The following is a 114,800-nucleotide window of genomic DNA, read 5'->3' as shown; positions in this document are numbered from 1 at the left end:
ATCAGCATCGACGGCCAGCCGGTCACACTGCCCAGCGCCCACGCCGCGTTCGGGCATGGCATCACCGCCATCCACCAGGAAACCGTGCTGTTCGACGACCTGACGGTGGCCGAAAACATCTTCCTCGGCCATGCGCCGCGCACGCGTTTCAAAACCATCGACTGGCGCACCATGCGCAAGAATGCCCGCGAGGTGCTCGACACGATGGGCGCCGGCCATATCGACGCCGACGCCAGACTGAAGGATCTCGGCATTGCCAACAAGCACCTAGTCGCGGTTGCCCGCGCTATGTCCATCGACGCGCGGATCGTCATCATGGACGAGCCGACGGCAGCGCTTTCGATGAAGGAGATCGAAGAGCTTTTCCTGCTGATCGAATTCCTCAAAAGCGACGGCAAGGCGATCCTGTTCATCAGCCACAAATTCGATGAGATCTACCACATCGCCGACCGCTATACCGTGTTCCGGGACGGCGAGATGGTCGGCGAAGGCCTGATCAAGGACGCCGGCCAGAGCCAGATCGTGCGCATGATGGTCGGTCGCTCGGTCGATCACATCTTTCCGCAGCGCAGGGCCGAGATCGGCGCGCCGGTGCTGGCCGTCTCCGGCCTGTCGCACCCGACCGAGTTCGACGACATAGGCTTCGAGCTGCACAGGGGCGAAATCCTCGGCTTCTACGGCCTTGTCGGCGCCGGGCGCAGCGAGGTGATGCAGGCGATATCAGGCATCACCCGCACCAGCGGCGGCACGATCACGCTGGAGGGTAAGGCAATCGCGCCGAAATCGGCGGCGGATTCGATCGACGCCGGCATCGTCTATGTGCCGGAGGAGCGCGGCAAGCAAGGCGTGGTGATCGGCCTGCCGATCTTCCAGAATGTCTCGCTGCCCTCGCTCAAACGGACATCCAAGTCCGGCATATTGCGGCTGGCCGAAGAGTTCGCGCTGGCCCGCTCCTACACCGAGCGGCTCGATCTGCGCGCCTCCTCGCTCAGCCAGGACGTCGGCACGCTGTCGGGCGGCAACCAGCAGAAGATCGTCATCGCCAAATGGCTGGCGACCGCGCCTAAGGTGATCATCCTGGACGAGCCGACCAAGGGCATCGACATCGGCTCGAAGGCGGCCGTGCACGGCTTCATGGCCGAGCTCGTCGCGCAAGGCCTGTCGGTGATCATGGTGTCGTCCGAATTGCCGGAAATCCTCGGCATGTCGGACCGCGTCGTCGTTATGCGCGAGGGCCGCATTGCCGCGGTCTACGACAATAAAGGGCTCGACGCCGAAACCTTGGTCAGGACGGCAGCGGGGATCGCGGCATGAAGGCTCTTCTCAAACATCGCGAGGTCTGGCTGCTGGCGGCAATCGTCGTGCTGATCGGGCTGATCTCCACGCGGTTTCCAGGTTTTGCCGATCCGGCCAACCTGCGCCAGGTGTTCAACGACACGTCGATCCTGATGATCCTGGCGCTCGGCCAGATGGTCGTCATCCTGACCCGCTCGATCGACCTGTCGATGGCTTCAAATCTCTGCTTCACCGGCATGGTGGTGGCAATGCTGAACGCCGCGCATCCGGCGATCCCGATCCCGCTGCTGATCGTCATCGCATTGCTGGTCGGCCTGGTGCTCGGCGCCATCAACGGCCTGCTGGTATGGCGGCTGAACATTCCCTCGATCGTGGTAACGCTCGGCACCCTCACCATCTACCGCGGCGCTACCTTCGTCATATCAGGCGGCGCCTGGGTCAACGCCGACCAGATGAGCGCTGAGTTCATCGGCCTGCAGCGCGCGGCTTTCCTCGGCATTCCGGTTCTGTCCTGGATCGCCATACTGGTCATTGCATTGTTTTTCCTGGTGATGACGCGCACCGCGCTCGGCCGCTCGATCTATGCCATCGGCGTCAACCCGACCGCATCGGTCTATGCCGGCATCGATGTCGGCCGGACGAAATTCATCGTCTTCTGCATCTCGGGGATGATCGGCGGCCTCTGTGGCTATCTGTGGATCTCGCGCTACGTCATCGCCTCGGTCGAGGTCGCGAATGGTTATGAGCTCAATATCATCGCGGCCTGCGTCATCGGCGGCATTTCGATTGCCGGCGGCATCGGTTCGGTCGGCGGCGCGGTGCTCGGCGCGCTGTTCCTCGGCATCATCTCCAACGCGCTGCCGGTGATCAACATCTCACCCTTCTGGCAGATGGCGATTTCAGGCAGCGCCATCATCCTGGCCGTGGTGCTCAACGCGCGCGGCGAACGCCGGCAAGGCCGCATCATTCTCAAAAAGGCGGAAGCGGCATGATGGACACCCCTGCTCCACGCCATATTCCCGACCGGCTCGACAAGCCTTTCACTGCGGCGATTTTTTCATGGGAAGCGCTGCTGGTCGCCGTCGCGGTGGCCATCTTCGCCGTCAACAGTTTTGCCTCGCCCTATTTCCTCGACGCTTGGTCGCTCTCAGACCTGACCTTCAACTTCACGGAAAAGGCGCTGATCGCGCTGGCCATGGCGCTGCTGATCATCTCCGGCGAAATCGACCTGTCGGTCGCCGCCATCATTGCGCTGGCGTCAACGATGATGGGCATGGCAGTGCAGGCCGGCGCCGGCACTCCGGCGCTTGTGGCAATCGGCCTCGTCGTCGGGCTCGGCTGCGGCGCCTTCAACGGCGTGCTCGTCACCAGGCTCGGCTTGCCGTCGATCGTCGTCACCATCGGCACGATGAGCCTGTTTCGCGGCATTGCCTTCATCATCCTGGGCGACCAGGCCTACAAGGGCTATCCCGCGAGCTTCGCCTTCTTCGGCCAGGGCTATGTCTGGTGGGTGGTGTCGTTCGAACTGACGCTGTTCCTGATCGCGGCAGTTGTCTACTGGTTCCTTCTGCACCGCACGAGCTTCGGCCGCCGGATCTTTGCCATCGGCAACAACCCGGTCGCGGCACAGTTTTCCGGGGTGCGCGTCGGCCGCATCAAATTCATCCTGTTTTGCTTGACCGGCCTGATGGCGGGCATCGCCTCGGTGCTGATCACCTCGCGGCTCGGCTCGACCCGGCCGTCGATCGCGCAAGGCTATGAATTGGAAGTCATCACCATGGTGGTGCTCGGTGGCGTCAGCATCCTGGGCGGGGCCGGCAGCATAGTGGGCGTCGTGCTCGCGGCCTTCATCATGGGGCTGGTGACCTTCGGCCTCGGCCTGCTCAACGTGCCGGGGATCGTCATGTCGATCTTCATCGGCCTGCTGCTGATCATCGTCATCGCACTGCCGATCCTGTGGCGGCGCGTACGGCGGGAGCGCTTTGCCTGATGCCCGAAAAATATGCGTTCAAGATGAAGCTCAATCCGGGCATGAAGGCCGAATACAAGAGGCGCCACGACGACATCTGGCCGTCACTCGTAGCGTTGCTGAAACAGGCCGGTATCTCCGATTATTCGATCCATCTCGACGAGGAGACCAACATCCTGTTCGGCGTGCTGTGGCGACGCGATGACCACGGGATGGACGAATTGCCGAAGCATCCGGTGATGCAGCGTTGGTGGGCCGAGATGGCGGACATCATGGAGACCAGGCCGAACAACGAGCCGGTGGCGGTGCCGCTGGAAACAATGTTCCATATGGAATGACCCGCAACGTCGCCGTCATCGATATCGGCAAGACCAACGCCAAGGTGGCGCTGGTCGATCTCGCCACATCGAGCGAAGTGGCCCTGCGCACGGTGGCGAACGAGCCGGTTCGGCAAGGGACGTACCCGCATCATGACGTCGAGCTTCTGTGGTCGTTCATCCTCGGCAGCCTGGCCGAGATCGATCGCGAGCAGCGCATCGATGCGATATCGATCACCACCCATGGCGCGACGGGAGTGCTGGTCGATGCATCAGGCGAACTGGCGCTGCCGGTGCTCGATTACGAATTCGACGGGCCGGATGCCCTTGCCGGGGACTACGACACGATCCGTCCGGCGTTCTCCGAAACCGGCACGCCGCGCCTGCCGGCCGGCCTCAATCTCGGCGCGCAGCTGTTCTGGCAGCAGAAGCGCTTTCCGGCGGATTTCGCCAGAACCGCCGCTATGCTGATGTATCCGCAATACTGGGCCTTGCGCCTGACCGGCGTCGCCGCCAGCGAGGTGACTTCGCTCGGCTGCCACACCGATCTATGGAACCCGTGGAAAGCGGATTTTTCCTCGCTGGTCGACCGGCTGCAATGGCGCCGGCTAATGGCGCCGGTGCGGCCGGCCAAGGACCGCCTGGGCCCGATCCTGCCCGCTCTGGCGCGGCAAACCGGCCTCGACCCGCAAACGCCGGTGTTTTGCGGCCTGCACGATTCCAACGCCTCGCTGCTGCCGCATCTCCTATCCAGCAAGCCGCCTTTCTCCGTCGTCTCGACCGGCACCTGGGTGGTGTCGATGGCGGTCGGCGGCAGCAAGGTCACGCTCGATCCGGCACGCGACACGCTGGTCAATGTCAACGCACTCGGCGATCCCGTGCCGTCGGCGCGCTTCATGGGCGGCCGCGAGTTTTCCGTGCTGACCGAGGGCCAATCGGAGAACTGGACGGAAGACGATGTTGCTACGGTGCTGGCGCGCAAGACGTCCCTATTGCCTTCCACGCAACAGGGTTCGGGGCCGTTTCCGCATCGTACCGCATCATGGTTTAACGCGGACGGTATGAGCGCCGGCCAGCGCTTTGTCGCCATCTCGTTCTACCTGGCGCTGATGACCGCGACCTGCCTCGACCTGATCGGCGCGGACGGTCCCACCGTCGTCGAAGGACCCTTCGCCCGCAACCGGCTGTTCACCCGCATGCTGGCTGCGGCGACTGCGCGCGCCGCCATTGCCTCCGAGGCTGCGACTGGTACCAGCATCGGCGCCGCCTTGCTGGCGTCGGACCAGGGGACACCGCAAGGCAGAGGCGAAAGGACCGAACCGTCGGCCGATCCGGTCTGGACAAGTTACGTGCGCTCCTGGCGTTCGGCGGTCGACGAACGAGCCTGACCGCCGAGCTCATGGCGTCCTGATGTTCGGAGATGCCTAGCCCACGTAGAGCAATCCCTGCGGATCGATCTCCGGCTTGCGGCCGGCAACTATGTCGGCAAGGAACTTTCCCGAGCCGCAGGCCATGGTCCAGCCGAGATGGCCGTGGCCGGTGTCGAGGTAGAGATTGTCGTACCGCGCCCGGCCGATGACCGGCACGGAGTTCGGCATCATCGGGCGAAGTCCAGCCCAGAGCTCGGCCTTGCTCTCGTCGAAAGCCCCGGGGAACAAGTCTTTGCCGGTGTTCAGGATCGAGTTGAAATCGCGTGGCTTGAACGCGCGGTCGAAACCGGTGAACTCCGCCGTCGAGGACATCCGCAGCCGGTTTCCCAGCCTGGAATAGCCGATCAGCCGGTCCTCGTCGGCGCCGCCCATGATCGGCCCCTTGCTTTCATCTTCCAGCGGAACAGTCACGGTATAGCCCTTCACCGGATAGACGGGCAGATCGATGCCGTAGCGGCGGCCGAGCAGACCGCTCTCCGGCCCCATGGAAATGACCACCGCGTCACCGGCCACCGGGCCGGCCGAGGTCATCACGGCGCGCACGCGGCCGCCGTCGATGTCGAGGCCTTCGACCGTGGTGCCGTAGAGGAATTGGACGCCGAGTTTCTCGGCGGCATAGGCAGCGAGGCGCTGCGTGAATTGGCTGGAGTCGCCGGTCTGGTCGATCGGCGAATAGACGCCGCCGGCAATCTTGTCCTTGGCGCCGGCGAGGCCCGGCTCGAGCTCGACCAACCGGTCGCGGCCGACGATCTCGATCGGCAGGCCGTGTTCGCCGAGATAGCGGTAATTGTCGGTGCCGGTATCAAAGCTCTGCTGCGAGCGGAAGAAATACAGAATGCCCTTCTTGCGCTCGTCATAGTGGATGCCGGTCTCGGCGGAGACGGCGTTGATGCAGTCGCGCGAATAAAGCGCCAGACGCAGCTTGACATCGGTGTTGGCGCGCATGCGCTTATGCGTGCACTGGCGCAGGAAGCGCAGGCTCCAGGCGAAAAAATACGGATCGAAGCGCAGCCGCACCTTGATGCCGAGATCGTGGTTGTAGAGGCCGCGCAGGAACGTCTTCAGCGCGGCTGGCGAGGCCCAGGCGGTGGCGTCTCCGGGCGACACCAGGCCGGCATTCGACCGGCTCGTGCCGCGTGCTGCCGCCGGATGGCGCTCGATCACCGTCACCTCATGGCCGTCGCTGGCCAGATAATAGGCCGCCGCCGTACCGACGACGCCGGCCCCAAGTACCAGGATTTTCATTCCGCCCCCAGCGCGCCGAACCAACCTTTGCGGAGAGCCCGCTTCACCCCAGAGCCGAATTCTTGCTGGTCAGGATGCGCTCCCAGGCAAGCGCATCGGCAACGATCTGGTCGAGGTTGTCGCGCTGCGGGGTCCAGCCGAGCTCACCGCGCGCCAGCTCCGAATTGGCGACGACCGCGGCGGCGTCGCCGGCGCGGCGATCGCCCATCCGTACCTCGAAATCATGGCCGAAGACGCGGCGGACGCTGTCGATGACCTCGAGCACCGAATAGCCGTGGCTGTAACCACAATTGGCGACCAGGCTCGATCCGCCGGCACGCAGCCGCTGCAGCGCCAGCCGATGCGCCGCCGCCAGGTCGCTGACGTGGATATAGTCGCGCATGCAGGTGCCGTCCGGCGTCGGATAGTCGGTGCCGAACACCTGCATGAAGGGGCGCTTGCCGAGCGCCGTCTCGCAGGCGACCTTGATCAGATGCGTGGCACCGGGCGTCGACTGGCCGGTGCGGCCCTTCGGATCGGCGCCGGCGACGTTGAAATAGCGCAGCGCCGTATAGCGCAACCCGTGGGCAATCGCCGCATCGCGCAGCATCCATTCGCTCATCAGCTTGGACAGGCCATAGGGCGATTCCGGCGCAAGCCGGGCATCCTCGCGTACCGGTTCCAGGCCGGCGCCGCCATAGACGGCGGCGGTCGAGGAAAAGATGAAATTGGGCACGCCTTCGCGCACCGCGGTCTCGATCAAGGTGCGCGTCTTGCAGGTGTTGTTCTCGTAATAGGCAAGCGGGTCGGCGACCGATTCGGGGACCACGATCGAGCCGGCGAAATGGATGATCGCGTCGACCTTATTGTCGCGGATGATCGAGGCAACCAGTTCCCTGTCGGCGACATCGCCGACAACGAGCTTTGCTTCCGGAGCCACTGCCCATTCAAAGCCGGTGGAAAGCCGGTCGAGGACGACGACGCTGTCACCCGTGTCCAGCAATTCCCAGACCATATGGCTACCGATATAGCCGGCCCCGCCTGTCACCAAAACCGTCATCCGCATCCTCGCTATTCATGATTTGTCGGAACTGTCTCAATCGTCGCCTTACTGGAAAACCTGCCGCCGAGCCATTAGAACCTGCGGTAACCGGTCTCATCGGCGCGTGGCATTGTCCTGAAACAAGATTGATCCACATCAAGGGAATAGGCCACGTTCCGTGGTCGTTAGGAACAGGCTCGGGGCGTGGCATTTTGACCAAAAAGGCCAAGTGGACGATGAATGGGCCAATGACTATGATCGCGCGCAAAATTGGGAAGGCGACATGAACTACCAGCGGTTTTTCGAGGAAGCGATCGACCAGCTCCATGCAGAGCGTCGCTACCGCGTCTTCGCCGACCTTGAGCGTATCGTCGGGAAATTCCCGCGCGCCATCTGGCGCGCCAATGGCCGCGCCGAGGAAATCACCGTCTGGTGCTCCAACGATTATCTCGGCATGGGCCAGCATCCCGACGTCATTGCCGCGTTCCAGAAGGCGGCAGGCAAGATGGGGTCGGGCGCCGGCGGCACCCGCAACATCTCCGGCACCAGCAACCCGCTGGTCGAGCTCGAACTGGAGCTTGCCGACCTGCACGACAAGGAAGCGGCACTGGTTTTCACCTCCGGCTTCGTTTCAAACGAGGCGTCGATCTCGACCATTGCAAAGCTGCTTCCCAATTGCTTGATCATCTCGGACGAACTCAACCACGCTTCGATGATCGAGGGCGTGCGGCGCTCGGGCGCCGAGAAGAAGATCTTCCGCCATAATGACGTGGCACATCTCGAAACCCTGCTGCAGACGGCCGGCCGCGAGCGCGCCAAGCTGATCGTCTTCGAGAGCGTCTATTCGATGGACGGCGACATCGCGCCGATCAAGCAGATCGTCGAACTCGCCGAGCGTTACAACGCCATGACCTACATCGACGAGGTCCACGCCGTCGGCATGTACGGGCCGCGCGGCGGCGGCATCACCGAGCGCGAAGGGCTGGCCGACCGCATCGACATCATCGAGGGCACGCTGGCCAAGGCGTTCGGCACGCTTGGCGGCTACATCGCCGGCAACACTGCGGTGATCGACGCGGTGCGCTCCTATGCGCCGGGCTTCATCTTCACCACGGCGTTGCCGCCAGCGATCGCTGCAGCGGCAACCACCTCGATCCGCCATCTCAAGCGTTCGCAGGCCGAGCGCGACGCACAGCTGCGTCAGGCGACACGGACCAAGCAAGTGCTGGCCGCAGCCGGCCTGCCGGTGATGGAATCGCCTACCCACATCGTGCCGCTTCTGGTCGGCGATCCCGAGCTCTGCAAGATGGCCAGCGACCGCTTGCTCGGTGTGCACGGCATCTATATCCAGCCGATCAACTACCCGACAGTGCCGCGCGGCACCGAGCGGCTGCGCATCACGCCTACACCGTTCCATTCGGACGCGCTGATTGCCTCCCTGCAGGACGCGCTGGTCGAGACATGGGACGCGTTGGGGATTCCCTACGGTTCGGCCGGCCGGCCTTCAGTAGCCAAGAGCGACCGCGTCATTCCGTTGCTGGTGCCGAAGTCGGGCGGGTGAAGCCCGTTTGAAACTCTACTCAGGCTTTGAGGCAGCTCACACACTCGTCATCCATTTCGCCAGCCGGTGCGCGGCTTCTTCGAGCTGGTCGAGGCGGCGGTGGAAGCACAGCCTGAGGAAGGCTTCGCCGCCGGGGCCGAAGGCGGTGCCGGGGGCCAGGCCGACATTGGCGCGGTCGACCATGTCGAAGGCGGCGGCGCGGGAATCGGTGACGCCGTCGACCGCGAAGAACAGATAGAATGCGCCCTGCGGCACGGTGAAGCGCGCCCGGCCGGTTTCGGCAAGAATACCGCAGACCAGGTCGCGCGCCGCCCTCGCCCGCTCCACCTGCTCGACGATGAAGGCATCGCCCTCATCCAGCGCAACGACGGCCCCGCGCTGCATGAACTGGGCAACGCCGGAAGTCGAATACTGGACCAGGTTTTCGAACACCTGCTGCAAGGTGGGATGGATCTTGATCCAGCCGATGCGCCAGCCGGTCATCGCCCAGTTCTTGGAAAAAGAATTGACGAACAGAATGCGGTCCTCATCGGCCATGATGTCGATGAACGACGGCGCGCGGCCGTGGCCGTAATGAAACAGCGAGTAGATCTCGTCGGCGATAATCCACAGACCCCTTTGGCGGGCAAGATCGAGGATCGCCTGCAACGTTTCCTTGTCGGCAGTCCAGCCGGTCGGGTTGGACGGCGTGTTGACGAACAGCGCCTTGGTCCGTGGCGTGATCGCCGCTGCGATCTTGTCGACATCGCAGGACCAGCCATTGCCCGACTGATCGAGCGTCACCGCGACTGGCACGGCGCCGGCTACCCCGGCGGCGGCGGCGAAGTTCGGCCATGCCGGCGACAGGTAGACGAGTTCGTCGCCCTTGCCGGCCACCGCGTCGATGGCCAGCTGGATGGCATGCATGCCGGAGCCGGTGACGATGAATTCTTCGTTGGCGAAAGTCTTGCCGAAATGCCTGGTGTAGTAGCGGGCGAGCGCCTGCCTGAGTTCGGGAATGCCTCTCTGCCAGGTATAGAAGGTTTCGCCGCCGGCGAGTGCCTTGGCGGCGGCATCGGTGATGAAGGCGGGCGTCGGCAGGTCACCCTCGCCGGCCCAGAGCGGGATCATGCCGTCGCGGCCGCGGCCACGGTTCATGACGGCGACAATGCCGCTTTCAGGCGCCGCCCGAGCCTCGGCGCGCAAGGTATCGATCAAGGTCATGGATAGGTCCGTTTTCGTTTGCTCGACTGCTAGCGTGTTTCAGGGCGGGCGAAAACAGAAAACCCCGGCCGCAAGCGACCAGGGTTTTGGTCCAGAGAGGTTCTCGCAAGTGCTATTTTCTGGCGAGGAGATCGCGAATTTCGGTGAGCAGCGCGACGTCGGCTGGCGGCGGAGCGGCCGGGGCAGCCGGTTTTTCGCGCTCCAGCCGCTGGCGCAGATTGTTCACCGCTTTGATCATCAGGAAGATGATGAAAGCGAGGATAAGGAAGTTCAGCGCCACGGTGATGAAGCTGCCATAGGCGAAGACAGCGCCCTGTTTCTTCGCATCGGCCAGTGAGGTTGCATTCACCGCGGAAGACAGGGGTATGAAGTAGTTGTTGAAGTCCAGTCCTCCGAAGATCGCGCCAACAATAGGCATGATGATGTCGTCGACCAGCGAGGTGACGATCTTGCCGAAGGCAGCGCCAATGATGACGGCGACGGCCAGGTCCATCACATTGCCCCTGGAAATGAATTCCTGAAACTCTTTCAGCATTCGACTCCTCCTTGTCCTGACCGGCCGTTCTGCCGTCCGCTCCTCGGCATTGACCGGCCAGCAGAATAGCAAAAACCTGCGGTTGCAACAGGAGCAAAAGCTGGTTTCAGCCGGTCACGATTGCCTGACGCAGCCGCTATAATACGCCGAAAGCCGCGATGGACTCGATCGCCAAGCTGTGATTGCGTCAGCAAGGCCGGATGAAAAGCCGGCGCAGGGAGGAAGTTCGAGGCGTGCAGGGCTGGTTCATCGTCATCATCGCGATTGCCTATGTGACGTTGCTGTTTGCCATCGCCAGCCTGGGCGACCGGCGCTCGACTTCATCCGGCCCCGGCCGCGCCCGGCCCTTCATCTATGCGCTCAGCCTTGCCATCTACTGCACCTCCTGGACCTTCTTCGGCTCGGTCGGGCTGTCCTCCGAGCGCGGCCTCGAGTTCCTCGGCATCTATATCGGACCGGTGCTGGTGTTTGTGTTCGGCTTTCCGCTGCTGCAGCGCATCGTCAGGCTGGCCAAGACCGAGAAGATCACCTCGATCGCCGACTTTCTCGGCGCCCGCTACGGCAAGAGTTTTGCTGTCGCGGCGATCGCCACACTGATCGCGACCATCGGGGCGGTGCCCTATATGGCGCTGCAATTGAAGGCAATCTCCGGCTCGGTCAGCCTGATGGTCGAACACTATACCGGCGCGCCGCCCTCCTTCGATCCGTTCGTCAGCGACATCTCACTGGTCGTGGCCATGCTGCTGGCGCTGTTCGCGGTGCTGTTCGGCACGCGCCATGCCGACGCCACCGAACACCAGGACGGGCTGGTGCTGGCTGTGGCAGTCGAAACGGTGGTCAAGCTCGCCGCCTTCCTGGCGATCGGCCTGATGGTCACGTTCTTGATCTTCGGCGGGCCGGGCGACATGTTCGACCGGCTCGCCGAAAACACGCAGGTGCGCCAGGCGATGGGCTACAACACCTCCCTCGCTACCTGGCTGGTGCTGACATGCCTGAGCGGCTTTGCCATCCTCATGTTGCCGCGCCAGTTCTACGTCACCATCGTCGAAAACCGCAGCGAGGCCGAGCTGCGCACCGCGACATGGGTGTTTCCGCTCTATCTGGTGGCGATCAACCTGTTCGTGCTGCCGATCGCGCTGGCCGGCCTGGAACTGGTCGGCACGAGAACCAGCAGCGACCTCTATGTGCTGTCACTGCCGCTGTTCAGCGGCCACGACGTGCTGGCCATGGCCGCCTTCATCGGCGGCCTGTCGGCGGCGACCGCAATGGTGATCGTCGAGAGCGTCGCGCTGTCGATCATGATCTCCAACGATCTGGTCATTCCTCTGTTCGTGAGGCGATTGCTGCGGACCACGACCTCCGAGAACGAGGACTGGTCGACGCTCATCTTGAATGTGCGGCGGGCGGCGATCTTCATCATGCTGTTTATCGCCTTCCTCTACTACCGCGAGAGCACCAACAACGCGCGTCTGTCCTCGATCGGCCTGATGTCATTCGCCGCGATCGCGCAGTTCGCGCCGGCAATGATCGGCGGCCTGGTCTGGCGCGGCGCCAACGGCCGGGGTGCCGCACTCGGCATGGTCGCCGGCATCGTCGTCTGGAGCTACACGCTGCTGCTTCCCTCGCTCGTCGCGCCCGATACCGGCATCCTCGTCCACGGCCTGTTCGGCTTAGATGCGTTGCGGCCGCAAGCTCTTTTCGGCACCGTCGCCGAGCCGCTGAACCATGGCGTGCTGTGGAGCCTGTCGATCAACACGCTGTTTTTTGTGTTCGGCTCGCTGTCGCGGGCGTCGGTGCCGCTGGAGCGCATCCAGGCGTCGATCTTCGTGCCGCGCGAGGCGGGGCCGCTGCCGAGCCTGCGCCGCTTCCGCACCACCATCACCGTCAACGACCTCAAGGACACGATCGCGCGCTATCTCGGTGTCGAACGCACCGAGCGGTCATTCCAGTCATTCGAAAAGAGCAGCGGCACTTCACTGCACGGCAACGAGCAGGCCAGCATGGATGTCATCCGTTTCTCCGAGCAGCTTCTGGCCAGCGCCGTCGGCTCGTCCTCGGCGCGGCTGATCCTGTCGCTGCTGCTGCGCCGCAACGACCGCGAATCCAAGGACGCCTTCCGCCTGCTCGACGACGCCACCGAGGCGCTGCAGCACAATCGCGACCTGCTGCAGATCGCGCTCGACCAGATGGAACAGGGCATCACTGTCTTCGACCGGGATTTCCGGTTGATCTGCTGGAACCGCCAGTACCGGGCGCTGTTCGACCTGCCCGACGAGATGGGCCAGGTCGGCGTCTCACTCGATCGTATCCTGCGCCACCTTGCCGAGCGCGGCGATATACCGGCAGATCAACGCGTTACCATGCTGAACCGCCTGACCAGCTTCGTCAGCCCCTGGCAGATGGAGCTGAAGACCAGCGGGCGCATTCTCGAATTGCGCTCCAACCCGATGCCGGACGGCGGCATCGTCGCCACCTACGCCGACATTTCCGGACGCGTCGAGCAGGATCTGGCGCTTAAGCGCGCCAACGAATCCCTGGAACAGCGGGTGAAGAGCCGCACCGCCGAGCTCACCCGCGTCAACGAGGAGCTGGCGCAGGCGCAGATGCTGGCCGAGGAGGCCAATCTCGGCAAGACCCGCTTCCTCGCTGCCGCCGGCCACGACATCTTGCAGCCGTTGAACGCCGCCCGCCTGTATTGCTCGTCGCTGATCGAGAAGACCGGCAAGGGGCCTGCCGGCAAGGCGGCGATGAACATCGAATCGTCGCTGGAATCGGTCGAGACCATCCTCGGCGCGGTGCTCGACATTTCGCGCCTCGATGCCGGCGCGATGAAGCCGGACGATACGACCTTCGGCCTCGACGGGCTGCTGCGCCAGATCGGCAACGACTTCCGGCCGCTTGCCGCCGAAAAGAAGCTCGAGCTCTCGATCATGCCGTCGTCGCTCAGCGTGATGACGGACCGCAATTTGCTGCGCCGCCTGATCCAGAACCTGGTCTCCAACGCCATCAAGTATACGCGCCGTGGCCGTATCCTGGTCGGCGTGCGGCGGCGCGGCGAACTGGCCGAGATCCAGGTGATCGACACCGGCATCGGCATTGCCGGCGACAAGCTGAACACCGTGTTTCGCGAATTCACCCGGCTGGACGAGGGCGCGCGCGAGGCGGAAGGCCTTGGCCTTGGGCTCTCCATTGTCGACCGCATCGCCCGCGTCCTGCGCCTCGAAATCCGGATCTTCTCCAACCCCGGCAAGGGCACACGCTTTTCCGTGCTGCTCCCTGCGGCGGCCGTGCAGGCGCCGCGACGCGAGGCCGAGGCGAAGCCGCCTGCCCGTGCCGCGGCCTCGCTTGCCGGGCTCAATGTGCTCTGCATCGACAATGACGGCCGCATCCTCGACGGCATGCGGCTCCTGCTCGAGGGCTGGGGCTGCAGCGTCGACACGCTATCCGGCGCGGAGGAGCTCGACAGGTCCGGCATGCATCGGCCGGACATCGTGCTTGCCGACTATCATCTCGACAACAGGACCGGCCTCGAATTGATCGCCCAGTTGCGTGCGATCCATGGCGAGGACCTGCCGGCCGTGCTGGTCACCGCCGACCGTTCCAGCGAGGTTCGCGCCGCCGCCGGCAGGCTCGACGTGCCGGTGATCAGCAAACCGCTGAAACCGGCGATGCTGCGCTCGATGATGGCCAGGGTCAGGCCGCTGGCGCCGGCGGCCGAATAGGGATCAGCCGGCCGTCTGCAGCGGGTCGCTGCCTATTTTGGACAAAAGGATGACTGCCTGGGTGCGGCTGTCGACGCCGAGCTTCTGCAGGATGGCCGAGACATGCGCTTTGATCGTCGCTTCGGAGACCCCGAGCTCATAGGCGATCTGCTTGTTGAGCAGTCCCTCAGCCAGCATGCCGAGCACGCGCGTCTGCTGTGGGGTCAGCGCCTGCAGCCGCTTGATCAGGTCGGAAATCTCGGGATCGCGCTCGACGCCGAGATCGACCCCGGCGGGCGCCGCGATATCACCTGCGAGCACCGACTGCACCGCATTGCGGATCTCCTCCATGCTGGCCGATTTGGAGATGAAGCCGGAGGCGCCGAGATCGAGCGCGCGCCGGATCGTCACCGGATCGTCATGCGCCGAGACCACCATCATTGGCACCGCCGGATGGATGCCGCGCAACGAAATCAGGCCGGAAAGACCGCTTGCCCCCGGCATCGAGAGATCGAGCAGCACCAGATCGACATCCTCATTGGCCAGGACCAGCGCCTTGGCGCTTTCGAAGTCGCCGGCCTCGTGAATGGCGGCAACGTCTCCGATGCCCGCGAGTGCCTCCCTCAATGCCCCGCGAAAAAGCGGATGATCGTCGACAATGACGAATGTGTAGCCCAACGGTGATATCCCTCCCCCAATCCCGTTGGCGATTTTCCGCCTTGCAGGATCTGAACGATCATAACGCTACGCCTGCTGTTCGGCGTGGCCGGCTTGCTGTTCCCGCCCCAGGTCTTGTTGCGAATTGCCTAGGTCTTTTGCGAATTGGGCTTGGCGCCGTCTTCGTCCTTGTCCATGTCCTTGACGATGTCCATGAAGCTACGCAGGAAGCGCTCCATGTAGCCCATCGTCTTGTTGAAATCCTCCTCGCTGGGCAAAGTCGATTCGAAACGCGCGGCAAGCGAATTTTCGAGCTTGGCGACACGTTCGTCGAGCGCCTTCACCGAATTTTGCAGCCGGTCGACCTCATCCTGGAAGGCGGCACGTTCGTCGGCCGCCGTCTTGCAGACAAGCTGACCGGAGCGCTCCTCGCAGAGCGACATGGCGCCGGTTTGCGTATCCATGCGGACATAGCCATTGGCCGATTTTTCCAGCCGGTAGCGATCGGCTTCCTCGGAAAAGGCCGACGCCGTTATAAGCGAGACCAGTGCTGCGGGGATCAAGACGTGTTTCAGACGCATGTTTTCCTCCATGAGCCATCCAGCGCAATCTATCACAGTTTGCGCCTGAAATGGGGACGAACCTGAAATGGGGAAGAACACGGGCCTGCCCTTCCCCGCGTGGTCGGTTCGGACTATAGCGCAACCATGTCCGAGATCATCTACAAGATAGTTCCCGAGGCGCTGTGGCGCGAGGCCGAAAGGGAAGGCCGCTTCACCGGCGCGCCGATCGACGTCGCCGACGGTTTCATCCATTTTTCCACCGCCGGGCAGGTTCGGGAAACGGCGGCCAAACATTTCGCCGGCCAGGGCGGGTTGCTGCTGGTCGCCGTCGACGGCGCGCACCTTGGCAATGCGCTGAAATATGAGGTCTCGCGCGGCGGCGCCTTGTTCCCGCATCTCTACGACGCGCTCGGCCTCGATGCGGTCGTTTCGGTGCGGGCATTGCCGCTCGGCGCCGACGGGCAGCATGAATTCCCGGCGCTGGAGGCCGAATGAGCGCGCTCGGCCGGATCGGCCAGAAACTGCTGTTCACGCTCGATCCGGAAACCGCGCATGGACTGTCGATCGCCGCGCTGAGATGCGGGCTGCCGGTCGCCGGTCGTCCGCCGCAGGACAACAGGCTAAAGGTCAACCTTTGCGGACTCGATTTCCCGAACCCGCTCGGCATGGCGGCGGGTTACGACAAGAATGCCGAAGTGCCGGACGCGCTGCTCGGCCTCGGCTTCGGCTTCGCCGAGGTCGGCACGATCACGCCGCTGCCGCAGGGCGGCAATCCGAAGCCGCGCGTTTTCCGGCTGCCTTCGGACGGGGCGGTGATCAATCGGCTGGGCTTCAACAATGAGGGCCACGACGCCGCGGAAAAGCGCCTTGCCGCCCGCATGGGCCGTGCCGGCATCGTCGGCGTCAACATCGGCGCCAACAAGGACAGCACTGACCGCGTCAGTGACTATGAACGCGGCGTGGTCCGGTTTGCGCGATATGCCAGTTATCTGGCAATCAACATCTCCTCGCCGAACACGCCGGGCCTGCGCAACATGCAGGCACGCGAACAACTTGGCGAACTTCTGTCGCGTGTCATGGCCGCGCGTGAGGCAGCATCCGCGAGACCACCCGTCTTCCTCAAGATCGCACCGGACCTGGTCGAGGCCGAGTTGGAGGACATCGCCGCCGAGCTCACCGAGAAGCAGATTGACGGCCTCATCGTCTCCAACACCACGATCGCGCGATCCGGCCTGCGCAGCGCCGGCCTTGCCAGCGAGGCTGGCGGGCTTTCGGGGAAACCCTTGTTCGAGCGCTCGACCATCGTCCTGGCAAGGATGCGAAAACTGCTTGGCCCGGATCCCACTATCCTTGGCGTCGGCGGCGTTGATTCCGCCGAGACGGCCCTGGAAAAGATCCGCGCCGGCGCCGATCTCGTGCAGCTCTATACCGGCATGATCTATGCTGGGCCCGCGCTGCCGGGGCGCATTCTTTCCGGCATGGCCCGTTTCATGGACAGTCAAGGGCTGAAGTCGCTGCGCGAGCTTCGCGACAGCCGCCTCGATCAATGGGCGGTGAAACCGCTTTAGCGATCAGTTAAAGGCGGTGCGCACCCGCAGCCGCAATATGGCGAGCAGGCTGAAGCCGCGTACCAGCAGGAAGACATGCAACGCCGCCCACAATCCGTGATTGCCGAAGGCCGGCACCAGAATCAGCAGGGCGGCGCTGAACGACAGGAACGACACCAGCATCATGTTGCGCATGTCGCGCGACCATGTTGCGCCGATGAAGACACCGTCCATCTCGAAAGCCAGCACGCCGCTGAGCGCGGTGAACGCCGCCCATGGCAAGTAGATGTCGGCAATGGCGCGAACGTCCGTCGAGGTCGTGATCAGGGCGACGAGATCGGTGCCCTCCAGCAGGAAGAAGAGCGTCGCCGCGCCCGCCAGACCGAGCCCCCAAAGCAGCGTCAGCCGCACCGCCTGGTTAAAGGCGGTGGCGGCGCGCGCTCCAATGGCGCGGCCGGCGAGCTGCTCGGCGGCAGTGGCGAAACCATCGAGGAAATAGCCGGCAACCAGGAAGAGGTTCATCAGCACGGCGTTGGCGGCCAGCGTCAGCGTGCCGAACTGCGCGCCTTGACGCGTGAACAGCGCAAAGGCGGCGAGCAGCGAAAAGGAGCGGATCATGATATCGCGATTGAGCGACATCATGCGCAGGAATGCCGGCAAGTCGAGGACGCGGTGGCGCGGCAGCGTGGGCGCTGCCCAAAAGCGCCGGCCGACAATGGTAAGACCAAGCAGCATGGCGACGAATTCGCCGGTGACCGTTGCCCAGGCAACGCCGGCAACGCCCCAGCCGAGCTCCAGCCCAAGCAGGAAGCAGAGAGCGATATTGATGCCGTTCAGTATCAATTGCAGCATCAGCCCGAGCCCGCCCTCGCCGCGCCCAAGCACGTAGCCAAGGATGGTGTAATTGATCAGCGAGAACGGCGCTGCGAGCATCCTGATGCGGATATAGACGTCCATCGCCGCGCTGACGCGCGGTTCGGCGCCGATGAACCATTGCCCGGCGGCGGAAACCAGCGGCGCAAGCGCGGCAAGCACGACGCCGGCGACGACCGCGATCAGCACGGCGCGCCAGAACACCGCCTGCTCCTCCAGCGCATCGCCGCGCCCGAAGGCCTGGGCGACGAGGCCGGTGGTGCCGGAGCGCAGGAAGTTGAAGGTGGTGAAAACGACGTCGAAGATCAGGGCGCCGGCCGCCAGGCCGCCGAGAAGGGCGGCATCGCCGAACTGCCCAACCACCGCCGTGTCGACGATTCCGAGCAACGGCGTCGTCAGATAGGCGAGCGTCATCGGCACGGCGATGGCGAGCACCGAGCGGTTGGTGACGACGAAGGCCCTGGCTTCGGTGGCGTGGGCTTCGGTGGGTAAAGCCTGCTCCAAACGCGTGTTGCTTCCTGTTGCGGCTTGATCGGCTGGCCGATGTGCCCCAATTTGGGGACCTCGCGCAACCATCCACCCCGCTATGGTCAACCGAAACCCGCCTCTGGCGCACCGCCCGTCCCATGCCCTTGCAGATCGTTCATCATCCCGACTACGACGCCGGCTTCGCGGTCAACCACCGCTTCCCGATGAGCAAATATCCGCTGCTGATGGATGCCTTGCGGGCGCGCGGCCTGGCGCAGCCCAAAGCGCTCAACATGCCGGAGGCGGCGCGGCCATCATGGCTGAAGCTTGCCCACGCGGCAGACTATGTCGACCAGGTGCTTGCCTGCGAAGTGCCGGTGAGGATCGAGCGCGAGATCGGTTTCCCCATTGGACAGCGGGTTTCGCTGAGGGCGCAGCTCGCAACGGCCGGCACGGTGCTGGCGGCGCGGCTGGCCTTGCTGACCGGCATCGCCTGCAACACCGCCGGCGGCAGCCATCATGCGCGGCGCGCGCACGGCGCCGGCTTCTGCACCTTCAATGACGTAGCCGTTGCCGCGCTGGTGCTGCTTGCCGAAGCTGCTGCCCAAAACATCCTGGTCGTCGACCTCGACGTGCATCAGGGCGACGGCACGGCCGACATCCTGGGCGACGAGCCGCGCGTGTTCACCTTCTCCATGCATGGCGACCGCAACTACCCCGCGCGCAAGATCGCCTCCGATCTGGACATCGCCCTGCCCGACGGCGCCGGCGATGCAGCCTATCTGGAGCGGCTGAACGCCATCCTGCCGGAGCTGTCGGCGCGAAGGCGCTGGGATCTCGTCTTCTACAATGCCGGCGTCGATGTCCATGTCGAGGACCGGCTCGGCAGGTTGTCGCTCACGGATGACGGGCTGCGCGCCCGTGACGATATGGTGATCCGCCATTTCCGCACGCTCGATATCCCGGTGTGCGGGGTCATCGGCGGCGGCTATTCGGCGGATGTCGCAGCACTCGCCGCACGCCACGCCATCCTGTTCGAGCTGGCTGCGGAATACGCCTGAAATTCACTTCCTGAAATTGGCGATCCTGAGCAGGATGAAGGCCGGCACGACGATTGCAGCACCGAGCAGGATGTAGCCGAGGAAACGGTCGATGGCGTGGAAGCCCAAGTTCCACAGGTCGATGAAGAATTTGCGGATGCCGTAAAGCACGTCCATCGGCGACCAGCCGAAGGCATTCATGACCAAGCCGACGAGGAACGACACCACAAGCAGCTTAAGGATCACCCGGAGCGGCGTATCGCCGAGAAAGCGGTTCAGTGCGGACAAGGCCTGTCTCCACAGTCGGGTGCCGCGATTCGGGCACATGCCCAGAAATACGCAGTTGACAGCCCTGCATCAAGCCGAGCCCTCAAACCGGGATTGCGCATCGGCGCCGGGCCATGATATCGGAGGAACCAGCGCGGGTATGATGTAATGGTAGCTTGTCAGCTTCCCAAGCTGAACGCGCGGGTTCGATTCCCGCTACCCGCTCCAGCTTTTGCCCCAGTGCATTGCACTTGTTTTGGCCAATCTGAAAACCAGCGGATTTATAGGCAGTTTTTTGCAACCCGGCTGGCCGCCTTTCATCTGTTTGGCCGATGTACCGGTTCCTGGAATATTTCACATTGAGGGTCGGCGGGGCCTCGAATGACCCCAACCGGAATGTCTACCCTTTGCCCGCTGGCTTCTGCTGGCGGGCTTTTTTGAGCATCCTCGCTATTGCCAACGTGCACCGGCGCCGCTCGGGGCCACGGAATGCGCCCCGCTATTCGCTCCAAGCCTCAGCCCACCTCTCGCAAAATGAAATCGTGCAGCATCTTGGCTGCCGGCGACAGCGCGCGGTTCTTCACCGTGATCAGGCTGTAGGGTCTGACCTCGATGTCGAACTCGGTCTGGACAACATCGATGGCGCCGGCCAGGCCTTCCGGGTTCTGGATGAACTTCGCGACCTGGATCGAAACCGGCGCGATGGCGTCGGATTGCGCGACCATGACCAGAGTCAATAGCAGCGAGCTGGTATTGAGGATGCGGTCCGGCAACGCGATATTTCGGTTCAGAAAGTTGCTCTCCATCGCCTGGCGCAGCGGCGAGCCGCCCGACTGGAAAACCCAGTCATAGGCGGCGGTGTCTTCCAGCCGCACCACCTTGCCCTTGGTCAGCGGGTGGCCGCGGCGCACGATCAGGCAGGCCTTCTCGACGCCGATGACGCGGGCTTCGAACAGCCGCGGATTGAGGTCGTCGGGGATGCGGGCGATGATGAAATCGTGGCGCGAGGCGATCAGCTCGCGCGCCAACACGTTCGAGGTCTCGACCTGCATGGTGATTTCGATGCGCGGATAGAGGCGCCGGATCTCGCGGATCGCCGGTACCGCCAGCTCGATCGCCGGTGCTGTTACCGCTCCCAGGAACACCGAGCCGCCCTTGCCCGCCTTGAGCTCGAAAATCTCACGGTCGACCTCGCGCATCTCGAGCAGGATCGATCGCGCGCGCCGTGCCAACGCCTTGCCATAGGGCGTCAGCGTGATGCCGCGCGGCAGCCTTTCGCAGAGCTTGACATCGAGCACGGCCTCCATCTCGGCGATCATGCGCGAGGCCGCCGGCTGCGAGATGTTCATGACCTGGGCCGCGGCGCTCACCCGGCCGTGCTCGTCGAGGGCTGCGATCATGCGCATGTGACGCAGGCTCAAGCCGCTGCGCAGCAAGGTTCCGCCATCGCCCGGGATTTCATCGTAACCGGCTGATATTCCGCCAGGATTTCGCAGCGCCGCCATGATTTTTCCCTACTCGCACGCCCGGCGCCCCGGCAAAATCCGGCAGCGTCCTCACTAGCCTAAGCCATATCAGTCTCGATATAGCAACCATCAAAGATCGCATTTGACAGTTATGGCAAAGCGACACACCCTTCGCGCGTCCTGACACTTGACGATCGGCGACGAGAGAAAACTCGTATCGATTGAACCCAGAGTTTCGGGGCCGATTGGGAGGATACCGGAGATCGATTGACGGCAGCGGCGCCTTTGGCGCTCCTGCACGATTGCGCGGCCCACGAAACCCAAGGGTACGCGTCCATCAACCAGGGAGAGTTAATGTGAAGATTATCAAGACACTGGCCGCCGTCGCGGCCCTAGGCATCGCGGCTATGACGCTGCCGGCGCAGGCGGGCGAAGGCCTGGTCGGCGTGCTGATGCCCACCAAGACCTCGCAGCGCTGGATCAACGATGGCGACGCCGTCAAGTCCCAGCTCGAGGCTCTGGGCTACACTGTCGACCTGCAATACGCGCAGGACGACATTCCGAACCAGCTCAGCCAGCTGGAAAACGAAATCACCAAGGGCCCGAAGGCGCTGATCATCGCTTCGATCGACGGCACCACGATGGGCGATGCGCTGCAGAAGGCGAATGACGCAGGCGTCGTCGTCGTCGCTTACGACCGCCTGATCAAGAAGACGCCAAATGTCGATTACTACACCACCTTCGACAATTTCGGCGTCGGCGTCATCCAGGCAAAATCGCTGCTCAAGGGCCTCGGCTATCCCGAGAAGAAGGGTCCGTTCAACATCGAGCTGTTCGGCGGTTCGCCGGACGACAACAATGCGTTCTTCTTCTATAACGGCGCCATGTCGGTTCTTCAGCCGCTGATCGACGACAAGACCCTCGTCGTGAAGTCCGGCCAGATGGGCATGGACAAGGTCGGCACGCTGCGCTGGCTGGCGGCAACCGCCCAGGCCCGCATGGACAATCTGCTCTCCGCCAACTACTCGGACGGCAGCCGCGTCGATGGCGTGCTCTCGCCCTATGACGGCCTGTCGCGCGGCATCATCGCTTCGCTGCGTGCCGTAGGCTACGGCACTGCCGATCAGCCATGGCCGATCGTCACCGGACAGGACGCCGAGACCGCTTCGGTCAAGGCGATCATTGCCGGCGAACAGTATTCGACCGTGTTCAAGGACACCCGCGAACTCGCCAAGGCGACGGTCGAACTCGTCGACAAGGTGCTCTCGGGCGGCAAGCCGGAAGGCCTCGACACCACGACCTACAACAACGACGTCAAGGTCGTTCCCTCGATCCTGTTGACGCCGCATGACGTCGACAAGTCGAACTACCAGGCGCTGGTGGTCGACTCCGGCTACATCAAGGCCGAAGAACTGAAGTAATCGCGGTTACAAAGCCTGGGGTCCTGCGCAGGCAGGGCCCCTTTTCGTTGGCGAGCCAGCCCGGTATTGTTTGCGGACCTCGCAGGAGTGGTATTCTCAATGGCATCGACGATTTTGGAGATGCGCGACATCACCAAGACGTTTCCAGGCGTCAAGGCGCTGTCGAACGTCAAGCTCATGGTCGAGGAAGGCGAGATCCATGCCGTGGTCGGCGAGAACGGCGCCGGCAAGTCGACGCTGATGAAGGTGCTGTCGGGTGTGTATCCGTCCGGCACCTATGACGGCCAGATCATCTATCGCGGCGATGAGTGCCATTTTAAAGGCATCCATGACAGCGAGCGCAAGGGCATCGTCATCATCCACCAGGAGCTTGCGCTGGTGCCGATGCTGTCTATCGCCGAAAACATATTTCTCGGCAACGAGCAGGCCAGATACGGCGTCATCGACTGGAATGCCAACGAGACGCGCACCAGCGCCCTGCTCAAGAAGGTCGGCCTCAAGGAAGACCCCAACACGCTGATCACCAATATCGGCGTCGGCAAGCAGCAGCTGGTCGAGATCGCCAAGGCGCTCAGCAAGGAAGTGAAGCTGCTCATTCTGGACGAGCCGACGGCGAGCCTGTCCGAAAAGGACAGCCAGGCGCTGCTCGATCTGCTGCTCGAATTCAAGCGGCAGGGCATCACTTCGATCCTGATCTCCCACAAGCTCAACGAGGTGAACCGGGTCGCCGACAAGGTCACGATCATCCGTGACGGCCGGACCATCGAGACGTTGGCCAAGAAGGACATCTCGGAGGACCGCATCATCACGTCGATGGTCGGCCGTTCGCTCGACGACCGCTACCCGCCGCGAGAGCCGAAGATCGGTGAGACCGTTCTCGAAGTGAAAAACTGGTCGGTCTACCATCCCATCCATGCCGAGCGGCAGGTCATCAAGGGCATCAACCTCAACGCCCGCAAGGGCGAGGTGGTCGGCATTGCCGGGCTGATGGGCGCCGGCCGGACCGAGTTTGCCATGAGCCTGTTCGGCCGGTCCTATGGCCGTCGCATCACGGGCGAGGTGTTCCTTAACGGCAAGCCGATCGATGTCTCTTCGGTGAGCAAGGCGGTGGAACACGGCATCGCCTATGTTACGGAGGACCGCAAGACCTACGGTCTCAACTTGATCGACCATATCAAGCATAACATCACGCTGGCCAACCTGCCCGGCGTCTCGCGCCATGGCGTGATCGAGGATTTGCGCGAGCTTTCCGTCGCCAACGATTATCGCGGCAGGACCAATATCCGCGCCTCAAGCGTCTACCAGATGACCGGCAACCTTTCTGGCGGCAATCAGCAGAAGGTGGTGCTGTCGAAATGGCTGTTCGCCAATCCGGAAGTGCTGATCCTCGACGAGCCGACACGCGGTATCGATGTCGGCGCCAAATATGAAATCTATACGATCATCGCGCGTCTCGCCTCCGAGGGTAAGGCAATCATCGTCATCTCGTCGGAAATGCCCGAACTGCTCGGCATCACCGACCGCATCTACGTCATGAACGAAGGACGCATCGTCGGCGAAATGGCGGCGAGCGACGCCAGCCAGGAAAAGATCATGCGCGCCATCGTCCGTGGAGAAGGGAAAGCATCATGAGCACCGAAAGCGCTCCCGGGCCGCAAACCGGCGTCGCCCAGGATATACAACAGGCACCTCGCATTGCCGTCTCGGCGCTGGTCACCAATCTGCGCGAATACGGGTTGGTGCTGGCGTTGATCGCAATCATGGTGTTCTTCCAGTTCACCACGTCCGGAACGCTGTTCAAGCCGGTGAACCTCAGCAATCTCGTGCAGCAGAACAGCTTCATCATCGTGATGGCGCTGGGCATGCTTCTGGTGATCGTTTCGGGCCATATCGATCTCAGCGTCGGCTCAGTCGCCGGCTTCATCGGCGCACTGGCGGCGATGATGATGGTCATCTGGCCGCTTGGCCCATTGAGCAATCCGCTGGTGGTGTCGATCATCTGCCTGATCGTCGGTGGTGCGATCGGCGCGGCACAAGGCTACTGGATTGCCTATCACCGAATACCGAGCTTTATCGTCACGCTGGCGGGCATGCTGATCTTCCGCGGCATCTGCCAGGCGCTGCTCGGTGGCGGGTCTTCCGTGGGGCCGCTTCCAGTCGGCTTCAAGGCGCTCAGTTCCGGCTTCATTCCGGACCTGATCGGCCCATTGACACTGATACCGCCAACCGTGAACGCCGCCGGCAAAACCATTGTCGGCAGCGGCCTCACGCTGCACCTGACGACGATCGTGATCGGCCTCGTCGCCGTGCTCGCCTATGCCTATTTCGGGCTCAGGGCACGGCGCACCCGCGAGAAGCATGGCTACGAAGCCGAGCCCTTCTCGCTGTTCGTCGTCAAGACCCTGGTGATCAGCGCGCTGGCGCTGTTTCTCGTTTACCAATTCGCCACCTATAGGGGCCTCCCCATCGTTCTCATGGTGATGGGTGTGCTGATCGCGTTGTTCGTCTTCGTTACCAAACGCATGACGATCGGCCGCCGCATCTATGCGATGGGCGGCAATGCCAAGGCAGCCCAGCTATCGGGCATCAAGACCGAACGGCTGACGTTGATGGTGTTCATCAATATGGGCGTGCTGTCGGCACTCGGCGGCCTGATTATCGCAGCGCGCCTGGGGCAGGCTGTGCCGGCGGCCGGCCTCGGCAGCGAGCTCGACGTCATCGCCGCGGTGTTCATCGGTGGCGCTTCGGCGATGGGCGGCGTCGGCCAGGTCATCGGCGCGGTGGTCGGCGGCTTCATCATGGGCGTCATGAACAACGGCATGTCGATCATGGGCGTCAATGTCGACTGGCAGCAGGTGGTCAAAGGCCTGGTGCTGCTCGGCGCCGTCGTCTTCGACGTCTACAACAAGAACAAGGCTTGAGAGGCAACCAGGAGGCATACGGGTCACATCGCGGCGCTGCCGGGCGGCGCAAAGAAGTCCCTCGAGGGACCTGATCCGCGAGCGCAATCCGGACGAAGAATTTCAATCGAGGCGCGGACAACGGTCCGAGCCGCGCCGGGCAGGGTTTGCCAAGAAAGGCACGCCAAGCCCGCAATTCAGAGAGGGTTACCATGCTGATCTCACAGATCCTCGACGACGCCGAGACGATCCGCGTCGTTGCCCGCAACGGCGGCAAGACCCGCGTCATCAACGGCGCGCGCAGCGTCTATTCGCTGGCGATGGAAGCCGCGCGCACCGGCAGCGGGCTTGTCGCCCTGATCGAGCGCAAGGGCTTCGGCGAAACCATCGATCTGGACGCAGCCTACAAGAAGGGACGACTGCTGTCGCCGATCAACCATCCCGATCCGGCGCATCTCCATCTCACCGGCACCGGGCTGACGCATCTCGGCTCCGCCGCGACCCGCGATTCCATGCACAAGAAGCTCAGCACGGACGGCGAGGAACAGCTGACCGATTCCATGAAGATGTTCCGCATGGGGCTTGAGGGTGGCAAGCCGGCGAAGGGCCAGATCGGCGTGCAGCCGGAATGGTTCTACAAGGGCAACGGCACTATGGCGGTGGCGCCCGGTGCGGCGCTTGTGTCGCCGGCCTTCGCCCAGGATGCCGGCGAGGAGCCGGAAATCGCCGGTATCTATGTGATCGGCGACGACGGCGCCCCATTCCGCGTCGGCTTCACCCTGTCGAACGAGTTTTCCGACCACGTCACCGAGCGTGTGAACTATCTCTTCCTCGCCCATTCCAAGCTGCGTAACGCTTCGTTCGGCCCGGAGATCCTGATCGGCGACCTGCCGTCCGATATCCGCGGCGCTTCACGCATCCTGCGCGACGGCAAGCTGCTTTGGGAAAAGCCGTTCCTGTCGGGCGAGGCGAACATGTCGCACACCATTGGCAATCTCGAGCATCACCACTTCAAATACTCGGCCTTCCGCCAGCCGGGTGATGTGCATGTACACATGTTCGGCACGGCAACACTGTCCTTCGCCGACGGCATCAGGACCGAGGCCGGTGACGTATTCGAAATCGAGGCGCAGGATTTCGGCCTGCCGCTGCGCAACCCGCTTGAAATCGAGCAGCCGGTGAAGGTGGCGGTGAAGGCGCTTTGAGGCGTCGATGACAGCGTGATCTCCCCCCTCGTGGGGGAGATTGGCAGTTCCAAACTCATCGCGCGGCGCGGAAATGCTTGGACAGTTTCAGGCCCTGCGCCTGATAGTTCGAGCCGAGATCTGTGCCGTAGAGCGCCTGCGGCCGTTTCAGCATGTGCTCGTAGACCAACCGTCCGACGATCTGGCCGTGGTCGAGGATGAACGGCACTTCGTGGCTACGCACCTCGAGCACCGCCCGGCTGCCGGTGCCGCCCGACGCCGAATGGCCGAAACCCGGGTCGAAGAAACCGGCATAATGGACGCGGAACTCGCCGACCAGCGGGTCGAAAGGCGTCATTTCGGCGGCGTAGAGTGGCGGCACATGGACCGCCTCGCGCGACACCAAGATGTAGAATTCGTCCGGATCGAGCACCAGCTCGCCGGCGCCGCTTTTGTAGAGCGGCTCCCAGAAATCGACGACATCCTGCGCGGCGCGCTTGTCGACGTCGACCAGGCCGGTGTGGTGCTTGCCGCGATAGCCGACCAGCCCGTCCTTGTCGCCGTCGAGATCGATCGACAGCGCGATTCCGCCGCCTGAGATGTTGGGTGGTTCGGTGGCGACCAACATTTCGGCGCGGTGCAACTCGTGCAGCTCGCTTTCCGACAAGAGCGCATTGCCGGTGCGGAACCTGATCTGCGACAGCCGCGAGCCGGTCCGCACGATGATCGGGAAAGTGCGCGGGCTGACCTCCAGATAGAGCGGGCCTTCATAGCCAGCGGCGATCTTGTCGAACTCGTGGCCACGGTCGGTCATTACGCGGGTGAAGATATCGAGCCGTCCGGTCGAGCTTTTCGGGTTGGCGGAGGCGGAAATATGGGCGGGCAGCGCCAGGCTTTCGAGCAGCGGCACGATGTAGACGCAGCCGGTTTCCAGCACCGCACCTTCGGCGAGGTTGATCTCGTGCAGCTTCAGCCGGTCGAGCTTGTCGACAACCCTGTGGTCCGGGCCGGGCAAGAAGGAAGCACGCACTCGCCAGGCCTTGTCGCCGAGCCTGAGGTCAAGGCTGGCCGGCTGGATCTGATCGGCATCGAGCATGCGCGGCGATTTCAGCGCGCCCGTCTGGAACAGCTCGGAAATATGCTGATCGGGAAGAATGCCTGTCTGCCGCAAGGGTCTGGCTCCGTTCGAAGGCCGGGCGAGGTCTTGTTCTGTCGCAGGTCCGACCGTGGACGCCTTTGGCACCTGCTTGGTACAACCCTCTTAATCATGCCGGCAATTGACGCAAGCGTGGCGCGGGTCTAAAGCTCGTTATCCCGTGGTGATTTGGCCGGTCGGCTTGCAGCCACGTTAAACAAGTCGCTAAAGGACCGTCGGCCGCAAGGCCATATGGACCGGTTGCGACTTTCGCGGCCGGTTTTTTGTTGTTTGGACCAATTTTGGTGTTTGGATGGAATGATGACCAAGAAGCGCGACTGGAAGCCTCAGACCGCACTCGTGCATGCCGGGACGCTGCGTTCCGGCTTCGGCGAGACCTCCGAGGCGATGTATCTCACCCAAGGCTATGTCTACGAGACGGCGCAAGCGGCGGAGGCCCGCTTCAAGGGCGAGGAGCCGGGCTTCATCTATTCGCGCTATGCCAATCCGACGGTCGACATGTTTGAGAAACGCATGTGCGCGCTGGAAGGAGCCGAGGACGCGCGCGCGACGGCATCCGGCATGGCGGCGGTGACGGCAGCACTGCTGTGTAGCGCCAAGGCGGGCGACCATATCGTGGCGGCGCGCGCGCTGTTCGGCTCCTGCCGCTGGGTGATCGAGACGCTGGCGCCGAAATACGGCATTGAGGCAACGCTGGTCGACGGCACCGACATCGCCAATTGGGAAAAGGCGGTCAAGCCAAACACCAAACTGTTTTTCCTGGAAAGCCCTACCAATCCAACGCTGGAGGTAGTCGACATTGCCGCCGTCGCGGCACTTGCCAATTCGATCGGCGCCAGGCTGATCGTCGATAATGTCTTCGCTACGCCCTTGCAGCAGAAACCCCTGCAGCTCGGCGCCCACATCGTCGTCTATTCGGCCACGAAGCATATTGACGGCCAGGGGCGTTGTCTTGGCGGCATCGTTCTGTCGGACAAGAAATGGATCGACGAGAATCTGCATGACTATTTCCGCCACACCGGCCCCAGCCTCTCGCCCTTCAATGCCTGGACGCTGCTGAAAGGCCTGGAGACGCTGCCGCTACGCGTACGCCAGCAGACGGAAAGTGCCGGCCGCATCGCGGATTTCCTGGCCGAGCGCCCGCAAATCGCCCGCGTCATCTATCCCGGCCGCGCCGACCACCCGCAAGCGGCCGTGGTCAAGAAGCAGATGTCAGGCGGCTCGACGCTGATTTGCTTCGATGTGAAGGGCGGCAAGCAGGCGGCCTTTGCCTTCCAGAACGCACTCGACGTCGTGCTGATTTCCAACAATCTCGGCGACGCCAAGAGCCTGATCACCCATCCGGCGACGACCACACACAAGAACTTGACTGATGAAGCCCGCGCCGAGCTCGGCATCGGACCGGGAACGCTCAGGCTGTCAGTCGGCCTTGAGGACGCCGACGACCTGCTCGAAGACATCGAGCAGGCACTGAGAGTTGCCGGATAAGGGCGGGCCGAACAGAGGCAGCGGGGACGTGCCGATCAGGCGCCGGACGGGGTCTCTTCCAGCTCCGCGACAGTCTTTGTCTGGATAGTCATCACGTTGCCGCGCCAGTCGACGGCGCCGCTCAGCCATCCGCGCGCCCAAATGGCGGGAAGCATCAGGTCTCGTGCCATCATCGCCGGGATCGTGCGCGGCGACAGGTGCCATCCCTTGGCCGAGGCCAAGGCGCATTCCGGCAGGTAGGCCGCGACCAGCACGGCGATGGCGGTTGCCGGCAGGCTGACGCCGGCGTCAGCCGCAGCGATCAGTGCAAGCACTAGCGGCGGTGCCGCGCCGATCAGGATTTCGGGGGCAAAGAACAGTGCAAAGGTGACGCGGCGCAGCCGCGCCCAGCGCGCCTGCCGTGACCAGATCTCGCCAAGCGTGCGCCGGCCGAGCGGCTGTTCGAAGGGAGAGGCGACAAGATTGACCCGCAGTCCGAGCCCATTGACCAGCTTGGTCGCGGCGGCGTCCTCGGCGATCTCGGCGGCAAGCGCGCGGATGCCGCCATTGGCATCGAGCATTGGCTTGTTCCACAACATGCTCTTACCCTGGGCGAAGCCGAGGCCGAGCGCCTCTCCAGCGTACTGCCAGCGTGCCTGCAGCGTGTTGAGAAAGGCGCATTCGACCTCCCCCCAGAAGCCGTCCGGCCGCGAGCCGATCGGCGTCGAGCAGACGAGGCCAGTGTCGTGCCGCCACGCCGCCATCAGGTACTGGACGTAGTCGCTCGGCATAAGCACGTTGGAATCGGCAAGGATGACCCAGCGATAACGCGCCGCCTCCCAACCCTTCACGCAATTGTTGAGTTTTGGATTGCCGCTGATGCGGTCGTCACCGACCAGAAGGCGGGCGCGAATAGCTGGAAAGCGCGCCATTGCGGCGGTGATCGGCTTGACCACCGGGTCGTCGGCATGGGCGACACAGAAGATGAGTTCGTAGCGCGGCCAGTCGAGTGAGAAGGCGCGCTCCAGCGTCTCTTCGGCAAACGGCTCGACGCCGCGCGCCGGGATGACGATCGATACCGGCGGCGCGTTGGCCGCGGGCGGTGCAATACTGGCTGGTCGCTTCAGCTTCTGCGAAGCTAACAGGATGCTGGCGAGATTTGAAAGAAGGAGGGCTATGGAAAGGAGGGCGGCTGCGTATGTCGGTTCCATCGAGATCTGGTCACTCCAGAAATGCCGGCCGCATGACAGCCGTTTTCAACAATTCGACAGAACGCTGAGTCGTCCGGCACAAGCCTGCACACCATCATTGTCATGTGTCACTCAAATGACATTGTTTTTCGGCACCTGCGCTTGAGATCGGGCAAGAAGATGCTGCGCATCGTTGACCAAACTGCGCTGAGCATCGAAAGTTCCATCTACATTGCTTTGGAGCAGTTTATGTACAGCGCCGTCACCCGCAACATCGAAGTGCAGGTCAGGCCGTTCTATCTGGAGGATCACTCCGATCCGCCGCAAAACCGCTATGTCTGGGGCTACCAGGTGACCATCGACAATCAGTCGGATGAGTTCGTGCAGCTTCTTTCACGCTACTGGCACATCACCGACGGTACCGGCAAAGTCGAGGAAGTGCGCGGCACCGGGGTCGTCGGCGAGCAACCCGGACTCAACCCCGGCGACAGCTATCAGTATACGTCCGGATGCCCGCTCTCGACCCCGTCCGGCATCATGGTCGGGCACTACACAATGCGCAACAAGCGGGGCGAGACGTTCGACGTCGCCATCCCCGCCTTCTCGCTCGATTTGCCGGGCACGCGGCGCACCGTCAATTGAGGGCCGTCATCCAGCCGCTGCAAACTCCGCCGGGTCGAAGTCATATTGCTTCGAGCAGAATTCGCAGGCGACGTGAATGCTGCCATCCTCGGTGCTGTCCCTGATCTCCTCGGCGGAAAAGCCTTCGAGAATGCCGCGGATCTTCTCCCTCGAGCATGAGCACTGGTCGGCGACCGGCACGCCGCCGAACACGCGGACGCCATGCTCGTGGAAAAGCCGGTAAAGCAGCCGTTCGGCGCCGATCGTCGGATCGATCAGCTCGGTCGGTTCAATGGTACCAAGCAGCGCCAGCAGCTCCTGCCAGGAATTGTCGGTCGGGTCATGGATTTCCTCACGCGGATCGCCGTCGCCACCGGGAAGGTCGGGTACGCGCATACGCTCCGCCGACTGCGGCAGGAATTGCGCCAGCAGGCCACCGGCCCGCCATTGCTCGCGGGCACCGCCGACGCCGGGCGTCAGAAGCTTGGCAACCGAAAGGCGGAGGTCCGTCGGAATCTGCTCCGACTGGCGGAAATAGGTGCGTGCGGCATCTTCCAGTGTGACGCCGTCGAGCTGGACGATGCCCTGGTAGCGCTGCGTGTGAGCGCCCTGGTCAATGGTCAGCGCCAGGACGCCGCTGCCGAGCAGCGTCTGCGGTGACGTCTCGCCGGCAGAAGTCAAAGCCTGCAGCCGGTCGGCATCGAAGCGGGCATAAGCGCGCAGCGCGTGCGGCGTGGAGAAATCGGCGACCAGCATGTCGACCGGCCCGTCGGTGCGGGTCTGCAGAATGAACTTGCCCTCGAATTTCAGCGAAGTTCCGAGCAGTACCGTCAGCACACAGGCTTCGGCCAGGAGCCGGGCGACCGGCTCGGGATAGTCGTGGCGGCTGAGAATGGCGTCGAGCATCGGCCCGAGCTGGACGGTGCGGCCGCGCACGTCGAGCGGGCCGACCTCGAACGGCAAGACATGATCGTCGCCGGCGTAGCCGAATTCGCCGAGCTTGGGTTTATGTTCAGCCAATTGATGAGTTTCCAACATGACAAAGCTCCGGGGCGCGGCGATGCCGCCCTCCGGGGCGCATGCGACGAGACGCGCTCGATTTGCGTGATGCGCCTGAGATAGGCACCACCCACTCCCGGATCAAGGCGGCCCAGATCAAGGCGGCCCGGATCAAGGCGGCGCAGATCAGGCCGGCCCGGATCATCGCGGCCCGTATCAAGCGCCCAGGCACCAGGCCAGGACCGCCTTCTGGGCATGGAGCCGGTTCTCGGCCTCATCGAACACCACAGAATGCGGTCCGTCGATGACCTCGTCGGTAACCTCCTCACCGCGATGCGCCGGCAGACAGTGCATGAACAGCGCGTCCGGCTTGGCTTTCGCCATCAGTGCCGCATTGACCTGATAGGGCAGGAAGACATTGTGGCCGCGGGCACGGTGCTCCTGGCCCATCGACACCCAGCAGTCGGTGACGATGCAGTCGGCCTCGTGAACGGCCTCCTCGGGCGAGCGGGTGAATTTCAGCTTGCCGCCATTGGCTTTCGACCAGTCGACATGCTTCTGAGCCGGTTCGCTGCCCTCGGGCACGGCGACGTTCAGCTTGAATTGGAACCGCGCAGATGCCTCCAGGAGCGAATGCAGCACGTTGTTGCCGTCGCCGGTCCAGGCGATCGTCTTGCCGGCCACCGGACCGCGGTGCTCTTCGAAGGTCATGATGTCGGCCATCAGCTGGCAGGGATGGGTCTCGTCGGTCAGCCCGTTGATGACGGGGACCGTAGCGTTTTCCGTCAGTTCCAACAGCCGGTCATGCGAGGTGGTGCGGATCATGATGGCATCGACATAGCGCGACAGCACCTTGGCCGTGTCGGCAATGGTCTCCGAGCGGCCAAGCTGCATCTCGGTGCCGGTCAGCATGATCGTCTCGCCACCCAACTGCCGCATGCCGACGTCGAACGATACGCGCGTGCGCGTCGACGGCTTGTCGAAGATCATCGCCAGCACCTTGCCTTCGAGCGGCTTGCTGCGTTCTCCGGCCTTGAGCCTTGCCTTTCGCACAGCTGCGTCGTCGAGCATGAAGCGCAGATCGCCTTCGGAAACGGCAGAAAGATCGGTAAAATGGCGAAGGGACATCAGGAATTCCAGGATTACTTCGCAGCGGCAGCGACGATGGCATCCGCCAGGCTCTTGGCGCCGGCACGAATGCGCTCGAGCGCCTCGTGGATCTCGGCGTCAGTGACGGTGAGAGGCGGCAGCAGGCGGATAACGTTGTCGCCGGCCGGAACCGTCAAGAGATGCTGGTCACGCAGTGCCACCGTGACCTTGGTGTTGGGCATCGCGCATTTAAGCCCAAGCATCAGGCCGGTGCCCCTGATGCTTTCGATAACATCCGGAAATTCGTCGGCGACACCGGCGAGCCCCTGCTTCAACAGCAGCGCCTTGCGCCGGACGTCCTCGAGAAAGCCGTCTTCCAGCACCACGTCGAGCACGGCGTTGCCGACCGCCATCGCCAGCGGATTGCCGCCGAAGGTGGTGCCGTGCACGCCGGCGGTCATGCCGACCGCCGCCTGGTCGGTGGCGAGGCAGGCACCCATCGGGAAGCCGCCGCCGATGCCCTTGGCCACCGCCATCAGGTCGGGGGTGACGCCCGCCCATTCATGCGCAAACAGCTTTCCGGTGCGGCCGACGCCGCATTGGACCTCGTCGAAAATCAGAAGCAGTCCGTGCTGATCGCAGAGCTGCCTGAGCCGCTTCAGCGATTGTGTCGGCACTTGCCTGATACCGCCCTCGCCTTGCACCGGCTCGATCAGGATCGCCGCGGTTTCAGGCGTGATCGCCTTTTCGGCTGCATCCACATCGTCGAAGCCGACCTGGTCGAAGCCGTCGACCTTGGGACCGAAACCTTCCAGGTATTTGTACTGGCCGCCGGCGGCGATGGTCGCCAGGGTACGGCCGTGGAAGGCGCCTTCGAAGGTGATTGTGCGGTATCGCTCGGGATGGCCCTTGACGAAGTGGTAGCGCCGCGCCGTCTTGATGGCGCATTCGAGCGCCTCTGCGCCGGAATTGGTGAAAAACACCTTGTCGGCGAAGCTGGCGTCGGCCAGCCGCTCGCCGAGCCGGCTCTGTCCCGGAATCTCGTACAGATTGGAGACGTGCCAGAGCTTGGCGGCCTGCTCGGTGAGGGCCGCGACCAAATGCGGATGGCTGTAGCCCAATGAATTGACGGCGATCCCGCCGGCGAAATCGAGATATCGCTCGCCCTTATCGGTGACCAGCCAGGTGCCTTCACCGTGGTCGAAAGCCAGGGGTGCGCGAACAAAGGTCTCGAAAAGCGCCGAACCGCTCATTATATGCGTCTCCGGAACCGGAAAAATCAAAAAGCCGCCAAAGCGGCGGCCCTTGTGGCTTATCGTGTTTTTCGGCCGTGAAGTCAACGAAAAGGTCGCGCAAGGACGTGCGGCAAGCCCTCCAGCATAACGCCGGCTCATAAGCGACCGGGCAAGTTGGGGAAAACCGAAAAAACCGATTCGTGTTGGCCTTGGGACTCTTGTCACCGAGTCAGCGCATAAGGTAATTGTAGTAGAGAAATAACTAGATTTCGTGCGGCGGACCTAATCACCCGATATATGTGGTGTCTGCCCGGCAGAAGCCGGGTCGGGAATGGATTCCGATTGCCGCACGTTTCAGCAGGAGCGCGGTCTCATGAACTGGACTGACGAGCGAGTCGAACTTCTCAGAAAATTGTGGTCGGAGGGCCTCAGCGCCAGCCAGATCGCCGCACAGCTTGGCGGGGTCAGCCGCAATGCCGTCATCGGCAAAGTGCACCGGCTGAAACTGTCCGGTCGCGGACGCACGACCGCTTCACCGGCACGCCAGAAGAAGACGGTACAGGGATCGACGATCCAGAAATCGGTGTCTCGGGCAGCAAGCGCCACGCGCCATGCCACCACGTCGATGTCGATCGGTGCGACCGCGCTCAAGGCGCAGTTCGATGCCGAACCGGTGGCGCGCCACTATATCCGCCCGGTCGAGAACGTCGTCGTGCCGATCTCGCGGCATCTGCAACTCGTCGAGCTGAACGAGCGCACCTGCAAATGGCCGAATGGCGATCCGCTTTCGGAAGATTTCCATTTCTGCGGCAACGACGCCGCCGAAACCGGGCCCTACTGCAAGTACCACGCCCGCGTGGCGTTTCAGCCAGCATCGGAGCGGCGGCGGCATAGATAGGCAGTAGGCAGTAGGGGAAGATAGCGCTTCACAAGGGTCGTTTCGCCAACAACTCACTCCCGTATTGCCTATTCTCTACTGGCTACTGGCTACTGCCTATTCCCTTACCCTTACAGCCACCCATTCTTGCGAAACCGCCAGTAAAGAAACGTGCAGATCAGGGCAATTGCCGCCAGGACGGCCGGGTAGCCATATTCCATCCTCAGTTCCGGCATGTCGCTGAAATTCATGCCATAAATGCCGGCGAATGCCGTGGGCACGGCCAAGATGGCGGCCCATGAGGCAAGCTTCTTGGAAATCGCCGTCTCCTGGCTTTGACCGACCAGAAGGCTCGCCTCGAAGGCGAAAGCGAGAACCTCACGCAGGCTGTCGATCTTTTCCTGGACAGTGCGGATATGGTCGGTGACGTCGCGAAACAGCGGGTGCATGGCTGTGTGGATTTGCGGCAGATCGGCGCTGGTCAGCCGCCGGCAGACCTCCACCAGCGGCAGAGCAGCGTTGCGCAGGCGCAAGAGATCGCGGCGCAGCATGTAAAGCCGCTCGATATCGGAGCCGGTCATCGGTTTCAGCAGAACCTTGTCCTCGATCGCCTCGACCTCGTTTTCGATCTGCTCGAGCACGGGCATGTAGTTGTCGACGATGAAATCGAGAATGGCGTAGAGGACGAAATCCTCGCCCTTGGCGAGGGAATGCGGACAGCTTTCCCAGTGCTGGCGAACGGCGGCGTAGGAGGTCGAGGGGCCATGCCTGACGCTGACGATATAGCCGGCGCCGACGAACAGATGCGTCTCGCCGAAGGTGACACGGCTGTCGATCAACTGCGCCGTGCGGGCAACGATGAATAGGGCATCGCCATATTGCTCGATCTTCGGCCGTTGGTGCGGATGCTCGGCGTCCTCGATCGCCAGCTCATGCAGATGGAATTGCGCCTGGACGCGCAGTAACAAATTGCGGTCGGGCTCCAGCAGTCCGATCCAGACCACGTGGCCCGGCTTCCCGGCCCATTCGCCGGCTTCCTCGATCGGAATGTCGGCGATGCGCCGCCCAGCCGTATAGACGCCGCAAGCGATTATACCCGACATCGGCGGCGCAGGAGCAAACTCGCGGACATATTCCATCGCAGCCTCCTGGAGGCGGGGCCTTCATCGCGGAACTGAGAAGTCAGCGCGTCGAAAGCTTAGCGCAATTTTCTGTCAGGTGGCGAATCCGAAATTCGCATTAGTATCGAGAGACACTCATTTCGCTGGTTGCGTTGCGGGAAGAATAACCTTGTCCGTCTTGTCGCCCTTCGGACGATCGGCCGGCATCTGGTCCCCGGTGACGATATAGTAGATCGTCTCGGCGATGTTGGTGGCGTGGTCGCCGATGCGCTCGATGTTCTTGGCGCAAAACAGGAGATGCGTGCAGGGCGTGATGTTGCGTGGGTCTTCCATCATGTAAGTCAGCAACTCGCGAAACAGCGAGGTGTACATGGCATCGATCTGGTCGTCGCGGTCGCGCACGAAACCGATTTTTTCCACCGACCGCGATGCGTAGACGTCGAGTACTTCCTTGAGCTGTGTCAGCGCCAGATTAGCCAAAGCCTCGAGGCCGCGGAACAGGCTGCTCGGCTGGCGCCCATCAGCGACAGCAACCACTCGCTTGGCGACGTTCTTGCCGAGGTCGCCTACCCGTTCGAGGTCCGCCGAGATGCGGATCGCACCGACGATCTCGCGCAGATCCGTCGCCATCGGCTGGCGCTTGGCGATGATGATGATCGCCTTGTCGTCGATCTCGCGCTGCCCCTCATCCAGAACCAGGTCGTCTCGAATGACTTTCTGGGCAAGTCCCGGATCCGCATTGACCAGTGCCGCGACGGCCTGCTCGACCATGCGCTCGGCATGCCCGCCCATCGCCGCGATGCGCTTCGACAGATATTTCAGCTCCTCGTCATAGGCGCTGACGATGTGCACGGACTGCATGGACCAAATGCCTTCCCGGGATCTTGTGGTTGAGTCGCTCCCTCGAATCCCCGCTGATACGCTAGCCGGATGACAGAAAAAAGAAACGGCCCATCATGGGCTAGAGATAGTACTGCGTCAGCGAGCCGGCAAATGGACGGTGAACGCCGCACCCTTGCCGACTTCCGACCAGATGGAGAGCCTGGCGTTGTGCCGGGTCAGGATATGCTTGACGATGGATAGGCCAAGGCCGGTGCCCTTCTGGGTCCGGCTGTTCTCGACGTCGACGCGGTAGAAGCGTTCGGTGATGCGCGGGATGTGTTCTTCGGGAATGCCGGGGCCGAAATCCCTGATAGTGACGTCGATCCCCGGTTCGGTATCGCTGTCGCTGCGCGTGATCGACACCACGACGCGTCCGCCCGACTGACCATATTTGCAGGCGTTTTCCAGCAGGTTTTCGAAGACCTGGAAAAGCTCGTCCCGATCGCCGGGCACGGCGAGCGGTCCTTCCGCGAAATCACGCTCGATGACGACGCCGTTTTCCTTTGCGAGCGGCCCAAGCGAATCGATTACGCTGTCGATGGCCTGGCGCAGATCGACCTCGGTTCCCAGCTTGAGATAGGGCTTCATCTCCAGCCGTGACAGCGACAGAAGGTCGTCGATGAGGCGCGCCATGCGGCTGGTCTGGTTCTGCATGATCTGCAGGAACTGCTCGCGTGCCGCAGGGTCGTTGCGGGCCGGCCCGCGCAGCGTCTCGATGAAGCCGGCAATCGAGGCGAGAGGCGTGCGCAGCTCGTGGCTGGCGTTGGCAATGAAGTCGGCGCGCATTCTGTCGATCCGGCGCGCTTCGCTCTGGTCCTTAAACACCAGCACGTAGAGATCCGTGGCGTGACCGACAGAAGACGCGCTCACCCGATAGGCTCGTTCGACCGGCAGCCTTTCTATGTAGTCGACGCTGTCCGATGCGACGTTGCCTGCCAAAATATTATCCAGCAAGGACTGCATTTCGGGCGCGCGGAATTTCAGCGACAGCGACATGCCGGGGGCAATCCCGCCAAAGGCTGCAAAGGCGGCGGCGTTGGCATGGACGATGGCGGCGGAACGATCGAAAATGATCAGCGGATCGGCAACCGCTGCCGCGAGATATTCGCCGGAAAGTTGTTGCAAGCCGCTCGCCTCGACGGCCGCGGCATTTTCGGTCGATTGACGGGCGACGCCGGCCGGCAGTATCGCCGCGGCAACCAGCACGGCGCCTGCCAGCAGCACCACATAGCCAGACATGCCGGCAAAACCATAAACGATCAGAACCGCAACGAAGCCGGCCGCTAGCAGCCAGCGGCTGTTCCACAGCCGCATGGCGACGGCTTGCGCCCTGCCTTTCCGCTCTGTGCCGATATCGGCCATTTGCGCTCCGTCGCCTGCGCTCCGTGTGCGGCCAACGCTCAATAACTTCCTGCTGGACCGACGCTAGAGCGCCGTGCGTCCAATTGGGCGCACAAAGGACGCTCTACCGCATTATCTGCTGCATCGTTCTTTCCGAAAATCGATTCCGATTTTCGGGCCGATGCCGTAAGGCTTCCAATAGCATGAGTCCGGAGGCTGGAAAGGTTCGTCTCGATGAAAAACGCCAAAGAAAGCCCCACTGCAGCTTCATCGGGGCCGCTGAAGATCATGATCTACGGCAAGGAGCGGGAGTTCGACATCGAGGCTCCGACGCTTCCCGACTGGATCGAGGACCGCAAGCTCACCGCCGGCGGCTACCCTTACGACAAGAAAATGAAGGGCGAGGAGTATGACGAGAGGTTAGAGAAGCTGCAGATCGAGCTGGTCAAGGCGCAGGCGTGGCTGCAGTCGACAGGCAAGCGGGTAATGTCGCTGTTTGAGGGGCGCGACGCTGCCGGCAAGGGCGGCACGATCTTCGTTTTGCGCCAGTATCTGAACCCTCGCACGGCGCGCAACGTGGCGCTGACCAAGCCAACACCCACCGAGCTTGGACAATGGTACTTCCAGCGTTACGTCGACCACTTCCCGACGTCGGGCGAATTCGTCACCTTCGACCGCTCCTGGTACAACCGCGCCGGTGTTGAACCGGTGATGGGATTCTGCACGCCCGAGCAGCACGAGCAATTTCTGGACGAGGTTCCGCATTTCGAGCGGATGATCCGCAACGAAGGCATCCATTTCTTCAAATTCTGGCTGAACATCGGCCGGGAAACACAGCTCGAGCGGTTCCACGACCGTCGCTGGAGCCCGCTGAAGAGCTGGAAGTTTTCGCCGATCGACATCGCCGGCATCACCAAATGGGACGACTACACCAAGGCGCGCGACCTGATGGTGGAACGCACGCACAAGGAGTTCGCGCCCTGGATCATTGTGCGGGCGAACGACAAGCGGCGCGCGCGGCTGGCCGTCATGCAGCGCATTCTCCTGTCGCTTCCCTATGACGGCCGCGATCTCGACGTCATCGGTAAGGTGGACAAGAAGATCATCGGCGAAGGGCCGACTTTCCTCGAAAAATAAGCTCACCTCATCGATACGCGGCTGTCATGCCGCCAGCCGGGCAATCCGCTGCAGTCGCTTCAGCGTAGTGTCGTCCTGCAGCGCCTGCTGGAAAAGGGAGATCTCCTGGTCGATGCGGTCGCAGAGCGCGCCGGTGTCGCCCCTAAGCAGGTCGCGCGTCTGCTGCAGCGCCGCGACAGGCTTCTTGGCGAGTTGCCTGGCTCTTGCCAACGTGGCTTCCTCGACGCTGGCGTCCGTCACGATCTCGCCGACAAGGCCCAGTGCCCTGGCATCTTCGGCGGCGAGCGTGTCGCCCAGGCAGAAGAAGCGGAACGCCCCGGCATAGCCGAGCTTCTGCGGCGCCAGGATGCTGGTCGCCGCGTCCGGCACCAAGCCGAAATCGACGAACGGCACCCGAAACGTGCTCTTGCTCGAGGCGATCACCATGTCGCAGTGGAACAGGATGGTGCAGCCGACGCCGACGGCGTCGCCGTCGACACAGGCAAGGACCGGTTTCGGGAATGTCGCCAGCGTGCGAAACATATCGGTAACGGCGTCGATCAGTCGCCGATGTTTGGTGGCGTCGAGAAATTCGGAGAAATCGGCGCCGAGGCAGAAGCACCCGGCCAGACCGCGCAGGACCACGACGCGGACGTGGTCGTCGGCAGCGGCTTCATGGAATGTCCTGGCCAGGCTTTCATAGGCCAGCCTGTCCAGCACCGGGCGGCCGTCACCCGACGATACCGTGACGATCAGCGTGTGATTGCGGAATTCTGCTTTTGAATGAACGTTCATGGCCTCTCTCCAATCTCACGAGGCGCGTCTCTGTCCGAGCATGTCCGGGTACCCTCTGGCCAGCACCGGCGCAAAGTGGTTGCGGCGCGAACGCACCACGTCGAGCGTGTGCTCGTTGAAGGTGAGCAGTGTGGCAACCACCTGCTGGTTGCCATAGGTACGCTGGTAACCGAGCGGCGTTGCCAGGAAATGCAGCTGCAGCGCGCGAAGCACCCACATCGGCTCGAATTCGATGATAACCTGGTTGACGTTGCGCTTCAGACCCCACTCGACGAAGCCGGCGATCAGCTCCGTGCCGACCGTCGACACGCCGCGCCGGCCGTCGCGGAACCCCGGTGCAACCGCATAGCGGGTCAGTTCATAGACATTCGGGCCCGACGGTGGGGTTCCCTCATAAAGGTCCGCCAGCACATCGGTTAGAAGATGTGCCCGAGTCGTCGGCAACATCCGCTGGTAACCGGCGAGCTCGCCATTGCGGATGACGATCTGGTGCACTGCCTCGTCGTGGTCGAATTGATCGATCTCGAGGCCGTCGGGGCGCTGCAGATCGGTCCATCCCATCTCTTCGACGAAAACTCTGTAACGCAAACGATGAACTGCCTCCCAGAGGTCGGGCCGTTCCATCAATTCCTGGGTCGTGAGGGAAAAAAGCATTTGCCGTCTCCTAGTTTCAATAGGAAGATACGGCCGTGCTTCCCCGAAAAAATTACGCGATCGCGTAGGCAAGAATTTCTAGGCCGGCGCGGCCGACCTAGTTAATATAGCCGCGCCTTATCGCTTCCGCGACGGCCTGGACCCGGTTGACGGCACCGAGTTTGCTTTTGGCGTTAAGAAGGTGTTTCTCTGACGTGTGTTCCGAAATGCCGAGAATTTGTGAAATCTCCCATTCGGACTTGCCAACGGCGGCCCATTGCAGGCATTCGCGCTCACGCGGCGTCAATTCGACATGGTCGATGGTTTTGCCCGCCATAGTGTGGAGCTGCATGGCGCGGCCAATCGCATAAGTCGAGACCAGCGACACCAGCCCGAATTCGGCGCCCGACAATTCGACAGCCTCGCCGCCCAGCGACACCATGACGATCTGGCCATCGAGCGTGATCAGCGGGAAGGCCAACCCGTCGCGCAGCTTGAATTCGCCGGCGTCACCCATGACATCGCCGCCGCTCTTGCCGATAGGGATGCCCTGAGACGCTTCCCGCCACTGGAATGGCGCTTGAAGCTGCTTCATGTGGCTGACGACTGGATCGTGATCGACGTAGTTGCGCGCAACGTAGCGCTCAAGCCATTCAGCCGGCCAGTCGCAAAGCAGCACATGGTCCTTTTGCCGATTTCTCGGCGTGCCGGGTTGCGGAACCGTCCCGGCCATCAGCGCCGTCAGCCCGAACCCGCTTGTTACCCCCAGCAGCTTTTCGCAGACGGCGGCCGCTGTGCCGGCGTGCTGCAACTGATCTATCAGTTCCAGGGTACGATCGAAATGACCCATCGCAACATCTACCCCATGTTGCCTTCCGCTCTTGAGGCCAATGGCAGTGATCAACCCGCACCACGCCATCAACCCCGGACTGCAAAGCTGCTCCCTTTGTGCGCCCTACCGCTCCTCTTCAGCCGGCATCACACAGTCATTTGCAAACTCACTAAACAATATCCCTAAATCGTCACGATGAAACCAAAAACCGTTGTGCATGCGTTATTTTCGTACAAAAAACTGTGTTACTTCGTACTAAAGTCGGGCAAGATCGGACGGAGTCGTCGCGTGGCGTTTCGGCGCATATCCATTTCATTGATTTCGATATTGATCGGAGCGCAATCGCTTGCGGCTGATGCGCTCGCCGCGGAGCCGCAGGTGCCGGTGTTTTGGGACGCCAAGGAGCGGCTGCCAAAGCCGGACCTTTCGATGCTGCCGCGGGTGCGATTCCTGACCACCACGGATTTCCCGCCGTTCAATTTCCTCGATGGGGCAGGCCGGCTGTCGGGCTTCCATGTCGACCTGGCGCGCGCCATCTGCGCCGAGCTCGGCATTGCCGAAAAATGCCAGATCCAGGCGCTGCCCTGGGCCGAGCTCGAAGGTGCGCTCGGGAAAGGCGAAGGCGAAGCGATCATTGCCGGCATCGCCGCGAGGCCGGAGTCGCGGTCGAAATACGCATTCTCACGCCCCTACCTGCAATTTCCGGCACGCTTCATCATGCTGAAGACACAGGCGCTGACCGAACCAATGTTCGACAGGCTGCGCAGCAAACGTGTCGGCGTGATAGCCGATTCCGCGCATGAGCGGATGCTGCGCACTTATTTCGGCGACGTCCAAATCGTCCCCTTCGCAAAGCCGGAGGAGCTTTATGGCAGGCTGAAAGCCGGCAAGATCGACGCCGCCTTCGGCGACGGCATGCGTTTCGCCTTCTGGCTCGGCGGCTCCGATGCGGCTGGCTGTTGCCGCTTTGCCGGCGGCCCCTATCTGGCGCCCGAATACCTTGGCTCGGGCATGGCGATCGCCACCAGGGCCGACGATCCGGCACTGGCGGCCGCATTCGACTACGCGCTGCAGGAAATTTCGGTGAAAGGTACGTTCGCCGAGTTCTATCTTCGCTATTTTCCGGTCAGCTTTTTCTGACTGCCGGCTCAGGTCAGCGTGCGAAGGCGCGCCTTGGCGGCTCGCGCGATGGCGGCGACCGTCAGCGCATCGAGATCGAGTTCCCGGCGGACGAGCTGCAGCACGCGCACCTCCTCCAGGCGCATTTCGAGATCGACGGCCGCAACCTCGAAGGCGGCGGCATAGGCAGTGTCACGCAAGCGTTCCGGAAGCGCCTCGGCGACACGCGCCAGGACGCCCTCCAGCCCGTCCTTCTCCTGCAGCATTTCCTGGCAGGCCTGAGCGACATCGACCAGCCGCTCCTGATTGAAATCCTCAAACACCGGCCAGGATCGAACGACGTCGCCGATCCGCGCCAGTTCGATGTCGGTCATGTCGCGGTCCGACGCCGAAGTGATGACCATCAGGTAGATCATGGCTTCGTGTGGCGACAATGGCATTTACAACTCCTTGAGATGGGTCCCGAAGTTAGGAACGAGAGACCAGCGCCGCAAGGAAAAACAGCCGCCATCGTTGGCGCTCCGGTCACGCCTTGGAACTTGATCCATCCCGACTAAATTGGGACGGGAGCTCTTAATCTTCTTGCCTGATCGCGGTCCTGCCCTGAAACCGGGTTCCACTTTTCGGGATCATGGTCTAGAGCATGCGGCTGCCGGCATGGATGCCGGCAAGTTGCAGGAATAGCATCATGGTCGAACAACAGCCGATCGATCTCAGCCCGGAAGTCCTTACCGCCGCCGCCGAAAGCAAGGCGTGGCCATTCGAGGAAGCGAAAAAGATCGTCGCTCGCTACGCGATCGGTGGCTACCCGGAAACGGTGCTGTTTGAGACCGGCTACGGCCCGTCCGGCCTGCCGCATATCGGCACCTTCGGCGAGGTGGCGCGCACATCTATGGTGCGCCACGCCTTCCGCGTGCTGACTGAAGACAAGGTCAAGACGCGACTGCTGTGCTTCTCCGACGACATGGACGGATTGCGCAAGGTGCCGGACAATGTGCCTAACAAGGACATGCTGCGCGCCTATCTCGGCAAGCCGCTGACCAGGATACCGGACCCTTTCTCCAATGAGTATCCGTCGTTCGGCGCCGCCAATAACGCACGGCTGCGCGCTTTCCTCGACCGTTTCGGCTTCGATTACGAATTCGCTTCCTCGACCGACTATTATACTTCCGGCCGCTTCGACGCGACGCTGCTCAAGATGCTCGAGCGCTTTGATAAGGTGATGGCAATTATGCTGCCGTCGCTGCGCGAGGAACGGGCGCTGAGTTATTCGCCCTTCCTGCCGATCCATCCCAAAACCGGGATCGTCATGCAAGTCGCGATCGACGAGCGCAAGCTCGACGCCGGCACCATAGTGTGGCGCGATCCGGACACCGGCGAGCGCTTCGAGACGCCGGTGACCGGCGGTCATGCCAAGCTGCAATGGAAGCCCGATTGGGCGATGCGCTGGGCAGCACTCGGCGTCGATTACGAGATGTCCGGCAAGGATCTGATCGATTCCGTCAAGCTCGCCGGGCAGATTTGCCGCGCGCTCGATGCTCCGGCGCCGGAGGGCTTCAATTATGAGCTGTTCCTCGATGAGCACGGCCAGAAGATCTCGAAGTCGAAGGGCAATGGGCTAACCATCGACGAGTGGCTAACTTACGCGCCGACCGAGAGTCTTAGCCTTTATATGTTCCAGCGCCCGCGAACCGCGAAGAAGCTTTATTTCGACGTTATCCCGAAGGCAGTGGACGAGTATTATACGTTCCTCTCTGCCTATCAGAGGCAGGACTGGAAGGAGCGGCTGGGCAATCCGGTCTGGCACATGCATGACGGCAATCCCCCGGCAGTCGACCTGCCGGTTCCGTTCTCGCTGCTGCTCAACCTGGTCAGCGCCTCGAATGCGCAGAACAGGGACGTGCTGTGGGGTTTCATTTCGCGCCACGCGCCGGGTGTGACGCCGACGACCCATCCCGAGCTCGACCGGCTGGCCGAATATGCCATCCGCTATTTCGACGATTTCGTGAAGCCGGCGAAAGTGTACCGTGCTGCCGACGCGGTCGAGCGCGAGGCGCTGACCAAGCTTTCGGAAGCGCTCGCCGCGCTGCCGGCTAATGCCGACAGCGAGGCGATCCAGAACGCTGCCCTCAATGTTGCGCGCAAGATCGAGCGCTACCAGGATCATTCCAAGCAGAGCCCGGAGGGCGGACCCGGTGTCTCCGTCGCCTTCTTCCAGATGATCTATCAGGTGCTGATAGGTCAGGAACGCGGGCCGCGCTTCGGCTCCTTCGCCGCGCTCTACGGCATCGCCGAAACGCGTGAGCTCATTCAGCGGGCGCTGGCTGGTCAGCTGGCGGCATGAGGGCGCCGTCCTGCTCCTCCAGGATCGAGCTAGGCGCTACAGGCGCGGATCGCGACGCAGCAGCCGGGAGCGGCGGCAGGCCTGAAACGCTCGGCGCCGGCCCGAAGACGCCTTTTTTTGCTGCACGCGCCTTCTCGCCGGCTTCTACATAAGGGCCGCCCTTGGCGGCGCGCGCCCAGCCATTTTCGACCAGCCATTGGCCGATATCCTGATTGCCGATCCGGCACTCGGCGGGGATCAGATCACGACCGCCTTCGGGCGGCACGGCACAGATCACAGCACGACTGCGGAGAAAGGCGCGGAAGGCCGTTCGCGCCCGAATGCCGCAATTCCAGGACTCGCCGCCGTCGGTGCAAGTCTCCTCCTGCTTGACGATGTCGATACCGGAAACCGCAATCGAATAGCCCTTTGCTTCGATGACCCCGGCGGCCGAGGCGACGGGCTGGAATAGTTTCGTGCCTTTCCAGTCGTCGGGCATTTTCGTTTTTGGCGGCTTGGGCGGTCCGGCCAATGCCAGATCGCTCAACGGGGCGCGCGGCTCTATCCGTTCAAGCTCGTTGGAACCGAGCTGCGGCGGCACCACGATTTCTGGATCGATTGCCCTCGAATGCGCCGCCTGCTTGGCCGGCACTGGTTTCGGGATGGCCGACGTAGCCGGCGCGGCGGGCTGCGGTTCAGCGCCGACCTGGATTTGTTCCCAGGGGCCGCCGCTTTCGCTCTGGACGGCGCGGCCGCCGGCGACAATTGCCGTGGCCATCGCCGGGATCGCCAGAACAGCCAAGGCAAGGTGAGGCAGACGCACCGGCCCCGCGCCTACTGGCTTGCCCAGACAATCCGCGCCACCCATTCGACATCGCGCATGGGGATGTCGCGGTCCGGGTGATCGGGATTGAGGGAGACCAGCGCGATCGACTTCGGTGTCTGGCGGTCGAGCACCTTGGCCATCACCTCGCCGGCATTGGTCTTGACGACGACGCGATCGCCCTTTCGTATGGTAGCTCCCGGCTCGACGATGAGGACATCGCCATTGCGGTAGAGCGGCAGCATGGAATCGCCCTGGACCTTCAACGCATAGGAGCTTTCGGTTGCCCGTGCCGGCAATTCGATCAGGTCCCATCCCTGCCCCGCCGGAAACCCGGCATCGTCGAAGAAGCCACCGGCGCCCGCCTGGGCGAAGCCAAGCAGCGGCACCGACGATTTCTGCACGGGCAGTGCGCCGGAATTACCCCGGCCTTCGACCAGTCCTGCAAATTCATCCAGCGAGGCGCCGGTCGCCTCGATGATCTTAGCCAGCGATTCGGTAGACGGCCAGCGCGGCCGCCCATCTGAGGACAGCCGCTTCGATTTGTTGAAGGCGGTCGAGTCGAGCCCAGCGCGCCTGGCCAGTCCGGAGGCCGAAAGCGAATAACGCTCGGCAAGAGCGTCGATGGCGGCCCAAACGCGGTCGTGCGAGAGCACCTTGCTCTCCTTCGAAACAGGAAAAAATACCTTCGCTGTTCTACCCCTTGGCCGCCATCTTGTCCACCGCCGGAGACGGCGTCAGGCCGCCTCCTTGGCCTCGTTCCTGGTATAGGGATCGAAGCGCTCGTAGAAGGTCTCGCCCTTCTCGGCCATCTCGAGCAGCAGCTTCGGCGCCTTGAACTCGGCGCCGTATTTCTTCTGCAGGCGCTTGGCGAGTTTGACGAATTTCTTCGCGCCGATGCCGTCGATGTAGGACAGTGCACCGCCTGTATAGGGTGCGAAGCCGAAGGCCAGGATCGAGCCGACATCGGCCTCGCGTGGGTCGGTAACGATGCCCTCTTCCATGACCCGTACCGCCTCAAGCGCGATGGTGACCAGCAGCCGCTGCTTCAGTTCCTCATAGTCGACCTGCTCCGGCGACAGCTGCGGGTAGAGGTTCCTGAGGCCTGGCCAAAGCTTCTTCTTTGCCGGTTTTGCCGGATAGTCATAGAAGCCCTTGCTGTTCTTACGGCCCAAGCGACCATGCGTGTCGACCATCGTGTTGATCAGCGCCATCTGCTTCGGATCGACCGCCTTGTCGCCGAGGTCGCGCGTGGTCTGCTTCATGATCTTCTGGGCAAGGTCGATCGCCGTCTCGTCGGTCAACGCTAGAGGACCGACCGGCATGCCAGCGGCTTTCGCCGCATTCTCGATCATCGGCGCCGGAACACCTTCGATCAGCATCTTGTAGGCTTCCGACATGTAGCGCAGTACGCAGCGATTGACGTAAAAACCGCGCGTATCGTTGACGACGATCGGCGTCTTCTTGATGGCGCGGACAAAGTCGATCGCGGTGGCCAGCGCCTTGTCGCCGGTTTTCTTGCCGAGGATGATCTCGACCAACATCATCTTGTCGACCGGCGAGAAGAAGTGGATGCCGATGAAATTCTTCGGCCGCGCCGAATTCCTGGCCAGCGATGTAATCGGTATGGTCGACGTATTCGAGGCGAAGATCGCCGACGGCTTGAGTACAGCCTCGGCCTGTTCGGTGGCATCCTTCTTGACGGCCGAGTCCTCGAACACCGCCTCGACCACAAGATCGCAGCCGGCAAGATCCGCGTAATCGGCCGTTGGCGTAATCAGCGACAGCAATCGATCCTTGTCCTCCGACTTGGCACGGCCCTTCTTCACCTGATCCGAGATCAGGGTCTCGGAATGCGCCTTGCCCTTGGCGGCGGACTCCATGTCGCGGTCGAGCAGCACCACCGGAATGCCGGCCTTGGCCGTTACATAGGCGATCCCGGCGCCCATGAAGCCGGCGCCGAGCACGCCGATCTTCTTGAACGTCGTTTCCGGCACACCAGCTGGGCGGCGAGCGCCCTTGTTCAGTTCCTGCAGCGAGACGAACAATGAGCGGATCATCGCCGCCGCTTCCCTGGTCTGCATGATCTCGGTGAAGTAGCGTTGCTCGATCCGCAAGGCGGTATCGAACGGCACCAGCAGGCCCTCGTAGACGCATTTCAGGATGGCGGCGGCAGCGGGATAATTGCCAAAGGTCTCGCGGCGCAGAATGGCGATGGCCGGCGGCCACAGATTGGCACCTGCCACCGAATAGATCGGAGCGCCGGGCAGCTTGAAGCCCTTTTCATCCCATGGCGCCACCGGTTTCAAGCCGTTCTTGATCATCGCCTTGGCAGTTTCGACCAGCTTGTCCGCCTCGGCAATCTCATGGATCAAGCCCATTGACTTGGCCTTCTGCGGCGACAGCGTCTGGCCGGACGTCAGCATTTGCAGCGCCTGCTGCTGGTCGGTCAGCCGTGGCACGCGCTGGGTGCCGCCGGCACCTGGAAAAATGCCGATCTTCACTTCCGGAAGCGCCATCCTCACCTGGTCGGAATCGGCCGCGACACGGCCATGGCAGGCGAGCGACAATTCGAACGCGCCGCCCATGCAGGTGCCGTTGATCGCCGAAACCCACGGCTTGCCCGAGGTTTCCAGTTTACGGAACAGGCCATTCATAGCGCCCGCCTTGTCGAACAGCGCCTTGGTCGCCTTCTCCGGGTCCTTCGCTTTGTCGGCGGCGAAGGTCGCCAGCATCTTCTGCAGCATGGTGATGTCGGCGCCGCCCGAGAACGTATCCTTGCCGGAGGTGATCACCGCGCCCTTTATCACTGCATCGCTTGCCACTTTGTCGACGATGGCGTTCAGTTCGCGCATCACCTCCTCGGTGAAGACGTTCATCGAACGGTCCGGCATGTTCCAGGTGACCAGCGCAATGCCGTCGGCGTCGATGTCGAGGGTGAAATTGGTGTAGCTCATCATCTCTCTCCGTCAGACGCGTTCGATGATCGTTGCAGTGCCCATGCCGGCGCCGATGCAAAGCGTCACCAGCGCGGTGTTGAGATCACGGCGTTCCAATTCGTCCAGCACCGTACCGAAGATCATCGCACCGGTGGCGCCGAGCGGATGGCCCATGGCGATGGCCCCCCCATTGACGTTGATCCGGTCATGCGGAATGTCGAAAGCCTGCATGTAGCGCAGCACCACCGAAGCGAAGGCCTCGTTGAGCTCGAACAAGTCGATGTCCTGCAGCTTCATCTTCGCCCGCTTCAACAGCTTCTCGGTGACGTCGACCGGGCCGGTCAGCATCAGCACCGGTTCGGAGCCGATATTGGCGAACGCACGGATGCGCGCGCGCGGCTTGAGGCCGAGCGTCTTTCCCGCCTTTTTCGAGCCGAGCAGCACGGCCGCCGCGCCGTCGACAATGCCGGACGAATTGCCGGCATGGTGGACGTGGTTGACCTCTTCCACCTCGGGATGCTTCTGCACGGCGACGGCGTCGAAGCCGCCCATTTCGCCCGGCATGACGAAGGACGGATTGAGTGCGGCCAGCGACTGCATGTCGGTCGAGGGCCGCATGTGCTCGTCATGGTCGAGGATGGTCAGGCCGTTCTGGTCCTTGACCGAGATCACCGAATTCTTGAAGCGGCCCTCGCCCCACGCCTTGGCGGCACGCTTCTGGCTTTCGACCGCGTAGGCATCGACATCGTCGCGCGAAAATCCGTATTTGGTGGCGATCAGGTCGGCCGATATGCCTTGCGGCACGAACCAGCCGGGCAGGCCGACCGAGGGATCCATGAACCAGGCGCCGCCGGAGGCGCCCATGCCGACGCGCGACATTGATTCGACGCCACCGGCAATGACGATCTCGTCGGCGCCTTGCGCGATCTTGGCGGCGCCGAAATTGATGGCGTCGAGGCCCGAGGCGCAGAAGCGCGATATCTGCATGCCGGGCGCCTTGGTGTCGTAGCCGGCCTCGAAAGCGGCGGCACGTGGAATGACCGCACCCGCCTCGCCAACCGGATCGACGCAGCCGAAGATGATGTCGTCGACGGTGCTAGTGTCCAGCCCGTTGCGGTCGCGGATGGCCTCGAGCACCTTGGCGCCGAGCCGCACCGCCGGCACTTCGTGCAGCGAGCCATCTTTCTTGCCCCTGCCGCGCGGCGTGCGCACCGCATCATAGACATAAGCTTCGGCCATTGGTGATCTCCTGTGATCTAAAATCGGGGCTCGACCACCACTTCGGTCCGCACCGAATTGGCGATGAAACAGGCGTCGTGCGCCTTGTGATGAATACTCTCGATCATAGCCGCATCTGCGTCGCATTCGACGAGCGGCCGAAGGGTGACATGTGTGATGGCTGTGCGCCCCTCAGCATTCTTGGCCATCAGGCCTTCGGCTTCGTCGTGATAAGATCGGACATTGAGCTTAGCGCGTTTTGCCAGATCCAAGAACCAGAGCATGTGGCAAGAAGAAAGCGAAGCGACGAACAGTTCTTCCGGATCGACGATCGTTGCATCGCTAAAAGGTGCCGGCACAATCGACGGCGATGCGGAAGCGGAGATGACCGCGCCACCATCAAAATGAAGTTCATGGACCCGGGAATAGCGGCCGGAAAGGAAATCCTCCCGTGCCCCCGACTTCCAGCGAAGCCCAGCAAAATGCTTCGACATGCGACCTCCTAAAGGCTCCGCCCGATCAGCAATTTCATGATCTCGTTGGTGCCGCCGTAGATGCGCTGGACGCGGGCATCGCGGAACATGCGGGCGATCGGATATTCATTCATGTAGCCATAGCCGCCATGCAATTGAAGGCATTCGTCGACGACTTTTCCTTGCAGGTCTGACAGCCAGTATTTGGCCATCGAAGCCGTCACCGGGTCGAGGCCACCGTTAATATGGCGGGCAACGCAGTCATTATAGAAGACGCGGCCGATGGTCGCCTCGGTCTTCAATTCGGCAAGCTTGAACTGGGTGTTCTGGAATTCGATGATGGCCTTGCCGAAGGCCTTGCGCTCCTTGACGTAGTCGATGGTAAGCGCCAGAGCCCGCTCGACCATGGCAATAGCAGTGGTGCCGATCTGCAGCCGCTCCTGCGGCAATTGTTGCATCAACTGGACGAAGCCCTGGCCTTCGTCATTGCCGAGCAGGTTCGAGGTCGGCACACGCACGTCGTTGAAGAACAGTTCCGACGTGTCGTTGGCCTTGAGGCCGATCTTGTCGAGGTTACGGCCACGCGCGAAACCCTCCACCTCGTCAGTCTCGACGACGATCAGCGAGATGCCCTTGGCGCCCTTCTCAGGATCGGTCTTGGCAACGACGATGATGAAATTGGCGAGCTGGCCGTTGGTGATAAAGGTCTTCGAGCCGTTGAGCTTGTACCGGTTGCCGTCCTGTTCGGCGTGCATCTTGATGCCCTGCAGGTCTGAGCCCGCACCCGGCTCAGTCATGGCGATGGCGCCGATCAGTTCGCCGGTCGCCAGCCTCGGCAGCCACCTCTTCTTCTGCTCCTCCGAGCCGTAGTGGAGGACATAGGGGGCAACGATCGAATTGTGCAGGCCAATGCCGAACCCGTCGACGCCGACATGGCCGATCGCCTCGATGATGGCGCTCTCATGTGCGAAGGTGCCGCCCGATCCGCCATATTCCTCCGGCATCGAGGCGCACAGCAGTCCGGCAGCACCCGCCTTCTGCCAGCTTTCGCGGTCGACCATCTCGTTCTTCTCGAACTCGTCGTAACGCGGCGCGATCTCTTCCGACATGAAGCGGTGCGCCATGTCGTAAAGCATGCCGACCTCGTCCGCCGCCCAGACGGGCTTGGGAAGGCCCAGGATTTCGGCGGGGTTGGTCATGGTTTCTCCCTCGCGCCGACGTCCCCCTCCCCCTCGAGACGAGGGTGGCCGCGAAGCGGCCGGGTGGAGTCGCCGATGACTTGCTCGACCTTATCTTTTACAACCTGCGCCATGTGCCACGGCATTGCGATCATTTTCCTCCAAGGCATGCACCAGAATGGAGGTCGGCGCACTGCAGGCAGGACCCCTCCCGGCCCTTCGGGCCACCCTCCCCTCGAGGGGCAGGGGAACGCCGAAGCTAGAACGCTTCCGCCGCCAGTGCCATCAATGTGTCGGCACCGCTGGAGATGCGGGCAAGATGCGCCGACGTCTCCGGCATGATCCGCTCTATGAAGAAGCGCGCCGTCACCAGCTTGTTGTCGTAGAAAGACGAAGCGCCGTCGGGACCATCAGCCAATTTCGCTGCGGCCACCTTGGCCATCCGGGCCCACATATAGCCCAGCGCCACCAGGCCGAAGAGATGCATGTAGTCGGTCGAGGCGGCACCCGCATTGTCGGGCTTGGCTATGCCGTTCTGCACCAGCCACATCGTCGCCGCCTGCAGATCGTCGAGGCCCTCTTTAAGCGCCTTGGTGAAGGGCGCCATCTTCTCATCGGTGCGGTTCTCCTCGCAGAACTCTCCGACTTCCCTAAAGAAGACCTGGACCGCGCGGCCGCCATTCAAGGCCAGCTTGCGGCCGACGAGGTCGAGCGCCTGGATGCCGTTGGCACCCTCATAAATCATGGCGATGCGGGCATCGCGGACGAACTGGCTCATGCCGTGTTCTTCTATATAGCCGTGGCCGCCGAACACCTGCTGCGCCATTACCGCATGATCGAAACCCTTGTCGGTGAGCACGCCCTTGACCACCGGCGTCATCAGGCCGGTATAGTCGTCTGCGACCTGGCGATCTTTGTCGTCACCGGAGCGGTGAGCGATGTCGGACTTGATCGCCGTCCACAGCGCCAGCGCGCGGCCGGCCTCGTTGAACGCCTTCATGGTCATCAGGCTGCGGCGGATGTCCGGATGGACGATGATCGGATCGGCCTTCCTGTCCGGCGCCTTCGGTCCTGACAGCGAGCGGCCCTGCAGACGGTCCTTGGCGTAGGAAACCGCATTCTGATAGGCGACCTCCGATAGTGAGAGCCCCTGCAGGCCGACGCCAAGCCGCGCCTCATTCATCATGGTGAACATTGCTTTCAGCCCGCCATTGGCCTCGCCGAGCAGCGTGCCTTCAGCGTCGTCGTAATTCATGACGCAGGTCGAGTTGCCATGGATACCCATCTTCTCCTCGATCGAGCCACAGGAGACGGTGTTCTTCTCGCCGGGATTGCCTGAGACATCGAGCTTGAACTTCGGTACGATGAACAGGGAGATGCCCTTCACGCCATCCGGCGCGCCCTCGATACGGGCCAGCACCAGGTGGACGATATTGTCCGACATGTCATGCTCGCCGGCCGAGATGAAGATCTTCTGGCCGGAGATCCTGTAGGTGCCGTCGCCATTTGGGACGGCCTTGGTGCGCAGCAGGCCAAGATCGGTTCCGCAGTGCGGCTCGGTCAGATTCATGGTGCCGGTCCAGGCGCCCTCGACCAGCTTCGGCAACCATGTTGCCTTCTGCTCTTTGGTGCCATGGGTGATGATCGCAGCGATCGCGCCTTGCGTCAGGCCGGCATACATCATGAGCGACATATTGGCCGACACCATGTATTCGGCAACCGCGGTGTGCACCGCGTAGGGCAAGCCTTGCCCGCCAAACTCGACAGGTGCGGCGAGCCCCATCCAGCCGCCTTCGCGATACTGGTCGAAGGCCTCCTTGAAGCCTTTCGGCGTCGTTACCGAACCGTCGTCATGGCGCACGCAACCTTCCGTGTCGCCGACACGGTTCAGCGGCTGCATCACGTTTTCAGCGAGTTTCGCCCCTTCGGCAAGGATGGCCTCGAGCACATCCGGCGTGGCGTCGGAAAATCCGGGAAGATTGGAATAGCGCTGATACCCCAGCACTTCGTTCAGCACGAACAGCGTGTCCCGGATCGGCGCCTTGTAGATCGGCATGCGTTTTCCTCCACCATGCGGTCTTGGCCCCGAAATCAGCCCCAGTGTACCAGTGTATGAGGATAGCAGGCGGGCCAGTATGACGGGTCGGAGATACCAAATGTTGACGTTTGCGTAAACGTCAATTCTGCGGTGCGACGAATTTTCTCCCGCGCGCCAAGACCGCAAACGGCGAAGGACGGCAAACGACGAAGAACCCCGCAGCGAAAGCCGCGCGGCTCTTATCCGTCGGAAATCGAAAGCTTAGTTTAGCTCGCCACGCTGGCCTGCGGCGTCGAGCGCTCGATCAGCATTTGCCGGACAGTCAACATCGAAGCACTCAGTTCGCTGATGGCATCGTCGATCAGCGCCCGCTGCTTCTGCAGACGGGCAAGCTGCTTCTCCGACTTGTCGAGCGCCAGCCGCAATTGCTTTGTGTTGGAGCCGTTCGGATCGTAGAGGTCCATCATCTGCTTGACGTCACGCAGCGAGAATCCGACCTTGCGGCCAAGCAGGATCAGCTTCAGCCGGGCCCTGTCGCGGCGCGTATAGAGGCGGGTCGAGCCGTCGCGCTGCGGGTTGAGTAAACCCTTGTCCTCATAGAAACGCAGCGTACGCAGCGTCACTCCGTATTTCTTGGCCATTTCGCCGATGCGGACAAGCTCTTCACCGGTTTCGCTCGACATATCGTTGGTATTGGCCGCGGCTTGACCGGGCGAAATAAGTTTCATGGTCACTGGCTTTCCCCGTCTGGTGGCGTCGCGGTCGCGGACCTTGCGTCGCCTGAGTGAAAGCGGGGGCGTGCTTCCACTCGTGGTTTCAGCTAACAAATCGCAAACGGCGTAATCCGCTCATTTACGTTTACGTCAATTCTATATCGATAGCCGCCTTACCACGCAAGAGCGTTCTAGGTTTGGAACTTTATGCCGCAGCGCCGGCGGATGACCTAAAAAGTCGTTGCCGATTTCGGGGACGATCATGCGGCTGATCAAACTTCCACGGCGTCTGTTGTGCGTCCAATAGAAGACACCCGGCGCCGTCCGCAGCCAGCCGACAAAGTTGCAACTTCTTAAGCTTGGTTAACGCGTTGTTTACCACGTTGGGGCGAAATGTGCGCATGTCGGTTACCCGTGTCTATCCTGTATTGAATTTTTCACGGTTTTCGGAGCGCGGATGAGACCCGGGAAGCTCGTCTTCCACTGCAACAAGCCACGCAGTCGCCTTCGTCCCGGCAGGACTTTGGGAACCTGGTGAAAGCCAGCAATTCTGAAACGGGCGCATTGATGAACAGCAAGCGGTCCTACCTCGATACACTCAACGCCGGCAGGCAACGCCGGCCGCACACGACGCTTGAAGAGCTCAACCGCTCCCTGGAAACTCTGGAGCAGCGGCTGGAGCGGACGCGCGAGGAGACGACAAACCACCCCGATCCGCGCCGACCCGCGGCAGAACCGCGCTATCCCAGCGCTCAACCCTATGGCCAGCAGCGCCGGTATGAAGACCCACGCGAGGCGCAGCAGCCGAAAGGTCCCGCAGCGGCCTTCGACCAGAACTACCAGGCGATCGCCCGCGATATCGACCGGGTGCGCGGTCAGGAGGACAGCGTCGCCTTAGCCGGCAAGATCGCCGGGGAATTGCGCGGCCTGCGCGAAGAGCTGCGCCAGCAGATGACCTCCGGCCTGCAACGCGAGTTCGACGTACTCCGCAAGAATATTGAGCGAGCCTTCCAGTCAAATGGCGGCGGCAAAGGCAGCGCCGAACTCGGCGTCGAGTTCGAGCGGCTTTCCGGCGCCATCCAGACACTGGCCGAAAAAAGCGACGACAGAAGCGTCAATATGCTGCGGCTCGAGCTTGAGCAGGTCAAGGCCGCGCTCGATACGCTAGCGCGCGAGGAGAGCGTGCAGGCGGTCGGCCGCCGCTGGGACGAATTCGACCGCCGCTGGACTGCCTTCGAGGACCGCGTCGACGCCGATCAGCGCAAGCGCTCCGACGCACCCGGCCTGTCGGCGCTGACGGAGCGGCTCGAACAGATCAGCAATGCCGTCAGCAATCTGCCGGAATCGCTGTCGCTGCGCTCGCTCGAAGAAAAGGTCCGCACGCTTGCCGGAGCGGTCGATCATTTCGCCCGCCAGCAGGACAATCGCGGCAGCGACACATTCAGCCAGATCGACGAGCGGCTCGACGAGATTTCCCGCGCGATCGTCGCCTCGACGGTTGCCGCGCAAGCCAATTCGTTCGACCCCGAGCCCTTCGAACGCATCGAGAAGCGGATCGATTCACTGGCCCAGCAAATCGAAGAAGTGTCGCAGGATCGTCCGGGCCGGGAGGTCATCGACCGGCTCAACACATTGTCGAGCCGCGTGGACGAACTGGCCGGCCGAGCCAATCTGCCGGAACAGGCGATGGAGCGCCTTGCCAGGCAAATCGCGCTTATCTCCGACAAGATCGACCACGCACCGGCCATGCCCGACGCCGATTACATCTTCCAGGGGCTCGAGCAGCGCTTCGACGTGCTATCCAGCATGATGGAACGCCGCCAGGGCGACGCCATCGAACAAGGCAACATGCTGTTTCGCGACCTCGAGCGCCGGTTGGACGAGGTCGCCGACAGGCTGGACCAGCGCATGCCGCAGGTCGACAACGCCGACATTATGGATGCCATCGACGCCCGCTTCACCGCGCTGGCCAAGCGGATGGAGACACGCGTTCCAGATCCCGCCAACGAGGCGGCGATCCGCGGCCTGGAGAGTCGGCTCGAAGACATCTCAAGCCGGCTGGATTCGTCCGCCGCACAAGTCGCCAGCATCGACCCGGCTTTGATCCGCAGCCTCGAAGCGCAGGTCGCCGGCCTGACGGCGCACCTTTCCAAGCCCGGCACGCCGCTGCCGGAATTCGACGACATCAGCCCGCGTCTCAACGAAATCGAGAAATCGCTGGCCGGAACCCGCGATTCCATCCTCGGCGCGGCGCGCGAGGCGGCCGAGAGTGCCGTCCGCTCGCTGGCCGGATCAAGCGCCAACACGGCGGCCGTTACCGGCCTCGCCCAGGACCTGAAGACGCTCGAGGCGCTGACGCGCCGTTCGGACGAGCGCAATTCGAGGACGTTCGAGGCTATCCACGATACGCTGCTCAAGATCGTTGACAGGCTTGGTTCACTGGAGACCAGCGAACCGGCAAGCGCCGAGTTGAGTAAGCGCTCCGGCCGGGCATCCAAGATCTCGGTGCAGGACGCACCGTCGATGGACATCGACCAGTCGCTGCCGTTAACGGGTAACATGGCCGATCTCGACGGCCGCGCCGCGGCGCTCGTGCGCGGAGAGCCAGGTCCGCGAACGCCGGCCGAGGCCGCCGCCGCAGCCGCACTGGCGGCTCTCGGTTCAGACACGACACGTGAAAAGAACGAACAAGGCGGCGGCAGGAAATCGATGTTAGGCGGGCTGGCGCGCGCCCTGAAGGGCAAGAAGGAGGCCGAGACGCCGCCGCTTGCAGGCTCGGCGCCGAGCGCCGAGATACCGAGCGTCGATCTCGACGAGCCCCTCGACCCCAAGCTCGCCAACCGGCCACTGGAACCCGGCTCCGGCGCACCCGACCTCAGCGCCATCATGAAGCGCGTGCGCGACGAGCGCGGGCAGCCGGCCAGAGAAGGCAGCGCCGAGGCGGCGAAATCGGACTTCATCGCGGCAGCCAGAAGGGCCGCGCAAGCGGCGGCCGCCGAGGCGGACGCCCTCAAGCGCCAGTCGACGATGAAAGGCCCGGTCAAGGCACTCAGGATCGGCGACCTGCTCAAGGCGCGGCGCAAGCCGATCCTGATGGGGGCAATCGCCATCATGCTGGCGCTTGCCGGCCTGCAACTGGGCAAAGCCTTCTTCTCCGACCCGGTCGAAGTCGCCGACAATGAGGCGGCGCCGGCCGTGCCCGTACAGCCGGTGGAAACCGCATTGGCCAGCGTTGCCAGCGAGCCGAAGGCGGACGCGCAGACAACAACACAGGAGAGCGAGCCGTCGCCCACCGTCAGGCAGGCCGAGCCATCCGCATCGATGACCAAGGACGACACGGCGGCGCAAACCGGCCCCGCCACACCGGCAGCCGAGGCATCGACGGCGCCCTCGCCTTCCGGAGCGTCCGCTGACCTGGCGGCGCCAGACACCACGGCCGCAGTGCCCGCGCCGGCAGCGGCGACCGCCGAGCCAAAGGCTGCCGCGCCTGCTATTGCCCCCGCTGCCACGCAGGACACGACCGGCACTGTGCCGCCGGCGGATGCTGCCCCGGCAGGCGTTGCCAAGATCGACGTTCCGGCCGATGCCGGGCCGGCCGCCCTGCGCGATGCAGCGGCCGGCGGCGACGCCAAGGCGCTGTTCGAGATCGGCTCGCGTTACGCCGAGTCGCGCGGCGTTAAGGAAGACATGACGGCGGCGGCCAAATGGTATGAGAAAGCTGCCGAACTCGGTTTCGCACCGGCAGAATACCGCATCGGCAACTTCTACGAGAAGGGCATCGGCGTCGCACGCGACATCAAGAAAGCGAAGACCTGGTACCAGCTTGCCGCAGAGCAGGGCAATGCCAGCGCAATGCACAATCTTGCCGTGCTGTTTGCGATGGCGGCGGACGGCGTGACCGACAACGAATCGGCAGCACGCTGGTTCCAGGCGGCGGCGGATCTCGGCGTCAAGGACAGCCAGTTCAACCTCGGCATCCTCGCGGCGAAGGGTGTCGGCATGAAGCAGAATCTCGAGGAGAGCTATAAATGGTTCGCGCTCGTCGCCAAGACCGGCGACAAGGATGCAGCGGCCAAGCGCGACGAGATCGCCAAGGCGCTGAGGCCCGAGCAGTTGGAGCGTGCGCGGGCCGCGGCTGAACTGTGGAAAGCCAAGCCGCTCGATCCAGCCGCCAATTCGGCCGACATTCCTGAATCGTGGCAGGACGGCACACCGCAGACGACCGCCGGCATCGATATGAAGAAAGCGGTCCAGAACATCCAGCGCATTCTCAACAAGAACGGCTACGAGGCCGGCAATCCCGACGGCATGATGGGCCTGAAAACCAAGAACGCAATCATGGCCTTCCAGGCCGACAACGATATGAGGGCAACCGGCGCGATCGACGAAAAGCTGGTCAAGGCGCTGCTCGCGCGTAAATAACGGCGGATGCGTCGTTTCCGCGACGCCCTTGCCACAGATTTGCCTGTTAACTGATTGAGTTGTTTTTTGTTTCGGCGGCGCGGCGAAGTTTGACTTCACCGCCCGGCCGGCGCAAGAACGAAATAGCCTTTTGGCGCAAAATGCCCGCAACGGTTGCATTCGCCAGGAGGCAAACTGATCGAGACTGACGGGTGGGCATCTATCTCCCGATCGCGGAAATTTCCGTCAACATCTTCGTGCTGCTGGCCATGGGTGCGGCGGTGGGTTTCCTGTCGGGCATGTTCGGCGTGGGCGGCGGCTTTCTCATTACGCCGCTGCTGATCTTCTACAACATACCGCCGGCAATCGCGGTCGCCACCGGCGCCAACCAGGTCATCGCCTCCTCCTTCTCCGGCGCCCTGTCGCACATGAAGCGCGGCACGCTCGACTTCAAGCTTGGCGGCGTGCTTTTAGCCGGCGGTATCGTCGGCTCGACCGGTGGTATCTATGTCTTTGCGCTCCTGCGCCGGCTCGGCCAGCTCGACCTGTTTATCTCGCTGCTCTACGTCCTGCTGCTCGGCACTGTCGGCGGACTGATGCTCGTCGAGAGTGTCAATGCATTGCGCGCCACTCGCAGCGGCGCCGCACCGGTGTTGAAGAAATCCGGCCAGCACAATTGGATCCACCGCCTGCCGCTGAAGATGCGGTTCAGGGCCTCAAAGCTCTTCGTCAGCGTCATTCCGGTGCTTGGGCTGGGCGCGGCGATTGGCTTCCTGTCGTCGATCATGGGCGTCGGCGGCGGCTTCATCATGGTGCCGGCCCTGATCTACCTTTTGAAGGTGCCTACCAACGTGGTCATCGGCACCTCGCTGTTCCAGATCATCTTCACCTCGGCCTACACCACGCTGGTCCACGCCACCACCAACCAGACCGTCGACGTCATGCTCGCTTTCCTGTTGATGGCAGGCGGCGTAGCCGGCGCGCAATATGGCGCCAAGGCCGGTCAGCGGCTGCGAGGCGAGCAACTCAGGGCGCTGCTGGCGCTGCTGGTGCTGGCGGTCGCCATCCGGCTTGCCATCGATCTCTTCGTCACGCCACCCAACCTCTATTCGCTGTCCGGCGTGGGCCTGAGCTGATGGCTGGCTTAAGGACGCTCGCGGCCGCCGCCTTGCTGTCGCTGCTGCCGGCTGCGCCACCAGCGAAGGCGCAGGCGCCTCTGACCGAAAATATCCAGATCGGCCTTTCGACCGACAATGTCTCGATTACCGCCGGCTTTTCCGGCGCCGACCTGACCATCTTCGGCTCGTTGGAAAATGCGGATCCGCTTGTCGCGCGGCAAGGGCGCTACGACGTGATCGTCGTGCTGGAAGGCCCGGCCCGACCGGTCGTCGTGCGCCGCAAGGACCGGGTGCTCGGCGTCTGGGTCAATCTGGAGTCGGAGACCTTCAAAAACGTACCTGTCTCCTATTCGGTGGCGACGACCCGGCCGCTGCAGGACGTCACCGATCCGAACAGCTACAAGCAGCTGTCGCTTGGCGCCTCGAACCTCTATTTGCAGCCAGCCGACGCCGGCGACAGCCCGGCGACAATCGAGGAGTTCACCGCCGCGCTGCGCGAACGCAAGTCGGCGACCGGCCTCTACAGCGAGAATGTCGGCGGTGTGCAGTTCCTGTCGCAGAACCTGTTCCGCGCCACCGTCAGGCTCGCCCCAAACGTTCCGGTCGGCACCCATAAGGCCCGCGCCTTCCTGTTCAAGAGCGGCCTGTTCATCAAGGAAAGCTCCGCCCAGCTCGAAATCCGCAAGTCCGGTTTCGAACAGTCGATCTTCCGCGTCGCCCACGACTACTCGTTCCTCTACGGTGTCTTTGCCGTATCGTTGGCCATGCTGACAGGCTGGCTCGGAAGACTGGTCTTCAGGAAAGACTGAACTCTCGTAAAAGTGGTTTCCCTTTCCGAGGGTATGGGTTAGACCGCGACCCCCGGCCCGACCGGACACGAGCTGCTGCTCCCCAAATCAGAAATACAGGAACGCACGATGCGACCAGCATTCGCCGGGATCGACTTCGGCACTTCGAATTCCACTGTCAGCGTGGTCAGGAACGGGCAGCCGCGGCTGGTGGCGTTGGAAGACGGCCAGGTCACGCTGCCCAGTGCGGTGTTTTTCAATTTCGAGGACAACCGCACCTATTTCGGGCGACGCGCCCTTGCCAACTATACGGACAGTATCGAAGGCCGCCTGATGCGCTCGTTGAAGAGTGTGCTCGGCAGCTCGCTCGCCCACGAAAAGACGCGCATCAAGGCGCGTTCGATCGGCTTCATGGAGATTGTCGGCCTGTTCGTCGGCCATCTGAAAAAGAAGCTGGAAGAAGAGGCCCATGACGCGGTCGACAGCGTCGTGCTGGGACGGCCCGTGCAGTTCGTCGACGACGATGCCGAGGCTGACGCGAAGGCGGAGCACGAACTCGAAAATGCCGCTCGTGCCCACGGCTTCAAGCACATCGCCTTCCAGTTCGAACCGATTGCCGCGGCACTCGACTACGAACAAAAGGTGACGCGCGAGGAACTAGCGCTGATCGTCGACATGGGCGGCGGCACGTCCGACTTCTCAATCGTGCGCGTCTCGCCCGAGCGCGCCCGCTCGCTTGACCGCAAAGACGACATCCTGGCCAGCCGCGGCATCCACATCGGCGGCACCGACTTCGACCGGCTGTTGAGCATCGCCCATGTGATGCCGCAGCTCGGCTATCTCTCACTGACCAAGGATGGCAAACGTAATCTGCCGGCGAGCTACTTCATCGACCTGGCGACGTGGCAGCGCATCAACCTGGTCTATACCGCGAGGGCGATGACGCATCTGCGCCAGATCCGCTATGAGGCGGAGCGCGCAGACCTGGTCGACCGCTTCATCCACATCGTCGAGCATCGTTACGGCCACGCGCTGGCGGCGCTGGTCGAAAAGGCCAAGATCGAGCTGACGGACCGTTCGTCGGCCGATGTCGAGGTCGCGCTGCCAGAGGTGAGGTTCACGGCAGAAATCACGCGCAAGGGTCTCGAAGCCACCATAGCCAGAGACATTGAGCGTGTTGCGGCTACAGTCGAGCAGACCATCCGCGACGCACAGGTGAAGGCCTCGGACATCACCGCGTTGTTCTTGACCGGCGGATCGACCGCGATCCCGCTGGCCAGGCAGCGGATCCTGGCGCTGGTGCCGCAGGCGTCGGTAATCCAAGGCGATGTGTTCGGCTCGGTCGGGCTTGGGCTGGCGCTCGACGCGCAGCGGAAGTTCGGCTGATCGGCTTAAAGCGGCGCGAGTCTCTCAGCTTTGCCGCCAAGATGCGCCTTGAGCGCCATCTGGGCCAGGCTCGGCTGCCGGTCGCGATGCGTGATCATGGCAAATTCGCGCTTCGGCAGATCGACCGGCACAGAACGCAGGCTACCTTCGGCGACCGCGCGGGCGGCGACGAGTTCCGAGATGATGCTGGCGCCGGCGCCGGCCTCGACCGCCTGGCGAATAGCCTCATTACTCGGCAATACCAGGAATATCTGCAGGTCCGCGAACGAAATCCCGTCGCGTCGGGCAAGGTCCTCCAGCGCCTCGCGCGTGCCCGAACCGCCTTCGCGAATGATCCAGCGAAGCCCGCCAAGATCGGGATGTCCAGGCGAAACTTCCGCGATCTCAGGGTGCGAGCGCGCCACGACCAGCATCATGCGATCGATATCGACCTTGGCACGCCGCAAAATGTCGGATTCGGTGCGCCCCTCGACCAGGCCAAAATCGGCTGCGCCATCAAGTACATTGGTCTCGACCTGCCTGGTGTTGCCAATGCTCACGCTCAGCCTGACGGCAGGATAGGCTTCGTGGAAAGAGGCAAGCCGGCGCGGCAGCCAATAGCTGGCAATGGTCTGGCTGGCAGCGATCGAGAGACTGCCGGTGATCGTTTGCGAGACATGCTCCAGCACGTTGTGGGCGGCCGCAGCCCGCTCGAGGACCGCCTTGGCCTCGGGCAAGAATCGGCGTCCGGTTTCGGCGAGCTCGATGTTGCGGCCGACGCGGTTGAACAACTGGACGCCATGCTGCTGTTCGAGCGAGCGGATCGCGGCGGATGCGGCCGACTGTGAGATGCCCAGCAACTCGGCCGCTTTGGTCATGTGCGCCCGTTCGGCGACGGCGACGAAGATCCGCAACTGGTCCAGGGTCATTCCGACACTAAGAAGCAAATCCGATTGGAATTACAAGAGCAAGTTGTTAGACGGATCGGTCGCTTTGTTCTAAATTTTGGCTCGAAATTGGAAAAAAGTCGCGCCAGAGCAGTCGAGGGTAAAATTGGTGGGGCGGTTCAAATCCGTGTTTGCGCACTGGACCCGCAGCCTGCGGCGGCGGCTCTTGGGTGAACGCTATCGCCCGGAAGAGCATTACATGCGCGGCCCAGGCCCGAAGACGAGAGCCAAGTTCGCGGGGCGCAAGAGCATCACCGGATCATGACCAACAACCTGCTGCGCGGAGCTAATTCGGCACCATCACAACGGCCGCTTGCCGATACGCGAGCGCCCGCTGAACGCGACGGCGTCGATACTTCGCCTGATGTCTCCGACAGCATCGCCAAGACCACCTGCTATATGTGCGCCTGCCGCTGCGGCATCGACGTCCATATCAAAGATGGCAAGGTCCGCTACATCAACGGCAACAAGGATCATCCGGTCAATCGCGGCGTGCTGTGCGGCAAAGGCAGCGCCGGCATCATGCAGCATTACAGCCCGGCCCGGCTGACGAAACCATTGCTGCGCACCGGACTGCGCGGCTCGGGCGAGTTCCGCGAGATCGAGTGGGAGGAAGCTTTGTCGCTCGCGACAGAGCGGCTTTCGAACATCCGCCAGACCGATCCGAAGAAACTCGCCTTCTTCACCGGCCGCGACCAGTCGCAATCGCTGACCGGTTGGTGGGCGAGCCAGTTCGGCACGCCGAACTTCGCGGCCCATGGCGGTTTCTGCTCGGTGAACATGGCAGCCGGCGGCCTCTACACGATTGGCGGCTCGTTCTGGGAGTTCGGCGAGCCCGACTGGGACAACACCAAGTATTTCATGCTGTTCGGGGTTGCCGAAGACCATGATTCCAATCCGATCAAGATCGGCCTCGGCAAGCTCAAGGCGCGCGGCGCCAAGGTGGTTTCAATCAATCCCTGCCGCACCGGCTACAACGCGATTGCCGACGACTGGATCGGCATCCGGCCCGGCACCGACGGCCTGTTTGTGTTCGCCCTCATCCACGAATTGCTGAAGGCAGGGCGCGTCGATCTCGACTACCTCTTGCGCTACACCAACGCCCACATCCTGGTCATTCAGGAGCCTGGAGCCGCCGATGACGGGCTGTTCATGCGCGACGGCGACGGCAATCCGCTGGCTTGGGACAGGGTGGCGAAGACGCCTGTCGACGCCGGCGATACCGACGCAAAGCCCGCACTGACCGGCAGCGTTCTCGTCGACAGCCGCCGCTGCGTGCCGGTCTTCCAACTCGTCGCCGACCGCTATCTGGACGAGTGCTATTCACCCGACGCCGTCGCTGACCGGTGCGGCATCTCCGCCGACACGATCCGACGCATTGCTGCAGAACTCGCTCATGTCGCCTTCGAACAGCAAATCGAACTGCCGGTGGCCTGGACGGACTGGGCCGGCCGCCGGCACAAGACCATCAAGGGTCGGCCGATGTCGATGCATGCGATGCGCGGCATCTCGGCCCATTCGAACGGGTTTCACACTTGCCGCGCCATTCATCTGCTTCAGGTGCTTCTCGGCACGGTGGACGTGCCGGGCGGCTTCCGCTTCAAACCGCCTTATCCGCGGTCCGCGCCGCCGGGTCCAAAGCCCGCCGGCAAGAATGTGAAGCCGATGACACCGCTCGAAGGCATGCCGCTCGGCTTCGTCTGCGGACCTGAGGACCTGCTGATCGATGAAGGCAGCAGGCCTGTTCGTATCGACAAGGCATACTCCTGGGACGCGCCGCTGGCCGCTCATGGGCTCATGCACACGGTCATCCGTAACGCCTGGGCAGGCGATCCCTACAAGATCGACACTCTGTTCATGTACATGTCCAACATGGCCTGGAACTCGTCGATGAATACGGTCGAGACGATGGCGATGCTGACCGATATCGATGCGGCGGGCGAGTACAAGATCCCGTTCATCATCTATTCCGACGCTTATTATTCCGAGACCGTGCCCTTTGCCGATCTGGTGCTGCCGGACACGACCTATCTCGAGCGTCATGACTGTATCAGTCTGCTCGACCGGCCGATCAGCCACGCCGACGGTCCGGGCGACGCCATCCGCCATCCCGTCGTCGAGCCGGACCGCGACGTCAGGCCGTTCCAGACGGTGCTGATCGAACTCGGCGCGCGGCTCGGTCTGCCCGGTTTCGTCGATGACGACGGCTCCGCCAAATACCGCGACTATGCCGACTACATCGTCAATCACGAGCGTACGCCAGGTGTCGGTCCACTCGCCGGCTGGCGCGGCAAGGACGGGACCCTGGTCGGCAAGGGCGACGTCAATCCCGACCAGTTGCAGCGCTACATCGACAATGGCGGCTTCTGGCACCAGGATTTCGCCGCCGATCAGCGCTACTACAAGATGGCAAACCGCTCCTATCTCGACTTCGCCGAGAGCATGGGCTTCATCCCGAAAGCCGAGCCGATCGTGTTCCAACTCTATTCCGAGCCGATGCAGCGCTTCCGCCTGGCGGCGCGCGGCCATGGCCGGGTGCTGCCGCCGGAAGCCGAGCGTAGCCGCATCGAGACCTATATGGATCCGCTGCCGTTCTGGTATGCGCCCTTCGAAGAGACTGCGGTTGACAGCCAAGCCTATCCGCTGCACGCGCTGACGCAGCGGCCAATGCACATGTATCATTCCTGGGGCTCGCAGAATGCCTGGCTAAGGCAGATCACCAGCCAGAACCGGCTGTTCGTGCATCACCGGACCGCCGCCAGCCTCGGGCTTGTCGATAACGACTGGGTGTGGATCGAGAGCATCAACGGCAAGGTCAAAGGACAGATCAAGCTGGTCGACGGCGTCAACGCCGATACGGTGTGGACGTGGAATGCGATCGGCAAGCGTCGCGGCAGCTGGGGGCTCAAGGATGGCGCGGCCGAATCCAATCGCGGCTTCCTGCTCAACCACATCATCGGCGACCAGACCTCCGCCGATGCCAGCGGCAAACGCTATTCGAATTCCGATCCGGTGACCGGCCAGGCGGCGTGGTTCGACCTGCGCGTGCGCATCGTCAAATGCGCGGCCGAGGAAGGCGGCTTCACCGAGCCGCAGTTCGAGCGGTTCCGGCAGCCGCCGCATTTCGAACCCTCGCCTGACAAGCTCACTTTCGGCGCAGAGTTCCGCCGGGAAAGAGAAGCTGCCAGACCATGACCTGCCTTCCCGCCCAAACCGACAAGAAGCTCGGCCTGGTCATCGATCTCGACACCTGTGTCGGCTGTCAGGCCTGCGTCACCGCCTGCAAGGAATGGAACACCGGCGGCCACATGGCGCCGCTGACCGACATCGATCCGTATGGCGGCGACGCCGACGGGGTCTGGTTCAACCGCGTGCACAGCTATGAGCACATGACTGAGATGGGTGGGCGCACGGTCAATTTCCCGCGCTCCTGTCTGCATTGCGAGACACCGGCCTGTGTCACCGTATGTCCGACCGGCGCCTCCTACAAACGGGCCTCGGACGGCATTGTGCTGGTCGACGAGGACAAGTGCATTGGCTGCAAATTGTGCAGCTGGGCCTGCCCCTATGGCGCGCGCGAGTTCGACACCGATGTCGGCGTGATGAAGAAATGCACGCTGTGCGTCGACCGTATCTACAACAACAATCTGGCGGAAGAAGATCGCGTTCCGGCCTGCGTCGCTGCTTGCCCGACCAGCGCGCGGCATTTCGGCGATCTGGGCGATCCGGCATCGGCTATCTCGCAACTGGTGGCCGAGCGCGGCGGTGTCGATCTGATGCCGGAAATGGGCTATAAGCCGACCAACAAATATCTGCCGCCACGTGCCCACACCACCCGCGCCGCATCGGTGCCGGCGCCGGCGCTTGAAGCGGTGCGGGCCGAAGGCGGCTTCCTCGGCTGGGTCGACCGCATGCTTTCGAACTAACCCGCGTCTCATGCATCCAGCATTCTCCGTCGTCTTTTTCACCACCGCCACGGGCGCCGGTTACGGCCTGCTCGCACTACTTGGCGTGCTCGCCGGACAGGGCTTTATCCCGCCCGATTTCTGGCTTGGCCTCACCGGCATGGGGCTGGCGCTTGGCCTGATCTCGGCAGGCCTGCTGTCGTCGGCCGGCCATCTCGGCCGTCCCGAACGCGCCTGGCGTGCCTTCTCGCAATGGCGAAGCTCCTGGCTGTCACGCGAAGGCGTTGCGTCGGTTGCGACCTTCATGCCGGCGGGACTGTTCGGTATTGGCTGGGTGGTCCTCGGCCGTACGAGCGGCTGGGTGGCTGTCGCCGGGCTGCTCGCTGCCATCGGCGCGGTCGCAACCGTCTGCACCACCGGCATGATCTACGCGTCGTTGAAGCCTATCGCCCAATGGCACAGCCGCTTCACCCTGCCCGGCTATCTGATCTTTTCGGCAATGACCGGCTGCGTGCTGCTCAATGCGCTGCTGCAGGGTTTTGCCGTCGGCTCGAATACGCTTCTCGCGGCTGCCCTATTGCTGACCGTGCTCGGCTGGGGCTGGAAGCTGGCGACCTGGCGGTACAACGACCGGCTGGAAATCCCGACCACAGCCAACACGGCGACGGGTCTGGCCGGCGGCACGGTGCGGTCGATGGAATGGCCGCATACCGAGGAAAACTACTTGCTCAAGGAGATGGGCTTCCGCATCGCGCGCAAGCACAGCGTGCGGCTACGCCAGATCACGCAGGTGCTGGCCTTTGCTTTGCCTGCGTTGCTGTTGGTGGCGGCGTTCGCCCTGCCGTGGCCCTATGCGGCGGTTTCGTCGATGCTCGCCGCGATCGCCCAACTCGCCGGCATGCTGGTCGAGCGCTGGCTGTTCTTCGCCGAGGCCAAGCACACCGTCACTTTGTACTACGGCAGGTAGGTTCAGCCCGGCCTGAGCATCGCGTGGGAAATCGCGAAGATGCGTTCGGTGCCAAGCATGTAGGCCATCAGCGTTTCACGGCGGAACAGCCCGGCATAGGCGCGATCAAGCAGATTGAGCGAGCCGGTATAGGCGCCGAAGGCCGGCATGATCATGCGGCCGCCATCGCCGGCAAAGCAGCGCCGCCGCACCGAGCGGCCTTGCTGCACGATGCGGGCGCAAGGATGCAGATGGCCTGATATCTCGCCCTCCACCCTTACCGCCGAAGGCTCGTGCCGGAAGAGCAGAGAGCCGATGGCCAATTCGCGCACGGTCTCGCCGGGCAGGTCGGCCGGTGCTTCAGGATCATGATTGCCGGTGACCCAGAACCAGTCGCGCCCAACCATCAGGCCTTCCAGCCTTTCGCGAAAGCTTGCGTGCATGCGCGCAGCGCCGCCGCCATCGTGAAAACTGTCGCCCAGGCTGATGACGATCGAAGGTTGGTAGTCGGCGATTACCGCTTGCAAGCGGAGTAACGTGGCTCCGGTGTCGTAAGGGGGAACCAGCGTGCCGCGCCTGGCCAGCGAGGAGCCTTTTTCCAGATGCAGGTCGGACACGGCCAGAAGCCGGAATTCGGGAAAGTAGAGCACGCCGCGGCGGTCGCAGACCGCGCGTTCGCCGGCGATATCGACAGAACCCACCTCCGCCAGAGGTGCAGCCATGGCCAGCGCGACAGTCATTTCGTCCCCATGGCCTCCTCGACCAGCGTGGCTGCATCCATCAGCAGCGTGTCATCGGCCTCGCCGTGCACAGGCATTTTGCCGATCTCGAGCATGATCGGCACGGCGAGCGGCGATATCTGCTCGAGGTTCCTATGCATGATTCGGCCCTGGACGCGCGAGAGCATCTCGGCAAGTCTGCTGACATCCAGCAGACCGGTCGCGGCGTCGGCACGCGTCGCCTGCAGCAGGATATGGTCAGGCTCATGGCTGCGCAGCACGTCGTAGATGAGATCCGTCGACACGGTCACCTGGCGGCCGCTCTTCTCTTGGCCCGGGTGGCGTTTCTCGATTAATCCCGAGATCAGCGCGCAATTGCGAAAGGTGCGCTTCAACAACCAACTGCCGGCGAGCCAAGCTTCGAGGTCGTCGCCCAGCATGTCCTCATCGAAGAGCGCTGCCAGCGACGGTTTCTTCGCCCTGAACATCCGGCCCATATCGGCAAGCGACCATATGGCAAGCGCATAGTCTGTGGCGACGAAGCCGAGCGGCTTGGCTCCCGCCCTGTCGAGGCGGCGGGTGAGCAGCATGCCGAGCGTCTGGTGCGCCAGCCTGCCCTCGAACGGATAGGCCACCAGATAGTAGCGGTTGCCGCGCGGAAAAGTCTCGATCAGCAGATCGTCGCGTTTCGGCAGCACCGACTTGTCGGCCTGGAAACGAAGCCAGTCGGCGACCTGCTCCGGCAGCTTCTTCCAGCGCTGCGGATCGTCCAGCATGGCGCGGACCTGTTCGGCCAGGTACGTCGAAAGCGGGAATTTGCCACCGCCGTAATACGGGACCTTGGCGTCGCTGCCGGGTGCATTCGAGACAAAGCACTCATTCTCGCGGATACCTTCGAAGCGCAGCACCTTGCCGGCGAACATGAAGGTGTCGCCATGCGTCAGCGTTTCGAGGAACGCCTCCTCGATCTTGCCCAGAACCCGGCCGCCACGCGAAGCCGCGCCTCTGCTGCCGGCCTGGACGTAGCGGACGTTGAGCGCCGGCACTTCGATGATGGTGCCGACATTGAGCCGGTATTGCTGGGCGACGCGAGGATTTGAGACCCGCCACAGCCCGTCCTTGTTCAACCGGATGCGGGCATAGCGCTCGTAGTTCTTCAGCGCATAGCCGCCAGTGGCGACGAAATCGATGACGCGATCGAATGTCGGCCGATCGAGATTGGCGTAGGGTGCTGCCGTCCGCACTTCCCCAAACAGCGCATCGGCATGGAACGGCGCACCGCAGGCACAGCCCAGCACGTGCTGCGCCAGCACGTCGAGCCCGCCATTGACCAGCGGCGGCGTATCCTGGGCACCGAGATAATTGGCATCGAGCGCCGCCCTGCATTCCAGCACCTCGAAGCGGTTGGCCGGAATCAGGATCGCCTTGGACGGCTCGTCCATACGGTGGTTGGCGCGGCCGATGCGCTGCGCCAGCCGGCTGGCACCTTTCGGCGCGCCGACATGGACGACCAGGTCGACATCGCCCCAGTCGATGCCGAGGTCGAGCGTCGAGGTGGCGACGATCGCACGCAAGGCATTCTCGCCCATCGCCTTTTCGACGCGCCGGCGCTGGGCGACATCGAGCGAACCGTGATGCAGCGCGATCGGCAAGGTGTCCTCGTTGACCCGCCACAACTCCTGGAACAGCAGCTCCGCCTGGCTGCGTGTGTTGACGAACAGCAGGGTTGTCTTGTGGCGCTTGATCTCGTTGTAGATCTCCGGCGTTGCATAGCGGGCCGAATGTCCCGCCCACGGCACGCGCTCCTCCGAATCGAGAATGGAGATGTCGGGCTTGGCGCCGCCGGTGACGACGATCAGGTCGGCCATCGGCCCTGGTGGATTCTGGCTGACCAGCCACCGCCGCAATTCGTCGGGCTCGGCGACCGTCGCCGACAGGCCTATCGTCTGGAGGGCCGGCACAAACGAGCGCAGCCGGGCCAGCCCGAGCGACAGGAGATGCCCGCGCTTCGAGGTCACCAGCGAATGCAATTCGTCGAGCACGACATAGCGCAGGTCCTCGAAGAAGCGCCTGGCATCGGGCGCGGCAATCAGCAGGGCCAATTGCTCGGGCGTGGTCAGGAGAATGTCGGGCGGCGCCAGCTTCTGCCGCTGGCGCTTGTGTGCGGGCGTGTCACCGGTGCGCGTCTCGACGGTGACCGGCAGCCCGATTTCTGCGACGGGTTTGCCGAGATTGCGCTCGATGTCGACGGCCAGCGCCTTCAGCGGCGAGATGTAGAGTGTATGGATGCCTCGATGCGCCTGCCCCGGCCTTATCCTCAGTCGGCCGGCCAGTTCGGTCAGCGATGGCAAGAACCCGGCCAGCGTCTTGCCGGCGCCGGTCGGGGCGATCAGCAATACCGACTGCCCGTCCTGGGCTTTGGCCAGCAAATCGATCTGGTGAGCGCGCGGCGACCAGCCCTTTTCCGCAAACCATTTGACGAATGGCTCGGGCAGGACGACGGCGGCATTCTGTTGGGCAAGGCGCGGCTGCTCTGTCACGTGCCAGAGGTAGCGCGGCGACGCGCAATCGCCAAGCAGAATCAGAACAAAAGGTGATCGATTCGCGTTATGGCCGGCGAAACCCGGTCGGGCCGCCATAGAGATAACCGATACGGGCGACCGCCTCCCTCATTCCTTCGCGCGACACCAGCATGGTGTGGCCGTTGGCGTGGATCATGGTCTCCGGATCCGTCATGATCGCGACGTGGCCTTTCCAGAAGACCAGGTCGCCGCGCCGCAACCCGGCAAAATCCGGCCCGGGATCGAGCGGTTCGCCGACGGTCGCCGCCTGCATGTCGGTGTCGCGCAGCACTTGCCTGCCAGCCATGTGCATTGCAAGTTGCACGAGACCGGAACAATCGATGCCGAATCCGGAGACGCCACCCCACAGGTAGGGCGTGCCGAGAAACGACTCGGCGACCGCGACGTAGTCGGGGGCAAACTCGGCGACAGGCCTGAGATGACCCGAGATGACCGCCTGGCCGGACGGCAGCAGAGCATAATGCGTGCCGCGCGTTTCCGCTGAGCCCGTCACCGCCACCAATGACCCCATCGAGAGCTCCCCGCTCACCGGGAACCGCAAATCCGGTCCCGGATACAGGAAAGTGCGCGGCACCGAGACAACATGCGTGGCCGCATGATCCCGACCGCCCAGCACAGTGTCGGCGACATAGCCGACGTAGCCGTCGCGCTCGGCCTGTATCCAGGCCCAGCCCCCAACGTCCTCGAAGACGAGGACGTCTTCGCCGAACAGAAGCTGGGTATCGACGCCGGCGTCCGGCCGCGGCGCCCTGCGGATGTCAGCGACGGAGGCTGATATGCGAGCCGGCCGGCCGGCGACGAAACGGTCGGCGGAAACCTCGCCTTTCAGCCTGGCGTCGGCGAGATCGGAGCGGAAGGCATGGAGGCGGGCATCCCTGGCGGTCAAATCGGCAACTCGTTCAAATGGGCAACTCTTGGGCTCTGGCAATGATAACATCGCCAAAGCGCTCGACAAAGAGCGCGCCTTCTACTGTGCGCCTGACCAGCACGTTGCGCTTGTCGAGCTCGTCGCGGTGGCGCGACACCAGTTTCAGCGCCCCCATCGTATCGAGCGCACGGGTGATCACCGGCTTGGTGACGTTGAGGCGGGCGGCTAACCCCCGCACCGTGTGTGGCGGTGGATCGAGATAGATGGTGAACAGGATCGCCGTCTGGCGCATGGTGAGATCGGGCGCGTCGTCACGCACCTCGGATAACACCACCTGTTGCCATAGTCGCAAGGCCTGGCTTGGACGCATGATAATCGACATCCGTCCAGCATGACTGAAAATTGTTTCGGTTCCGTTTCAGTCAATACCTTCGTCGGCTATGCCCGAGAATCAACCGTAGCGGTTCGAAATGGCCTGCTCCAGCGCCCGGATGCCTTGCGCTTCGCCACCGGCAAGACCGTGCGGGCGGTCGGACGGGTTCCAGGCGTAGATGTCGACATGCGCCCAGCCGGCGGTCTTTTCCACGAAGCGCTTCAGGAAAAGCGCCGCGGTGATCGAGCCGGCGAAACCGTCTGACGTGACATTGTTGATGTCGGCCACCTTCGACGCCAGCTTGGCGTCATAGGGCTTCCACAACGGCATGCGCCATAACGGATCCTCGACCGCAACGGAGGCGTCCGCCAGCTCGGATGCAAGCGCCTCGTCACCGGTGTAGAACGGCGGCAGGTCGGGACCGAGCGCAACACGGGCAGCGCCTGTCAGCGTCGCCATATCGACCAGCATCTGCGGCTCTTCGTCATCGGCCAAGGCCAAGGCATCGGCGAGTACCAGCCGTCCTTCGGCGTCGGTGTTGCCGATTTCGACGGTGATGCCCTTGCGGCTCACCAGCACGTCGCCTGGCCGGAAGGCGTTGCCGGCTATCGAATTCTCGACAGCCGGGATGAGCACGCGTAGCCGGACCTTCAGCCCGGTGGCCATAATCATGGAAGCGAGGCCCAGCACGTTGGCAGCGCCGCCCATGTCCTTCTTCATCAAAAGCATGCCCGAGGACGGCTTGATGTCGAGACCGCCTGTATCGAAGCAGACGCCCTTGCCGACCAGCGTTATCCTGGGGGCATTGTTCGGCCCCCAAATCATGTCGATCAGGCGCGGCGCGTCGGCAGATGCCCGACCGACGGCGTGGATCATCGGAAAGTTGGCGGTAAGAAGATCGTCGCCTTTGGTCACCGATATTTCGGCCTTGTGCGTCGCGGCCAAGGTCCGGGCGGCTTTTTCCAGCTGGCCGGGGCCCATATCGCTGGTCGGCGTGTTGACCAGATCGCGCGCCAGGAAAATGCCATTGGCGATGCGGCGGATGCGGGCAGCGTCGGTGCCTGCCGGCAGCGCGAAGCGAAGGCTCTTGCCTGGCTTCTTGCCGTAGCGGGTGAAGACATAGCCGCCGAGCGCCACGGCGAGTGCCGTAAGCTCCGGCTTGGCGGGTGCCGACGCAAAACGCCAGTCGCCCGCGGGCAAGGCTCTCGCCAGTGCGCCGACGGCCAGTGCGCCCTCGTCATCACCGGTGCCGAACAGGGCTCCGGCAATCGCGCCGTTGTCGCCAGGCACGATCAGCGTCCTGCCAGCTTCGCCGGAGAAGCCGTTGGCCTTGGCCCAGGCGACCGAGGATGGCGCAAGGCCCGCTGCCGCCAGAGCATCCTTCGCCACCAGATGGACCGGCAGCGCATTGCTCAATTCTTTCTCGACGAGTTCGACAGGCATTCGCTGGTCTCCGGGTTTTCCGAGTCGGCGTTTCTTAACTCTCCGTTAGGGTTAACAGAATATTTCTGCGGGAGGGAAGATGACCACGCAAATGGTCACGCGATGAACGGAGCCTTGGTGCCGATGCTGACCAACCGCAGGATGAACGCCAGCGCAAACAGGCTGATCAGCACGGCGTTGATGATGGCGCTTGCCGCAGGCGTCGCTGGCTGCGGAACCAGCAAATTGACGACTGGTTCGATTTCTCGTCCAAGCGGCAGGCCGCTGGAAACAATGTCGGCGGGCGAACTGCACAACGCTACGATGGCGCTCGGCCAGTCCTATGCGAAAAACCCCAGCGACAAGCGCATCGCCACAAATTATGCCGCGGCGCTGCAGATGGACGGCGACGCAGACCAATCGCTTGCGGTGATGCGCAAGCTGGCGATCGCCTTGCCGAAGGACCGCGACGTGCTCGCCGCCTATGGCAAGGCACTTGCCGCCAACGGACAGTTCGAACCGGCTCTCGATGCCGTGCGCCGCGCGCAGACCCCTGAATATCCTGATTGGAAACTGGTGTCGGCGGAAGCTGCTATTCTCGACCAGCTGGGCCAGAAGGATGAGGCGCGCCAAGGCTATCGCAAGGCGCTTGACCTCAGGCCGAACGAACCGTCGATCCTTTCCAATCTCGGCATGTCGTACGTGCTGGAAGGCGATTTGCGCACGGCCGAAACCTATATGCGCTCGGCCGCCCAGCAGCCGAATGCAGATAGCCGCGTTCGCCAGAACCTGGCGCTGGTCGTCGGTCTGCAAGGCCGTTTCGACGAGGCCGAGAAGATCGCCTCGCAAGAGCTGTCGCCGGATCAGGCGCAGGCTAACGTCGCTTACCTTCGCCAGATGCTGGCGCAGCAGAATGCCTGGAGCCAGCTCAAGGACCAGGACAAGGCAAAGCCTGCCACCAACTGACCGCTTCGACCGCCGAACCGGCGCGCGAATTCCGCAACATGTCTAACGCAAAGAGCCGCGCTGCACCGGCAGCGTGGCTGAATCGTATCAGCGTTTCTGGCAACGCCGCTGGTGCTACTCGCTGCTGGATTTCGGCTGGTCGCCGAAGATGCCGCGCTGGCTCACCTGGATGCCGGCGGGACCAAGAATGATGGCGAACAGTACCGGCAGGAAGAACAGGATCATCGGCACGGTGAGCTTCGGCGGCAGCGCGGCCGCCTTCTTCTCGGCGGCATTCATGCGCATGTCGCGGCTCTCACTGGCAAGCACCCGCAACGCATGCGCCACGGGCGTGCCGTAGCGCTCGGCCTGAACCAGCGCCTGGGACACCGACCTGACGGATTCCAGGCCAGTTCGGCTTGCAAGGTTCTCGTAGGCTTGCTTGCGCTCCTGCAGATAGGAAAGCTCGGCGTTGGTCAGGATGAATTCTTCCGCCAATGCCACAGATTGCGCGCCGATCTCATCGGCGACCTTGCGAAGCGCCGCTTCCACCGACATGCCGGACTCGACGCATATCAGCATCAGGTCGAGCGCGTCCGGCCACGCCATCTGAATCGACTGCTTGCGCTTGGTAGCGCGGTTGTTGACGTAGAGCACCGGCGCGTAGAACCCCGCATAGGCAACCACGATGCACACGAACAGCTTCACGAAAAACGGCTGCTCGGGCAATCCGCCGAGCACGAACAGATACATCGCCGCCAATGCAAAGCCGATGAAGGGCAGGACGAGACGGAAGAAAAGGAAGCGCGTCAGCGGATTTTGCCCGCGAAAACCCGCCACTTTCAATTTCTGCAAGGTACCTTCATCCGCCAGCGCACGCCTGAGATCCAGGCGATCGACAATATTGCGCATGCCGACCGACTGTTCTTCGCGCAGGCCCTTGCGGCGGCGGTCGGCTTCGATTGCCAGCCGCGCCCGCTGCTTGGCGCGCAGCTCATCGCGCTCCAGCGCCACGGATTTCATGCGCGCCTTGAGCTGGTTCCCGCCAAAGGCGGGCAGCAGCGTGAAGACGGTCGCAAACACCGCTATTCCGACCAGCAGTGCGATCAGCAGGGACGGATCGGTGAGAGTTCTGACGACGTGATCGGTCATACGCGAGTCCTAGACTTCGAAATTCATCATCTTGCGCATTACCAGGACGCCTATCGACATCCACACGCCGGAACAACCGAGGATCAGATTGCCGGTGCTGGTGGTGAATAGGGGCATGATGTAGTTCGGGCTCGTCAAATAGACGAGACAGGCGACGACGAAAGGCAACGCGCCGATAATCACGGCGGATGCCTTGGCTTCCATGGACAACGCCTGGACCTTGGCTTTCATTTTCTTGCGATCGCGAAGCACGCGCGAAAGATTGCCCAGCGCTTCGGAAAGATTGCCCCCGGCCTGAGACTGGATCTGGATGACGATGCCGAAGAAGCTCGCCTCGGTGCACGGCATCGTTTCTGGCATGCGCATGGCCGCGTCGGGGATCGACAAACCCATTTGCTGCGAATCGACGATGCGGCGGAACTCGGTCTTGACCGGCTCCGGGGATTCGTTGGCGATCAGGCGCACGGCATCGTTCAGCGGCAGGCCGGATTTTACCGCACGCACAATGATATCGAGCGCGTTCGGAAATTCGTTGAGGAACGCCTTGACGCGCCGCCCGCGGCGAAACGAGACGAACCAGCGTGGCAGACCCAAGACGCCGACCAGCAGCGCAGCCGGCAAGACCAGCAGCGGTGCGCCGATGAAATATATAAGAGCCGTCAAGACGACGCCGCAGGCCGCCGAGTAGACATAAAAGCGCTCAAGCGAGATCTTCATGCCGGCCTGACGGATTTGGATCTTCAGCGGTGGTTTTTTGACCAGGCTCTGATTGGACTTTTGCTTTTGATCGAGATCCTTCAGCGAATCCTGGACGGACTTGCGACGCTTGGCCGCTTCCGCGACGCGATCGCGCGAAGCCTTGACGACGGAACGATCCGTCTCGGCGGTCTTGATCGATTCAAGCCGCTTACCGACCTGCTTCTCGGTGCTGATCCGGTTGAACAGGAAAGCATAGGCCACAGCGCCGGCGCTGAAGCCGGCGAGCACGACGAATGCCAATACGGTGCCGTCAATTCCGAACATCGATCCTGGCCCCCACGGTTCCGGACGGATCAGTCAGCGCGCTTCTCCATTGCCTCGAGCGCAACGGCGAGGCGCTGCTCCTCGCCGTAATAGCGGGCACGCTCCCAGAAATGCGGACGGCCGATGCCGGTCGACACGTGCTCGCCCAGCAACCTGCCGTTCGCGTCCTCGCCCTTGATGTTATAGAGAACGATGTCCTGGGTGATGATGACGTCGCCCTCCATGCCGATCACCTCGGTGATGTGGGTGATGCGCCGCGATCCGTCGCGCAGGCGTGCAGCCTGTATGATCACGTCGACGGAGCCGACGATGATTTCGCGCACGGTTTTTTGCGGCAGCGTGTAGCCGCCCATGGCGATCATCGACTCTATACGGTTGAGGCATTCGCGCGGGCTGTTCGAATGGATCGTGCCCATCGAGCCGTCATGGCCAGTGTTCATCGCCTGCAGCAGGTCGAACACTTCGGGTCCGCGCACTTCGCCGACGATAATGCGTTCGGGCCGCATGCGCAGACAGTTCTTGACCAGGTCGCGCATGGTCACTTCGCCCTCGCCTTCGAGGTTGGGCGGGCGGGTTTCGAGACGCACCACATGCGGCTGCTGCAATTGCAGCTCAGCCGAGTCCTCGCAGGTGATGACGCGTTCCTCGCGGTCGATATAGTTGGTCAGGCAATTGAGCAGCGTCGTCTTGCCCGAGCCGGTACCGCCCGAGATGACGATGTTGCAACGGACACGGCCGATGATCTTGAGAATCTCGGCCCCTTGCGGCGAAATCGAGCCGAACTTGACCAACTGATCGAGCGTCAGCTTGTCCTTCTTGAACTTGCGGATGGTAAGTGCGGTGCCGTCAATAGCCAAGGGCGGTGCGATGACGTTGACACGCGAGCCATCAGGAAGACGCGCATCGCAGATCGGGCTTGATTCATCGACGCGGCGGCCGACCTGGCTGACGATACGCTGGCAGATGTTGAGGAGCTGCTGGTTATCACGGAACCGGATGCCGGTCTGCTCGACCTTGCCGTTGACTTCGATGTAGACGTTCTTGGAGCCGTTGACCATGATGTCGGCAATATCGTCGCGCGCAAGCAGTGGCTCCAGCGGCCCGTAGCCCAAAACGTCGTTGCAGATGTCCTCGAGAAGCTCTTCCTGCTCGGCGATGGACATCGCGAAATTCTTGATCGCGATGATGTCGTTGACGATGTCGCGGATTTCCTCGCGCGCGCTTTCGGGATCGAGCTTGGCCAGCTGCGACAGGTCGATCGTGTCGATCAGTGCGGCGAAGACCTGGCTTTTGGTGTCGTAGTAGGTTTCGCTCTTTTGGCGCTGGATAGTTTTCGGCTCCGGCGCCAATGGCGGCGGCTCGACTGCACGGCGAACCTGCGCTGCAGGCGCGCCGGACGGCGGCAGCGTCGCGGGTCTGGCAGCTATAGCCGCTTCCATGGGGTTCGCGGCAGCCGGCGCAGCAGCTGCGGGTGCGGGCTGACGGAATTCCGGGATGGTCCGGTTGCCGTCATCGCTGCCTCTTTTACCAAACATGATCGCTTACCAATTCCACCGCTGAGGCATCACTTCTTGTTGCGCGAAAGCTTGCCTATCAGGTTGCCGAGGCCAGCCTTTTTCTTCACCTTGATTTCGCTGCGCCCTGTCAGCACATGGGCGATCTCGTTGATCGTGGCGACGACCGGACTCTTGGCATCCATTTCACCAAGCATACGTCCGTTATTGGCAGCATTTCCGAACAAAAGCGGCTCGAACGGGATGACTGACATCGGCGAAAGGCCGAGGGATTCGGAGAAGTCGGACGGCGTAATCTCGGGACGCTTCGGCACACCGGCCTGGTTGATCACAAGCTTTGGCGCAGGATCGTTCGGACGAAGCCGCTTCAGCATGTCGACCAGGTTCTTCGTGTTGCGCAGATTGGCCAGTTCGGGCGTCGCCGTGATGACGATCTCATCGGCCTTGACCAGCGTGTTCTTGGTCCAGCCCGCCCACAAGTGGGGAACATCGAGCACGAGGAGCGGCGCGCTACGCTGGGCTATGTCGATAAGCTGGGTGAAAGCGTCGGGATCGAAATCGTAGACCCGCTCCAGGGTCGAAGGGGCCGCAAGCAGCGACAGGTGCTCGGCGCATTGGGCGAGCAGTCGGTCGAGATAGACCTCGTCGACGCGTTCCGGCGAGAAGACCGCCTCGGCAATGCCTTGGGCCGGGTCCTGGTCGAAGTTGATATTGGCCGTTCCGAAGGCGAGGTCGAGATCGGCGACAACCACTTCGGATTTGAAAAGGGACGACATGGCCCAGGCCACATTATGGGCTATGGTCGAGGAGCCGACGCCGCCCTTGGCGCCGATGAACGCAATCGAGCGGCCGATCGGCTCAGCTTCCGGATCAACGAAGATCGAAGACACCACGCTGACGATGTCGGCCATCGATACGGGCGCGATGACATATTCGGAGATGCCCGAACGAATGAGTTCGCGATACAGGCCGACATCGTTGTAGTGGCCGACAACCACCACCTTGGAGGTCGGGTCACAATGCTCGGAGAGCTGGGCGAGTTGTTCAAGCAACAGCTTCGGCTCGCTGCGGGATTCAAGCAGGATCAGGTTCGGTGTCGGCGCCGACTGATAGAATTCGATAGCGGTGGGGATGCCCCCCATATGCACCTTCAGATGGGCCTTGGCCATGCGGCGATCCTCGCCGGCGCGCTCGACCGGATTGGCTACGCCTTCGGTCTCGCAAAATGCCTGGATCGAAATGCGCGGGATCGGCCGCAACGCCTGCATCGCGGCAATATCCTGCTCCGAGGTTTCGCCGCCCGGTACCTCTGTGTCATAGGCAAGATTGCTCATTGTCATCACTTTCCGTGACTTGCGCGGCTTAGAGTTTGTTGAGCCTCAACACTCGTTAATAATCGACTTCCGAATTGCCGAGGAATTCGTCCGAAATACCCCTGTCACGATAGACGTCGATCACCGCGCCGCGATTTTCCGCGTCGATCGGCGACGGTTTGCGTGGCCCGATCAGATCGGACGGATTGGCCATCTGGGCAGCCAGGTTGTTCTGATACGAACAGCCGAAATCGGCATAGTGCTTGTTTTCCGAAGTCTGCAGCAGGTCTTCGGGCCAGCGCCCGCATTTATCCGTCTGAGCCTTCACCGAGACATAGGCAACGCGGACCGGTGCGGACGCTTCGGCTGAAACAGACTGATAGGACCGCATGGCGATCCGCTTCCGGCTGATGCCGCTGGCTATGGCGAGCCTGGCGAAATCGCGGCCGGCCGCGGCCGCTGCGATTTCGTTAGCTGAGCCGCTCGGAATCTCGATCGTCAGCACCGGAGCCGCGCTCCTGTCGTATCCGTTGAGAAAGCCCAGGAGCGTGTCACGCTGGGATCTGGTCATGCCACGGTCGCCGGCGCCGACCGGAAGGTCGATCTTCTGGACCTTCTCGGCGATGACGATAGGATGGGTGGTGCGATAGTCGTCCGGTATGGCACCGACCGTGACGCTGTCGCGATTGGCGCAGCCGGCCAGTGATGCCGCTACCGCGATCGCTATGATCGGAACGGCCGGCCGCCAGATCCGCGAATGAACGGACTGTATCGCGGTGACCGCCCTTGCCTTCGATACTGCCTGAGACATGTCGACTTCCCCGCTTACTTGTAGATAAAGCCGACAACGCCGTGATAGCGGCCGTTGGGCTTGTCGGTCTGCATGGTGCCGTAGACGCGGTTGACGCGGCCAAGGAACATGCCGGCGCCATCGCTGGCTGCGTTGAAATTGTCATCCGGCTTGGCAAGATCGTTGCGCGCCACCGGCTTCACCAGATAGGGCGTGATGATGATGACGAGTTCGGTCTCGTTGCGGACGAAATCCCTGCTGCGGAACAGCGTGCCTAGCACCGGTATTTTGGTCAGGCCGGGCAGCCCGGCAACCGCCTGCCTGATGTCGTCGCGGACAAGGCCCGCGATCATCATGGAACCGCCGGAGGGCAATTCCACCGTGGTGTCGGCCAGGCGTTTGCGGATCGACAGCAAAGTGGTGCCGGGTAAGTCGCCGGCTCCTTCCAGGACTGCGGCGCCTTCGGTCGTAGGTTCCGAAACCGACGTCCTCACTTTAAGGCTGATGCGGCCCGCCGAGAGCACGACCGGCTGGAATTCGAGCCCAATTCCATATTCAAGGCGTTCGTGCTCGTAGGTAATCTGGCCAGTTTGATTGTCGTTTGAAACGTTGCTTGTTCGGCCGGTGATGATATTGAATTCGCCGCCGACCTTGAAGGTCGCCTTCTCGCCGGAAACGGCGGTGAGAGTCGGCTCGGCCAGCGTCTTCATGACACCGCTTTGCTCCATGGCGTTTATGTACGCTTGAAGAGTTGAGCTGCCGATCGCCGCCCCCGAATATTGCGACAGTGGCTTTCCCAATCCGTATGCAGGCGTGGTGAGAGCGCTCCAACTGATGCCGTTGCTGCTGCCGTTGCCGACCATGTTGACGCCGAGCTGCTTCATCACCGTGCGGCTGACCTCGGCAACCGTCACCTTCAGCGTCACCTGGTCGTCGCCGATAATCTGCAGCAGGTTGATGATCTGGCTGACGCGGCGCTCCGCATCCGGGTTGTCGATGGCGACGCCGGCTTCGGCCGAACCGCCGGCAGCGGTCTGCGAATATTGACCCGTGGTAGCCTCGCCGCCGGACACGAAGATGTTTGCCAGATCAGCCGCGCGCTTGGCGTCAAGAGGAGTGTCGACGGTTCCGGTCAGAACGACGTTGTCGTTCAGCAACTCGACCTTGACCTCCGATGACGGGATGAAGCGCTTGATATAGTCCTCCAGCCCGGCAACATCGCGTTCGACCGCTAGGTCAAGGCTGACGATCTGCTCGCCATTCGGGCCAAAGACGAAGATGTTGGTCTCGCCGACCGCCTTTCCGAACAGATAGATGCGGCGGGCAGTGCGGGTCACTGCGTCGGCTACAGCGGGGTTGGCGACGAGAATATCATAGGCATCGCTCGGCAGGTCGATGACCACCGATTTATTGAGTCCGAGTTTGACCCGCTGGGTGGCGGTCGAAGCCGTGACCCTAGCATTGCCCGCCGCACTGGCATCGAGGATGCCATATGCATTCGTTCCAACGAGAAACAGGCCGATCGCCGCAGCCAGGGTGAGCGGCAGTTTGGTTTTTAGCCTCATTTCCTTGCCCCCACCTCGGAAACTTCGCCCGACTTGATCAACCGCACGGTGCCGCGCCGGCCATTGCCGGAAACCAGGTAGTCGGCCTCGCCCACATTCTTGTCCTGGCTGTCCTTGATCGAGCGCAGCGCCAGTGTCAGGCGATCCGCCATCTGCTGTGCGACGGTGATGATCTCGGACTGCTGCGGCGTCAGCTCCAGGGTGGCGGTCTGGCCGACTCTGGTCTTCTTGCCTTCCTCATCCTCCTGGATGGTCTGGTCGATCGCCAGGACACGAATGTTTTTGAGGATAGTTTCGGTCGTGAAGCCCGGACCACCGCCATTGGCGGCATCGGTTCTACGGGTCATGATGACGTCGACGAAATCGTTTGGAAGAATGAAGCCACCGGCCGAGGTGTCGGCCGAAATGCTTGTGGCGACAGCCCGCATGCCGGAGGGCAGGATCGACGACATGAAGCTTTGCCCTTCACCGATCAGCTTCGAGCGGCGCAGCGGCTCGCCGGCATAGAGCGCCACGCGGGCGACGGCGCCCTTCAGCTTGTCCAGCGCTTCAGGCTCGGCAGCGCGGGTGATGAAATTTGCGTTGATGCCGGCGGACGGCCATGACTCCCAGGAAATGTTGTTTTCAAGCGGACTGCCCATCGGAACGTCGCCGGAAAGAACAAGCACATCCTGCAGCGCGATCGCCGGCGCCTGAGGACCGGAATCGACAACCGGAGGCGGCGGAGCCACAACCATGTTCTTCGCGACATAGCCTGCACCACCGGCCGCGGCTATCGCCACGCCTAGAATAATTAATCGGGATGCTGGCATCTGTCCGAACCTCGCCTTGGCAAACCACTAGCCAAGCCGGACTTTGCAGCGGCAATCGTCAAAACAAGGTTAATGTTATACTTACGATCGTGATTAATTTAAGGTTTACATAAATTAGAGCGACAACTCTGGCCCGAAGGAAAACGGGGCCAATTCGCCTGCTCGGCGCCAACGGCGGAAAGCGAAATTCAGCCCGCCAGCCTGGTAAGCGCCCAGGCCATCAACGGTGAGTCGGAATAGGTGAGCAGACCGCCAATGCCAAGCGCAATGCCGTACGGAACGCCGGTCGCCTCATCGGCGAAATGGCGCAGGAACCGATTGTGGCTTGTGACGGCGGCAAGCAGCGATTTTCGATAGGCGATGATGGCAAGGGTCAGCAGACCGCCGATGAACGTCGAGGTGACGAGATACTCGACGAGATGGATGTTCAGTCCCATCCATACGGCAGTGGCGGCCAAGAGCTTGGCGTCACCGCCGCCCATGCCGCCAAGCGCGAACAGGCCGAATGTCACTACAAGAACCAGGCCGCCGGCGGCGAAGTGCCCGCCATAAGTGGCCCAGTCCATGCCGGTCAAGGGCGCAACCAAGGCAAAGACAACGACGAGCAGCACAGGCACGCGATTGGCGATCGTCATCGACAGCATGTCGGAGATCGCGGCAAAAAGCATGCAGAATGGAAAGACGACGAAGATCACGGCTTCAAGCATGGGCGTGGCGCCTGTGGTCAAACTGTACCCGGTCCCAGCCTAGGTATGTTCGATTAACGATTGATGAGGTCTAAAGTTCAAAATCATGCGTAGGACTAAATAAGGGCCGCCAGTGCGGCGGCCCTTATTGGGAAGCAACGGAATGTTGTTGCTTACGAAGCGTTGACCTTGGTGGCAATCTTGTCAAACTTGGCGTTCAGCGCGGTGCCGAGCGAGGTGGCGCCGACCATGATGGCGAGCGCGATGAGAGCGGCGATCAGACCGTATTCGATAGCGGTCGCGCCGGATTCGTCCTTCACAAAACGTGCGATGAGGTTAGACATTTGAGCTCCTACTCCAATTGTTACAGCACTTCCGTCAACTTCTCTTGGTGGCTGATCGGATACTGCGAATCTAAGGAGAAGCTGTTTCAATCGGCTTAATAAACAGGCTTACCGATTCCTTTCCCGCTTCGATGGCATTGCGTGGTTAACCCAGAACTAAAATCCCCGCCGCTAGGACCCCGGGCCGACAAAAGGCGCAAAAGGCGCAATTCGGCAAAGACGTTCCAGCCGTGCCGGCTAGGCCCAATGCCGGTTCCTGTGAACTCCAGCCGCTTAACGGTTGGTTCACCAATCTCGTTCATGTTCCGTTGAACAGTTTGCCAGGGGGCGCCTCAATGGCCGGGCCGAGATCATCATTTCCAGTTGCCGTGCTTTGTGCCGCAGCGGCTTTCGCCTTTCCAGCCAAGGCCGGCGTCGGCATCGAGGTGACGATGAACCAGGCAAAGATCATCAAATTGTCGCGCGCCGCCGATACGATTGTCGTCGGCAATCCGGCGATCGCCGACGCCTCCGTGCAGGACGCATCGACGATCGTACTGACCGGCAAGGGATTTGGCGTCACCAATCTTGTCGTCCTCGATCAGGAGGGCAACCCGATCGTCGATGAGCAAATAACCGTCGTGCGGCAGGCGGCGGCGTCGGTCCGCATCTATCGACGCGCCGAAGTGCAGACGATGTCCTGCGCGCCATATTGCGAAAGCTCGTATAAGAGCGATGCCGAAAAGGCCTCTGAAGCCGAGATGAGCGCCGGGCATTAGCTAGCCGACGTCTCCGTCTTTGGCGAGAACGTGCTTCGGTTATGGCCGGGTTAAGGCCTTCCCGTTGAATTTAACGGTCATTCCAACCGGACTTCAATCGGTTCCGACTAAGGGTGGGACCGATACAGAAGCGGCATCGGCGGGCAGAGGACATGAGCAAGGCTGGACGAGCAGGTTCTCCAAGACGGTTTTTAGGCGACCGCCGCGGAAGCACGGCGATCGAATTCGCCATGCTTGCAATTCCTTTCGCACTTCTTGTATTCGCCATACTGGAGAGCTGCATTTCTTTTGCCGCACAGGAAGTGATGGCAAACGCCACAGACGACATCGCGCGTCAGTTGCGTACCGGCCAGCTAAGACCGGCCGATGTGTCCGGGACCAAGCTGCGGGACAAGATCTGCGCCAAGCTGGAGATCATGGTCGCCAAGACCTGTCCCGGACTGCTGGTGGATTTGCGCGAGTATCCGACCTTCGCCGATGCGGCGCTGGCCGGTTTCAAGATCCAGGATGGCGACGTCGTGCTGACCAAGGGCACGAGCACACAGACCTTCACCGTCGCACCTGGCCTGGCGGAGTCGAGAAACATGCTGCGGGTTTTTTACAAATGGCCGGTGATGACCGACTTTATGGCCAAATCGATGGCCAACCTGAAGGACGGCAAAACGCTGCATTTTGCCTCGATCACTTGGCAGAACGAGCCGTTCGACAACTGAGCCACCTAGTCGCTTGAAAAGGGCAAAGCCATGATTCGTGCGGGGGCACAGTTGGGCATCGCAGGGATTTGTACAAGAGCAGTCCGGCTTTGCTCGGACCGCCGCGGTATTGCGGCCGTCGAGTTTGCCCTCATCGTGCCTGTCCTGTTGATCATGTACTTTATGACAATGGAGGCCTCGCAAGCCATCGAGACCAGCAAGAAGGTCAGCCGCATCGGCAGCATGGTAGCGGACCTCGTCACACAGCAGCAGACCATCAAGGCGGCCGATGTCGATGCCATCATGGCGATCGGCAGTTCCACGCTCCAGCCCTACAACCGCTCGAAACCGAAGATCATTATCACGGCGATACAGGTGACGAACGAGACGACGCCGAAAGTCCTGGTCGTGTGGTCGCGCAAACTGGTGGATGGCGTCTCTAGCCTCGACGCGGTCAAGGATTCCACCACAACGGTCCCGAGCGCGCTCAAGATCAAAGGCACTTTCCTCATTCGGGTCGAGAGCGATCTCGCCTACAAGCCAATCATCACCTGGTCGGCGGACGGCCAAAGCCGGTTCGGGTTGAGCTCGGTCTTCAATTCGATATCGATGGCGGAAACTTATTATCTGCGGCCGCGCAGGAGCCCGACCATTCCGTGCAGTGATTGCTGACGCCTGAAGCCCGCTAACCGGTCTTTTGCTATTGGTTGCAACCGCGGGCCGAGACTAGACGCACGATGGCTGCAGCCAGCACATAGTCCCTCGGACCGGCAACGGTTCGGCGACGATACCGATACGGAACGTTCCGATAACATAGCGCCAATCGGCGCGCGCCAGGTTTGCGCAAGACGCATCTAGCAGCAAAGCCAGTACGGCGGCGAATGCTGTCAGGGCAAGCCTCATGCGAGCTCCGCGCCGCGCATTTCCATCCGCAGATCGACCATGCCGCGATTCGTCTCTCCGGGACCAGCATGCCAACCGTGCTGTTTGGGTTTCCGAATTGCCAATGGCGACGCGGAACCCTATGTCTGAGCCAACACAGGCAATGATGAACCTTTCGATGGCACGCGCCTTCCTTTTTGTCCTCGACTCCTTCGGCATCGGCGGCGCGGCCGATGCCGAACGCTATGGCGACACCGGCTCCAACACGTTCGCACACATCGCGCGGGCCTGCGCGGAAGGCCGCGCCGATCGCGAAGGCCTGCGTGACGGGCCCCTTCTTGTACCAAACATGCTCTCGCTCGGCCTCGGCCAGGCCGCGGCAACGGCGACGGGTTTCAGGTTCGAGAATGCCGGCAGTGCGCCGCTTGCCGCCGCCTTTCACGGCGCGGCCCAAGAGGTTTCGAGCGGCAAGGACACGCCATCGGGCCATTGGGAAATAGCCGGCCTGCCGGTCCGTTTCGACTGGGGTTACTTCCCGGACACGATTCCGGCCTTTCCGGCCGAGTTGACCGAAGCAATGGTGCGTGAAGGGAAGGTGCCTGGCATCCTCGGCAATTGCCATGCTCCGGGCACCGAAATCATCGAACGGTTCGGCGAAGACCATATCCGTACCGACAAGCCGATCTGCTACACCTCGATCGACTCCGTCCTGCAGATCGCCGTGCATGAGGTTCATTTCGGCCTGGAACGGCTTTACGAGTTCTGCAAGGTGGTGCGCAGGCTCGTCGATCCGCTTAATATCGGCCGCGTCATAGCACGGCCGTTCATCGGTGAAACCGCCGCCACGTTCGAGCGAACGCATAATCGTCGCGACTATGCCGTACCGCCGCCGGAACCGACGCTGCTCGACCGGCTGACGGCGCGCGGCAGCCGGGTTATCGCGGTCGGCAAGATCGGCGACATTTTCGCCCATCGGGGCATCTCGGAAGTCCGCAAGGCTGCCGGCAACATGGCGATGTTCGACAAAGCGCTTGGCGCCATGGAAGACGCCCGCGACGGCGACCTCGTCTTCGCGAACTTTGTCGATTTCGACACCGAGTTCGGGCATCGGCGCGACGTTGCGGGGTATGCCGCCGCGCTCGAGGCGTTCGACCGGCGCCTGCCCGAGGCATTCGCACGGCTGAGGTCAGGCGATCTGCTCATTTTGACCGCCGATCACGGCAACGATCCGACGTGGCGCGGCACCGACCACACGCGCGAGCGGATTCCGGTTATCGGGACACAGCCGGGTTTCAAAGGCGCAGACATCGGACTGAGGATGACATTTGCCGACATCGGCGAAACCGTGGCCGAACATCTCGGGCTGGCGCGCGGCCCTTACGGCACCTCCTTCCATGCGATGATAGGCGGCCATGCCTGAGCTGCCGGAGGTGGAGACGGTCAGGCGCGGTCTGCAGCCGGCCCTTGAAGGTGCCCGCATTGTCGGTGTCGAGGCACGCCGGCCGGATTTGCGGTTTCCGTTCCCCGCGAAATTTTCGGAGCGGCTGACCGGCAAGACGATTGCGGCGCTCGGCCGCCGTGCCAAATATCTGACAATGCACATGGACAACGGCCCGGTTCTGATCTGCCATCTCGGCATGTCGGGTTCGTTTCGCATCGAAACGGCCGACGAGAGCGCAACGCCCGGCGCGTTCCACCACGAACGTTCGAAAAACACTGCTCACGATCACGTCGTCTTCGACATCGCATCCCCTGCCGGCGTCCGCTCTCGCGTGATCTTCAACGACCCGCGCCGCTTCGGGTTCATGCTGTTTTCGGAAGGCGAGCCCGACATGCATCCGATGCTGGCCGGATTAGGCGTCGAGCCTACAGGCAACGCACTGGACGGCACGCTGCTCGCTTCGTTGCTGAAAGGTCGCAAGTCACCGCTGAAAGCGGCACTTCTGGACCAGAGGCTAATTGCCGGGCTAGGCAATATCTACGTCTCGGAAGCGCTTTGGCGGGCCGGCCTGTCGCCGCTGCGCGAAGCGGGCACCCTCGCGAGAGCCGGCAAGAAAGCCAAAGAGCAGAGCGAACGCCTGGCCGAAGCTATCCGCTCGGTCGTCACCGATGCGATCGCCGCCGGCGGCTCGTCGTTGCGCGACTATATGCAGACCGATGGATCGCTGGGCTACTTCCAGCATTCCTTCGCGGTTTACGATCGCGAGGGCGAAGCCTGCTCCAAGCCTGGTTGTGGCGGCCACATCGAGCGTATCGTGCAAAGCGGTCGTTCGACTTTCCACTGCCGGGCCTGTCAGGCTTAAACCAGAAGCGAGGAGGAGCAAAGCATGGGCTATGAAACCATCATCGTCGAAACCCGCGGCAAGGTCGGGCTGATTACGCTGAACCGGCCGCAGGCGCTCAACGCACTGAATTCACAAGTGCTGGCGGAACTGGTCGCGTCGGTGAAAAGCATGGGCGCCAATGCCGACATTGGCGCCATGGTCATCACTGGTTCGGAGAAGGCTTTCGCGGCAGGTGCCGATATCAAGGAAATGCAGTCGATCTCCTATGTGGATGCCTATGTGCAGGATTTCTTCGTCGGCTGGGAAGAATTTACGCGGGCACGAAAGCCGATCATCGCGGCGGTGGCGGGCTATGCGCTGGGGGGCGGCTGCGAACTGGCGATGATGTGCGACTTCATCATCGCCGCCGACACCGCCAAGTTTGGCCAACCCGAGATCACGCTGGGCGTCATGCCCGGCATGGGCGGATCGCAGCGCCTGACCCGCTTTGTCGGCAAGTCGAAGGCAATGGATATGTGCCTGACGGGACGAATGATGGACGCAGCCGAGGCCGAGCGTTCCGGCCTTGTCTCGCGCGTCGTGCCAGCCGGCGAGTTGATCGAGGAAGCGCTTAAGGCAGCAGCGAAGATCGCCGATTTTTCCTTGCCGTCGGTGATGATGGCGAAGGAGGCCGTCAACCGCGCCTATGAGACGACGCTCACCGAGGGTCTGCGGTTCGAGCGCCGGCTGTTTCATTCGCTGTTTGCGCTGGATGACCAGAAGGAAGGCATGGCGGCCTTCACCGGCAAGCGGAAGCCGAATTTCACGAACCGATGAGATGACGAGGCACCGGTCAAAAAGAAAACACTGCAGCGTTGACGTGCCGGAAAAGCTGAACTATAAGCCGCAACAACCGAGGCGGCCCTGTGGCTGCCCGTTTGTTTTTTGCGCCCCGCGGTATCCCGCAAGCGCCCACCAGATCAGAAGAGAGGCACCATGGCCAATACCTCCTCGGCCAAAAAGGCAACGCGCAAGATCGCCCGTCGCGCAGCGATCAACAAGAACCGCCGCTCCCGCGTCCGAACCTACATCCGCCAGGTCGAAGAGGCGCTCGCGGCTGGCGACAAGGCGGCCGCACAGGCTGCCTTCAAGGTGGCCGAGCCGGAACTGATGCGCGCCGCGACCAAGGGCGTGGTGCACAAGAACACGGCATCGCGCAAGGTGTCGCGGTTGGCCCAACGGGTCAAGGTGCTGTCAGCCTGATATATCCATTCTTGAACTGCGCTACTTCAAACCCGGCCAATCGCGCCGGGTTTTTTCGTTTGCCGGCAAGTACTTAAAAGAAAGCCCGCAAAATGGCGCTCCGCGAGCATTTCAAAGTTCGAAATGCTTTGCCGGCATATACATGCCTGCTCATATTCGGAGCCTCCGAAACCGCCAATACGAAAATTTCCGAGCGTCACGGATTACCGTTTCCTTTCAGAAGCTTACCGATGGTGATCCACAGCTTGTTCACATCAGCTGCGGCTGATAGGCGACAATTGGCTGTCAAGTGAATTATTTCAGAAAATTTCGCGTTGTGTGGCCTTTTTCATATTCGCCGGAAAAGGGTTTGAATCACAATGGCTTTGTCAAAATCAACTATTGCAGCATGGCGTTCGAAACGTCCCTTGCTAGTCAGATTCCTTAAAAATCCGTTAGGGGTGGCCTTGCCCTATCCACAGCGATTTCGGTAATGTCTGTCCATCGAAGGGATGGGCCCTTGGCCCTTGACCAGCCTGAAACCGGCCAGCTCAAATTGGCAGAGTTTACAGCGCGGCTTCAACTCCGCGGACGGGGTTGGTTTGTCTTTTCGATACGGTAGGGGACTGGCGTAATTGTACATGGCAGGTCGATGGTGCGCCGGCGGTTTTTCGCCGGACGGCATTTTGTTGCCCTGACATGACCAAAGCGGATCGGCTCTTCGGCGCCGGACCGACAACGAGGCGATTCATCAGCCGGCGGCGGCGATGGTGTCGCAGCCAAGACACGGTCGCCGGAAACATGGATGCAGGAGGCGCATCCCCGGCGGAAAACAGGTACAAGAGACAAGGAACTCGATCATGCAGAGCGGCGGCATCGAAAGGGAGCTTACAGGCGACCTCCCATTTCCTGGAACGTTAGTCGGAAGGAACGACATGGCGGCTTCCAATGAAGCTGAACAGAAGTTCGATCGGGTCAAGGCCCAGTTGAAGGCGCGTCTGGGAACCGAGGTCTATTCGAGCTGGTTCGGGCGCATGAAGGTCGCTGAATGCTCTAAGGGCATTGTTCGCATCTCAGTGCCAACCGCATTCCTGCGTTCATGGATCAACGGCCATTATCTCGATCTCATCACCGAGTTGTGGAAGCACGAAGATCCGGAGATCCTCAAGATCGAGATCGTGGTTCGCACCGCCACACGGCAGGGCCGCAACAGCGTCGAGCCAGAAGTGGCGCCGGCGCGCAAGATGACCAGGCAGACGCAAACCGCGCTCTCTGCGGGCACGGCGAGCCCCAGCAGGGTCGAACGGGTCCCGGCACCCCGCCCGGGGATGCCGGCAGAAACCGAGTTCCGGCACAATGTTCTCGGTTCGCCACTCGATCCACGCTACACTTTCACCTCCTTCATCGAAGGACCATCGAACCGAGTGGCTTTTGCCGCCGCCAAGGCGGTCGCGGAATCGCAGTCGAGCGCGGTGCGTTTTAATCCGCTCTTTCTTCACGCAACGGTCGGACTGGGCAAGACGCATCTGTTGCAGGCGATCGCCGCAGAATCGCTGAAGCAGAATCCGAAATCGCGGGTCGTCTATCTGACGGCTGAGTATTTCATGTGGCGGTTCGCCACCGCGATCCGCGACAACAACGCACTGACGTTGAAAGAACAGCTGCGCGATATCGACCTCCTCATCATCGACGACATGCAGTTCCTGCAGGGCAAGTCGATCCAGCACGAATTCTGCCATTTGATCAACATGCTGCTCGACAGCGCCAAGCAGGTGGTGGTCGCTGCCGACCGGCCGCCGTCCGAATTGGAGTCGCTGGAGCCACGCGTCCGCTCGCGCCTCAACGGCGGCGTCGCGCTGGAAATGTCGGCCCCGGATTTCGCCATGCGTATTGGTATGCTCAAGCTCAGGCTTGCCACCGCCAAGCTCGACGATGCGTCGCTGGATATTTCCGAAGAGATACTCAACCACGTCGCCCGCACGGTGACCGGCAGCGGGCGCGAGCTCGAAGGCGCCTTCAACCAGCTTTTGTTTCGCCAATCCTTCGAACCGCAGATCACCATCGACCGCATCGATGAGATCCTTGGCCACATCTATCGTTCGGGCGAACCGAAGCGGGTGCGTATCGAGGACATCCAGCGCATCGTCGCGCGCCACTACAACGTGTCGAAGACCGAACTGCTGTCCAACCGGCGCACACGCACCATCGTCAAGCCGCGGCAGGTCGCTATGTATCTGTCGAAGGTGTTGACGCCGCGCTCGCTGCCGGAGATCGGGCGGCGTTTCGGCGGCCGCGACCATACGACCGTGCTGCATGCGGTGCGCAAGATCGAGGATCTTTCCGGTGCCGACAACACACTGGCGCAGGAACTCGAATTGCTGAGAAGGCTGATCAACGACCAGGCCTGATGGCCCGAAAAACGCCGGCTCGCGGACTTCGGCCTTTTTATGCCTAGAAAGCCCGCGCAGCCGGTCCGAACCGGTGGCGCGGGCTTGCGTTTGCCGGGTTTTTCCTGTCAGTTTACGCAGATTCTGAGCCTGTTCAGACCTTTCGCGGGGCACCGCTTGCCGGAGACCCGTTCATTCATTCAAGCGAGCCTGTTTCGTCATGCGTGTTATCCTGGAACGGTCAAATCTCCTGAAGTCTCTCAACCATGTTCACCGCGTGGTCGAGCGGCGCAACACCATTCCGATCCTGTCGAACGTGCTGCTCAGCGCCGAGGGGGCCAGCCTTGAAATGAAGGCGACCGACCTCGACCTGGAGGTGACCGAAGCGACGCCGGCAAAGGTCGAGCGCGGCGGGGCGACAACGGTCCCGGCGCATCTGCTCTACGACATCGTGCGCAAGCTTGCCGACGGCGCGGAGGTGGCGCTGAAGACCGACGAAGACGGCAACGCCATGACGGTGACGTCGGGGCGCTCGAGCTTCCGCCTGCAGTGCCTGCCGCAGTCCGACTTTCCCGAACTTTCAGCCGGGTCGTTCTCGCATATTTTCCGGCTCGATTCCGTCGGACTAAAGGGCCTCATCGAAAAGACCCAGTTCGCCATCTCGACCGAGGAGACGCGCTATTATCTGAACGGCATTTATCTGCACACGCACGAGGCCGGCGGCAAGCTGAAACTGCGCTCTGTCGCGACCGACGGCCACCGGCTGGCGCGGGCCGAGATCGATGCGCCGGCAGGCTCTGAGGGCATGCCTGGCGTCATCATCCCGCGAAAGACGGTCAGCGAGTTGCAAAAGCTGGTCGACGATCCCGATGTTGCAGTCACCACCGAGTTGTCCGACACCAAGATTCGTTTCACCATCGGCAGCGTTATCTTGACCTCCAAGCTGATCGACGGCACTTTCCCGGACTACCAGCGCGTCATTCCGACCGGCAACGACAAGAAGCTGATTATCGATCGCCAGAGTTTCGCCGCTGCCGTCGATCGCGTTTCGACCATTTCGTCCGAACGCGGCCGGGCGGTGAAGCTTTCGATCGCCGAAGGACAGGTCACGCTTGCGGTCAACAACCCGGATTCGGGCAGTGCCACCGAGGAACTGGCGGCCGACTATTCGTCTGATCCGATCGAGATCGGCTTCAACGCCAAATACCTGCTCGACGTTGCCGCGCAACTGACCGGCACGGAGGCGAAGTTCATGCTGGCGGATGCCGGTTCCCCGACGCTGATCCACGATATGGCCGACGAGACCGCGCTCTACGTGCTGATGCCGATGCGGGTGTAGGGCCCGAACGGGGCCATCTTGCTGCCGTGACCAAATCTGCAAAACCGCAGCAGACCTACATAAGTAAGCTCACACTTACGAATTTCCGCAACTATGCGGCGTTGGCAATCGACCTTGATCCCGGCGCCGTGGTTTTTTCCGGCGACAATGGCGCCGGAAAAACCAATCTGCTTGAAGCGATCTCGCTGCTCACGCCTGGCCGCGGCTTGCGCCGCGCACCCTATGCCGAGGTGGCGCGCGAAGGCGGTGATGGTGGCTTTGCGCTGCATGCCCGGCTTGACGGGCCGGAAGGCCAGGTCGAGATCGGTACCGGAATAGCGGGCAGCGACGGCGAAGGCGGCCGGCGAGTGCGGATCAACGGCGCGGCGGCACGCTCAGCCGAAGACATGCTGGAATGGCTGCGCGTGGTCTGGTTGACACCGGCTATGGACGGCCTGTTCCCCGGGCCGGCGGCCGATCGTCGGCGCTTCCTCGACCGGCTGGTGCTTGCGATCGATCCCGGCCACGGCCAGCGCGCGCTTGACTACGAAAAGGCAATGCGCGGCCGCAACAGGCTGCTCGCCGACGGTTCGCGCGACAGTGCGTGGTTCGATGCGATCGAGATGCAAATGGCTGAGACCGGCGTGGCAATTGCCGCGGCGCGTGCCGAACTGGTGCGCCTGCTCGCCGCCATGATCGACCGGCTGCCCGGCGACGGACCGTTTCCGCAAGCCGACATCGGCATCTCGGGCGAACTGGAAGGCGAAATCGGTGTTTTACCGGCCGTCGACGTAGAGGAACGGTTCCGTCGCGCCCTTGCCCAGGGGCGCGACCGCGACCGCACCGCCGGGCGCACGCTCGACGGCCCGCACCGTACCGACCTCGTGGTGCGCCACCGGCCCAAAGCGATGCCAGCCGAGCTCTGTTCGACCGGCGAGCAGAAGGCGCTGCTGGTCGGCATCGTCTTATCGCATGCGCGGCTAACCGGCGAAATATCGGGCATGACGCCGATCCTGCTGCTCGACGAGATTGCCGCCCATCTCGACGGCGGTCGACGGGCGGCCTTGTTCTCGATCCTGGAGGAACTGAACTGCCAGGCCTTCATGACCGGGACCGATGCCGCGTTGTTTGACAGCCTCAAGGGACGAGCGCAGTTCCTGACCGTAGATCACGGTAAGGTCAGGCCGACCATTTGACCTTCGGCCATGGCGCGCACTTCTGAGCGGCACGCATTGATGCCTGACAAGTTTTTTCCTCCGTTATATGGTCCCGGGGATGATCACAGCCGCCCTTACCGACGAAGAGCTCGAACGCTACGCCCGCCACATAGTGCTGCCCGAAATCGGCGGCGCCGGCCAGCAGCGGCTAAAGCGGGCGCGGGTGCTGGTCATTGGCGCCGGCGGATTGGGTGCGCCGGTGCTCGAATATCTCGCCGCTGCGGGCGTTGGCACGCTCGGTATCGTCGACGACGACAGCGTCTCCCTTTCCAACCTGCAACGACAAGTGATTCACGGCACGGACATGGTCGGCATGGCAAAAACCGACAGTGCCAAGGCTGCGATCACCCGCATCAATCCAAACGTAGTCGTGGAAGAGCACAATTTCAGGCTGACCGCAGACACCGCCCCTGCCCTCATCGCCCGTTATGACATCGTCGTTGACGGCTCCGACAATTTCGAGGCACGCTACGCAGTGGCCGACGCCTGCGCCGCCGAAAGCCGGCCGCTCGTGCACGCCGCCGTTGGCCGCTTCGACGGCTCGGTCACCGTACTGAAGCCTTTCGAGACCGGCCCGGACGGCAAGTTGAACCCAAGCTACCGCGATCTTTTTCCCGAAGCACCGCCGCCGGGACTGGTGCCGTCCTGCGCGGTGGCCGGCATTGTCGGCGCGCTGACCGGGGTCATCGGCACGCTGCAAGCAATGGAAGCGATCAAGCTGATCACCGGGATTGGCGAGCCGCTGGTCGGGCGACTGTTGCTCTACGATGCGCTGGCGGCACGCTTCGACACGATCCGCTACAAGCGAACCAGCCCGTGAGCCAGTCTGCCGAGGTCTCCATTGTGCAGCTTGCGGCCGATTTCGACCGGTGGGACGAGGTCCTGGCTCTGATCATGCGCGCCTTCGCCTTCATGGACGGCGTCATTGACCCGCCGTCCTCGGCGCATCGCCTTACCGTTGAAAATCTCAGGGCTAGAGCGCTGGAGGAGACAGCATTCCTGGCCCTGAAGGAAAACGAGATCGTCGCTTGCGTCTTCGTCCTTAAGCGCGCAAACGACCTCTATATTGGAAAGCTCGCGGTCGAGCCGACGCTTCAGGGACAAGGCGTCGGAAAACAGCTGATGCAGGCCGTCGAAGATCTTGCCCGCAGCCACAACAGGACCGCCATCGAGCTCCAGACCCGGATCGAGCTGACCGGAAATCACGCAGCCTTTGCCCGCCTCGGTTTTCGTGAAACCGAACGGACAGCGCACAAGGGCTACGACCGGCCGACCTCGATCACCATGCGCAAGATGCTTCCCGTAGGCAAACGCTATCCAAAGACGAACGCGCGGTTGCCGCGGCAAGACCATGCCGGCGCGATGGCAGGTCACGCCCTCAGCGGCAGCACACGGTCGGGCGGACGATGACCGTCGAAGAAGGCGCGGATGTTGATGATTACCTTCTCGCCCATGTCGATACGGCCTTCGAGGGTCGCCGAGCCCATATGCGGCAACAGCACGACCTTGCCTTTGTGGGCAAGTTTCAGCAGCTTGCTGTTCAGCGCCGGCTCGTGCTCGTAGACGTCGAGGCCGGCGCCGGCGATCTTGCCGTCATGGATGAGCTTGACCAGCGATTCCTCATCGATGATATCGCCGCGCGCGGTGTTGACTATGTAAGCTGACGGTTGCAGAAGCGCCAGCCGCCGCGCCGAAAGCAGGTGGAAGGTTGCCGGTGTCGATGGGCAATTGACCGAGATAATGTCCATTCGGGCGAGCATCTGGTCGAGGCTTTCCCAATATGTCGCTTCCAACTCGTCCTCGATTGCCGGAAGCACGCGGTGGCGGTTGTGGTAGTGGATCGAGAGGCCAAAGGCCTTGGCGCGCCTGGCGACGGCGGTGCCGATGCGACCCATGCCGACAATGCCGAGCCGTTTGCCCCAGATGCGCCGGCCGAGCATCCAAGTCGGCGACCAGCCCGCCCATTTCTTGTCGCCGGTCAGCACGTTGGCGCCTTCGGCCAGCCGCCGCGGCACGGCCAGCATTAGCGCCATGGTCATGTCGGCCGTATCTTCGGTCAACACGTTCGGCGTGTTGGTGACGGTGATGCCTTTCTTGGCCGCTGCCGCAACATCGATCTTGTCAACGCCATTGCCAAAATTGGCGATCAGCTTGAGGTTGTCGCCAGCCTGGGCAATCAGCGCCGCATCGATATTGTCGGTGACGGTCGGCACCAGCACGTCGGCCTCCTTGACCGCCGCCACCAATTCCGGCTGCGTCATCGGCCTGTCCTCGACATTCAAGCGGGCGTCGAACAACTCGCGCATGCGGGTCTCGACCGGGTCGGGCAATTTGCGCGTGATGATGACGAGGGGCTTCTTTTTGCCTGCCATTGTTTCCTCGAACCCGATCTCGTTGAGACCTCTTTAACCAAGAACGGCGAAACTGAGAGCCGATCGCGGTACCGGTCATTCATGTAACAAGCGGTTCCGCCGAAGACAAAGAAAAAGGGGCGAAGGCCGATGGGCCGGCGCCGAAAGGAACGAAAGTGTCTGGTTTCGCGTCGCTCCGCCTGACCCTCAGTGCAGCATTCCTCGGCGCTCTCATCCATAGCCCACTGGTGATGGCGCAAAGTGCCGCGGCACCCGCCCAGAGCGTCACGCTCGGACCAAGCGGCTTGCCGCTGCCGCGCTTCGTCAGCCTGAAATCCGGCCGCGTCAACTCGCGCGTTGGGCCGGGCGTCAATTATTCCGTCGACTGGATGTATATGAAGCCAGGCCTGCCGATGGAGATCATCCAGGAGTTCGATACGTGGCGCCGTGTGCGCGATGCCGACGGCTCGGAAGGCTGGATCAATCAGTCGCTGCTTTCGGGCCGCCGCACGGCGATCGTCGCCCCCTGGCAGCGCGGCAAGGACGCTCGCGTCAACCTCCTAGACGACCCGGCAAAAGATGCTGGCGTCATCGCGATCCTCGAACCGGGGGTGATGGGCACGATCAAGTCCTGCGATGGCCAGTGGTGCGAAATGACCTTCGACGGTCATACCGGCTGGCTCGCGCAGTCGCTCGTCTGGGGTGCCTATCCCGGCGAAAAGGTCAAGAACTGACGTTTCTGGACCGCAGGTCGGGCCAGCACGGCAAGCACCGGATCCGGCACTTGTTTCGCTGATCTTCGGTTCGGGGATGGTTTAGCGGCCGATGCGGCCGAGATGGGTATCCTGGAAACTGCTCGACAGCTTCAAGCCATATCCCAAACAACCACCAGGAACACCAGCGATCGCATAGAAGACAAAAGCCGCCACCGCGACGGCGACCCATTCAAAGCCGGAGCGTCAAATCCAGGAATTCATAAGGCGCCGGTCAGTCGCAGCGTTTCGGACGCAGTCTCACCACGATATCGACATTGGCGATCTCCATGCCTTCCGGCGGTTCCGGCAGGTTGGAAACCGTCACCGGGCCGCTGTCGATATCGAAGATCCTGTTTTCGCCCTCGATATAGAAATGATGGTGATCGGATGTGTTGGTGTCGAAATAAGTCTTCGATCCCTCGACGGCAAGGATGCGCAGAAGACCTGCCTGGGTAAACTGGTGCAGAGCATTGTAGACGGTGGCCAGGGACACCGGCACGCCGGCGGCAAGCGCCTCCTCGTGCAGTTCCTCGGCCGAAAGATGGCGGTCGCCCTTGGCGAAAAGCAGATCGGCCAGTGCGATGCGCTGGCGTGTCGGCCTCAGACCGGCCTCGCGAACCCGCTTGTCCACAGCGACATTATCCTTCCGGCAACCCAGATCCATCTATCCGTCGCGCTCACAGTTCCGCCTCAGACACGTCCAACATGGCAGAAATTGAGCATCTGCCGAAACTGGACGTGTCCTGACATATATTCTGTCGACCGAATGCGATCAATAGCGCGCATTGACCCGGGCAGACGGGCAGGTTAAGCGCAAACGCCGGTTTCCGGCCTGAAACAGATTGTGTTAGGAAACCACCGACAAGGGCGCCTTTCGCCCGGGACGATCACGGGGACGAGATTGATGGCGGGTTCGAAATCCAGCTACGGTTACGAGGAATTGCTTGCCTGCGCCCGCGGCGAGCTGTTCGGACCGGGAAATGCGCAGCTGCCCTATCCGCCGATGCTGATGTTCGACCGCATCACCGAGATCAGCGAAACTGGCGGTGCGTTCGACAAGGGTTTCATCCGCGCGGAGTTCGATATCAAGCCGGATTTGTGGTTTTTCGCCTGCCATTTCATCGGCAATCCGATCATGCCGGGATGCCTGGGCCTGGACGCCATGTGGCAGTTGACGGGGTTCTATCTCGGATGGCTCGGTGAACCCGGCAAGGGAATGGCGCTGTCGACCGGGGAGGTGAGGTTCAAAGGCATGGTCACGCCAACGGTCAAGAAGGTGGAGTATGGCGTCGACTTCAAGCGGGTGATGCGCGGTCGGCTTGTGCTTGGTATCGCCGATGGCTGGCTGAAGGCAGATGGCGAGCCCATATATGCGGCAACGGATCTGAAGGTCGGTCTTTCCAAGCAATCGGCCGCCGTCTGAACGAAGACCCTACAGTGCCACGTCTTGGACGTCCAAAGGACGCTGTAGCACTTTAATTTTGCGCATGGTTCCGTTCCGCAAATCGATTTCAGGTTTCGGAGGTCCGCGCTGGAAGGAGTTGCGAATGAGACGGGTCGTAGTCACAGGTCTCGGCATCGTGTCGTCGATAGGCAATAATGCCAACGAGGTGCAGACCTCGCTGCACGATGCCAGATCCGGCATCAGCTTCTCCGACTCTTTCGCCGAGCATGGCTTCCGTTGCCGGGTGTGGGGTGCGCCGACACTGGATCCGTCGGGCATGATCGACCGTCGCGCCATGCGCTTCCTGTCGCAGGGTGCTGCCTGGAACCACGTCGCAATGGACCAGGCGATCGCAGATGCCGGCCTCGACGAGACCGACATCACCAACGAGCGCACCGGCATCGTGATGGGCTCCGGCGGACCGTCGACCCGTGCAATCGTCGAGGCGGCCGAGACCACGATCAAAAACGGCAGCCCCAAGCGGATCGGCCCGTTCGCGGTGCCAAAAGCGATGTCGTCGACCGCGTCGGCGACGCTTGCCACCTGGTTCAAGATCCACGGCGTCAACTATTCCATCTCATCGGCCTGCTCGACGTCTGCGCATTGCATCGGCAATGGCTACGAGCTGATCCAGTGGGGCAAGCAGGACATCGTCTTCGCCGGCGGCCATGAGGATCTCGACTGGACGATGTCGGATCTCTTCGATGCCATGGGCGCCATGTCGTCCAAGTTCAACGACAGGGCATCGGTCGCCTCCCGCGCCTACGACGTCGATCGCGACGGATTCGTCATTGCCGGCGGCGCCGGCGTGCTGATTCTTGAAGAGCTCGAGCACGCAAAAGCGCGCGGCGCCAAGATCTATGCCGAGATCGTCGGCTATGGCGCCACCTCGGACGGCTACGACATGGTGGCGCCATCGGGCGAAGGCGCGGCACGCTGCATGCGACAGGCAATGGCGACCGTCACTTCACCAGTCGACTACATCAATACGCACGGCACCTCGACGCCGGTCGGCGACTCCAAGGAAATGGGCGCCATCCGCGAGGTGTTCGGAGAGGAAGTGCCTTTCATCACATCGACGAAATCGCTGACCGGCCATTCGCTAGGTGCGGCCGGCGTGCAGGAATCGATCTACTCGATCCTGATGATGCAAGGCGGCTTCATCGGCGAGAGCGCCCATATCGAGAACCTCGATCCGGAATTCGAAGGCATGCCGATCGTGCGCAAGCGCATCGACGACGCAAGGATCGACACTGTTTTGTCCAATTCGTTCGGTTTCGGTGGCACCAACGCTACGCTGATTTTCCAGCGCTATTCCGCATAAGGATTTGCCGACCATGGACGGATTGATGAAGGGCAAGCGCGGGCTTGTCATGGGTGTCGCCAACGATCATTCCATTGCCTGGGGTATCGCCCGCAAACTGTCCGAACATGGCGCGGAACTCGCCTTCACCTATCAGGGCGAGGCCTTCGGACGCCGGGTCAAGCCGCTCGCCGAGAAGCTGGGCGCATCGCTGGTGGTGCCTTGCGACGTCGAGGACAGCGCATCGGTCGCCGCAACTTTCGAGACCTTGGGCAAGGCATGGGGTGGGCTGGACTTCATTGTCCACGCCATCGGTTTTTCCGACAAGAACGAGCTGAAAGGCCTCTACGCCGATACCAGCCGCGACAATTTCATCCGCACCATGGTGATCTCCTGCTATTCCTTCACCGAGGTTGCCCGCCACGCCGCCACGTTGATGAAGGACGGCGGCTCGATGATCACGCTGACTTATGCGGGTTCGGTTCGCGTCATGCCGAACTACAACGTCATGGGTGTTGCCAAGGCCGGGCTGGAGGCCAGCGTCCGCTATCTAGCCAACGACTACGGCCCGCGAGGCATCAGGGTGAACGGCATATCGGCGGGACCGGTACGGACGCTTGCGGGCGCCGGGATTTCCGACGCACGCCACATGTTCTCCTACCAGCAGCGCAACTCGCCGCTACGCCGTACGGTGACGATCGACGAAGTCGGCGGCTCCGCGCTCTATTTGCTGTCCGACCTGTCGTCCGGCGTCACCGGCGAAATCCACTATGTCGATTCCGGCTATCACATCGTGTCCATGCCGACGCTTGACGAGTTGAAGCAGACCGACGCCGGACGGGAATAGCGCGAGCGACACGTCGCCGGCTTGCCCCGCAGCGTTTCAGCGTCGCGCCGAGAAGACCGTGAACATGCCGTCGCGGGCGAGCTCCCCATGGCTGGAGAAGGCGGCCGCCAGCACCGGTTCGTAGGGAAGCTGACGGTTTGCCACCATGAACAACCGGCCGCCCGGCTTCAGCGCTTTGCCTGCCGCGCGGATCATACCGGCACCGATTTCCGGCTCAGTCGCCCGGCTGCGGTGAAAGGGCGGGTTCATGACGACCACATCGTAGCGGCGCTCGACCGGTTCGCTCAAAAGATCTGTCCAGAAGAAACGTGGTTCCACGCCTGTGCTGCCGACATTGGTTTTGGCCGCCTCCAGCGCCTCGAAATCCGCTTCGTAAAGGTCAAGCGCCGATATGCCGGGTGAGCGGGCGGCGACCTCGGCAGCGACATAGCCCCAACCGGCACAGAAATCCGCAACACTGCCACGCAGATCGTTGGGCAGATTTTCGACCAGCAGCTTCGATCCCGCATCGATCTTGTCGAAGGAAAACATGCCTGGGGCCGTGCGGAAGCGGTCCTCGACCACCAAATCCGGATTGGCGGCTCGAAGCGTTGCCGCGGCAACGGTATCGGCCGGCCGGCGAAACCAGAAGGCAATGCCGTGATGCTTCGGCAGGTGGCCTTCGAGCGGCACAAGGGCGCCGACATGCTTGCGCAGGCTGGCGACGCCATCGTCCTTGCCGCCGGCGACGACGATCAACCCCCCTGGTGCCACGCGTTCGACCGCTTCGGCGACGCGCAACTCGTTTTGGCCGCGATGGCGGCCGGCGAGCACAAATGCCGCGTCGAAAGCCTCGCCTTCGACCTGCGGCGTGACAGTGAAGCCGGATGCCTGCAAGGCACGAAAATGCGGCCTGAAGCCTTGGACGAGATGAAGCTTGGCATCAAAGCCTTCGGGTAAGCGAAAGCCGGGCTCGGCACCGAGAAAGAGAATGCATTCATCCTTTCGTGGCAGGGACACAGCCCCCGCCTCGAATGGATGGAAAAGCGTCTTCAGCGGCTCGGCGGACATTCACCACTCTTGAACTGCAAGGCTGTTGTTGAATGCAAACGGGCGCGACCTTCCGGCGCGCCCGCTTCGATTGCATAGTTAGATCAGCTTAGGCGGCGTTTTCTTCGCCTTCGCTCTTTTTGTCGCGAGCGATTTCCTTGCCGGTGGCCTGGTCGACGACCTTCATCGACAGGCGGACCTTGCCGCGCTCGTCGAAGCCCATCAGCTTGACCCAGACCTTGTCGCCTTCCTTGACGACATCGGAGGTCTTGGCGACACGATCATTGGCGAGCTGCGAGATGTGGACGAGACCGTCACGCGGGCCGAAGAAGTTGACGAAAGCGCCGAAGTCGGCGGTCTTGACGACCGTGCCTTCGTAGATCTCCCCGACTTCCGGCTCAGCGACGATGGTGTGTATCCACTTCTTCGCCGCCTCGATCTCCTTGGCGTTGGCCGAAGCGATCTTGACCGTGCCGTCATCCTCGATGTTGATCTTGGCACCGGTCTTTTCGACGATTTCGCGGATGACCTTGCCGCCCGAGCCGATCACATCGCGGATCTTGTCGGTCGGAATGTGCATGACCTCGATGCGCGGTGCGAACTCGCCGAGCTCGGCACGCGCGCCGGACAGGGCATGGGCCATTTCGCCAAGAATGTGCTGACGGCCTTCCTTGGCCTGGTCGAGGGCGATCTTCATGATCTCCTCGGTGATGCCCTCGATCTTGATGTCCATCTGCAGCGAGGTGATGCCGTAGGCGGTGCCGGCAACCTTGAAGTCCATGTCGCCGAGGTGGTCCTCGTCGCCAAGAATGTCGGAGAGCACGGCGAAGCGCTCGCCTTCCTTGATCAGGCCCATTGCAATACCGGCGACCGGCTTGGCCAGCGGCACGCCGGCATCCATCAGCGCCAGCGAGGTGCCGCAGACGGTAGCCATCGATGACGAACCGTTGGACTCGGTGATCTCCGAAACGACGCGCAACGTATAGGGGAACTGGTCGGCGGTCGGCAGCATCGGCCGGATGGCGCGCCAGGCGAGCTTGCCATGACCGATTTCGCGGCGGCCCGGCGAACCCATGCGGCCGGTCTCACCGACCGAATAGGGAGGGAAGTTGTAGTGCAGGAGGAACTTCTCCTTGTACATGCCGGTCAGCGAATCGACATACTGCTCGTCCTCGCCGGTGCCGAGCGTGGCGACGACCAGCGCCTGGGTCTCGCCACGGGTGAACAGCGCCGAGCCGTGCGTGCGCGGCAGGACGCCGACTTCCGAGACGATCTTGCGGACCGTCTTCAGGTCGCGGCCGTCGATGCGCGAGCCGGCGTCGAGGATGTTCCAGCGCACGACCTTGGCCTGGAGTTCCTTGAACACGGTGCCGATCTGTTCGGACGTGTATTTGGCCTCTTCGCCTTCTGCCGGCGCGAACGCGGCCTTGACCTTCGCCTTGACGGCGTCGACGGCGGCATAGCGCTTCTGCTTGTCGGTGATCTTGTAGGCGTCGCGAAGCTCGCCTTCGACGATCTTGAGCATCTCGGCTTCAAGTGCGGAATAGTCTGGGGCGGTGAAGTCGCGCGGGTCCTTGGCCGCGACTTCAGCCAGCTTGATGATCGCGTCGATCACCGGCTGGAATCCCCTGTGGCCGAACATGACGGCGCCCAGCATAAGGTCCTCGCCGAGTTCCTTGGCTTCGGACTCGACCATCAGCACGGCGTCGGCGGTGCCGGCGACGACCAGGTCGAGCTTCGATTCTTGCATCTCGTCGACGTGCGGGTTGAGCACATATTCGCCGTTGATGTACCCGACGCGGGCGGCGCCGACCGGACCCATGAACGGCACGCCGGACAAGGTCAGGGCGGCGGAGGTGGCGACGATCGACAGGATGTCCGGATCATTTTCGAGATCGTGCTGGACGACAGTGACGACGATCTGGGTGTCGTTCTTGTAGCCTTCGGCGAAGAGCGGGCGGATCGGGCGGTCGATCAGGCGGGAAACCAGCGTTTCCTTCTCGCTCGGACGGCCTTCCCGCTTGAAATAGCCACCCGGGATCTTGCCGGCGGCGTAAGTCTTTTCCTGGTAGTTGACCGTCAGCGGGAAGAAATCGAGGCCGGGTTTCGGCTCCTTCATCGAGACGACGGTGGCGAGAACCTTGGTTTCGCCGTAGGTAGCCAGCACCGCGCCATCAGCCTGACGCGCGATCTTGCCGGTTTCGAGAATGAGCGGGCGGCCGCCCCATTCGATTTCCACTTTGTGGTAATTGAACATGTCTTGTCCTTCGTATGCGGAAAGGGCCGCGCCGTTTCAGCGTGCGCGGATGCCCTTTCCCTTGGCTTCCTTTCTCGGGCAGCCACGGGCAAGACAACGGGAAGCTCGGCTATTCGGCGCGGTGCCGCACGAGCGTCCTGCAATCCTGCCCCATGACCGTCCATGGGCGGTTTCGAATGGCCCTCTGCTGTTTCGAAACCGGGTTGGCCAATCGATCCGACTGGCCTTGCGCGTGAACCCGAAAACCAGGTTTTCGGAAAGTATCCTGCGCAAATCTAAAACTTCAGAGCGTCCTTTGCGCAGCCAAACCGGTGCGCGGCGCTCTGCTTTCTTCATTGGAGCCTTGGATGATCCGATGCTCCAATGCGCGACCGGCGGGCTCTCGAAAGAACCCGCCGGTCAATTCGTCAACGGCGCAGACCGAGCTTCTCGATCAGCGTCTGATAGCGCGCGTCGTCCTTGCGCTTGAGATAATCAAGCAGGCTGCGGCGCTGGGAAACGAGAGCGAGCAGACCACGGCGGGAATGGTTATCCTTCTTGTGGTCCTTGAAATGATCGGTCAGGTTCTTGATGCGCTCGGAAAGGATGGCCACCTGAACTTCCGGAGACCCGGTATCGCCCTTGGCGGTTGCGAATTCGCCCATCAATTCCTTCTTGCGTTCGGCAGTAATCGACATCGTGTTTTTCCTTGTCTGTTTGAGGAAACGGGACGCCCTCAGCCGGGATGTCGTCCAGCAGGGGCCGGTGCAAGCAACGCGTCAAAGCGCGAAGCTGCGGCGCATATAGTGCAATTCCGACAAAAAGGCCAGCCTAATTCACAAGCCGGCTTTTCGCTGCATAAACGGGCACTTCCGCCTAGTCAGAGCCATTTCTTCCATTTGAAGTACGCAAAGAGCCCGACCGCAACAAGCGCCATGAAGGCGAGCGACAGGGGATAGCCGTAATAGGCCTTCAGCTCCGGCATATTCCAGGGCGAGGTGTCGGGGTCGAAATTCATGCCCCATACGCCGACGAGAAAGGTAAGCGGCATGAAGATCACCGAGACGATCGTCAGGTAGCTGATGACGTCGTTGGTGCGCGCCTGGCTGAGCGACAAGTGCATCTCGATCAGGCCGGTCAGCATGTCGCGCTGGGTTTCGACCAGTTCGATCAATCGCAGCGAATGATCGAGCGTGTCGTTCAGGAATATCTTGGTTTCGGCCTTCACATAGGGCACGTCGTTGCGGATCATGGTCGCCAGCGCATCGCGCATCGGCCAAAGCACGCCCTTCAGCACATTGGCATCGCGCCGCAATTCGTGAAGCTGCCGCATCTGGTGCTTGTGCGCCTGGTGCAGCATCTGGTCCTCGATGCTGTCGACCAATTCGCCAGCAGCCTCGATCGGCGGGAAATAGCTGTCGACGATGGCGTCGATCAAAGCATAAGCGAGATAGTCGGCGCCGCGCGAGCGCAAGCGGTTGGGCACCGAGCTTGCGATCCGCTTGCGCACGGGATCGAATGGGTCGCCTTCGCGCTCCTGGAAGGTGACGACGAAGGTCTTGCCGAAGAAGACGGCGATCTGTTCGTAACGGTGCGCGGTGACGTCGTCGATCATCCTGACGACGACAAAGGCGTGGTCCTCGAAGAAATCCACCTTCGGCCGCTGACCGGTGTTGACGACGTCTTCCAGCGCCAGCGGATGCAGGTTGAAAATCCGGCCGATCTCCTCGATCAGCTGGATATTGGCGAGGCCTGTGCAGTCGAGCCAGATGACCGGCCAATTGTGGCAATGGGTGTTGACGTCGTCGATGCTGGCATTGTCGATCGTCTTGAACTTCTCGGGCGAGATCAACGTCAGCCTGAGCTCGGAGCGGCGCGCCGCCGGGTCGGCGATCAGCGTGCCCGGCGAAGCCCCAACCGGCGGCCTCCGTGTTTTGAGCGCCGCTCGTTTGTTGACCGTGTCAGCCTTTGCCATGTGCCCCCTCGAGTGCAGCGTCGAACGGCACTACAGCGCAGCGCATCCTTTCGGACGGCAAACGGCACCGTAGCGCCGTTGATTTAACGCATGATCGTTTCCCAAAATAGAATCCGGTTTGGAGATCATGCGCCGGGCGACAGCTGTTACCCGATAAAGACCCGCTTTGGCTTGAACATGCCTTGCTCGATAGCGCCGATGGCGACCAACTTGCCGCGCGCGGTGGCGCAAGCCTCCTCCGCTTCTACCGGCGCGTCACGGCCGCGAATGATGACCGGATTGCCGAGGCGGATTTTGGTTGCCGCATCATCGCTGATCGCGACCTGCGGCAGGCATTCGAGCGCGGCGGCGGTGTCGACCAGAAGTGCATCGATGGCACCGAAGTCGATCGGGGCGTCCGCTGCTTGCGGCTCGCCCTGCTCGCCGAAGCGGGCGGCTTCCAACTCGGCCAGGGTAACGAAATCTTCCTGCGTGAACGGCTCGACCTCGACCCGCCGCAGCTCGGCGATGTGGCCGAAACAGCCGAGCTCGCGGCCCATGTCGCGCGCCAGCGAGCGGACATAGGTGCCCTTGCCGCATTCGACCTCGAAGATGGTGCGATCGACCATATGCTCGACCAGGTCGAGCCGGCCGATCTCGACCTCGCGTGCCGGAATGTCGACCGTCTCGCCATCGCGGGCAAGGTCATAAGCGCGCTCGCCAGCGATCTTGATCGCCGAAAATTGCGGCGGCGTCTGCATGATGACGCCGGTATATTTCGAAAGCAGCGCCAGCACGTCGGCTTCCGCCGGACGGCGGTCCGAGCTTTTGGTCGCCGGGCCTTCGAGGTCGTCGGTCGAACGCTCCTCGCCCCAGGCAACCGTGAAGCGGTAGACCTTGGCGCCGTCCTGGACGTAAGGCACCGTCTTGGTCGCTTCACCAAGTGCGATCGGCAGCATGCCGGACGCGAGCGGGTCGAGCGTGCCGGCATGGCCGGCCTTCTCCGCCTGGAACAGCCACTTGATCTTGGAGACGGCTTCGGTCGAGCCCATGCCGACCGGCTTGTCCAGTATCAGCCAGCCCGAGATCGGCCGGCCCTTCTTCTTGCCGCGGCGCGCCACTATTCGCTGTCCTTCCGGTCGTCTTTGTCTTTGTCGTCGGCGCTGAGATCGCGCGCCACTTCGGGCGAGTGCAGCAATTCGTTGATCTTCTGGAAATTGTCGTAGCTGGTGTCGAGCCGGAAGCGGAATTCCGGCATGTACTTCATCTGCCGCAGCGCGCCGGAGACGCGGCCGCGGACGAACTTCGCATGCTTGTTGAGCGCTTCGACCACCGCACCGGCATCCTTGGCGCCAAGCGGCGAGACGAAGGCGGTGGCGATCTTCAGATCGGGCGACATGCGCACTTCGGAGACCGAGACCACGGCATTCTCGATCAGCGGATCGAGGATCTCGCCGCGCTGCAAGGTCTCGGACAGCGCATGGCGCACCTGCTCGCCGACGCGCAGCATGCGCTGGGATGGGCCAGCCGATGGTGGTCTTGGCATGAAAATCTCTTCTCTCAGTGCGGGTTCGAACCGCCTCAAACGGTTGACTTAGCGCCGTTGATCCGGCTTGGCTACCCCAAGGAACCTGCACCTCAGCTAATGTAAGGTGCGCGGCACTGAATGCTCTGTCTCCGGGCCGGCCTGTAATGAGACCATGAACGAAACGATCCTGTCGTATTCGGCTTTCAAATCGCTCTCGGACCCAAATGCACTCATCGGAATAAACCAGCCACCCTCTTGCGTCACAAAACCGATGCCGAATTCGGTCAGAGTAACTCGGCTTACGGATTTCCATCCGATGTGGATCTCTGTATCTGCGGCACGCTTTGAGATGCCGGCGACATCCACTCGGATCATGGTGGGTTCAGGCTCGAAATGAGCAACCTCGACTCGCCTCGCCAGAATGGGGCCGAGATTGATCATGATACCCGTGACAATGGTCATCATGCCCACAACTCCCGCGACTCCGGCCAAAGCACCGGAGCCGTCGAGATAGTTTGTGACAAGCACAAGCGGAATGCCAACGAGAAAGCAGTAAAACAACCGTCTCAGGGCGCCGAGACGACTTTCGCTCCGCGCCCTTGAGTAGACCCCTGAAAAATCGGCAGGAGACAGAACAAAGCGGTACTCAAGGCTTCGTTCTTGCTCCATATGCCGACACTACAGCGTCCTGGTCACCATCTCGACGCGGAAGCACTCGATGACGTCACCGACGCGCATGTCCTCGTAGTTTTGGAAGGCCATGCCGCATTCCTGGCCGGCCGGAACTTCCGAAACTTCGTCCTTGAAGCGCTTCAGGGTCTTCAGCGTGCCTTCGTGGATGACGACATTGTCGCGGATCAGGCGCACGCCCGCACCACGCTCGACCTTGCCTTCGGTGACACGGCAGCCGGCGATCTTGCCGACCTTGGTGATGTCGAAGATCTCGAGGATCTCGGCATTGCCGATGAAGGTCTCGCGACGCTCCGGCGAGAGCAGGCCGGAAAGAGCCGCTTTCACATCATCGACCAGATTGTAGATGATCGAATAGTAGCGGATCTCGATGCCTGCCGCAGCCGCGGCCGCGCGGGCCTGCGCATTGGCGCGAACGTTGAAGCCGATGATCGCAGCCCCCGAGGTTTCCGCCAGCGACACGTCGCTTTCGGTAATGCCGCCAGCCCCGGCATGGACGATGCGGGCGCGCACCTCGTCGGTGCCGAGATTGTCGAGCGCCGCGTTGATCGCCTCGATCGAACCCTGCACGTCGCCCTTGATGACCAGCGGGAATTCCTTCAATCCGCTGGTCTGCAATTGCGACATCATCTGTTCAAGCGAGCCGCGCTGGCCGGCATGCCTGGCCACCGCCTTCTCGCGCGCCAGACGCTGGCGATATTCGGTGATCTCGCGGGCTCGGGCCTCGTTGTTGACAACGGCGAAGCGGTCGCCGGCCAGCGGCGTACCTTGCAGACCGAGGACTTCCACCGGCATTGCCGGCGGCGCTTCCTTGACTTGCTCGCCGCGATCGTTGACGAGCGCGCGTACCCGGCCCCATTCGTTGCCGGCGACGAGGATGTCGCCCGGCATCAACGTGCCGGTCTGCACCAGCACCGTAGCGACCGGGCCGCGGCCCTTGTCGAGCTGGGCTTCGATGACCACGCCTTCGGCGGTGCGGTCCGGATTGGCCTTCAGGTCGAGGATTTCGGCCTGCAGCAGGATCGCTTCGAGCAACTTGTCGAGATTGATGCCCTTGGTCGCCGACACCTCGACATCCAACACCTCGCCGCCCATCGATTCGACGAACACCTCGTGGCGCAGCAGTTCCGAGCGCACCTTCTGCGGATCGGCGTCATGCTTGTCGATCTTGTTGATCGCCACGATTATCGGAACGCCGGCCGCCTTGGCGTGATTGATCGATTCGATCGTCTGCGGCATGACGCTGTCGTCGGCTGCCACCACGAGGATGGCGATATCGGTCGCCTGGGCGCCGCGGGCACGCATCGCCGTGAAGGCGGCGTGGCCGGGCGTGTCTATGAACGTGATCTTGTGACCGTTCTTCTCGACCTGATAAGCGCCGATATGCTGGGTAATGCCGCCGGCTTCGCCGGACACGACGTTGGCATTGCGGATGGCATCGAGCAACGAGGTCTTGCCGTGATCGACATGGCCCATGATCGTTACCACCGGCGGACGCGGCTGCAGGTCCTCCGGACGATCGGCGATGTTGAACAAGCCCTCTTCGATGTCGGACTCGGCGACGCGGCGGACCGTGTGGCCAAATTCGGTGGCGACCAGTTCGGCCGTGTCGGCGTCGATGACGTCTCCAGGCTTCAGGATCTGGCCCTGCTTCATGAAGAACTTGACCACGTCGACAGCGCGCTCGGACATGCGCTGCGCCAGCTCCTGGATGGTGATGGTTTCGGGCAGGATCACTTCACGCATGACTTTCTCGCGTGGCTCGTTATGCAACGCGCGCTTGAATTTCTCCTGACGACGGCGCATCGACGAGAGCGAGCGGGCGCGCGCATCCTCGTCGGAAAGAGCCGAATTCAGCGTCAGCTTTCCGCGGCGGCGGTCTTCCTCGCCCTTGGTCGGCTTGGCAGGACGTGCCACTTCGGGGGTGACGAGACGGCGCACCGGTGCACCGGCACCGGTCCGCTTCGGCTTGACCTCTTCCTCGTCATCGACTGTCGCCAGTTCGGCGGCGAGCGGCGCACGGCGGCGCGCCTCTTCCTCGGCACGGCGGCGGGATTCGGCCTCGGCTTGCAGCCGTGCCTCTTCCTCGGCCTGACGGCGAGCCGATTCCTCGCGCTCGCGGCGGCGGCGCTCTTCGTCCTCGCTGCGGCGCTTGGCCTCCTCGATGGCGCGCTGGCGATCCTCGACATCGCGGACCTTCGAGCCCTCGAGAGCCCGGCGGCGTGCTTCCATTTCCTGGCGCGACAACTCGTTCAGCACCATGCCGCCGCGTTCGAGCGGCGGCGGAGGCGGCGGCGCCTTGGGAGCTTCCTGCACGGCAGGCACTGCCGCAACCGGCTTCGGCGTGAAAACGGACACAGGCGCTGCCGCCGGCTCCGGCTTGTCGCCAGGCAGCGAGAACTTGCGCTTCTTGGTCTCGACGACCACCGACTTGGTGCGGCCATGCGAGAAGTTCTGGCGCACCGTGCCCTGTTCCATACCGGGGCGCTTCAGCGTCAAGGTCTTCTTCGGCGTAACACTCAGCGTCTTGTCGTCGCCCGATTTCGTATCGCTCATTCCATATCCTCTGCGGCATCATCCTCGTCAGCAACGGCCGCAAGCATTGCCAGATCGTCCGGGGAACCGCCCCGATATCGGTCGAGCGCAACCATGCGCTTCTGGACCGCCCTGCCCGCGTCTCCCGCGAGAACGGCAGCATGTATCACATTTGTACCCCCCAATGCCAAGCTCAACTCGGCCTCGGAGAAAAGTTTGTAAGCGCGGATCGCAGGCCCGCCGAGGTGGACGGTTGCCCGTCGCGCCTGGCTTATCTTGCGGACGCCATCGTCGGAAGCCTCGGTCGCGTGGAGCACGAAAAGTGCAAGTCCGCCGCGCACGGCACTCTCGACCTTGGTCGCTCCGAGCGCTATGGCGCCCGCCTTGCGGGCCAGGCCAAGCATGCCCAGAGCGAACCTGGAAAGCAGCGCGTCGACCATACCGCCAAGATCGGCTGGCACGCTCACCTGCGCCTTAAAAGCACGGGCAAACAGGTTTTTCGCCGCTGCCTTGTCTATATGTAGGCGGTCGGCCGTCACCCAGCAACCGCGGCCGGGCAGGTTTCTCTTGATGTCCGGAACGACGGCCGAATCCGGGCCGACGACGAAACGGATCAGTTCATCCGGTTCGGCTTGCCTGCGGGTGACGATGCAGGTGCGATCGTTCATCTCGTCCAAGGGCGGGTTCGGTGCGATGCGGTTTCACCTCACGCACCGACGGTTTCGTCAGCCGGCACGCCCTCGGCGGCAAGCTCGTCTTCGGTGATCCAGCCAGCCTTCAGGCGAGCCGCCAGGACCATCTGCTCGGCATCGGCGCGTGATACGCCATGGTTGGCGAGCACACCCGGGAATACCTTCGTCTCGCCGTCCTTGCGTTCTTTCCAACCGGTCAGGTCGTCGGCGGCGTAGCCGGCGAAATCCTCGATCGTCTTCACGCCGTCCTCGCCGAGCGTCACCATCATGGCGGTGGTGATGCCGGGAATCTCGCGCAATTCATCCTTGACGCCGAGGGCCTTGCGCTTCTCGTCGTGCTCGGCTTCGATCTTCTCCAGATATTCGCGGGCGCGGGTCTGGATTTCCGAAGCAGTGTCCTCGTCGAAGCCGTCGATCGACGCGATTTCGCCGGAATCGACATACGCGACTTCCTCGACGCTGGTGAAGCCTTCGGAAGCGAGCACCTGGCCGACCATCTCGTCGACGTCGAGGGCTTCCATGAACAGCGACGATCGTTCGACGAATTCCTTCTGGCGGCGTTCGCTTTCTTCCTGCTCGGTCAGGATGTCGATATCCCAGCCGGTGAGCTGCGAGGCAAGACGGACGTTCTGGCCGCGACGGCCAATGGCCAGCGACAGCTGATCATCGGGAACGACGACCTCGATGCGCTCGGCATCCTCGTCGAGCACGACCTTGGCGACTTCCGCCGGCTGCAACGCATTGACAATGAAGGACGCCGCCGAAGGCGACCACGGAATGATGTCGATCTTCTCGCCCTGCAATTCACCGACGACCGCCTGGACGCGGCTGCCGCGCATACCGACGCAGGCACCGACCGGATCGATGGAGCTGTCGCGCGAGATGACAGCGATCTTGGCGCGCGAACCCGGATCGCGGGCGACCGACTTGATCTCGATGATGCCGTCGTAGATTTCCGGCACCTCCATGGTGAACAGCTTCGCCATGAACTGCGGATGGGTGCGCGACAGGAAGATCTGCGGGCCGCGCTGTTCGCGGCGCACGTCATAGACATAGGCGCGGACGCGATCGCCATACTTGTAGTTTTCGCGCGGAATCAGCTCGTCGCGGCGGATGATCGCCTCGCCGCGGCCGAGATCGACGATGACGTTGCCGTATTCGACGCGCTTGACGGTGCCGTTGACGATCTCGCCGATACGGTCCTTGTATTCGTCATATTGCCGGTCGCGCTCGGCCTCGCGCACCTTCTGCACGATGACCTGCTTGGCCGACTGGGCGGCGATACGGCCGAAATCCATCGGCGGCAGCTGTTCGGCGATGAAATCGCCGAGCTGGGCGTCCGGATTTCGCTCGCGCGCCGAGGAAATGGCAATCTGGGTCGCGTAGTCGTCGACCTTCTCGACCACTTCCATCAGCCGCTGCAGCTTCATCTCGCCGGTATTCGGATTGATATCCGCCCGGATATTGGTTTCCTGGCCGTAGCGCGAGCGCGCGGCCTTCTGGATCGCATCGGCCATGGCGGCGATGACGATCGACTTGTCGATCGACTTTTCACGCGCGACCGCATCGGCGATCTGCAGCAGTTCAAGCCTGTTGGCGCTTACAACCATCTTGTTTCTCCCGAGCTTGTCGCCGACCTTACCGCCGGCAGCCCAATCACATTTCCTGTTCGGTTTCGTCTTCCGCACCCGCTGGTGCGTCTTCGGGTTCGCCGCGGCGTTTCCTGGCTTCCTTGCGCGCCCGGTTGTCCTTCGACAGTGCATCGCGGATAAGATCGTCGGTCAGAACCAGCCGCGCTTCGGCAATCGCATCGTAGGGAACACGCACCGTCGGCTCCTCGCCGTAAGCGGCCTTGTCGCGCTCGATCACCACACCGTCCGCGTCGCTTTCGGCGATCTTGCCCTTGAAGCGCTTGCGGTCGGCGACGAGGACAGACGTCTCCATCTTCACCAGATGGCCGGCCCAGGCTGCAAAGTCCGATTTGCGGACCAGCGGCCGGTCGATGCCCGGCGACGACACTTCGAGATGATAAGCCTTCTCGATCGGATCATCGACATCGAGCGCCGGCGACACCGCCCGGCTGACCTCTTCACAATCCTCGACCGTCATGGTGCCGTCCTCGCGCTCGGCCATGATCTGCAGCGTCAGCCCGTTCTGGCCCGACAGGTGCACACGTACCAAGCGAAAGCCAATGGCGCGCAGTACCGGCTGAACGATCAGCGCGATGCGCGCATCGATGCCGCTTTCGCGGATGAT

The 114,800-nt window shown here is 62.4% G+C and carries 100 protein-coding genes, 1 tRNA gene, 2 pseudogenes and 1 riboswitch (2 of these 104 cut by a window edge); of the genes and pseudogenes, 45 read left to right on the top strand and 58 right to left on the bottom strand.

The window, feature by feature from the left end; genetic code table 11:
- The 5 genes in view from NKJ84_RS09225 to NKJ84_RS09205 are tightly spaced (each overlapping or abutting the next) and all read left to right on the top strand, a layout consistent with a single transcriptional unit that may run on beyond the window.
- Positions 1–1,314 carry the 3' portion of a sugar ABC transporter ATP-binding protein gene (locus tag NKJ84_RS09225; protein WP_352506209.1) on the top strand. Its footprint begins 228 nt before the window's first position, so the window shows 1,314 of its 1,542 coding nt (coding positions 229–1,542); its start codon lies off the left edge, out of view; it ends in the stop codon at positions 1,312–1,314.
- Positions 1,311–2,288 carry an ABC transporter permease gene (locus tag NKJ84_RS09220; protein WP_352506208.1) on the top strand — a complete coding sequence of 326 codons (978 nt, stop codon included), beginning with the start codon at positions 1,311–1,313 and terminating at the stop codon, positions 2,286–2,288. Before NKJ84_RS09225 ends, NKJ84_RS09220 begins: the two co-directional genes overlap by 4 nt.
- Positions 2,285–3,286 (top strand): ABC transporter permease, encoded by a 1,002-nt coding sequence (locus NKJ84_RS09215; protein ID WP_352506207.1) that lies wholly within the window; start codon positions 2,285–2,287, stop codon positions 3,284–3,286. Before NKJ84_RS09220 ends, NKJ84_RS09215 begins: the two co-directional genes overlap by 4 nt.
- Positions 3,286–3,603: an L-rhamnose mutarotase gene (gene rhaM, locus NKJ84_RS09210; protein WP_352506206.1), complete on the top strand. Its 318-nt coding sequence runs from the start codon at positions 3,286–3,288 to the stop codon at positions 3,601–3,603. The genes NKJ84_RS09215 and rhaM overlap by 1 nt, the downstream gene beginning before the upstream one ends.
- A complete protein-coding gene (locus tag NKJ84_RS09205) occupies positions 3,600–4,970 on the top strand; it encodes an FGGY-family carbohydrate kinase (protein WP_352506205.1) in 1,371 nt (456 codons plus the stop codon). Before rhaM ends, NKJ84_RS09205 begins: the two co-directional genes overlap by 4 nt.
- A 36-nt stretch (positions 4,971–5,006) precedes the next feature.
- Here the strand turns inward: NKJ84_RS09205 and NKJ84_RS09200 are convergent, their stop codons facing one another.
- Both NKJ84_RS09200 and galE read right to left on the bottom strand, forming a co-directional pair.
- A complete protein-coding gene (locus tag NKJ84_RS09200) occupies positions 5,007–6,257 on the bottom strand; it encodes a D-amino acid dehydrogenase (protein WP_352506204.1) in 1,251 nt (416 codons plus the stop codon).
- Between the two features lie 43 nt (positions 6,258–6,300).
- Positions 6,301–7,296: a UDP-glucose 4-epimerase GalE gene (gene galE, locus NKJ84_RS09195; protein WP_352506203.1), complete on the bottom strand. Its 996-nt coding sequence runs from the start codon at positions 7,294–7,296 to the stop codon at positions 6,301–6,303.
- Positions 7,297–7,561: 265 nt separating this feature from the next.
- Between galE and hemA the strand changes: the two genes are divergently transcribed.
- On the top strand, positions 7,562–8,839 hold the full coding sequence (hemA, locus tag NKJ84_RS09190; RefSeq protein WP_352506202.1) for a 5-aminolevulinate synthase: 1,278 nt from the start codon (positions 7,562–7,564) through the stop codon (positions 8,837–8,839).
- A 36-nt stretch (positions 8,840–8,875) separates the two neighbouring features.
- Here hemA and NKJ84_RS09185 read toward each other — a convergent pair whose 3' ends face one another.
- Both NKJ84_RS09185 and mscL read right to left on the bottom strand, forming a co-directional pair.
- Positions 8,876–10,042, bottom strand: a complete 1,167-nt coding sequence (locus NKJ84_RS09185) for a pyridoxal phosphate-dependent aminotransferase (protein WP_352506201.1) — start codon at positions 10,040–10,042, stop codon at positions 8,876–8,878.
- A 112-nt stretch (positions 10,043–10,154) separates the two neighbouring features.
- Complete coding sequence (mscL, locus tag NKJ84_RS09180) at positions 10,155–10,577, bottom strand: large conductance mechanosensitive channel protein MscL (RefSeq protein WP_352506200.1); 423 nt, start codon at positions 10,575–10,577, stop codon at positions 10,155–10,157.
- Between the two features lie 233 nt (positions 10,578–10,810).
- Between mscL and NKJ84_RS09175 the strand changes: the two genes are divergently transcribed.
- The gene (locus NKJ84_RS09175; RefSeq protein WP_352506233.1) at positions 10,811–14,299 is read left to right on the top strand and encodes a PAS domain-containing hybrid sensor histidine kinase/response regulator; all 3,489 of its coding nucleotides are present in this window, start codon (positions 10,811–10,813) and stop codon (positions 14,297–14,299) included.
- A gap of 3 nt (positions 14,300–14,302) precedes the next feature.
- On the opposite strand, the gene NKJ84_RS09170 is transcribed toward NKJ84_RS09175, so the two are convergent.
- Together NKJ84_RS09170 and NKJ84_RS09165 are read right to left on the bottom strand one after the other, a co-directional pair.
- A complete protein-coding gene (locus NKJ84_RS09170) occupies positions 14,303–14,965 on the bottom strand; it encodes a response regulator transcription factor (RefSeq protein WP_502896127.1) in 663 nt (220 codons plus the stop codon).
- Positions 14,966–15,084: 119 nt separating this feature from the next.
- On the bottom strand, positions 15,085–15,516 hold the full coding sequence (locus NKJ84_RS09165; protein WP_352506198.1) for a hypothetical protein: 432 nt from the start codon (positions 15,514–15,516) through the stop codon (positions 15,085–15,087).
- 126 nt (positions 15,517–15,642) lie between these two features.
- Between NKJ84_RS09165 and NKJ84_RS09160 the strand changes: the two genes are divergently transcribed.
- Both NKJ84_RS09160 and NKJ84_RS09155 read left to right on the top strand, forming a co-directional pair.
- Positions 15,643–15,993, top strand: a complete 351-nt coding sequence (locus NKJ84_RS09160) for a DUF952 domain-containing protein (protein WP_352506197.1) — start codon at positions 15,643–15,645, stop codon at positions 15,991–15,993.
- Positions 15,990–17,066: a quinone-dependent dihydroorotate dehydrogenase gene (locus tag NKJ84_RS09155; protein WP_352506196.1), complete on the top strand. Its 1,077-nt coding sequence runs from the start codon at positions 15,990–15,992 to the stop codon at positions 17,064–17,066. The genes NKJ84_RS09160 and NKJ84_RS09155 overlap by 4 nt, the downstream gene beginning before the upstream one ends.
- Before the next feature lie 3 nt (positions 17,067–17,069).
- On the opposite strand, the gene NKJ84_RS09150 is transcribed toward NKJ84_RS09155, so the two are convergent.
- The gene (locus tag NKJ84_RS09150; RefSeq protein ID WP_352506232.1) at positions 17,070–18,494 is read right to left on the bottom strand and encodes an MATE family efflux transporter; all 1,425 of its coding nucleotides are present in this window, start codon (positions 18,492–18,494) and stop codon (positions 17,070–17,072) included.
- Positions 18,495–18,544: 50 nt separating this feature from the next.
- Here NKJ84_RS09150 and NKJ84_RS09145 point away from each other — a divergent pair, with 50 nt between their 5' ends.
- Entirely contained in the window at positions 18,545–19,447 is a 903-nt protein-coding gene (locus tag NKJ84_RS09145) for a histone deacetylase family protein (protein ID WP_352506195.1), read from the top strand.
- Between the two features lie 3 nt (positions 19,448–19,450).
- Here the strand turns inward: NKJ84_RS09145 and NKJ84_RS09140 are convergent, their stop codons facing one another.
- The gene (locus tag NKJ84_RS09140) at positions 19,451–19,753 is read right to left on the bottom strand and encodes a DUF6460 domain-containing protein (protein ID WP_254816341.1); all 303 of its coding nucleotides are present in this window, start codon (positions 19,751–19,753) and stop codon (positions 19,451–19,453) included.
- 94 nt (positions 19,754–19,847) lie between these two features.
- On the opposite strand from NKJ84_RS09140, the gene NKJ84_RS09135 reads away from it, so the two are divergent.
- Positions 19,848–19,921, top strand: a tRNA-Gly gene (locus NKJ84_RS09135).
- Positions 19,922–20,208: 287 nt separating this feature from the next.
- Here the strand turns inward: NKJ84_RS09135 and NKJ84_RS09130 are convergent.
- Positions 20,209–21,198, bottom strand: a complete 990-nt coding sequence (locus NKJ84_RS09130; protein WP_352475919.1) for a LysR family transcriptional regulator — start codon at positions 21,196–21,198, stop codon at positions 20,209–20,211.
- A 317-nt stretch (positions 21,199–21,515) separates the two neighbouring features.
- Here NKJ84_RS09130 and chvE point away from each other — a divergent pair, with 317 nt between their 5' ends.
- From chvE to araD1, 4 genes are all read left to right on the top strand, one after another.
- Positions 21,516–22,580, top strand: a complete 1,065-nt coding sequence (gene chvE, locus NKJ84_RS09125; RefSeq protein ID WP_023719486.1) for a multiple monosaccharide ABC transporter substrate-binding protein — start codon at positions 21,516–21,518, stop codon at positions 22,578–22,580.
- A 99-nt stretch (positions 22,581–22,679) separates the two neighbouring features.
- Positions 22,680–24,212, top strand: coding sequence for a multiple monosaccharide ABC transporter ATP-binding protein (mmsA, locus tag NKJ84_RS09120; protein WP_352506194.1), 1,533 nt, complete (start codon positions 22,680–22,682; stop codon positions 24,210–24,212).
- Entirely contained in the window at positions 24,209–25,501 is a 1,293-nt protein-coding gene (gene mmsB, locus NKJ84_RS09115; protein ID WP_352506193.1) for a multiple monosaccharide ABC transporter permease, read from the top strand. Before mmsA ends, mmsB begins: the two co-directional genes overlap by 4 nt.
- A gap of 191 nt (positions 25,502–25,692) precedes the next feature.
- Positions 25,693–26,685, top strand: coding sequence for an AraD1 family protein (gene araD1 / locus NKJ84_RS09110; protein WP_352475920.1), 993 nt, complete (start codon positions 25,693–25,695; stop codon positions 26,683–26,685).
- Between the two features lie 55 nt (positions 26,686–26,740).
- Here araD1 and NKJ84_RS09105 read toward each other — a convergent pair whose 3' ends face one another.
- Positions 26,741–27,835, bottom strand: coding sequence for a 2'-deoxycytidine 5'-triphosphate deaminase (locus NKJ84_RS09105; protein ID WP_352506192.1), 1,095 nt, complete (start codon positions 27,833–27,835; stop codon positions 26,741–26,743).
- 135 nt (positions 27,836–27,970) lie between these two features.
- A riboswitch (SAM riboswitch) is annotated at positions 27,971–28,048 on the top strand.
- Between the two features lie 69 nt (positions 28,049–28,117).
- On the opposite strand from NKJ84_RS09105, the gene NKJ84_RS09100 reads away from it, so the two are divergent.
- Complete coding sequence (locus NKJ84_RS09100) at positions 28,118–29,308, top strand: O-succinylhomoserine sulfhydrylase (RefSeq protein WP_352506191.1); 1,191 nt, start codon at positions 28,118–28,120, stop codon at positions 29,306–29,308.
- 35 nt (positions 29,309–29,343) lie between these two features.
- On the opposite strand, the gene NKJ84_RS09095 is transcribed toward NKJ84_RS09100, so the two are convergent.
- A complete protein-coding gene (locus NKJ84_RS09095) occupies positions 29,344–30,498 on the bottom strand; it encodes a ceramide glucosyltransferase (RefSeq protein ID WP_352506190.1) in 1,155 nt (384 codons plus the stop codon).
- A 228-nt stretch (positions 30,499–30,726) separates the two neighbouring features.
- Between NKJ84_RS09095 and apaG the strand changes: the two genes are divergently transcribed.
- The gene (gene apaG / locus NKJ84_RS09090; RefSeq protein WP_352506189.1) at positions 30,727–31,119 is read left to right on the top strand and encodes a Co2+/Mg2+ efflux facilitator ApaG/CorD; all 393 of its coding nucleotides are present in this window, start codon (positions 30,727–30,729) and stop codon (positions 31,117–31,119) included.
- 6 nt (positions 31,120–31,125) lie between these two features.
- Here apaG and NKJ84_RS09085 read toward each other — a convergent pair whose 3' ends face one another.
- From NKJ84_RS09085 to NKJ84_RS09075, 3 genes are all read right to left on the bottom strand, one after another.
- The gene (locus tag NKJ84_RS09085; RefSeq protein WP_352506188.1) at positions 31,126–32,136 is read right to left on the bottom strand and encodes an Hsp33 family molecular chaperone; all 1,011 of its coding nucleotides are present in this window, start codon (positions 32,134–32,136) and stop codon (positions 31,126–31,128) included.
- A 177-nt stretch (positions 32,137–32,313) separates the two neighbouring features.
- Complete coding sequence (gene argF / locus NKJ84_RS09080; RefSeq protein WP_352506187.1) at positions 32,314–33,225, bottom strand: ornithine carbamoyltransferase; 912 nt, start codon at positions 33,223–33,225, stop codon at positions 32,314–32,316.
- Positions 33,226–33,239: 14 nt separating this feature from the next.
- On the bottom strand, positions 33,240–34,439 hold the full coding sequence (locus tag NKJ84_RS09075; protein WP_352506186.1) for an aspartate aminotransferase family protein: 1,200 nt from the start codon (positions 34,437–34,439) through the stop codon (positions 33,240–33,242).
- 355 nt (positions 34,440–34,794) lie between these two features.
- Between NKJ84_RS09075 and NKJ84_RS09070 the strand changes: the two genes are divergently transcribed.
- Complete coding sequence (locus NKJ84_RS09070; RefSeq protein WP_352475925.1) at positions 34,795–35,319, top strand: GcrA family cell cycle regulator; 525 nt, start codon at positions 34,795–34,797, stop codon at positions 35,317–35,319.
- A 110-nt stretch (positions 35,320–35,429) separates the two neighbouring features.
- Here the strand turns inward: NKJ84_RS09070 and NKJ84_RS09065 are convergent, their stop codons facing one another.
- From NKJ84_RS09065 to NKJ84_RS09055, 3 genes are all read right to left on the bottom strand, one after another.
- Positions 35,430–36,437 (bottom strand): magnesium and cobalt transport protein CorA, encoded by a 1,008-nt coding sequence (locus NKJ84_RS09065; protein ID WP_023677347.1) that lies wholly within the window; start codon positions 36,435–36,437, stop codon positions 35,430–35,432.
- A gap of 117 nt (positions 36,438–36,554) precedes the next feature.
- Positions 36,555–37,280 (bottom strand): phosphate signaling complex protein PhoU, encoded by a 726-nt coding sequence (phoU, locus tag NKJ84_RS09060; RefSeq protein ID WP_352506185.1) that lies wholly within the window; start codon positions 37,278–37,280, stop codon positions 36,555–36,557.
- A gap of 117 nt (positions 37,281–37,397) precedes the next feature.
- A complete protein-coding gene (locus NKJ84_RS09055; protein ID WP_352506184.1) occupies positions 37,398–38,663 on the bottom strand; it encodes a sensor histidine kinase in 1,266 nt (421 codons plus the stop codon).
- A gap of 213 nt (positions 38,664–38,876) precedes the next feature.
- Between NKJ84_RS09055 and ppk2 the strand changes: the two genes are divergently transcribed.
- Positions 38,877–39,779: a polyphosphate kinase 2 gene (gene ppk2 / locus NKJ84_RS09050; protein ID WP_352506183.1), complete on the top strand. Its 903-nt coding sequence runs from the start codon at positions 38,877–38,879 to the stop codon at positions 39,777–39,779.
- Positions 39,780–39,803: 24 nt separating this feature from the next.
- Here the strand turns inward: ppk2 and NKJ84_RS09045 are convergent, their stop codons facing one another.
- The 3 genes from NKJ84_RS09045 to NKJ84_RS09035 all read right to left on the bottom strand — a co-directional run bounded on the left by NKJ84_RS09045 (position 39,804) and on the right by NKJ84_RS09035 (position 42,036).
- Complete coding sequence (locus NKJ84_RS09045; protein ID WP_352506182.1) at positions 39,804–40,553, bottom strand: enoyl-CoA hydratase-related protein; 750 nt, start codon at positions 40,551–40,553, stop codon at positions 39,804–39,806.
- Between the two features lie 15 nt (positions 40,554–40,568).
- Entirely contained in the window at positions 40,569–41,207 is a 639-nt protein-coding gene (locus tag NKJ84_RS09040; RefSeq protein ID WP_023677342.1) for an acyl-homoserine-lactone synthase, read from the bottom strand.
- 97 nt (positions 41,208–41,304) lie between these two features.
- The gene (locus tag NKJ84_RS09035; protein ID WP_352506181.1) at positions 41,305–42,036 is read right to left on the bottom strand and encodes a helix-turn-helix transcriptional regulator; all 732 of its coding nucleotides are present in this window, start codon (positions 42,034–42,036) and stop codon (positions 41,305–41,307) included.
- Positions 42,037–42,306: 270 nt separating this feature from the next.
- Here NKJ84_RS09035 and NKJ84_RS09030 point away from each other — a divergent pair, with 270 nt between their 5' ends.
- Positions 42,307–43,158: an ABC transporter substrate-binding protein gene (locus NKJ84_RS09030; protein ID WP_352506180.1), complete on the top strand. Its 852-nt coding sequence runs from the start codon at positions 42,307–42,309 to the stop codon at positions 43,156–43,158.
- An 8-nt stretch (positions 43,159–43,166) separates the two neighbouring features.
- On the opposite strand, the gene NKJ84_RS09025 is transcribed toward NKJ84_RS09030, so the two are convergent.
- Positions 43,167–43,577 carry a tellurite resistance TerB family protein gene (locus NKJ84_RS09025; protein WP_352506179.1) on the bottom strand — a complete coding sequence of 137 codons (411 nt, stop codon included), beginning with the start codon at positions 43,575–43,577 and terminating at the stop codon, positions 43,167–43,169.
- Between the two features lie 248 nt (positions 43,578–43,825).
- On the opposite strand from NKJ84_RS09025, the gene NKJ84_RS09020 reads away from it, so the two are divergent.
- Positions 43,826–45,481 (top strand): lysine--tRNA ligase, encoded by a 1,656-nt coding sequence (locus NKJ84_RS09020; RefSeq protein ID WP_352506178.1) that lies wholly within the window; start codon positions 43,826–43,828, stop codon positions 45,479–45,481.
- Here the strand turns inward: NKJ84_RS09020 and NKJ84_RS09015 are convergent.
- From NKJ84_RS09015 to NKJ84_RS08980, 8 genes are all read right to left on the bottom strand, one after another.
- Positions 45,444–46,283: a thermonuclease family protein gene (locus tag NKJ84_RS09015; RefSeq protein ID WP_352506177.1), complete on the bottom strand. Its 840-nt coding sequence runs from the start codon at positions 46,281–46,283 to the stop codon at positions 45,444–45,446. The genes NKJ84_RS09020 and NKJ84_RS09015 overlap by 38 nt on opposite strands.
- An 11-nt stretch (positions 46,284–46,294) precedes the next feature.
- The gene (locus NKJ84_RS09010; RefSeq protein ID WP_352506176.1) at positions 46,295–46,939 is read right to left on the bottom strand and encodes a S24 family peptidase; all 645 of its coding nucleotides are present in this window, start codon (positions 46,937–46,939) and stop codon (positions 46,295–46,297) included.
- Positions 46,940–47,020: 81 nt separating this feature from the next.
- On the bottom strand, positions 47,021–49,240 hold the full coding sequence (locus tag NKJ84_RS09005; RefSeq protein WP_352506175.1) for a 3-hydroxyacyl-CoA dehydrogenase NAD-binding domain-containing protein: 2,220 nt from the start codon (positions 49,238–49,240) through the stop codon (positions 47,021–47,023).
- Positions 49,241–49,252: 12 nt separating this feature from the next.
- Entirely contained in the window at positions 49,253–50,461 is a 1,209-nt protein-coding gene (locus NKJ84_RS09000) for an acetyl-CoA C-acetyltransferase (protein WP_352506174.1), read from the bottom strand.
- 17 nt (positions 50,462–50,478) lie between these two features.
- Positions 50,479–50,934, bottom strand: coding sequence for an OsmC family protein (locus tag NKJ84_RS08995; RefSeq protein WP_254816313.1), 456 nt, complete (start codon positions 50,932–50,934; stop codon positions 50,479–50,481).
- Positions 50,935–50,942: 8 nt separating this feature from the next.
- Complete coding sequence (locus tag NKJ84_RS08990; protein ID WP_352506173.1) at positions 50,943–52,112, bottom strand: acyl-CoA dehydrogenase family protein; 1,170 nt, start codon at positions 52,110–52,112, stop codon at positions 50,943–50,945.
- Between the two features lie 238 nt (positions 52,113–52,350).
- Positions 52,351–54,147, bottom strand: a complete 1,797-nt coding sequence (locus tag NKJ84_RS08985) for an acyl-CoA dehydrogenase (protein ID WP_352506172.1) — start codon at positions 54,145–54,147, stop codon at positions 52,351–52,353.
- A 248-nt stretch (positions 54,148–54,395) separates the two neighbouring features.
- On the bottom strand, positions 54,396–54,857 hold the full coding sequence (locus tag NKJ84_RS08980; protein WP_352506231.1) for a MerR family transcriptional regulator: 462 nt from the start codon (positions 54,855–54,857) through the stop codon (positions 54,396–54,398).
- A 552-nt stretch (positions 54,858–55,409) separates the two neighbouring features.
- On the opposite strand from NKJ84_RS08980, the gene NKJ84_RS08975 reads away from it, so the two are divergent.
- The 4 genes from NKJ84_RS08975 to NKJ84_RS08960 all read left to right on the top strand — a co-directional run bounded on the left by NKJ84_RS08975 (position 55,410) and on the right by NKJ84_RS08960 (position 62,535).
- Complete coding sequence (locus NKJ84_RS08975) at positions 55,410–59,264, top strand: peptidoglycan-binding protein (RefSeq protein ID WP_352506171.1); 3,855 nt, start codon at positions 55,410–55,412, stop codon at positions 59,262–59,264.
- 191 nt (positions 59,265–59,455) lie between these two features.
- The gene (locus tag NKJ84_RS08970; protein ID WP_352506170.1) at positions 59,456–60,379 is read left to right on the top strand and encodes a sulfite exporter TauE/SafE family protein; all 924 of its coding nucleotides are present in this window, start codon (positions 59,456–59,458) and stop codon (positions 60,377–60,379) included.
- Entirely contained in the window at positions 60,379–61,170 is a 792-nt protein-coding gene (locus NKJ84_RS08965; protein ID WP_254816308.1) for a TIGR02186 family protein, read from the top strand. The genes NKJ84_RS08970 and NKJ84_RS08965 overlap by 1 nt, the downstream gene beginning before the upstream one ends.
- A gap of 108 nt (positions 61,171–61,278) precedes the next feature.
- Positions 61,279–62,535 carry an Hsp70 family protein gene (locus NKJ84_RS08960; RefSeq protein WP_352506169.1) on the top strand — a complete coding sequence of 419 codons (1,257 nt, stop codon included), beginning with the start codon at positions 61,279–61,281 and terminating at the stop codon, positions 62,533–62,535.
- Positions 62,536–62,540: 5 nt separating this feature from the next.
- Here NKJ84_RS08960 and NKJ84_RS08955 read toward each other — a convergent pair whose 3' ends face one another.
- Positions 62,541–63,443, bottom strand: coding sequence for a LysR substrate-binding domain-containing protein (locus NKJ84_RS08955; RefSeq protein ID WP_352506168.1), 903 nt, complete (start codon positions 63,441–63,443; stop codon positions 62,541–62,543).
- Between the two features lie 279 nt (positions 63,444–63,722).
- Here NKJ84_RS08955 and NKJ84_RS08950 point away from each other — a divergent pair, with 279 nt between their 5' ends.
- From NKJ84_RS08950 to NKJ84_RS08940, 3 genes are read left to right on the top strand one after another with little or no spacing between them, the layout of a single operon-like run.
- Entirely contained in the window at positions 63,723–66,656 is a 2,934-nt protein-coding gene (locus NKJ84_RS08950; RefSeq protein ID WP_352506167.1) for a molybdopterin oxidoreductase family protein, read from the top strand.
- Positions 66,653–67,387 (top strand): 4Fe-4S dicluster domain-containing protein, encoded by a 735-nt coding sequence (locus NKJ84_RS08945; protein WP_352506166.1) that lies wholly within the window; start codon positions 66,653–66,655, stop codon positions 67,385–67,387. The genes NKJ84_RS08950 and NKJ84_RS08945 overlap by 4 nt, the downstream gene beginning before the upstream one ends.
- A gap of 10 nt (positions 67,388–67,397) precedes the next feature.
- Positions 67,398–68,333, top strand: a complete 936-nt coding sequence (locus NKJ84_RS08940) for a dimethyl sulfoxide reductase anchor subunit family protein (RefSeq protein ID WP_352506165.1) — start codon at positions 67,398–67,400, stop codon at positions 68,331–68,333.
- Between the two features lie 2 nt (positions 68,334–68,335).
- Here NKJ84_RS08940 and pdeM read toward each other — a convergent pair whose 3' ends face one another.
- The 5 genes from pdeM to NKJ84_RS08915 all read right to left on the bottom strand — a co-directional run bounded on the left by pdeM (position 68,336) and on the right by NKJ84_RS08915 (position 74,297).
- Positions 68,336–69,052: a ligase-associated DNA damage response endonuclease PdeM gene (pdeM, locus tag NKJ84_RS08935; RefSeq protein ID WP_352506163.1), complete on the bottom strand. Its 717-nt coding sequence runs from the start codon at positions 69,050–69,052 to the stop codon at positions 68,336–68,338.
- The gene (locus tag NKJ84_RS08930) at positions 69,049–71,571 is read right to left on the bottom strand and encodes a ligase-associated DNA damage response DEXH box helicase (RefSeq protein WP_352506162.1); all 2,523 of its coding nucleotides are present in this window, start codon (positions 71,569–71,571) and stop codon (positions 69,049–69,051) included. The genes pdeM and NKJ84_RS08930 overlap by 4 nt, the downstream gene beginning before the upstream one ends.
- Positions 71,572–71,638: 67 nt before the next feature.
- Positions 71,639–72,550 (bottom strand): C40 family peptidase, encoded by a 912-nt coding sequence (locus tag NKJ84_RS08925; RefSeq protein WP_502896125.1) that lies wholly within the window; start codon positions 72,548–72,550, stop codon positions 71,639–71,641.
- The gene (locus NKJ84_RS08920; RefSeq protein WP_023676939.1) at positions 72,513–72,863 is read right to left on the bottom strand and encodes a MarR family winged helix-turn-helix transcriptional regulator; all 351 of its coding nucleotides are present in this window, start codon (positions 72,861–72,863) and stop codon (positions 72,513–72,515) included. Before NKJ84_RS08920 ends, NKJ84_RS08925 begins: the two co-directional genes overlap by 38 nt.
- A gap of 69 nt (positions 72,864–72,932) precedes the next feature.
- Positions 72,933–74,297 (bottom strand): leucyl aminopeptidase family protein, encoded by a 1,365-nt coding sequence (locus NKJ84_RS08915; RefSeq protein WP_352506160.1) that lies wholly within the window; start codon positions 74,295–74,297, stop codon positions 72,933–72,935.
- A gap of 123 nt (positions 74,298–74,420) precedes the next feature.
- Between NKJ84_RS08915 and NKJ84_RS08910 the strand changes: the two genes are divergently transcribed.
- Positions 74,421–75,242, top strand: a complete 822-nt coding sequence (locus tag NKJ84_RS08910) for a tetratricopeptide repeat protein (RefSeq protein WP_254816398.1) — start codon at positions 74,421–74,423, stop codon at positions 75,240–75,242.
- 114 nt (positions 75,243–75,356) lie between these two features.
- Here NKJ84_RS08910 and NKJ84_RS08905 read toward each other — a convergent pair whose 3' ends face one another.
- The 9 genes from NKJ84_RS08905 to NKJ84_RS08865 form a co-directional block, all read right to left on the bottom strand.
- Positions 75,357–76,373: a type II secretion system F family protein gene (locus NKJ84_RS08905; protein WP_254816298.1), complete on the bottom strand. Its 1,017-nt coding sequence runs from the start codon at positions 76,371–76,373 to the stop codon at positions 75,357–75,359.
- 9 nt (positions 76,374–76,382) lie between these two features.
- Entirely contained in the window at positions 76,383–77,396 is a 1,014-nt protein-coding gene (locus tag NKJ84_RS08900) for a type II secretion system F family protein (RefSeq protein WP_352506159.1), read from the bottom strand.
- Positions 77,397–77,425: 29 nt separating this feature from the next.
- Positions 77,426–78,931, bottom strand: a complete 1,506-nt coding sequence (locus NKJ84_RS08895; protein WP_352475953.1) for a TadA family conjugal transfer-associated ATPase — start codon at positions 78,929–78,931, stop codon at positions 77,426–77,428.
- Positions 78,932–78,960: 29 nt separating this feature from the next.
- The gene (locus tag NKJ84_RS08890) at positions 78,961–80,244 is read right to left on the bottom strand and encodes a CpaE/TadZ family protein (RefSeq protein ID WP_254816295.1); all 1,284 of its coding nucleotides are present in this window, start codon (positions 80,242–80,244) and stop codon (positions 78,961–78,963) included.
- 55 nt (positions 80,245–80,299) lie between these two features.
- Positions 80,300–81,034 (bottom strand): CpaD family pilus assembly protein, encoded by a 735-nt coding sequence (locus NKJ84_RS08885; protein ID WP_352506158.1) that lies wholly within the window; start codon positions 81,032–81,034, stop codon positions 80,300–80,302.
- Between the two features lie 14 nt (positions 81,035–81,048).
- A complete protein-coding gene (locus tag NKJ84_RS08880) occupies positions 81,049–82,578 on the bottom strand; it encodes a type II and III secretion system protein family protein (protein WP_352506157.1) in 1,530 nt (509 codons plus the stop codon).
- Positions 82,575–83,390, bottom strand: coding sequence for a Flp pilus assembly protein CpaB (gene cpaB / locus NKJ84_RS08875; protein ID WP_254816292.1), 816 nt, complete (start codon positions 83,388–83,390; stop codon positions 82,575–82,577). Before cpaB ends, NKJ84_RS08880 begins: the two co-directional genes overlap by 4 nt.
- A gap of 188 nt (positions 83,391–83,578) precedes the next feature.
- Complete coding sequence (locus NKJ84_RS08870) at positions 83,579–84,097, bottom strand: A24 family peptidase (RefSeq protein ID WP_254816291.1); 519 nt, start codon at positions 84,095–84,097, stop codon at positions 83,579–83,581.
- 152 nt (positions 84,098–84,249) lie between these two features.
- Positions 84,250–84,420 carry a Flp family type IVb pilin gene (locus tag NKJ84_RS08865; protein WP_254816290.1) on the bottom strand — a complete coding sequence of 57 codons (171 nt, stop codon included), beginning with the start codon at positions 84,418–84,420 and terminating at the stop codon, positions 84,250–84,252.
- A gap of 335 nt (positions 84,421–84,755) precedes the next feature.
- Between NKJ84_RS08865 and NKJ84_RS08860 the strand changes: the two genes are divergently transcribed.
- The 3 genes from NKJ84_RS08860 (at position 84,756) to NKJ84_RS08850 (ending at position 86,542) form a co-directional block, all read left to right on the top strand.
- Positions 84,756–85,178, top strand: a complete 423-nt coding sequence (locus tag NKJ84_RS08860) for a pilus assembly protein N-terminal domain-containing protein (RefSeq protein ID WP_352506156.1) — start codon at positions 84,756–84,758, stop codon at positions 85,176–85,178.
- Between the two features lie 152 nt (positions 85,179–85,330).
- Positions 85,331–85,891, top strand: a complete 561-nt coding sequence (locus NKJ84_RS08855) for a TadE/TadG family type IV pilus assembly protein (protein WP_352506155.1) — start codon at positions 85,331–85,333, stop codon at positions 85,889–85,891.
- 30 nt (positions 85,892–85,921) lie between these two features.
- Positions 85,922–86,542 (top strand): TadE/TadG family type IV pilus assembly protein, encoded by a 621-nt coding sequence (locus NKJ84_RS08850; protein WP_254816287.1) that lies wholly within the window; start codon positions 85,922–85,924, stop codon positions 86,540–86,542.
- 102 nt (positions 86,543–86,644) lie between these two features.
- Here the strand turns inward: NKJ84_RS08850 and NKJ84_RS33195 are convergent.
- A pseudogene (locus NKJ84_RS33195) lies at positions 86,645–86,773 on the bottom strand (phosphate/phosphite/phosphonate ABC transporter substrate-binding protein); the annotation flags it as partial.
- Between the two features lie 157 nt (positions 86,774–86,930).
- Here NKJ84_RS33195 and NKJ84_RS08845 point away from each other — a divergent pair.
- The 9 genes and pseudogenes from NKJ84_RS08845 to NKJ84_RS08805 form a co-directional block, all read left to right on the top strand.
- Positions 86,931–88,172, top strand: coding sequence for a phosphopentomutase (locus NKJ84_RS08845; protein ID WP_352506230.1), 1,242 nt, complete (start codon positions 86,931–86,933; stop codon positions 88,170–88,172).
- Positions 88,165–89,055: a bifunctional DNA-formamidopyrimidine glycosylase/DNA-(apurinic or apyrimidinic site) lyase gene (gene mutM, locus NKJ84_RS08840; RefSeq protein ID WP_352506154.1), complete on the top strand. Its 891-nt coding sequence runs from the start codon at positions 88,165–88,167 to the stop codon at positions 89,053–89,055. Before NKJ84_RS08845 ends, mutM begins: the two co-directional genes overlap by 8 nt.
- Before the next feature lie 24 nt (positions 89,056–89,079).
- Positions 89,080–89,853 carry an enoyl-CoA hydratase gene (locus NKJ84_RS08835; RefSeq protein WP_352506153.1) on the top strand — a complete coding sequence of 258 codons (774 nt, stop codon included), beginning with the start codon at positions 89,080–89,082 and terminating at the stop codon, positions 89,851–89,853.
- Positions 89,854–90,012: 159 nt separating this feature from the next.
- Positions 90,013–90,279, top strand: a complete 267-nt coding sequence (gene rpsT, locus NKJ84_RS08830; RefSeq protein WP_023676922.1) for a 30S ribosomal protein S20 — start codon at positions 90,013–90,015, stop codon at positions 90,277–90,279.
- Between the two features lie 839 nt (positions 90,280–91,118).
- The gene (gene dnaA / locus NKJ84_RS08825; RefSeq protein ID WP_502899814.1) at positions 91,119–92,666 is read left to right on the top strand and encodes a chromosomal replication initiator protein DnaA; all 1,548 of its coding nucleotides are present in this window, start codon (positions 91,119–91,121) and stop codon (positions 92,664–92,666) included.
- Positions 92,667–92,865: 199 nt separating this feature from the next.
- Positions 92,866–93,984, top strand: coding sequence for a DNA polymerase III subunit beta (gene dnaN, locus NKJ84_RS08820; RefSeq protein ID WP_023676920.1), 1,119 nt, complete (start codon positions 92,866–92,868; stop codon positions 93,982–93,984).
- A gap of 26 nt (positions 93,985–94,010) precedes the next feature.
- Entirely contained in the window at positions 94,011–95,159 is a 1,149-nt protein-coding gene (gene recF / locus NKJ84_RS08815) for a DNA replication/repair protein RecF (protein WP_352506151.1), read from the top strand.
- A gap of 79 nt (positions 95,160–95,238) precedes the next feature.
- The gene (locus NKJ84_RS08810; protein ID WP_352506150.1) at positions 95,239–96,000 is read left to right on the top strand and encodes a molybdopterin-synthase adenylyltransferase MoeB; all 762 of its coding nucleotides are present in this window, start codon (positions 95,239–95,241) and stop codon (positions 95,998–96,000) included.
- A pseudogene (locus NKJ84_RS08805) lies at positions 95,997–96,479 on the top strand (GNAT family N-acetyltransferase); the annotation flags it as partial. The gene NKJ84_RS08810 and the pseudogene NKJ84_RS08805, both read left to right, overlap by 4 nt.
- A 71-nt stretch (positions 96,480–96,550) precedes the next feature.
- On the opposite strand, the gene NKJ84_RS08800 reads toward NKJ84_RS08805, so the two are convergent.
- Complete coding sequence (locus NKJ84_RS08800; protein ID WP_254816279.1) at positions 96,551–97,552, bottom strand: 2-hydroxyacid dehydrogenase; 1,002 nt, start codon at positions 97,550–97,552, stop codon at positions 96,551–96,553.
- 155 nt (positions 97,553–97,707) lie between these two features.
- On the opposite strand from NKJ84_RS08800, the gene NKJ84_RS08795 reads away from it, so the two are divergent.
- On the top strand, positions 97,708–98,265 hold the full coding sequence (locus NKJ84_RS08795; RefSeq protein ID WP_023676915.1) for an SH3 domain-containing protein: 558 nt from the start codon (positions 97,708–97,710) through the stop codon (positions 98,263–98,265).
- A gap of 253 nt (positions 98,266–98,518) precedes the next feature.
- On the opposite strand, the gene irrA is transcribed toward NKJ84_RS08795, so the two are convergent.
- On the bottom strand, positions 98,519–98,950 hold the full coding sequence (gene irrA / locus NKJ84_RS08790; protein ID WP_023676913.1) for an iron response transcriptional regulator IrrA: 432 nt from the start codon (positions 98,948–98,950) through the stop codon (positions 98,519–98,521).
- 240 nt (positions 98,951–99,190) lie between these two features.
- Between irrA and fabA the strand changes: the two genes are divergently transcribed.
- The 3 genes from fabA (at position 99,191) to fabI (ending at position 101,880) form a co-directional block, all read left to right on the top strand.
- Complete coding sequence (gene fabA, locus NKJ84_RS08785; protein WP_352506149.1) at positions 99,191–99,709, top strand: 3-hydroxyacyl-[acyl-carrier-protein] dehydratase FabA; 519 nt, start codon at positions 99,191–99,193, stop codon at positions 99,707–99,709.
- Positions 99,710–99,833: 124 nt separating this feature from the next.
- Entirely contained in the window at positions 99,834–101,054 is a 1,221-nt protein-coding gene (gene fabB / locus NKJ84_RS08780) for a beta-ketoacyl-ACP synthase I (RefSeq protein ID WP_352506148.1), read from the top strand.
- A 13-nt stretch (positions 101,055–101,067) separates the two neighbouring features.
- Positions 101,068–101,880 (top strand): enoyl-ACP reductase FabI, encoded by an 813-nt coding sequence (fabI, locus tag NKJ84_RS08775; protein ID WP_352506146.1) that lies wholly within the window; start codon positions 101,068–101,070, stop codon positions 101,878–101,880.
- Positions 101,881–101,916: 36 nt separating this feature from the next.
- On the opposite strand, the gene NKJ84_RS08770 is transcribed toward fabI, so the two are convergent.
- The 11 genes from NKJ84_RS08770 to rimP all read right to left on the bottom strand — a co-directional run.
- Positions 101,917–102,930: a class I SAM-dependent methyltransferase gene (locus NKJ84_RS08770; RefSeq protein WP_352506145.1), complete on the bottom strand. Its 1,014-nt coding sequence runs from the start codon at positions 102,928–102,930 to the stop codon at positions 101,917–101,919.
- Positions 102,931–103,018: 88 nt separating this feature from the next.
- Positions 103,019–105,166 (bottom strand): polyribonucleotide nucleotidyltransferase, encoded by a 2,148-nt coding sequence (gene pnp / locus NKJ84_RS08765; protein ID WP_352506144.1) that lies wholly within the window; start codon positions 105,164–105,166, stop codon positions 103,019–103,021.
- A gap of 407 nt (positions 105,167–105,573) precedes the next feature.
- Entirely contained in the window at positions 105,574–105,885 is a 312-nt protein-coding gene (gene rpsO / locus NKJ84_RS08760; RefSeq protein ID WP_280940423.1) for a 30S ribosomal protein S15, read from the bottom strand.
- A gap of 140 nt (positions 105,886–106,025) precedes the next feature.
- A complete protein-coding gene (corA, locus tag NKJ84_RS08755; protein WP_254816272.1) occupies positions 106,026–107,120 on the bottom strand; it encodes a magnesium/cobalt transporter CorA in 1,095 nt (364 codons plus the stop codon).
- A gap of 146 nt (positions 107,121–107,266) precedes the next feature.
- Positions 107,267–108,220 (bottom strand): tRNA pseudouridine(55) synthase TruB, encoded by a 954-nt coding sequence (truB, locus tag NKJ84_RS08750; RefSeq protein ID WP_352506143.1) that lies wholly within the window; start codon positions 108,218–108,220, stop codon positions 107,267–107,269.
- Positions 108,220–108,645 carry a 30S ribosome-binding factor RbfA gene (gene rbfA / locus NKJ84_RS08745; RefSeq protein ID WP_254816270.1) on the bottom strand — a complete coding sequence of 142 codons (426 nt, stop codon included), beginning with the start codon at positions 108,643–108,645 and terminating at the stop codon, positions 108,220–108,222. The genes truB and rbfA overlap by 1 nt, the downstream gene beginning before the upstream one ends.
- A gap of 96 nt (positions 108,646–108,741) precedes the next feature.
- On the bottom strand, positions 108,742–109,092 hold the full coding sequence (locus NKJ84_RS08740) for a hypothetical protein (RefSeq protein ID WP_352506142.1): 351 nt from the start codon (positions 109,090–109,092) through the stop codon (positions 108,742–108,744).
- Between the two features lie 213 nt (positions 109,093–109,305).
- The gene (gene infB, locus NKJ84_RS08735; RefSeq protein WP_352506141.1) at positions 109,306–111,873 is read right to left on the bottom strand and encodes a translation initiation factor IF-2; all 2,568 of its coding nucleotides are present in this window, start codon (positions 111,871–111,873) and stop codon (positions 109,306–109,308) included.
- Complete coding sequence (locus NKJ84_RS08730; RefSeq protein ID WP_352506140.1) at positions 111,870–112,520, bottom strand: RNA-binding protein; 651 nt, start codon at positions 112,518–112,520, stop codon at positions 111,870–111,872. The genes infB and NKJ84_RS08730 overlap by 4 nt, the downstream gene beginning before the upstream one ends.
- 38 nt (positions 112,521–112,558) lie before the next feature.
- Positions 112,559–114,154 carry a transcription termination factor NusA gene (gene nusA, locus NKJ84_RS08725; RefSeq protein ID WP_023719563.1) on the bottom strand — a complete coding sequence of 532 codons (1,596 nt, stop codon included), beginning with the start codon at positions 114,152–114,154 and terminating at the stop codon, positions 112,559–112,561.
- Positions 114,155–114,200: 46 nt separating this feature from the next.
- A protein-coding gene (rimP, locus tag NKJ84_RS08720) for a ribosome maturation factor RimP (protein ID WP_254816265.1) crosses the window boundary here: on the bottom strand, positions 114,201–114,800 show its 3' portion. It continues 33 nt past the right edge of the window; the window shows 600 of its 633 coding nt (coding positions 34–633); its start codon lies beyond the right edge, outside the window; its stop codon occupies positions 114,201–114,203.

Source organism: Mesorhizobium sp. M0048, assembly GCF_040323405.1.
Lineage (GTDB): Bacteria > Pseudomonadota > Alphaproteobacteria > Rhizobiales > Rhizobiaceae > Mesorhizobium.
Note: the sequence above shows the minus strand (reverse complement) of the source record. Positions and strands in the feature narration are given on the sequence as shown.

Bases quoted from the DNA above. Each gene is read 5' to 3' on its own strand.
- pnp (WP_352506144.1), bottom strand. From the start codon at position 105,166: ATGTTCAATTACCACAAAGTGGAAATCGAATGGGGCGGCCGCCCGCTC.
- NKJ84_RS08810 (WP_352506150.1), top strand. From the start codon at position 95,239: ATGATCACAGCCGCCCTTACCGACGAAGAGCTCGAACGCTACGCCCGC.
- NKJ84_RS08910 (WP_254816398.1), top strand. From the start codon at position 74,421: ATGCTGACCAACCGCAGGATGAACGCCAGCGCAAACAGGCTGATCAGC.
- NKJ84_RS08950 (WP_352506167.1), top strand. From the start codon at position 63,723: ATGACCAACAACCTGCTGCGCGGAGCTAATTCGGCACCATCACAACGG.
- NKJ84_RS09045 (WP_352506182.1), bottom strand. From the start codon at position 40,553: ATGAACGTTCATTCAAAAGCAGAATTCCGCAATCACACGCTGATCGTC.
- NKJ84_RS08740 (WP_352506142.1), bottom strand. From the start codon at position 109,092: ATGATGACCATTGTCACGGGTATCATGATCAATCTCGGCCCCATTCTG.
- dnaN (WP_023676920.1), top strand. From the start codon at position 92,866: ATGCGTGTTATCCTGGAACGGTCAAATCTCCTGAAGTCTCTCAACCAT.
- NKJ84_RS08955 (WP_352506168.1), bottom strand. From the start codon at position 63,443: ATGACCCTGGACCAGTTGCGGATCTTCGTCGCCGTCGCCGAACGGGCG.
- NKJ84_RS08985 (WP_352506172.1), bottom strand. From the start codon at position 54,147: ATGCCGATCTACAAGGCGCCGATCCGGGACACGCTGTTCGTGCTGAAC.
- irrA (WP_023676913.1), bottom strand. From the start codon at position 98,950: ATGGATCTGGGTTGCCGGAAGGATAATGTCGCTGTGGACAAGCGGGTT.
- NKJ84_RS08920 (WP_023676939.1), bottom strand. From the start codon at position 72,863: ATGTCGATTATCATGCGTCCAAGCCAGGCCTTGCGACTATGGCAACAG.
- NKJ84_RS08770 (WP_352506145.1), bottom strand. From the start codon at position 102,930: ATGTCCGCCGAGCCGCTGAAGACGCTTTTCCATCCATTCGAGGCGGGG.
- ppk2 (WP_352506183.1), top strand. From the start codon at position 38,877: ATGAAAAACGCCAAAGAAAGCCCCACTGCAGCTTCATCGGGGCCGCTG.
- NKJ84_RS09065 (WP_023677347.1), bottom strand. From the start codon at position 36,437: ATGGAATATGTCCGCGAGTTTGCTCCTGCGCCGCCGATGTCGGGTATA.
- NKJ84_RS08800 (WP_254816279.1), bottom strand. From the start codon at position 97,552: ATGGCAGGCAAAAAGAAGCCCCTCGTCATCATCACGCGCAAATTGCCC.
- corA (WP_254816272.1), bottom strand. From the start codon at position 107,120: ATGGCAAAGGCTGACACGGTCAACAAACGAGCGGCGCTCAAAACACGG.
- NKJ84_RS09005 (WP_352506175.1), bottom strand. From the start codon at position 49,240: ATGAGCTACACCAATTTCACCCTCGACATCGACGCCGACGGCATTGCG.
- araD1 (WP_352475920.1), top strand. From the start codon at position 25,693: ATGCTGATCTCACAGATCCTCGACGACGCCGAGACGATCCGCGTCGTT.
- nusA (WP_023719563.1), bottom strand. From the start codon at position 114,154: ATGGTTGTAAGCGCCAACAGGCTTGAACTGCTGCAGATCGCCGATGCG.
- NKJ84_RS08845 (WP_352506230.1), top strand. From the start codon at position 86,931: ATGGCACGCGCCTTCCTTTTTGTCCTCGACTCCTTCGGCATCGGCGGC.
- NKJ84_RS09220 (WP_352506208.1), top strand. From the start codon at position 1,311: ATGAAGGCTCTTCTCAAACATCGCGAGGTCTGGCTGCTGGCGGCAATC.
- NKJ84_RS08850 (WP_254816287.1), top strand. From the start codon at position 85,922: ATGATTCGTGCGGGGGCACAGTTGGGCATCGCAGGGATTTGTACAAGA.
- NKJ84_RS08730 (WP_352506140.1), bottom strand. From the start codon at position 112,520: ATGAACGATCGCACCTGCATCGTCACCCGCAGGCAAGCCGAACCGGAT.
- NKJ84_RS08975 (WP_352506171.1), top strand. From the start codon at position 55,410: ATGAACAGCAAGCGGTCCTACCTCGATACACTCAACGCCGGCAGGCAA.
- fabA (WP_352506149.1), top strand. From the start codon at position 99,191: ATGGCGGGTTCGAAATCCAGCTACGGTTACGAGGAATTGCTTGCCTGC.
- NKJ84_RS09085 (WP_352506188.1), bottom strand. From the start codon at position 32,136: ATGTTGGAAACTCATCAATTGGCTGAACATAAACCCAAGCTCGGCGAA.
- NKJ84_RS09200 (WP_352506204.1), bottom strand. From the start codon at position 6,257: ATGAAAATCCTGGTACTTGGGGCCGGCGTCGTCGGTACGGCGGCGGCC.
- NKJ84_RS09040 (WP_023677342.1), bottom strand. From the start codon at position 41,207: ATGCTTTTTTCCCTCACGACCCAGGAATTGATGGAACGGCCCGACCTC.
- NKJ84_RS09100 (WP_352506191.1), top strand. From the start codon at position 28,118: ATGATGACCAAGAAGCGCGACTGGAAGCCTCAGACCGCACTCGTGCAT.
- pdeM (WP_352506163.1), bottom strand. From the start codon at position 69,052: ATGACTGTCGCGCTGGCCATGGCTGCACCTCTGGCGGAGGTGGGTTCT.
- NKJ84_RS09160 (WP_352506197.1), top strand. From the start codon at position 15,643: ATGTCCGAGATCATCTACAAGATAGTTCCCGAGGCGCTGTGGCGCGAG.
- NKJ84_RS09165 (WP_352506198.1), bottom strand. From the start codon at position 15,516: ATGCGTCTGAAACACGTCTTGATCCCCGCAGCACTGGTCTCGCTTATA.
- NKJ84_RS09150 (WP_352506232.1), bottom strand. From the start codon at position 18,494: ATGGTTGCGCGAGGTCCCCAAATTGGGGCACATCGGCCAGCCGATCAA.
- NKJ84_RS08905 (WP_254816298.1), bottom strand. From the start codon at position 76,373: ATGACCGATCACGTCGTCAGAACTCTCACCGATCCGTCCCTGCTGATC.
- NKJ84_RS08865 (WP_254816290.1), bottom strand. From the start codon at position 84,420: ATGTCTAACCTCATCGCACGTTTTGTGAAGGACGAATCCGGCGCGACC.
- NKJ84_RS08890 (WP_254816295.1), bottom strand. From the start codon at position 80,244: ATGAGCAATCTTGCCTATGACACAGAGGTACCGGGCGGCGAAACCTCG.
- NKJ84_RS09035 (WP_352506181.1), bottom strand. From the start codon at position 42,036: ATGGGTCATTTCGATCGTACCCTGGAACTGATAGATCAGTTGCAGCAC.
- NKJ84_RS08995 (WP_254816313.1), bottom strand. From the start codon at position 50,934: ATGTCGAAGCATTTTGCTGGGCTTCGCTGGAAGTCGGGGGCACGGGAG.
- NKJ84_RS08885 (WP_352506158.1), bottom strand. From the start codon at position 81,034: ATGTCTCAGGCAGTATCGAAGGCAAGGGCGGTCACCGCGATACAGTCC.
- fabI (WP_352506146.1), top strand. From the start codon at position 101,068: ATGGACGGATTGATGAAGGGCAAGCGCGGGCTTGTCATGGGTGTCGCC.
- NKJ84_RS09070 (WP_352475925.1), top strand. From the start codon at position 34,795: ATGAACTGGACTGACGAGCGAGTCGAACTTCTCAGAAAATTGTGGTCG.
- NKJ84_RS09205 (WP_352506205.1), top strand. From the start codon at position 3,600: ATGACCCGCAACGTCGCCGTCATCGATATCGGCAAGACCAACGCCAAG.
- NKJ84_RS09055 (WP_352506184.1), bottom strand. From the start codon at position 38,663: ATGGCCGATATCGGCACAGAGCGGAAAGGCAGGGCGCAAGCCGTCGCC.
- NKJ84_RS09025 (WP_352506179.1), bottom strand. From the start codon at position 43,577: ATGCCATTGTCGCCACACGAAGCCATGATCTACCTGATGGTCATCACT.
- NKJ84_RS09145 (WP_352506195.1), top strand. From the start codon at position 18,545: ATGCCCTTGCAGATCGTTCATCATCCCGACTACGACGCCGGCTTCGCG.
- fabB (WP_352506148.1), top strand. From the start codon at position 99,834: ATGAGACGGGTCGTAGTCACAGGTCTCGGCATCGTGTCGTCGATAGGC.
- NKJ84_RS09000 (WP_352506174.1), bottom strand. From the start codon at position 50,461: ATGGCCGAAGCTTATGTCTATGATGCGGTGCGCACGCCGCGCGGCAGG.
- NKJ84_RS09140 (WP_254816341.1), bottom strand. From the start codon at position 19,753: ATGTGCCCGAATCGCGGCACCCGACTGTGGAGACAGGCCTTGTCCGCA.
- NKJ84_RS08980 (WP_352506231.1), bottom strand. From the start codon at position 54,857: ATGAAACTTATTTCGCCCGGTCAAGCCGCGGCCAATACCAACGATATG.
- NKJ84_RS09155 (WP_352506196.1), top strand. From the start codon at position 15,990: ATGAGCGCGCTCGGCCGGATCGGCCAGAAACTGCTGTTCACGCTCGAT.
- mmsA (WP_352506194.1), top strand. From the start codon at position 22,680: ATGGCATCGACGATTTTGGAGATGCGCGACATCACCAAGACGTTTCCA.
- NKJ84_RS09130 (WP_352475919.1), bottom strand. From the start codon at position 21,198: ATGGCGGCGCTGCGAAATCCTGGCGGAATATCAGCCGGTTACGATGAA.
- infB (WP_352506141.1), bottom strand. From the start codon at position 111,873: ATGAGCGATACGAAATCGGGCGACGACAAGACGCTGAGTGTTACGCCG.
- mmsB (WP_352506193.1), top strand. From the start codon at position 24,209: ATGAGCACCGAAAGCGCTCCCGGGCCGCAAACCGGCGTCGCCCAGGAT.
- NKJ84_RS08900 (WP_352506159.1), bottom strand. From the start codon at position 77,396: ATGTTCGGAATTGACGGCACCGTATTGGCATTCGTCGTGCTCGCCGGC.
- rhaM (WP_352506206.1), top strand. From the start codon at position 3,286: ATGCCCGAAAAATATGCGTTCAAGATGAAGCTCAATCCGGGCATGAAG.
- mutM (WP_352506154.1), top strand. From the start codon at position 88,165: ATGCCTGAGCTGCCGGAGGTGGAGACGGTCAGGCGCGGTCTGCAGCCG.
- NKJ84_RS09215 (WP_352506207.1), top strand. From the start codon at position 2,285: ATGATGGACACCCCTGCTCCACGCCATATTCCCGACCGGCTCGACAAG.
- mscL (WP_352506200.1), bottom strand. From the start codon at position 10,577: ATGCTGAAAGAGTTTCAGGAATTCATTTCCAGGGGCAATGTGATGGAC.
- NKJ84_RS08880 (WP_352506157.1), bottom strand. From the start codon at position 82,578: ATGAGGCTAAAAACCAAACTGCCGCTCACCCTGGCTGCGGCGATCGGC.
- rbfA (WP_254816270.1), bottom strand. From the start codon at position 108,645: ATGCCAAGACCACCATCGGCTGGCCCATCCCAGCGCATGCTGCGCGTC.
- phoU (WP_352506185.1), bottom strand. From the start codon at position 37,280: ATGCAGTCCGTGCACATCGTCAGCGCCTATGACGAGGAGCTGAAATAT.
- NKJ84_RS09095 (WP_352506190.1), bottom strand. From the start codon at position 30,498: ATGGAACCGACATACGCAGCCGCCCTCCTTTCCATAGCCCTCCTTCTT.
- NKJ84_RS09185 (WP_352506201.1), bottom strand. From the start codon at position 10,042: ATGACCTTGATCGATACCTTGCGCGCCGAGGCTCGGGCGGCGCCTGAA.
- dnaA (WP_502899814.1), top strand. From the start codon at position 91,119: ATGCAGAGCGGCGGCATCGAAAGGGAGCTTACAGGCGACCTCCCATTT.
- NKJ84_RS08915 (WP_352506160.1), bottom strand. From the start codon at position 74,297: ATGCCTGTCGAACTCGTCGAGAAAGAATTGAGCAATGCGCTGCCGGTC.
- NKJ84_RS08860 (WP_352506156.1), top strand. From the start codon at position 84,756: ATGGCCGGGCCGAGATCATCATTTCCAGTTGCCGTGCTTTGTGCCGCA.
- rpsT (WP_023676922.1), top strand. From the start codon at position 90,013: ATGGCCAATACCTCCTCGGCCAAAAAGGCAACGCGCAAGATCGCCCGT.
- argF (WP_352506187.1), bottom strand. From the start codon at position 33,225: ATGTCCCTTCGCCATTTTACCGATCTTTCTGCCGTTTCCGAAGGCGAT.
- NKJ84_RS08925 (WP_502896125.1), bottom strand. From the start codon at position 72,550: ATGTTATCATTGCCAGAGCCCAAGAGTTGCCCATTTGAACGAGTTGCC.
- NKJ84_RS09075 (WP_352506186.1), bottom strand. From the start codon at position 34,439: ATGAGCGGTTCGGCGCTTTTCGAGACCTTTGTTCGCGCACCCCTGGCT.
- NKJ84_RS08895 (WP_352475953.1), bottom strand. From the start codon at position 78,931: ATGTTTGGTAAAAGAGGCAGCGATGACGGCAACCGGACCATCCCGGAA.
- NKJ84_RS08940 (WP_352506165.1), top strand. From the start codon at position 67,398: ATGCATCCAGCATTCTCCGTCGTCTTTTTCACCACCGCCACGGGCGCC.
- NKJ84_RS08855 (WP_352506155.1), top strand. From the start codon at position 85,331: ATGAGCAAGGCTGGACGAGCAGGTTCTCCAAGACGGTTTTTAGGCGAC.
- hemA (WP_352506202.1), top strand. From the start codon at position 7,562: ATGAACTACCAGCGGTTTTTCGAGGAAGCGATCGACCAGCTCCATGCA.
- apaG (WP_352506189.1), top strand. From the start codon at position 30,727: ATGTACAGCGCCGTCACCCGCAACATCGAAGTGCAGGTCAGGCCGTTC.
- NKJ84_RS09020 (WP_352506178.1), top strand. From the start codon at position 43,826: ATGGTCGAACAACAGCCGATCGATCTCAGCCCGGAAGTCCTTACCGCC.
- NKJ84_RS08990 (WP_352506173.1), bottom strand. From the start codon at position 52,112: ATGACCAACCCCGCCGAAATCCTGGGCCTTCCCAAGCCCGTCTGGGCG.
- NKJ84_RS08835 (WP_352506153.1), top strand. From the start codon at position 89,080: ATGGGCTATGAAACCATCATCGTCGAAACCCGCGGCAAGGTCGGGCTG.
- NKJ84_RS08945 (WP_352506166.1), top strand. From the start codon at position 66,653: ATGACCTGCCTTCCCGCCCAAACCGACAAGAAGCTCGGCCTGGTCATC.
- NKJ84_RS08965 (WP_254816308.1), top strand. From the start codon at position 60,379: ATGGCTGGCTTAAGGACGCTCGCGGCCGCCGCCTTGCTGTCGCTGCTG.
- NKJ84_RS08870 (WP_254816291.1), bottom strand. From the start codon at position 84,097: ATGCTTGAAGCCGTGATCTTCGTCGTCTTTCCATTCTGCATGCTTTTT.
- galE (WP_352506203.1), bottom strand. From the start codon at position 7,296: ATGACGGTTTTGGTGACAGGCGGGGCCGGCTATATCGGTAGCCATATG.
- NKJ84_RS08960 (WP_352506169.1), top strand. From the start codon at position 61,279: ATGCGACCAGCATTCGCCGGGATCGACTTCGGCACTTCGAATTCCACT.
- cpaB (WP_254816292.1), bottom strand. From the start codon at position 83,390: ATGCCAGCATCCCGATTAATTATTCTAGGCGTGGCGATAGCCGCGGCC.